Source organism: Paenibacillus ilasis, from assembly GCF_043195395.1.
In the GTDB taxonomy this organism is placed as follows: Bacteria; Bacillota; Bacilli; order Paenibacillales; family Paenibacillaceae; genus Paenibacillus_AQ; species Paenibacillus_AQ lautus.
The window spans coordinates 1-115343 of sequence record NZ_JBHDJG010000004.1; the positions used below are offsets into that span (position 1 = coordinate 1).

Annotated in this window: 96 protein-coding genes, 1 tRNA gene and 1 rRNA gene (1 of these 98 running past the window's edge); 68 read left to right on the forward strand and 30 right to left on the reverse strand. The window is 48.2% G+C overall.

Annotated elements, in window-relative coordinates:
* The 3 genes from ACETK5_RS27495 to gyrA form a co-directional block, all read right to left on the reverse strand.
* Nucleotides 1-401 (reverse strand): 16S ribosomal RNA (locus ACETK5_RS27495); the annotation flags it as partial.
* Between the two features lie 297 nt (nt 402-698).
* Nucleotides 699-1811, reverse strand: coding sequence for an HD-GYP domain-containing protein (locus ACETK5_RS27500; protein WP_100541347.1), 1113 nt, complete (start codon nt 1809-1811; stop codon nt 699-701).
* Between the two features lie 172 nt (nt 1812-1983).
* Nucleotides 1984-4479: a DNA gyrase subunit A gene (gyrA, locus tag ACETK5_RS27505; RefSeq protein WP_100541346.1), complete on the reverse strand. Its 2496-nt coding sequence runs from the start codon at nt 4477-4479 to the stop codon at nt 1984-1986.
* Between the two features lie 411 nt (nt 4480-4890).
* Between gyrA and ACETK5_RS27510 the strand changes: the two genes are divergently transcribed.
* A complete protein-coding gene (locus tag ACETK5_RS27510; protein WP_100541345.1) occupies nt 4891-5703 on the forward strand; it encodes a YheC/YheD family protein in 813 nt (270 codons plus the stop codon).
* A 123-nt stretch (nt 5704-5826) separates the two neighbouring features.
* Here ACETK5_RS27510 and gyrB read toward each other — a convergent pair whose 3' ends face one another.
* The 7 genes from gyrB to ACETK5_RS27545 all read right to left on the reverse strand — a co-directional run bounded on the left by gyrB (nt 5827) and on the right by ACETK5_RS27545 (nt 12433).
* Nucleotides 5827-7737, reverse strand: coding sequence for a DNA topoisomerase (ATP-hydrolyzing) subunit B (gyrB, locus tag ACETK5_RS27515; protein WP_100541344.1), 1911 nt, complete (start codon nt 7735-7737; stop codon nt 5827-5829).
* Between the two features lie 26 nt (nt 7738-7763).
* The gene (remB, locus tag ACETK5_RS27520) at nt 7764-8015 is read right to left on the reverse strand and encodes an extracellular matrix regulator RemB (protein WP_071219299.1); all 252 of its coding nucleotides are present in this window, start codon (nt 8013-8015) and stop codon (nt 7764-7766) included.
* Between the two features lie 13 nt (nt 8016-8028).
* The gene (gene recF / locus ACETK5_RS27525) at nt 8029-9141 is read right to left on the reverse strand and encodes a DNA replication/repair protein RecF (RefSeq protein WP_394059124.1); all 1113 of its coding nucleotides are present in this window, start codon (nt 9139-9141) and stop codon (nt 8029-8031) included.
* Nucleotides 9142-9197: 56 nt separating this feature from the next.
* Nucleotides 9198-9413 (reverse strand): S4 domain-containing protein YaaA, encoded by a 216-nt coding sequence (gene yaaA / locus ACETK5_RS27530; RefSeq protein WP_076326305.1) that lies wholly within the window; start codon nt 9411-9413, stop codon nt 9198-9200.
* Between the two features lie 39 nt (nt 9414-9452).
* A complete protein-coding gene (dnaN, locus tag ACETK5_RS27535; protein ID WP_100541342.1) occupies nt 9453-10595 on the reverse strand; it encodes a DNA polymerase III subunit beta in 1143 nt (380 codons plus the stop codon).
* A gap of 202 nt (nt 10596-10797) precedes the next feature.
* Nucleotides 10798-12144, reverse strand: coding sequence for a chromosomal replication initiator protein DnaA (dnaA, locus tag ACETK5_RS27540; RefSeq protein WP_076326303.1), 1347 nt, complete (start codon nt 12142-12144; stop codon nt 10798-10800).
* A 142-nt stretch (nt 12145-12286) separates the two neighbouring features.
* On the reverse strand, nt 12287-12433 hold the full coding sequence (locus tag ACETK5_RS27545; RefSeq protein WP_165789785.1) for a hypothetical protein: 147 nt from the start codon (nt 12431-12433) through the stop codon (nt 12287-12289).
* A gap of 404 nt (nt 12434-12837) precedes the next feature.
* On the opposite strand from ACETK5_RS27545, the gene ACETK5_RS27550 reads away from it, so the two are divergent.
* Nucleotides 12838-13182, forward strand: a complete 345-nt coding sequence (locus ACETK5_RS27550; protein WP_394059127.1) for a hypothetical protein — start codon at nt 12838-12840, stop codon at nt 13180-13182.
* Between the two features lie 388 nt (nt 13183-13570).
* Here the strand turns inward: ACETK5_RS27550 and gntK are convergent, their stop codons facing one another.
* The 4 genes from gntK to gnd form a co-directional block, all read right to left on the reverse strand.
* A complete protein-coding gene (gene gntK / locus ACETK5_RS27555) occupies nt 13571-15118 on the reverse strand; it encodes a gluconokinase (RefSeq protein WP_394059129.1) in 1548 nt (515 codons plus the stop codon).
* Nucleotides 15119-15207: 89 nt separating this feature from the next.
* Nucleotides 15208-16569 carry a GntP family permease gene (locus tag ACETK5_RS27560; RefSeq protein ID WP_100541340.1) on the reverse strand — a complete coding sequence of 454 codons (1362 nt, stop codon included), beginning with the start codon at nt 16567-16569 and terminating at the stop codon, nt 15208-15210.
* Nucleotides 16570-16730: 161 nt separating this feature from the next.
* Nucleotides 16731-17408 (reverse strand): GntR family transcriptional regulator, encoded by a 678-nt coding sequence (locus ACETK5_RS27565; protein WP_100541339.1) that lies wholly within the window; start codon nt 17406-17408, stop codon nt 16731-16733.
* Nucleotides 17409-17544: 136 nt separating this feature from the next.
* Nucleotides 17545-18444, reverse strand: a complete 900-nt coding sequence (gene gnd, locus ACETK5_RS27570) for a phosphogluconate dehydrogenase (NAD(+)-dependent, decarboxylating) (protein ID WP_100541338.1) — start codon at nt 18442-18444, stop codon at nt 17545-17547.
* Between the two features lie 454 nt (nt 18445-18898).
* Between gnd and rpmH the strand changes: the two genes are divergently transcribed.
* From rpmH to ACETK5_RS27630, 12 genes are all read left to right on the forward strand, one after another.
* Nucleotides 18899-19033, forward strand: coding sequence for a 50S ribosomal protein L34 (gene rpmH / locus ACETK5_RS27575; RefSeq protein ID WP_006207379.1), 135 nt, complete (start codon nt 18899-18901; stop codon nt 19031-19033).
* A 223-nt stretch (nt 19034-19256) separates the two neighbouring features.
* Complete coding sequence (gene rnpA / locus ACETK5_RS27580; protein ID WP_100541374.1) at nt 19257-19607, forward strand: ribonuclease P protein component; 351 nt, start codon at nt 19257-19259, stop codon at nt 19605-19607.
* Nucleotides 19608-19682: 75 nt separating this feature from the next.
* Nucleotides 19683-20576, forward strand: a complete 894-nt coding sequence (locus ACETK5_RS27585; RefSeq protein WP_127592782.1) for a YidC/Oxa1 family membrane protein insertase — start codon at nt 19683-19685, stop codon at nt 20574-20576.
* On the forward strand, nt 20573-21361 hold the full coding sequence (gene jag, locus ACETK5_RS27590) for an RNA-binding cell elongation regulator Jag/EloR (RefSeq protein ID WP_326118474.1): 789 nt from the start codon (nt 20573-20575) through the stop codon (nt 21359-21361). The genes ACETK5_RS27585 and jag overlap by 4 nt, the downstream gene beginning before the upstream one ends.
* Before the next feature lie 187 nt (nt 21362-21548).
* Nucleotides 21549-22925 (forward strand): tRNA uridine-5-carboxymethylaminomethyl(34) synthesis GTPase MnmE, encoded by a 1377-nt coding sequence (gene mnmE / locus ACETK5_RS27595; protein ID WP_326118475.1) that lies wholly within the window; start codon nt 21549-21551, stop codon nt 22923-22925.
* Between the two features lie 114 nt (nt 22926-23039).
* Entirely contained in the window at nt 23040-24926 is a 1887-nt protein-coding gene (gene mnmG / locus ACETK5_RS27600) for a tRNA uridine-5-carboxymethylaminomethyl(34) synthesis enzyme MnmG (protein ID WP_127592779.1), read from the forward strand.
* A 3-nt stretch (nt 24927-24929) separates the two neighbouring features.
* On the forward strand, nt 24930-25652 hold the full coding sequence (gene rsmG / locus ACETK5_RS27605; protein WP_100541333.1) for a 16S rRNA (guanine(527)-N(7))-methyltransferase RsmG: 723 nt from the start codon (nt 24930-24932) through the stop codon (nt 25650-25652).
* Between the two features lie 1421 nt (nt 25653-27073).
* Entirely contained in the window at nt 27074-27892 is an 819-nt protein-coding gene (noc, locus tag ACETK5_RS27610) for a nucleoid occlusion protein (RefSeq protein WP_076326293.1), read from the forward strand.
* Nucleotides 27893-28157: 265 nt separating this feature from the next.
* Nucleotides 28158-28919 (forward strand): ParA family protein, encoded by a 762-nt coding sequence (locus ACETK5_RS27615; RefSeq protein ID WP_076326292.1) that lies wholly within the window; start codon nt 28158-28160, stop codon nt 28917-28919.
* Nucleotides 28912-29751 carry a ParB/RepB/Spo0J family partition protein gene (locus ACETK5_RS27620; RefSeq protein ID WP_100541332.1) on the forward strand — a complete coding sequence of 280 codons (840 nt, stop codon included), beginning with the start codon at nt 28912-28914 and terminating at the stop codon, nt 29749-29751. The genes ACETK5_RS27615 and ACETK5_RS27620 overlap by 8 nt, the downstream gene beginning before the upstream one ends.
* A 231-nt stretch (nt 29752-29982) precedes the next feature.
* Nucleotides 29983-31131: an aminotransferase class V-fold PLP-dependent enzyme gene (locus ACETK5_RS27625; RefSeq protein ID WP_394059136.1), complete on the forward strand. Its 1149-nt coding sequence runs from the start codon at nt 29983-29985 to the stop codon at nt 31129-31131.
* A 38-nt stretch (nt 31132-31169) separates the two neighbouring features.
* On the forward strand, nt 31170-31688 hold the full coding sequence (locus ACETK5_RS27630) for a DUF4446 family protein (RefSeq protein WP_394059138.1): 519 nt from the start codon (nt 31170-31172) through the stop codon (nt 31686-31688).
* Here ACETK5_RS27630 and yyaC read toward each other — a convergent pair.
* A complete protein-coding gene (yyaC, locus tag ACETK5_RS27635; protein WP_100541329.1) occupies nt 31645-32250 on the reverse strand; it encodes a spore protease YyaC in 606 nt (201 codons plus the stop codon). The two genes, ACETK5_RS27630 and yyaC, sit on opposite strands and share 44 nt — an antisense overlap.
* A gap of 274 nt (nt 32251-32524) precedes the next feature.
* Here yyaC and ACETK5_RS27640 point away from each other — a divergent pair, with 274 nt between their 5' ends.
* The 4 genes from ACETK5_RS27640 to ACETK5_RS27655 all read left to right on the forward strand — a co-directional run bounded on the left by ACETK5_RS27640 (nt 32525) and on the right by ACETK5_RS27655 (nt 34295).
* The gene (locus ACETK5_RS27640; RefSeq protein WP_394059533.1) at nt 32525-32767 is read left to right on the forward strand and encodes a putative Se/S carrier protein; all 243 of its coding nucleotides are present in this window, start codon (nt 32525-32527) and stop codon (nt 32765-32767) included.
* Between the two features lie 15 nt (nt 32768-32782).
* Nucleotides 32783-33679 (forward strand): mechanosensitive ion channel family protein, encoded by an 897-nt coding sequence (locus ACETK5_RS27645; RefSeq protein WP_100541327.1) that lies wholly within the window; start codon nt 32783-32785, stop codon nt 33677-33679.
* Nucleotides 33680-33746: 67 nt separating this feature from the next.
* Nucleotides 33747-33968 carry a DUF951 domain-containing protein gene (locus ACETK5_RS27650; protein ID WP_071219319.1) on the forward strand — a complete coding sequence of 74 codons (222 nt, stop codon included), beginning with the start codon at nt 33747-33749 and terminating at the stop codon, nt 33966-33968.
* Between the two features lie 236 nt (nt 33969-34204).
* A tRNA-Ser gene (locus tag ACETK5_RS27655) sits at nt 34205-34295 on the forward strand.
* A 569-nt stretch (nt 34296-34864) separates the two neighbouring features.
* On the opposite strand, the gene ACETK5_RS27660 is transcribed toward ACETK5_RS27655, so the two are convergent.
* On the reverse strand, nt 34865-35059 hold the full coding sequence (locus tag ACETK5_RS27660) for a YjzC family protein (protein ID WP_071219336.1): 195 nt from the start codon (nt 35057-35059) through the stop codon (nt 34865-34867).
* A gap of 238 nt (nt 35060-35297) precedes the next feature.
* Here ACETK5_RS27660 and rpsF point away from each other — a divergent pair, with 238 nt between their 5' ends.
* From rpsF to ACETK5_RS27750, 18 genes are all read left to right on the forward strand, one after another.
* On the forward strand, nt 35298-35582 hold the full coding sequence (gene rpsF, locus ACETK5_RS27665) for a 30S ribosomal protein S6 (RefSeq protein WP_009591503.1): 285 nt from the start codon (nt 35298-35300) through the stop codon (nt 35580-35582).
* Nucleotides 35583-35629: 47 nt separating this feature from the next.
* Complete coding sequence (gene ssb / locus ACETK5_RS27670) at nt 35630-36130, forward strand: single-stranded DNA-binding protein (RefSeq protein WP_326118479.1); 501 nt, start codon at nt 35630-35632, stop codon at nt 36128-36130.
* A gap of 21 nt (nt 36131-36151) precedes the next feature.
* On the forward strand, nt 36152-36424 hold the full coding sequence (gene rpsR, locus ACETK5_RS27675; protein WP_006207333.1) for a 30S ribosomal protein S18: 273 nt from the start codon (nt 36152-36154) through the stop codon (nt 36422-36424).
* Nucleotides 36425-37251: 827 nt separating this feature from the next.
* Complete coding sequence (locus ACETK5_RS27680; protein WP_100541326.1) at nt 37252-37926, forward strand: SOS response-associated peptidase; 675 nt, start codon at nt 37252-37254, stop codon at nt 37924-37926.
* Between the two features lie 723 nt (nt 37927-38649).
* The gene (locus ACETK5_RS27685) at nt 38650-40413 is read left to right on the forward strand and encodes an ABC transporter substrate-binding protein (protein ID WP_326111318.1); all 1764 of its coding nucleotides are present in this window, start codon (nt 38650-38652) and stop codon (nt 40411-40413) included.
* 66 nt (nt 40414-40479) lie between these two features.
* Nucleotides 40480-41442 carry an ABC transporter permease gene (locus ACETK5_RS27690; RefSeq protein ID WP_100541324.1) on the forward strand — a complete coding sequence of 321 codons (963 nt, stop codon included), beginning with the start codon at nt 40480-40482 and terminating at the stop codon, nt 41440-41442.
* A gap of 12 nt (nt 41443-41454) precedes the next feature.
* On the forward strand, nt 41455-42378 hold the full coding sequence (gene opp4C / locus ACETK5_RS27695) for an oligopeptide ABC transporter permease (RefSeq protein ID WP_100541323.1): 924 nt from the start codon (nt 41455-41457) through the stop codon (nt 42376-42378).
* 11 nt (nt 42379-42389) lie between these two features.
* Nucleotides 42390-43364, forward strand: coding sequence for an ABC transporter ATP-binding protein (locus tag ACETK5_RS27700; RefSeq protein WP_100541322.1), 975 nt, complete (start codon nt 42390-42392; stop codon nt 43362-43364).
* On the forward strand, nt 43364-44329 hold the full coding sequence (locus ACETK5_RS27705; RefSeq protein ID WP_100541321.1) for an ABC transporter ATP-binding protein: 966 nt from the start codon (nt 43364-43366) through the stop codon (nt 44327-44329). Before ACETK5_RS27700 ends, ACETK5_RS27705 begins: the two co-directional genes overlap by 1 nt.
* Before the next feature lie 220 nt (nt 44330-44549).
* Nucleotides 44550-45521: a D-alanyl-D-alanine carboxypeptidase family protein gene (locus tag ACETK5_RS27710; protein WP_326111316.1), complete on the forward strand. Its 972-nt coding sequence runs from the start codon at nt 44550-44552 to the stop codon at nt 45519-45521.
* A 240-nt stretch (nt 45522-45761) separates the two neighbouring features.
* Nucleotides 45762-46748, forward strand: coding sequence for an LCP family protein (locus ACETK5_RS27715; RefSeq protein ID WP_394059143.1), 987 nt, complete (start codon nt 45762-45764; stop codon nt 46746-46748).
* 223 nt (nt 46749-46971) lie between these two features.
* Nucleotides 46972-47406 (forward strand): CBS domain-containing protein, encoded by a 435-nt coding sequence (locus ACETK5_RS27720; RefSeq protein ID WP_100541318.1) that lies wholly within the window; start codon nt 46972-46974, stop codon nt 47404-47406.
* A 264-nt stretch (nt 47407-47670) separates the two neighbouring features.
* Nucleotides 47671-47973, forward strand: coding sequence for a MazG-like family protein (locus ACETK5_RS27725; protein ID WP_174819218.1), 303 nt, complete (start codon nt 47671-47673; stop codon nt 47971-47973).
* Complete coding sequence (locus ACETK5_RS27730) at nt 47970-48896, forward strand: DUF2232 domain-containing protein (protein ID WP_394059146.1); 927 nt, start codon at nt 47970-47972, stop codon at nt 48894-48896. Before ACETK5_RS27725 ends, ACETK5_RS27730 begins: the two co-directional genes overlap by 4 nt.
* A gap of 11 nt (nt 48897-48907) precedes the next feature.
* Nucleotides 48908-50908 (forward strand): DHH family phosphoesterase, encoded by a 2001-nt coding sequence (locus tag ACETK5_RS27735; protein WP_100541316.1) that lies wholly within the window; start codon nt 48908-48910, stop codon nt 50906-50908.
* Nucleotides 50905-51348 carry a 50S ribosomal protein L9 gene (gene rplI / locus ACETK5_RS27740; RefSeq protein WP_071219349.1) on the forward strand — a complete coding sequence of 148 codons (444 nt, stop codon included), beginning with the start codon at nt 50905-50907 and terminating at the stop codon, nt 51346-51348. The genes ACETK5_RS27735 and rplI overlap by 4 nt, the downstream gene beginning before the upstream one ends.
* A 1-nt stretch (nt 51349) precedes the next feature.
* Nucleotides 51350-52714: a replicative DNA helicase gene (dnaB, locus tag ACETK5_RS27745; RefSeq protein WP_071219350.1), complete on the forward strand. Its 1365-nt coding sequence runs from the start codon at nt 51350-51352 to the stop codon at nt 52712-52714.
* 459 nt (nt 52715-53173) lie between these two features.
* Nucleotides 53174-54463, forward strand: a complete 1290-nt coding sequence (locus ACETK5_RS27750) for an adenylosuccinate synthase (RefSeq protein ID WP_394059148.1) — start codon at nt 53174-53176, stop codon at nt 54461-54463.
* Nucleotides 54464-54893: 430 nt separating this feature from the next.
* On the opposite strand, the gene ACETK5_RS27755 is transcribed toward ACETK5_RS27750, so the two are convergent.
* From ACETK5_RS27755 to ACETK5_RS27770, 4 genes are all read right to left on the reverse strand, one after another.
* Nucleotides 54894-55592 carry an ABC transporter ATP-binding protein gene (locus tag ACETK5_RS27755; RefSeq protein ID WP_326111314.1) on the reverse strand — a complete coding sequence of 233 codons (699 nt, stop codon included), beginning with the start codon at nt 55590-55592 and terminating at the stop codon, nt 54894-54896.
* Complete coding sequence (locus ACETK5_RS27760) at nt 55592-56692, reverse strand: ABC transporter permease (protein ID WP_394059150.1); 1101 nt, start codon at nt 56690-56692, stop codon at nt 55592-55594. The genes ACETK5_RS27755 and ACETK5_RS27760 overlap by 1 nt, the downstream gene beginning before the upstream one ends.
* Before the next feature lie 120 nt (nt 56693-56812).
* On the reverse strand, nt 56813-58192 hold the full coding sequence (locus ACETK5_RS27765) for a sensor histidine kinase (RefSeq protein WP_394059152.1): 1380 nt from the start codon (nt 58190-58192) through the stop codon (nt 56813-56815).
* Nucleotides 58189-58866: a response regulator transcription factor gene (locus ACETK5_RS27770; protein WP_100541311.1), complete on the reverse strand. Its 678-nt coding sequence runs from the start codon at nt 58864-58866 to the stop codon at nt 58189-58191. Before ACETK5_RS27770 ends, ACETK5_RS27765 begins: the two co-directional genes overlap by 4 nt.
* A gap of 253 nt (nt 58867-59119) precedes the next feature.
* On the opposite strand from ACETK5_RS27770, the gene ACETK5_RS27775 reads away from it, so the two are divergent.
* Nucleotides 59120-59806, forward strand: a complete 687-nt coding sequence (locus tag ACETK5_RS27775) for a hypothetical protein (protein ID WP_394059155.1) — start codon at nt 59120-59122, stop codon at nt 59804-59806.
* A 272-nt stretch (nt 59807-60078) separates the two neighbouring features.
* Nucleotides 60079-61647 (forward strand): peptidoglycan DD-metalloendopeptidase family protein, encoded by a 1569-nt coding sequence (locus tag ACETK5_RS27780; protein WP_394059157.1) that lies wholly within the window; start codon nt 60079-60081, stop codon nt 61645-61647.
* A 595-nt stretch (nt 61648-62242) separates the two neighbouring features.
* On the opposite strand, the gene ACETK5_RS27785 is transcribed toward ACETK5_RS27780, so the two are convergent.
* On the reverse strand, nt 62243-62539 hold the full coding sequence (locus ACETK5_RS27785; RefSeq protein ID WP_076326590.1) for a hypothetical protein: 297 nt from the start codon (nt 62537-62539) through the stop codon (nt 62243-62245).
* Nucleotides 62540-63069: 530 nt separating this feature from the next.
* Here ACETK5_RS27785 and yycF point away from each other — a divergent pair.
* From yycF to ACETK5_RS27810, 5 genes are all read left to right on the forward strand, one after another.
* Nucleotides 63070-63801, forward strand: a complete 732-nt coding sequence (gene yycF / locus ACETK5_RS27790) for a response regulator YycF (protein WP_071219355.1) — start codon at nt 63070-63072, stop codon at nt 63799-63801.
* A 74-nt stretch (nt 63802-63875) separates the two neighbouring features.
* Nucleotides 63876-65630 (forward strand): cell wall metabolism sensor histidine kinase WalK, encoded by a 1755-nt coding sequence (gene walK, locus ACETK5_RS27795; RefSeq protein ID WP_394059536.1) that lies wholly within the window; start codon nt 63876-63878, stop codon nt 65628-65630.
* Nucleotides 65627-66907, forward strand: coding sequence for a YycH family regulatory protein (locus ACETK5_RS27800; RefSeq protein WP_394059160.1), 1281 nt, complete (start codon nt 65627-65629; stop codon nt 66905-66907). Before walK ends, ACETK5_RS27800 begins: the two co-directional genes overlap by 4 nt.
* Nucleotides 66908-66946: 39 nt before the next feature.
* Nucleotides 66947-67696, forward strand: coding sequence for a two-component system regulatory protein YycI (gene yycI / locus ACETK5_RS27805; protein ID WP_394059162.1), 750 nt, complete (start codon nt 66947-66949; stop codon nt 67694-67696).
* 7 nt (nt 67697-67703) lie between these two features.
* A complete protein-coding gene (locus ACETK5_RS27810; protein ID WP_394059163.1) occupies nt 67704-68507 on the forward strand; it encodes an MBL fold metallo-hydrolase in 804 nt (267 codons plus the stop codon).
* 167 nt (nt 68508-68674) lie between these two features.
* On the opposite strand, the gene ACETK5_RS27815 is transcribed toward ACETK5_RS27810, so the two are convergent.
* Nucleotides 68675-68938: an alpha/beta-type small acid-soluble spore protein gene (locus ACETK5_RS27815; RefSeq protein WP_207797551.1), complete on the reverse strand. Its 264-nt coding sequence runs from the start codon at nt 68936-68938 to the stop codon at nt 68675-68677.
* A gap of 1122 nt (nt 68939-70060) precedes the next feature.
* Between ACETK5_RS27815 and ACETK5_RS27820 the strand changes: the two genes are divergently transcribed.
* The 3 genes from ACETK5_RS27820 to ACETK5_RS27830 all read left to right on the forward strand — a co-directional run bounded on the left by ACETK5_RS27820 (nt 70061) and on the right by ACETK5_RS27830 (nt 73391).
* Nucleotides 70061-71428: a S1C family serine protease gene (locus ACETK5_RS27820; protein WP_100541303.1), complete on the forward strand. Its 1368-nt coding sequence runs from the start codon at nt 70061-70063 to the stop codon at nt 71426-71428.
* Nucleotides 71429-71849: 421 nt separating this feature from the next.
* Nucleotides 71850-72017 carry a CxxH/CxxC protein gene (locus tag ACETK5_RS27825; RefSeq protein ID WP_007129186.1) on the forward strand — a complete coding sequence of 56 codons (168 nt, stop codon included), beginning with the start codon at nt 71850-71852 and terminating at the stop codon, nt 72015-72017.
* A gap of 339 nt (nt 72018-72356) precedes the next feature.
* On the forward strand, nt 72357-73391 hold the full coding sequence (locus ACETK5_RS27830; protein WP_394059166.1) for a GTPase: 1035 nt from the start codon (nt 72357-72359) through the stop codon (nt 73389-73391).
* 102 nt (nt 73392-73493) lie between these two features.
* On the opposite strand, the gene ACETK5_RS27835 is transcribed toward ACETK5_RS27830, so the two are convergent.
* The 3 genes from ACETK5_RS27835 to ACETK5_RS27845 form a co-directional block, all read right to left on the reverse strand.
* Nucleotides 73494-73787 (reverse strand): hypothetical protein, encoded by a 294-nt coding sequence (locus ACETK5_RS27835; protein ID WP_100541300.1) that lies wholly within the window; start codon nt 73785-73787, stop codon nt 73494-73496.
* 108 nt (nt 73788-73895) lie between these two features.
* Nucleotides 73896-74348: a HEAT repeat domain-containing protein gene (locus tag ACETK5_RS27840; RefSeq protein ID WP_164817421.1), complete on the reverse strand. Its 453-nt coding sequence runs from the start codon at nt 74346-74348 to the stop codon at nt 73896-73898.
* Between the two features lie 44 nt (nt 74349-74392).
* Nucleotides 74393-74566 carry a DUF3934 family protein gene (locus ACETK5_RS27845; RefSeq protein ID WP_100541298.1) on the reverse strand — a complete coding sequence of 58 codons (174 nt, stop codon included), beginning with the start codon at nt 74564-74566 and terminating at the stop codon, nt 74393-74395.
* A gap of 265 nt (nt 74567-74831) precedes the next feature.
* On the opposite strand from ACETK5_RS27845, the gene ACETK5_RS27850 reads away from it, so the two are divergent.
* The 6 genes from ACETK5_RS27850 (at nt 74832) to ACETK5_RS27875 (ending at nt 79847) form a co-directional block, all read left to right on the forward strand.
* Nucleotides 74832-75410 carry a TetR/AcrR family transcriptional regulator gene (locus tag ACETK5_RS27850; protein ID WP_076326611.1) on the forward strand — a complete coding sequence of 193 codons (579 nt, stop codon included), beginning with the start codon at nt 74832-74834 and terminating at the stop codon, nt 75408-75410.
* Between the two features lie 77 nt (nt 75411-75487).
* Complete coding sequence (locus tag ACETK5_RS27855; protein ID WP_326111300.1) at nt 75488-76612, forward strand: cytochrome P450; 1125 nt, start codon at nt 75488-75490, stop codon at nt 76610-76612.
* Nucleotides 76613-76806: 194 nt separating this feature from the next.
* On the forward strand, nt 76807-77286 hold the full coding sequence (gene rlmH / locus ACETK5_RS27860) for a 23S rRNA (pseudouridine(1915)-N(3))-methyltransferase RlmH (protein ID WP_100541294.1): 480 nt from the start codon (nt 76807-76809) through the stop codon (nt 77284-77286).
* Between the two features lie 56 nt (nt 77287-77342).
* Nucleotides 77343-77912 carry a TetR/AcrR family transcriptional regulator gene (locus tag ACETK5_RS27865; RefSeq protein WP_100541293.1) on the forward strand — a complete coding sequence of 190 codons (570 nt, stop codon included), beginning with the start codon at nt 77343-77345 and terminating at the stop codon, nt 77910-77912.
* Between the two features lie 118 nt (nt 77913-78030).
* Entirely contained in the window at nt 78031-79152 is a 1122-nt protein-coding gene (locus tag ACETK5_RS27870; RefSeq protein ID WP_326111298.1) for an ABC transporter permease, read from the forward strand.
* A complete protein-coding gene (locus tag ACETK5_RS27875; protein ID WP_326111297.1) occupies nt 79152-79847 on the forward strand; it encodes an ABC transporter ATP-binding protein in 696 nt (231 codons plus the stop codon). Before ACETK5_RS27870 ends, ACETK5_RS27875 begins: the two co-directional genes overlap by 1 nt.
* A 262-nt stretch (nt 79848-80109) precedes the next feature.
* Here the strand turns inward: ACETK5_RS27875 and ACETK5_RS27880 are convergent, their stop codons facing one another.
* The gene (locus ACETK5_RS27880; protein ID WP_326111295.1) at nt 80110-80721 is read right to left on the reverse strand and encodes a TetR/AcrR family transcriptional regulator; all 612 of its coding nucleotides are present in this window, start codon (nt 80719-80721) and stop codon (nt 80110-80112) included.
* Nucleotides 80722-81339: 618 nt separating this feature from the next.
* Here ACETK5_RS27880 and ACETK5_RS27885 point away from each other — a divergent pair.
* The gene (locus tag ACETK5_RS27885; RefSeq protein WP_100541289.1) at nt 81340-82122 is read left to right on the forward strand and encodes an SDR family oxidoreductase; all 783 of its coding nucleotides are present in this window, start codon (nt 81340-81342) and stop codon (nt 82120-82122) included.
* A 91-nt stretch (nt 82123-82213) separates the two neighbouring features.
* Here the strand turns inward: ACETK5_RS27885 and ACETK5_RS27890 are convergent, their stop codons facing one another.
* A complete protein-coding gene (locus tag ACETK5_RS27890; protein WP_326111294.1) occupies nt 82214-83323 on the reverse strand; it encodes a PRK06851 family protein in 1110 nt (369 codons plus the stop codon).
* Between the two features lie 314 nt (nt 83324-83637).
* Between ACETK5_RS27890 and pnuC the strand changes: the two genes are divergently transcribed.
* The 5 genes from pnuC to ACETK5_RS27915 all read left to right on the forward strand — a co-directional run bounded on the left by pnuC (nt 83638) and on the right by ACETK5_RS27915 (nt 87869).
* Entirely contained in the window at nt 83638-84315 is a 678-nt protein-coding gene (pnuC, locus tag ACETK5_RS27895) for a nicotinamide riboside transporter PnuC (RefSeq protein WP_326111292.1), read from the forward strand.
* Entirely contained in the window at nt 84312-85346 is a 1035-nt protein-coding gene (locus ACETK5_RS27900; RefSeq protein WP_394059171.1) for an AAA family ATPase, read from the forward strand. The genes pnuC and ACETK5_RS27900 overlap by 4 nt, the downstream gene beginning before the upstream one ends.
* A gap of 55 nt (nt 85347-85401) precedes the next feature.
* Complete coding sequence (locus tag ACETK5_RS27905; protein WP_394059173.1) at nt 85402-86286, forward strand: NUDIX domain-containing protein; 885 nt, start codon at nt 85402-85404, stop codon at nt 86284-86286.
* Between the two features lie 2 nt (nt 86287-86288).
* Complete coding sequence (locus ACETK5_RS27910) at nt 86289-86840, forward strand: NADAR family protein (RefSeq protein WP_394059174.1); 552 nt, start codon at nt 86289-86291, stop codon at nt 86838-86840.
* 225 nt (nt 86841-87065) lie between these two features.
* The gene (locus tag ACETK5_RS27915) at nt 87066-87869 is read left to right on the forward strand and encodes a hypothetical protein (protein WP_216534905.1); all 804 of its coding nucleotides are present in this window, start codon (nt 87066-87068) and stop codon (nt 87867-87869) included.
* Between the two features lie 156 nt (nt 87870-88025).
* Here ACETK5_RS27915 and ACETK5_RS27920 read toward each other — a convergent pair whose 3' ends face one another.
* Nucleotides 88026-89171, reverse strand: a complete 1146-nt coding sequence (locus ACETK5_RS27920) for an ROK family transcriptional regulator (protein WP_394059176.1) — start codon at nt 89169-89171, stop codon at nt 88026-88028.
* A 359-nt stretch (nt 89172-89530) separates the two neighbouring features.
* Here ACETK5_RS27920 and ACETK5_RS27925 point away from each other — a divergent pair, with 359 nt between their 5' ends.
* The 9 genes from ACETK5_RS27925 to ACETK5_RS27965 all read left to right on the forward strand — a co-directional run bounded on the left by ACETK5_RS27925 (nt 89531) and on the right by ACETK5_RS27965 (nt 109266).
* Nucleotides 89531-90115: a YdcF family protein gene (locus ACETK5_RS27925; protein ID WP_194540231.1), complete on the forward strand. Its 585-nt coding sequence runs from the start codon at nt 89531-89533 to the stop codon at nt 90113-90115.
* Between the two features lie 194 nt (nt 90116-90309).
* The gene (locus ACETK5_RS27930) at nt 90310-91782 is read left to right on the forward strand and encodes an ABC transporter substrate-binding protein (protein ID WP_394059178.1); all 1473 of its coding nucleotides are present in this window, start codon (nt 90310-90312) and stop codon (nt 91780-91782) included.
* A gap of 300 nt (nt 91783-92082) precedes the next feature.
* Nucleotides 92083-93033 carry a carbohydrate ABC transporter permease gene (locus ACETK5_RS27935; protein ID WP_216534908.1) on the forward strand — a complete coding sequence of 317 codons (951 nt, stop codon included), beginning with the start codon at nt 92083-92085 and terminating at the stop codon, nt 93031-93033.
* A gap of 29 nt (nt 93034-93062) precedes the next feature.
* Nucleotides 93063-93899 (forward strand): carbohydrate ABC transporter permease, encoded by an 837-nt coding sequence (locus ACETK5_RS27940; RefSeq protein WP_071219381.1) that lies wholly within the window; start codon nt 93063-93065, stop codon nt 93897-93899.
* Complete coding sequence (locus ACETK5_RS27945) at nt 93896-94660, forward strand: Cof-type HAD-IIB family hydrolase (RefSeq protein ID WP_216534909.1); 765 nt, start codon at nt 93896-93898, stop codon at nt 94658-94660. Before ACETK5_RS27940 ends, ACETK5_RS27945 begins: the two co-directional genes overlap by 4 nt.
* A gap of 107 nt (nt 94661-94767) precedes the next feature.
* Nucleotides 94768-95874 carry an SGNH/GDSL hydrolase family protein gene (locus tag ACETK5_RS27950; RefSeq protein ID WP_216534910.1) on the forward strand — a complete coding sequence of 369 codons (1107 nt, stop codon included), beginning with the start codon at nt 94768-94770 and terminating at the stop codon, nt 95872-95874.
* Between the two features lie 113 nt (nt 95875-95987).
* Entirely contained in the window at nt 95988-102029 is a 6042-nt protein-coding gene (locus tag ACETK5_RS27955; protein WP_394059179.1) for a CehA/McbA family metallohydrolase, read from the forward strand.
* Between the two features lie 437 nt (nt 102030-102466).
* Nucleotides 102467-108469 (forward strand): DUF7601 domain-containing protein, encoded by a 6003-nt coding sequence (locus tag ACETK5_RS27960; protein ID WP_394059181.1) that lies wholly within the window; start codon nt 102467-102469, stop codon nt 108467-108469.
* Nucleotides 108470-108489: 20 nt separating this feature from the next.
* On the forward strand, nt 108490-109266 hold the full coding sequence (locus tag ACETK5_RS27965; RefSeq protein WP_394059183.1) for a class B sortase: 777 nt from the start codon (nt 108490-108492) through the stop codon (nt 109264-109266).
* 442 nt (nt 109267-109708) lie between these two features.
* On the opposite strand, the gene ACETK5_RS27970 is transcribed toward ACETK5_RS27965, so the two are convergent.
* The gene (locus ACETK5_RS27970) at nt 109709-114841 is read right to left on the reverse strand and encodes a DUF7507 domain-containing protein (protein WP_394059184.1); all 5133 of its coding nucleotides are present in this window, start codon (nt 114839-114841) and stop codon (nt 109709-109711) included.
* 219 nt (nt 114842-115060) lie between these two features.
* Between ACETK5_RS27970 and ACETK5_RS27975 the strand changes: the two genes are divergently transcribed.
* A complete protein-coding gene (locus ACETK5_RS27975; RefSeq protein ID WP_394059553.1) occupies nt 115061-115246 on the forward strand; it encodes a hypothetical protein in 186 nt (61 codons plus the stop codon).
* On the opposite strand, the gene ACETK5_RS27980 is transcribed toward ACETK5_RS27975, so the two are convergent.
* On the reverse strand, nt 115185-115343 hold the 3' portion of the coding sequence (locus ACETK5_RS27980) for a MarR family winged helix-turn-helix transcriptional regulator (RefSeq protein ID WP_394059186.1). Its footprint extends 312 nt past the window's final position; the window shows 159 of its 471 coding nt (coding positions 313-471); its start codon lies off the right edge, out of view; the stop codon is at nt 115185-115187. The two genes, ACETK5_RS27975 and ACETK5_RS27980, sit on opposite strands and share 62 nt — an antisense overlap.

The window sequence follows — 115343 nt, forward strand, 5'->3', positions numbered from 1 at the left end:
CGTCAGGCTTTCGCCCATTGCGGAAGATTCCCTACTGCTGCCTCCCGTAGGAGTCTGGGCCGTGTCTCAGTCCCAGTGTGGCCGTTCACCCTCTCAGGTCGGCTACGCATCGTCGCCTTGGTGAGCCGTTACCCCACCAACTAGCTAATGCGCCGCAGGCCCATCCCCAAGTGACAGATTGCTCCGTCTTTCATTATTCCACAATGCTGCGAAATAAATTATCCGGTATTAGCTACCGTTTCCGGTAGTTATCCCAGTCTTGAGGGCAGGTTGCCTACGTGTTACTCACCCGTCCGCCGCTAACCTTCAGGAGTGCAAGCACTCCATCAAGTCCGCTCGACTTGCATGTATTAGGCACGCCGCCAGCGTTCGTCCTGAGCCAGGATCAAACTCTCCAATAAAGTGTTTGACTTGCTCATTTCTTAACTGACGAGAATTTGTTCAATTCTCTATTTCAACGCCCCACCAAAGTGGTTCGTTTTACTCACTCGTTGTTCAGTTTTCAAAGATCAACTTCTTCGTTACCGGTGAATCTCGTTCGCACCAGCAACTCTTATAATATATCACACTCTCAATTACTTAGCAAGCTTTTTTTTGAAAAACTTTTATTTCATTGAAAGCTGCGATATATATCCGCTCAGAAGCGGCAAGAAATAATATATCACAGCATTCCTATGTAGGTCAACCCTTTTTTAAAATCAATAAATGACTTCTTCTATATAGAGTTGGCGCTGTTGCATCAAGTTAATGATCTCTCCCTGAACCGATACCATCGGTCTCGTTGGATGCTGGGCGTCCGTAAATACGATTTCTCCCGAAGTGCCATTACTCAACCGCACTCGAGTACCTGAATGCAAGGCTGTTACCTTTTGGATGAAAGTCTGAACGATCTTTGGATCCAGCTTGCCAAAGGCCTCCAGTTGGATTTGTTCCAGCACAACATAAGGAGATTGGGCATTCCGATAGAACTTATCCAATGTCATCGCATGAAAGATATCTGTAACAGCAACGATCTTGGCGTAGATATGAATCTTGTTCCCCTCCAGCCGCAGTGGATACCCCGTGCCATCCACTTTCTCATGATGCTGGAGAGCTGCGAGCCGAACTCCTTCATTCACCGCCGCAACATTCTTGAGAATCTGATAACCGTAGGTCGTGTGCTGACGTACTTCTTCGTTCTCTTCTTCGGTAAGTTTGGAAGGTTTGTTCAACACAATCGGATCAATCTTGGCATTTCCGATATCATGCAGCAGTCCTGCAAAGGCAACCTGCATCCAATCTTTCTGCGGGAGCCCCACCCATTGTGCCAGCTTATAGGAGGAAAGGGCACATAGCACTGCACTGTGATACCGATAATCATGGCGATTGGTCATGCGTGGAATAAATTTAAGGATATGATACTCATGTTGGTGTTTTAATAAGTTGTCCATTTGATTACGAACTTCATACATTCGCAACTCGCCCGTTATGGCGGATTGGTAACAGTTTTTGATCAGGGTCATGGTCTTGTCGTATTCCTCATGCAAGGCCAAGTCTTTTCGGACAGGTGCCTCTTCGTTCCCACTCCCCTGTTGATTCCCCGTAAAGATCAGCGACGGCTTCTGTCCGGCAGATTTTACGGTCGGTATTCTAGTGCTGTCTGCTTCAACGGATTCTACAGTAACATGGTCCACCATGAAAGCTTTCAGTACCTCTAGATCCCGGGGAAGTAAAACCTTCCCTTTTTGAAGCAAAAGGCCTCCCAGAGGCGTATGCACATCTTTGGCCAGCTTTACTCCAGCCACCACTTCATTCACGGCTTTGATCGTCATGATCAACCCTCTCCATCTATTAAGCTGCGTCATCGCAGCAAACTTCACCTTATATTATACATATTATAGTTCGTCTTTCGCGGCCTGTACAATACCAATTCCCTGAATTTGTAATCCGGTAAGCAAAAAAAGAGCATGAATGCAAATCTGCATCCATGCCCGCTATTATCGTTTAGTCTTCCGTCGGCTCAAGCGGCTCCGTGCCGTCTTGACCTTCTTCTTCCTCTTCGCCCGCTTCAGGCTCATCGCTCTTATCCGCACGGCACACGGTACCTACGGAATCATCCTCACGGATGTTGATCAGCTTCACGCCCTGAGCATAACGGCCCATGGTAGAGATGCCCTCCATGCTCGTACGGATGATGGTGCCGCTAGCCGTAATGATCATGAGATCCTCTTCCGATTTCACGACCTTAAGCGCCACAACCGGTCCATTTTTCTCCGTAATATTGATGGTCTTGATCCCTTTACCGCCACGGGTCTGGCTGCGATAGTCGCTTGCAGGCGTCCGCTTGCCGTAACCTTTGGTCGTTACAATGAGGATATCAAGTTCCTGGTCCACTACATCCATGCCAATGACTTCATCATGGTCATCCAGCGTAATCCCTTTAACCCCCGTCGCGCTTCTTCCCATCGAGCGAACATCGCTCTCCTTGAAGCGGATGGACATTCCCTGTGCCGTTCCCATAATGATCTCCTGCTGACCATCTGTCAGCTTAACCTCGATCAGGGAATCATCCTCGCGCAGGTTAATCGCAATCAGACCGCCCTTGCGGATATTGACATAATCCTCAAGCGGGGTTTTCTTAACGACACCCTGGCGCGTTGCAAAGAATAGGAAATTATCGCTGTCAAAGCTCTCCACCGGGATCACGGCATTGATCGACTCGCCCTGTTCAATCTGAATCAGGTTGATGATCGGCGTTCCGCGGGCGGTACGGCTAAGCTCTGGAATCTCATAAGCTTTCAACCGGTACGCCTTCCCTTTGTCCGTGAAGAACATCAGGTAGTGGTGGGAATTCGTGACGAAGAGATGCTCGACAAAGTCCTCGCTCTTCGTATCCATCCCCACAACGCCGCGGCCGCCTCGCTTCTGGCTGCGATAGGTGTTCGCAGGCAGACGCTTGATGTAACCGGTATGCGTAATGGTGATGATCACTTCTTCCCGTGGAATCAGATCCTCGTCCAGGATGCTGTCTTCCCCGACTGTAATTTCGGTACGGCGTTCATCAGAGAAGCGCTCCTTAATCTCTTGGAGCTCATCATTGATAATCTGAAGCACAAGATGCTCATTAGCCAAGATCTCGCGCAGTTCTGCGATTCTGGCAAGCAATTCCTGGTACTCGTTCTCAATCTTCTCGCGTTCGAGTCCGGTCAGGCGCTGCAAACGCATATCCAGAATGGCCTGCGCCTGCTCATGACTGAGACCGAAACGCTCCATCAAGCCTTCGCGAGCAGCCTCTGTGGTTTGTGACGCGCGAATGAGGGCAATAACCTCATCGAGATGATCCAGCGCAATCCGCAAACCTTCGAGAATATGGGCACGAGCTTCCGCCTTCTTCAGTTCAAACTCGGTCCGGCGACGGATAACGACGACCTGATGCTCCAAATAGTGGAACAGCACGTCACGCAGGTTCAAAATTTTCGGCTCATTGTTTACGATGGCCAGCATGTTAATACCGAAATTAGACTGCATGGCCGTATGTTTGTACAGGTTATTCAGAACGACATTCGGATTGACGTCCCGGCGCAGCTCAATAACAATCCGCATACCGTTACGGTCCGACTCATCGCGAAGATCCGTAATGCCATCAATCCGCTTATCGCGAACCAGTTCCGCGATCTTCTCAACCAGACGAGCCTTGTTCACCTGGTACGGAATCTCGTGAACGACAATGCGCGCCTTGTTGTTATTCTCTTCAATGGTGGCCTTTGCCCGCATCGTAACGGACCCTCGCCCCGTGCGGTAGGCTTGACGAATCCCTTCACGTCCCAGAATATATCCCGCTGTCGGGAAATCCGGTCCTTGAATATAGTCCATCAGCTCCATCGGTGTGATATCCGGGTTTCGAATCATTGCCTGAACCCCATCTATAACTTCTCCGAGATTATGAGGCGGAATATTAGTAGCCATACCTACGGCAATCCCGGATACGCCGTTGACCAGCAAGTTAGGATAACGCGCAGGAAGAACGACCGGTTCCTGTTCCTCACCGTCATAGTTAGGAGCAAAGTCTACAGTCTCTTTATTAATATCACGCAGCATTTCCATCGCAATCTTCGATAAACGAGCCTCGGTATAACGCATAGCCGCTGCCATATCGCCGTCAATGGAACCGAAGTTTCCGTGTCCATCAACAAGCATATAACGCATGGAGAAGTCCTGCGCCATCCGAACCATGGATTCATAAACTGCGGAATCACCATGAGGATGGTACTTACCGATAACCTCGCCAACAATTCTTGCAGATTTCTTATGCGGTTTATCCGGGGCCATTCCAAGTTCAGACATCGCATATAAAATACGACGGTGTACTGGCTTCATTCCGTCCCGTACATCCGGCAAAGCCCGGCTGACAATGATGCTCATTGCGTAGTCCATAAAGGACTCGCGCATCTCGGTACCAATGTCACGATCTTTGATTTGGGAGAAATTTTCTTCCGCCATGCTGGACCTCCTTCATTTTCCTATCAACCATGCCTTGATCTATGTGAAAAAAGCAGAATAGTGATCAGAAACCTAAAAACGCACTAACCTTTATTATATTACTTTCACAAACCGTGCACAATTAAACACGGGATGGATCAAGTGAAAGAATGATTTTTGCCCGGAAACCGGGATATACGCCCTGTCCTCCGTGCCCCTTTTCACATACAATGCATTGCACAGGACTTTTCGTATCATCACATCTTTATATTATACCACTGTTTGTCATACTTGTCCTATGTTTTCCGGGTATAAGCTCTCTTGCTGGAGATGACCCGATTCTTTCAAATCACCCGGATCGACACGAGTTTGTATTACGAGACAGGCCAAATCCTGTCACTCCCATCATACAGCTGGAAAGGATGAAGATGGTTGACTATTCAACGCGTTGCAAGCAAGTGGGCGAAAACGAAAATACTCTTGAAAAATAAAGGTCTCGCCTCTTATGTTCCCGCTACCCGCCAATATTCTTTGGAGGCGCTTGGCGACATGCTGGGCACACATACGCTTGTATATATCAAGCCTGACCGGGGGACCTATGGCATCGGCGTCGTGTCAGTCGAGCAGCTCCATTCCCAAAACGCTGATGCCGACGAAACCCCGACTACTTCCTACAAGCTTCGTTATGAACAGAAAACCGAAATATTTACCTCCCTGGAGAGTCTCGATAAAACACTGAGCGCTTTATTTCAGGGGAAGGAGTATCTCATTCAGCAAGGCATCCACCTGCTTCGCCATAAGGACCGCCCTTTCGATCTTCGTGTGCTGACACAGAAGAGTCCTTCCGGTCAATGGGTGAGTACAGGAATAATCGGACGGGTGGCAGCCAAAAATAAAATCATTACCAACCATCACAGCGGCGGTGTGGTTCATCACTATAAACCGCTCATGCTCGAGCATATGACGGCACAAGAAGCGGAAAACATCCGAAAAGAACTGAACACGCTTGGAGTGAACGCCGCTGGGCAGCTGCAAAAATCCTATCCGAACCTGAAAGAAATCGGACTGGATGTAGCTATTGACGAACGCTGGAACATCTGGATCCTGGAGGTTAACACCAAACCTGCCCTGTTTCCGTTCAAGAAATTCTTCAAGGATCCCAGCATCTACAAACAGGTGAAAAAATACGCCAATGCTTACGGGCGTGATTTATCCAGCAAGAAAAAAGCCAAAAAAACGGGTTAGCCAGTTCGGAACCATTGAGACCCGTTTATGTGAACGACCTCGGCCCTCCATGGTGCCATACTAAAAAAGGGCAACCCTGAGGCCTTCAACAGACCTTGGGATGCCCTTTTTTGGCTTGCAATTTTACACGTCCAGATTACGGACCGACTTCGCATGCTCTTGAATGAAATCCCGTCGGGGCTCCACGTTATCGCCCATCAGGGTATCAAACAACGTATCGGCCAGGATCGCATCTTCGATTGTCACCTGAAGCATGGTGCGGCTCTCCGGATCCATTGTCGTTTCCCACAGCTGTCCGGCGTTCATCTCGCCGAGACCTTTGTAGCGCTGTACGTTAATTTTGACGTTCTCACCGAATTCCTTTATGATCTCGTCGCGTTCTTTCTCACTGCCGGCATAACGGATCACCTTATTGCGCTCGATCTTGAAGAGAGGCGGTTGAGCGATATAGATATATCCCGCTTCTACCAGCTTACGCATGTAACGGTAGAAGAACGTCAGCAGCAGGGTACGAATATGCGCACCGTCGACGTCGGCATCGGTCATAATAATGATTTTGTGGTAACGGGCCTTGGACAGATCGAAATCTTCCGCAATCCCCGTGCCCAGCGCCGTAATGATCGCCCGGATCTCCGCATTGGAGAGGATGCGGTCTAGCCGCGCCTTTTCCACGTTGAGAATTTTACCCCGAAGCGGCAAAATGGCCTGGAAATGTCGATCGCGGCCCTGCTTGGCAGATCCGCCGGCAGAGTCACCTTCGACGATGTACAGCTCACTGATGGAGGCATCCTTGGAAGAGCAGTCTGCCAGTTTACCCGGCAATGCGCTGACTTCAAGCGCACTCTTCCGGCGTGTCATCTCACGGGCTTTACGCGCCGCTTCACGAGCACGTGATGCCTGGAGCGCCTTCTCCAAGATCCGACGGGAAACCGACGGATTCTCCTGGAGGAACTCCTGCAGCTTCTCAGCGAACAAGGATTCCACAATACCGCGCACTTCACTGTTGCCGAGTTTGGTTTTGGTTTGCCCTTCAAACTGCGGCTCCGGCACTTTAACCGAGATGATTGCCGTCAATCCTTCACGGACATCGTCACCCGACAGGTTGTTGGTGTTATCTTTGATCAGTCCCGTTTTGCGGGCATAGTCATTGATGATTCGAGTGAGCGCACTCTTAAAACCGGATTCATGCGTTCCGCCTTCATGCGTGTTGATATTATTTGCAAACGAATAAATATTCTCGGTATAGCTGTCGTTATACTGAAGCGATACTTCGACCTGAATATTATCCCGTGAACCCTCAACATAGATCGGGTCTTCGTGCAGCGCTTCCTTCTTCTCATTCAGGAACTTGACGTATTCAATGATTCCGCCCTCGTATTTGAAATAGTCGGAGGCACCCGTACGTTCGTCCGTCAGCGTAAGCGCAATGCCCTTGTTGAGGAACGCCAGCTCACGAATCCGTGTCAGCAGCGTGTTGTAATCATATTCCGTTGTTTCCGTGAAAATCTCCGGATCCGGCAGGAAGGTTACGGTTGTACCGGTATCGTCGGAATCCCCGATGACCTTGATATCATATTGAGGTACGCCGCGATGATACTCCTGTTGATAGATATGCCCGTCACGTTTGACCTGAACCACGACTTTCGAAGACAGTGCATTCACAACCGAGACACCAACACCATGCAGACCGCCGGATACTTTATATCCGCCGCCGCCAAATTTACCGCCGGCATGAAGTACGGTCATAACGACTTCCAGCGTCGACTTCTTCAGTTTGGCGTTCTCGCCGACCGGAATTCCGCGCCCGTTATCGACAACGGTAACACTGTTATCCTCATGGACAATGATTTCGATATGGTCGCATATTCCCGCCATCGCTTCGTCAATACTATTGTCCACAACTTCCCATACCAAATGATGCAAACCCTTGGCACTGGTAGACCCGATATACATCCCCGGACGTTTACGAACGGCTTCCAATCCTTCCAGTACCTGAATCTGATTCTCATCATATGTCGGTTGATTCATAGACATGCCTTCACCTACTTCTACAGATTCTGTTATGCCTGAGCTACAAAATGATTTGCTCTCTTCTTAAGCGTTGCAGAGGAGATCGGAGAGTAATAGACGATCGATTTCGTCACCACAATGGATTTCGGATCTTCTTCGCCAATCATCTCCACGACTTTATGCTGCTGGGCATGCGTGACGAACTGCTTGGAGATTTTTGAAGATTTCTCTATCGAGATATCAAAAATCCCAACCAGCTCCGACGAACGGATGATCTTCTCTCCGCCCAAATGAATATACATATGGAATCACTCCTTAAGAGCCCACCTGTCCGTCATGGACATGAAAAATGCTGGCACCCTTCAATTTGTCGGTATTCAAACTCTCAATGCCCGTCGCCGTGATGAATGTCTGCACTTTGCTCTGGAATGTCTCGATCAATTGTGTCTGCCGGTACGGATCCAATTCAGAAAGCACATCATCCAGAAGCAGCACCGGATATTCACCGATCTCTTCCTGTATCAGCTCGATTTCAGCCAGTTTCAAAGATAGCGCCGTCGTCCGCTGCTGACCTTGAGATCCATACGTTTGGACTTCTTTGCCATTAATATAAAAAGCCAGATCATCTCGATGAGGACCTGCCAATGTCATACCACGCCGTATTTCTTGCTCTTTCATTTGTGATAATTTTATCATAAATGTCTCAAATAAGACAGCTTCATCTTCTTCCTCCGCGTCAGCAAAGGACGGAAGGTAGTGTAAAGAGAGCTCTTCCAGGCCGTTTGTGATTCCCTGATGGATGCTTTCAGCCCACTTTTGCAGCTTTTTTATAAATTGTTTCCTCTTCTTGACGATTTTAACACCATGTTCTGCCAATTGGCTGTTCCAAATGTCCAGCATCGCTTGTTCGGCGCTGCCCTTCCCCCATAATTGCTTCAGCAGATTGTTGCGCTGCACAAGCACCTTCTGGTATTGCTGCAGATGAAACAGGTAGCTCGGTGCCACCTGCCCGATCTCCATGTCAAGAAACCGGCGGCGAACCCCCGGCGTGCCTTTGACAATCTCCAGATCCTCGGGTGCAAACATCACGACATTGAGCGAGCCGATGAAATCGCTAAGCTTCCGCTGCTCAAGTCCGTTGATTTTTGCTTTCTTCCCCTGCTGGGACAAGCTCAGCTCCAGCTTCAAAGCCCCGTACTTGCGATCAATCTCGGCCGAGATATGGGCTCTGGATTGCTCGAATCCAATCAATTCGCGATCCTTGGAGGTACGGTGGCTCTTCGTTAAAGCAAGCACGAAGAGCGCCTCCATCAAATTCGTCTTTCCCTGAGCGTTGCGTCCGATAATCAAATTAACGTCACCAAACGCCTCAAGCTGCAGCTTCTCGTAGTTTCGATAGTGCTGCAGGCTGACATTTTTGACAAACAAGCTTATCCTCTCCCTCGTCTTCCGCGCTTAGCGCCAAAGCGGCTGCGGGAGGCTGTCTATTGTGCTGCCACCTGAAACGTTCCGCAGTCCTCCACCTTAACGATGTCGCCAGGAACCAGTTTGCGTCCGCGCCGCTCTTCCTTTTCGTCGTTGACCAGAACTGCTCCTTCCTGCAGCAGGGCCTTCGCCATCCCACCTGTGGATACGCAATCTGAAAGCTTCAAGAACTGATCCAGCTTGATATATTCACTGTGGATAAATATTTGTTTCATGACTTCGTCCTTTCATCCCTCATCAACATGGGGATAACTTTAATTGGCCGTACGGTACGGCAGGATAATATATTGGCTCTTGCTATCGTCGAGAGGTTTAAGAATGATCGGGCTCATAACCCCCATGAAAGCGATCATCAGCTGTTCGCTTTCAACCACCTTTAGCACGTCCAGCATATATTTCGAGTTGAACGAGATGCGCAGCGGATCCCCTTTGAAATCGATCAGATCCAATTCTTCACGCACTTTACCAAGCTCGGAGGAGCTGGATGAAATCTCGATGCCGCCATGTTCCATCGTTTGCAGGAGAACAATGTTCGTTTTCTCCTCTTTGGAGAGCAGGTAGGCGCGGTCGATCGACTCGCTTAATTTTTTTGTGTCCAAAACGAGTTCTGTTTTATGCGATGTTGGAATAATTCTAGAAGTATCGGGATAAATGCCGTCCAGTATACGGGAATAGAACAGAACACGGTCAATTTTAAATAATACCTGATTATCGGCCACAACGATATCCACCAGCGTATTTTGATCCGGAATGATTTTGCTCAGCTCATTCAGCGTTTTACCCGCAATGACGACATTGTTGAACGAAATGTCCTGCGCATTGTCCAGCTGTGCGGAGCGAGTTGCCAATCGGTGACGGTCTGTAGCGGTAAATTTCAGCTCATTGTCGTTCAGACTCCATAATACCCCGGTCAGAATAGGCGTTGTTTCATGGGTGGAAATGGAGAATACCGTTTGCTTGATCATATTTTTCAGCAGATCTCCAGGCAAAGAAACCGTTTGGCTGTCTTCAATGTTAGGCAATACCGGGAATTCTTCCGGGTCCAAGCCGACCATCTGAATTTCCGTAGCTCCCGAAGAAATAAAGGTATGGAAGTTCTCCTTTACCTCCATCTGGATTTCTTGGGAAGGGAGTTTCTTGATGATTTCAACAAAAAATTTGGCTGGCAGCACAACGCTACCAGGCTGCTCTACTTGGACGATGGTATGCTTCTCATCTTCCGCAGGAATAAACGATTGAATGGAAATATCAGTATCACTAGCCGTTAGTGTGACACCCGAATACGTGACATCCAGTTTAATGCCGCTGAGGATCGGAATCGTGGTTCGGCTGGAAATCGCCTTGGATACGTGTTGAATGGATTCGTTTAATACATTTTTTAATATGCTGATTTTCATCAATTTCACTCCTTACGGAAAAATGAGAGGGGTTTTTTCACTTGGCGAAAGCCAAGAGGATCCCCCTCTTTATGGTTAAATTATTTATTAATTATTATTAGTAATAGTAATAGGGGCACTGAATATGTGGATAAGCCCCAGAAAAGGCATAAAATTAAGCCTATCCACATGTGTATAGATTGTGCATAGGCTTTGAACTTGTTCAGGTTGGATTTTTGATTTTCTCCGTAATATTATTGACCACTTTGAACAGCTCTTGGTCATTTTTCAGAGATTGGGTAATCTTCTCATGGGCATGGATGACAGTGGTATGATCCCGGCCTCCGAATGCTTCTCCAATCTTGGGAAGGGAATAGTCGGTTAATTCGCGGGATAGGTACATGGCAATTTGCCGCGGAAACGCGACGGCTTTGGTCCGCTTGCGGGCTTTAAAGTCTTCCAGCCTCAGGTTGTAATACTCGCCGACCTTTTGCTGGATGTCCTGAATCGTAATCATTCTCGGCCGACTGGACGGAATAATATCCTTCAGGGCTTCGGCTGCCAGATGCGTTGTTACGTCCTGATTGGTCAGGGAGGAATAGGCAACGACACGGATAAGGGCACCTTCGAGCTCACGAATGTTCGTATCGATCTGATTGGCGATATACATCATGGCTTCGTTCGGAATATCCAGATTCTCGGCCTTCGCTTTTTTGCGAAGGATAGCGATCCGCGTCTCCAGATCCGGCGGTTGAATATCGGTGATCAATCCCCATTCGAACCGGGAACGGAGCCGTTCTTCCAGCGTCGGTATCTCCTTGGGCGGACGGTCACTGGATATGATAATCTGCTTCCGCTCTTCGTGCAGGGCGTTAAACGTATGGAAAAATTCCTCCTGCGTCGATTCTTTGCCTGCCAAGAACTGAATATCGTCAATGAGCAGAATATCGACGCTACGGTACTTGTTGCGGAAGCTTTCAGCGCGGTTGTCCCGAATGGAGTTGATGAACTCGTTGGTGAATTTCTCGGAGGAAATATACACGACTCTACTGCTGGGATTGTGCTCCAAAATATAATGGCCAATGGCATGCATCAAGTGCGTCTTTCCAAGTCCAACTCCACCATATAGGAATAATGGGTTATACGCCTTAGCCGGAGCTTCGGCAACAGCGAGCGAGGCAGCATGCGCGAACCGGTTGCCCGAACCGATGACAAAGGTATCGAACGTATACTTCGGATTCAGCATATGGGACTGAATTTCTTCCCCGGATATTTCAAGCGGCGGCGAGGGCTGCTGCGGAACAGGTTCATGTCCTTTAGCCTCTTCAATAACGAAGCGGACATCCACCTGCTTGCCCACCACCTCCAATACGGTTGCACTAACCAGCTTGGTGTATCGGCTCTCCAGCCATTCTACAGCAAACGTTGTCGGTGCAGAAATGACGACGGAGTGATCGTTAATGGTCAATGCCTTGGTCGCTTTAAACCAAGTGTCAAAACTCGGTTTACTCAGCTTGGTTTGTATGATCGATAATATTTCTTGCCATAATTCGGAAGTATGGCTTTCCAAAACTGTCACTCCTTTAAATCTTCCAAATGTGGCTAGAGCCATGTGTGGAATTGTCGAAAGAAAATGAATGATGTCTAATTATCCCCAGAACTAACTCCTGTGGAAACAAAAAAATATGGATAAATTGAAATTGTTCACAACTTTATCCACAGCCTGTTGATAATATTATATCTTCATTCACATATTCACAACCAAAAGTAATATCATCATAGCAAAAGAAGGCCTTATTTTCAATGTATGTCGCTAATTTATCCACAAATTCAATACGTTGTGCATAATTTTTATTCACACCACTATATATTGTTTATAATTTGTTTAGCCTTCGACATCATTGGCCTCAAAACGCAAAAAATTATTCACAGGTTGTCCGATTCGCAAGCAGAATTTTCTTCCCTCACCATCTGTTCATAACTTATGGTTGAATGTTCTAGCCCCAATAAATCGACCAAAGGTGAAAAATGACTGTGGATAGTCTTCAAATGGAATCTATCGATTCCATTTGAGGGCTTTTTTTGAAGAGATAAGAGAGTATGAACATCCGAGGCTTAGCATCCTTATCTCGCACGATGGGTGTCGTATAACGGCGGTTAATCTGAGGGACTCAAGTTGGAAATAGACAGATAACACGTTCGCTTTGCAACCTTTTTGCGCTGGGACCGTATGATTAGAAAAATCGGGACGGGGGAACCACGGATGCAGACGAAAGGGAAGGTCTTGAATTGGAGAAGAATAGGGGGACTACTCGCTCTGACCGCTACATTGGTTCTTATTACCGTGTGGGCCCAAGACTATTATTCGAAGAAAGTGTTTTATATGGAGGGACTAAAGTACGCCAAATATGCCGATTCGGGAAGCGGGAGCAGCGAATATAGGACATCATTTGGCCGCGGCCAGCCGATTTATGTTCATACTTATGCAGAAAATAAACGGGTTGAGATTGCGGGCGAGGTATATGAAATCCGGAAGAGCCTCACTATTTTCCGACAGAGCTTGCAAAGGCTGCCGACGAGCAGTTTCATGACCCTAATGGCAGCGTAGGATTCTTCATATTGGCGCTCGTGATGCTGATCTATGCCTGGTGCGGATTCCGTTATGAAGCCTTTCAACGCTTTATGTTTCATATGTCGCCCTCGAATCTGATGATTGATCATCCGGAGCCCAGCGATTTCTACTTCTTTATGTGTAAGGCAGGGGGGGATTTTCGGTATGGGATTCGCGTTGTGGATATTTTTTGCGCAGGCATTATGACAAAAAGAGCCCGTTTTCGCCATGGATCGAATCCATCGAAAACGGGCTTTTACTTAAGGTATCAGAAGTATAAAATTCGAAGCATGGCCTATCTGATATCGCAAGAAAAACAACATCTACACGTGGTCTGTCTTCTCTGGAATGTTCGTCGATAGACGTTTTTCTTACTATAGTAAGCTTACGATTGCTCGAATCGGCGCTGGAATTCGGTAATGGCTTCATAATCTTCCTCCAGCTTCCGCGAAATGCGGATAAAGATCGGCAACAGAGACTTATAAACATCCGAACTTTCCTTCACAGGCTGGTGTTCATGGGTGCCGCCGACCATCGTCTCTACAATGTCGAGTGAATCCGCTCCTCCTGTAGCATACAGACCAAGGACTACTGCGCCAAGGCAAGAGCTCTCGTAGCTCTCCGGCACGATCACCTGCTGGTCAAAAATATCCGCCATCATCTGCCGCCAGATCGGTGAACGGGCGAAACCGCCGGTGGCATGGATTTTGGCCGGCCGGCCGATTTGTTCCTCCATCGCTAGCAAAACGGTATACATATTAAAGATCACGCCCTCCAGAACGGAGCGGATCATATGCTCTTTTTTATGATTCAGGGTTAAACCAAAGAACGATCCACGGGCATTCGGATCCCACAACGGCGCGCGTTCTCCTGTCAGGTACGGGTGGAATAGCAGTCCGTTCGAGCCTGGCGGAATACGGTCCGCGATTTTGGTGAGTACATCATACGAATTGATGCCGAGCCGCTTGGCCGTTTCAACCTCGGAGGCGGCAAATTCATCGCGAACCCAGCGGAAAATCATGCCGCCGTTGTTGACCGCGCCCCCGATGACCCAGTGCTTCTCCGTTAATGCGTAGCAGAAAATCCGTCCCTTCGGATCGGTCACCGGCTTGTCAACAACCGTACGGATGGCACCGCTCGTACCGATGGTAGCGGCAACGACTCCCGGCTTTATGGCATTCACGCCGAGGTTCGACAGCACGCCGTCGGCAGCTCCAAGCACGAAAGGGGTGGAAGTGGAGAGCTCCATGGCTGCGGCATACTCACTTTTTAAGCCTTCCATGATATGTGTAGTTGGTACGATCGTAGATAAATGGTCCTCCGTGATGCCAGCGAGCTCCAGTGCCTGCTGGTCCCAAGCCAGGGCTTCGAGGTTCATCATACCGGTACTGGAGGCAATGGAGTGGTCTACAATATACTGGCCAAATAGTTCGAAATAAACATATTCTTTAATCGAAATGAATTTGGCTGCTTGATGAAATAGGGAGGGCAGCTCATGGCGCATCCACATCAGCTTGGTCACAGGGGACATCGGATGAATCGGAGTTCCGGTTCTAAGATACAGCTCCATGCCGCCGAGTTCCTTTTTGAGCTTTGCAGACCAGGCAGCACTGCGGTTGTCGGCCCAAGTAATGCAGCGAGTCAAAGGGGTACCTTGGCTATCTACGGCAATGACGCTGTGCATGGCCGCGCTGAAAGAAACAAATAGTACATGAGCCGGATCAATCCCGCTCTGCGTCATAACCCCTTGGACAGAGGAAATGACGGTCTGAAAGATTTGCTCCGGATCTTGCTCCGCCGTAGAGGGAGTGGGGGTGAGCAGTGGATATTCACCACCGGCTTTAGCAACAACCTCACCATTCTCCTTAAATAGCACGGCCTTGGTGCTGGTTGTTCCGATATCGACACCGATCATATAGTTCTGAGTACTCATGAGACATACCTTCTTTCTACGTAAGGGCACCCGGTTCGCTGTTTAAAATATCAGCATTCCAAGGAGCCCCCATGTGTCTTATTGCTTCATTATACAATTACATTGAGAACCAGAGCCAACACCAGTCCGGTCAGGGATAGGATCGTCTCCATCACGGTCCAGGATTTCAGCGTCTGAGCTACCGTCATGTTAAAGAATTCTTTTACCATCCAGAAGCCGGCATCGTTTACATGTGACAGTACGATGGAGCCTGCCCCGGTAGCGAGTACGACAAGCTCTACGTTGGCGCCAGGCGTCATGGCAAGCACAGGAGCGACAATCCCTGCGGCGGTCGTCATGGCTACGGTAGCGGAACCGGTTGCAACCCGAATGAGTGCAGCCACAAGCCACGCGAACAGGATGACATTGATATTTGCACCGGTTGCAATTTCGGCAATGGCATTGCCGACGCCGCTGTTGATCAGAACCTGTTTGAATGCACCGCCCGCACCGATGATCAGAATGATCGTAGCAATCGGAGCAAGGCATTCGCTGGTGAAGCGGGATAGATCATGTTTATTAAAGCCGCGTGCGAATCCCAGCGAGTAGAAGGAGAAGACTGCAGCTATGAGCAATGCAATGATTTCATGACCGATAAATTTGCAGAACACGGATATCATGCTTGTGGATTCCGGATCGATAATATCAGCTGCGGAACCGATGAGCATCAGAATGACCGGCAGCAAGATGGTAAACAACGTGATGCCGAAGCCGGGCAATCGGCGATCGGCTTGGCTTGAAAACTGCTCGGCAAGCTCCTCGGGCGGCTCGGTTCGGATTCGTTTGCCGATGAATTTACCGAACACCGGGCCAGCCAGTATCGCTGCGGGAATCCCAACCAGGAACGAGTAAAGTATTGTCATGCCAAGGTCCGCATCATATGCTTTAATAGCAATCATCGGAGCGGGATGCGGAGGCACCAAACCGTGAACGGTGGACAGTCCGGCCAAAATCGGAATGCCGATGTGCAGCAGAGACATTTTCGTTTTGCGTGCAACCGTGAAGACAATAGGAATCAAAAGGATGACGCCCACCTCGAAAAATACGGGAATACCGACGATAAAACCGACAATCATCATGGACCAATGGACCCGCTTTTCGCCGAAGCGGTCAACGAGTGTGGTCGCGATTTGCTCGGCGCCTCCGGATTCGGCCATCATTTTTCCGAGCATGGTACCAAGGGCGATTACGATGGCAATCGTTCCAAGCGTTCCCCCCAGCCCGCCGGTTATTGAAGTAATAACATCCGCAGGCTGCATGCCCGTCAATAGACCAAGGATTAGTGCGGAGATCAGTAGGGTCACGAAAGGATTCCATTTATATTTGGAAATCAGCACGATCAGGAAGACGATCGTCAGCAGTGTCCAGATCATTAAGGTAGCATTATGACTGAGACCGAATAGTGAATTCATATCTTGCTTCCTCCTATAGATTACCCATTTGAATTGGGAAATGGTTAATATCGGGCTTTTCTGCGGTAGTATACCCAAAACAAAAGCGAATTCTATTGTATACTTGTCGACAAGTTAGAGCGTGCACATTCAATGTCGGGGCGGAGGAAGGGAGGATTAAGCTAACCCTCCGGAAAACTAAGATGAAGCGTCTGACGGGAATCATCGAAGTAATGCTGAACCGCCGTTTGAATCCGTGCAGGATCCAGGGATTCCATCTCTGCAATAAGCTGAAGATGCTTGTCCATGACATACCGAATCTTGGTGCCTCCGCCACCAAACACCTGACGGGTCGTAATTAACATGACCGTGATCACGATAGGGCGAATGCTCTTCCATAGATGAAGAATCCTTTTATGATTCGCTTCCGTAATGATCCGTTCATGAAAAGCCAAATCCTGGTAGGAGAATTCAACCGGGTCCTGATGTTTGGCGGCAAGTTCCATCCGATCAACGATTTGTTTTAAATGTTGGATTAATTCCGGCTGGGGATTCGCAAACACCTGGCCTTGAACAAAGCTCTCGATAAGAAAACGGACATCGTATAATTCCTCTACTTCCTTAAGCGATAAGCCCATGACAACGGCGCCCATGCGCTCCAATTGGATCAATCCTTCGCTGGACAGCGTTTTCATTGCTTCCCGCACAGGAGATCGGCTGGTGCCGAATTCACCTGCAATCCGGTTCTCGGACAGGATTTCTCCGCGCTTGATGGTACCGCTAATAATCTGCAATCTCAGTTCACTGGCGATGGCCTCTCCGAGAGAGGCTCCCTGAAGCCACGTTGAGGGAAATTTCATAGCCTAATTCTCCAATCCGTTACTGATTCTAATTTTCTCTAGTGGTAATGATACCACATCGAAAGGATAAGGGACCATGTTGAGGCCATGACATCGATGCCCTTAAGAAACAGCAGGTAATAGAAGAAAATGAATATTATTCCGATTTCTCAACCGCATGACCGCCGAATTCATTACGCAGGGCTGCAACGACTTTGCCGTGGAACGTATCTTGGTCAAGGGAGCGATAGCGCATGAACAGCGACATGGCGATGACGGGTGCGCTGGCTTGAACCTCAAGTGCCGTTTCAACGGTCCACTTACCTTCGCCGGACGATTTCATTACGCCTTTGATGCCATCCAGCTTCGGATCCTTGGAAAATGCGTTTTGCGTCAGCTCCATGAGCCAACTGCGAATGACGGATCCATTGGACCATACCCGCGCGACATCCTCATAGTTGAAATCGAAAGCGCTTTTTTCCAATACTTCAAAGCCTTCCGCAATGGATTGCATCATGCCGTATTCGATTCCGTTATGGACCATCTTCAGAAAATGGCCGCTGCCGCTCTCACCGGCATATAAGTAACCGTTCTCGACAGCCATATCCTTAAATAGGGGCTCAATGCTGTTGAATACGTCGCGGTTGCCCCCAATCATAAAGCAGCCACCATGATGAGCGCCTTCCATACCGCCGGAAGTGCCGGCATCAAAATAATGAATGCCTTGATCCGCCAGCCGCGCTGCACGGGCTTTGGAATCTTTATAATGCGAGTTGCCGCCGTCAATTAGAATGTCACCGGACTCCAGGAGTGGGGTGAGGGAATCGATGACGGAATCCACGATATTTCCGGCTGGCACCATCATCCATACGATGCGGGGTTTTTCCAGTTTGGCAACGAGCCATTCAGTTGATGCTGCCGCTTCGGCACCGCACTGGGCAGCTTGATCGACCAATTCCGTATTTAAGTCGTAAGCTACGACCTGATGCTGATGATGAATCAGATTCTGAACCAGATTGAGGCCCATTTTCCCCAGACCGATCATGCCTATTTTCATAAAACAATGCAGCTCCTTCTTGGGTGTATACTTGTATACAACTTAAATTCAATTATTTATACTACTCCTTTATAGCTCTTGTGTAAATAAGGGGCATTTGAGGGATGAAAGAGATTATATTGATCGAAAAATGACATCCACAACCTATTTAAATAGGTTATCCCCATGTGGATAATTCAAAACTAGCAATAATGACTACTTGTGGAAAACTTAAGTGCTTGCTGAAGTCAAGATAGGTTTGACTTTTGGGCCTGAACGTGATTAAATATATAAAGGCATTTTCTGTGAAGATGAGAACATTATCCGCTACCATTTAGCGGTCTGTTTACAAGAGATACGTCCATAGACGTCGGTTCAACAAATCGCGGTCTATTCTTCCGTGAAAGTGCGTCGATTGACGTTATGATCTTAAAATATGGGTAAGACAGATTCCTGTAAGGGGGTGCATTAATTCATGAGACCGACGTTCAAACCGAATGTAAGCAAACGTAAAAAGGTACATGGCTTCCGTAAAAGAATGAGCACGAAGAACGGACGCAAAGTATTGGCTAACCGCCGTCAAAAAGGCAGAAAAGTACTGAGCGCGTAATATTGTGCCACGAAGACCACCGAGGTGGTCTTTTTTTCGTAATATCTCCTGCAGTGTGAGGAGTTTCCTTTGAAACCGGCAGAATATAAGCTACATTGAGTGGTAACGTATTGCAATTGAGGTGTTTAGCGCGGTTTTGGCATGCCTATACTATTATAATAGAAGATATGCCAATGCAGCGCAGGATGTAATGAACTTGATTAACGGCAGGGCGGGAGAACTTGTGCATAGAAAACTTCGTTTACGGAACCGCGCTGATTTCAGCCGGGTATATCGACACGGAAAGTCCTTCGCCAATCATCAATTTGTTGTATATTGGTCACGCAAAAAAGAGGTAGAGCAGTTTCGCGTTGGCGTTTCATGCAGCAAAAAGATCGGCAATGCGGTTGTCCGCAACCGGATGAGACGGCTGGTTAAAGAGATTGTCAGGCTCCATCAGCATCAGATTATCGAGCATGTTGATCTGATCTTCATCGTTCGAAAGGGAGCGCTCGATAAGTCTTATCAGGAGCTGGAGAAAAGCGTGCTTCATGTATTGAGGAAATCGTCCCTTTTGAAAGCGAAGAGGGGCTGAACCATGTGTTTATTTGTCCATATAAATATGTTATGATTTACCGTGGAATGGAATGGCGAAGAGAGGGGTTTTGAAGTGTCGTTCATGAAGACAAGACGAGGAAAATGGTTCCTCCTCACCGCTGTAATACTTGCAGTGGCCGTTATATCAGGTTGTGCGCCTGGTGGAGCTGACCAAACGCGTACCATTGAAGATTTGAAAAATGGAGGCTTTTGGCAGAGCAACGTTGTTTATTACTTTACATGGGCACTTGATACGTTTGCTACATGGTTTAACGGTGAATACGGATTGTCCGTACTCGTGATGGTGCTTATCGTCCGTACCTTGATTTTACCGCTGACTCTGAAACAGGTCAGAAGCTCGAAGGCAATGCAGGCCATTCAGCCTGAAATTCAGAAAATTCGCGAGAAATATAAAGATCAACCTGAAAAAGTTCAAATGGAAACGATGAAGCTCTTCCAGGAGAATAAGGTTAATCCGATGGCGGGATGTTTGCCGCTGATCGTACAAATGCCGATATTTATCGCACTCTATCATTCGATTTACTATAACAATCTCCTTCGTGATCACGAATTCCTGTGGCTGCAATTAGGCCAACCGGACAAGCTGTTTATTTTGCCGGTGCTTGCTGCTGCAACCACTTATTTCCAAACAAAAATGATGATGAAGATGAACCCGTCTCCGCAAATGGGGATGATGCAGTTCATGCTGTTCGTTTATCCGATTCTGATCTTTGTAATGTCCTTCCAGTTCCCTTCAGCACTTCCGTTGTACTGGTTCTACAGTAACCTCTACACGATCGTGCAGAACTACTTCTTGTACCGCAACAATGACAAGGCTGCTGTCGTGGCAAGCGTTGCCAGCGCAACCGACGGTCAGAAGAGCAATAAGAGCGGTAACAAGGGCGGGAAAAAGAGTGGCAGCAAAGGCGGGAAAAAAGGTTCGAAGGGAGCCAAGAAGTCGAGATGAGTAAAATCGTCGCAACAGGAAAAACCATTGAAGATGCTGTCGCACAAGGGCTGGCCCGATGGGGTGTAAGTCAAGACCGTGTATCGGTTCAAGTATTGAGTCAGCCATCAAGAGGATTCCTGGGCCTGTTCGGGGTCAAGGAAGCGAAAGTCGAACTAACGCTCCTGCCTGACGGTGCCGGCGGCGATTCATCTGTGAAGGAAGAACCTCCTACGAACGCGCAAGCTGTTCCGGCCAAAGTGGTTCAGGTCTCGAATACCTCGGTAATGACGCAGGAACCTGCTGCTGTCAGGACGGAGATAGAGAACATTGGCACAGCTTCGTTTGAAGGCAAGGATCCTTACCAGGAAGCCATCACCTTTCTGATTGAAACCGGACAAGCCATGGGGCTAGATATTTCGGTTGAGGTTGAGAAGGGGAAAGACTTTACCACGCTTCAAATTTCCGGCGCCGGACTTGGACTAATGATCGGGCGCAGAGGTCAGACCTTGGATGCCCTTCAGTATCTGGCGAATATCGTAGCTAACCGTTACTCCGACAGCTATCTTCGCATCGTACTGGATGCCGAGAACTTCCGTGACCGTCGCAAGAAGACGCTGGAAGATCTGGCGGATCGGTTAGCGGGACGGGTTCTGAAGACCCGTAAAGAGATTGTGCTTGAGCCTATGCCTGCTGCTGAGCGGAAGGTAATTCACGCCAAACTCCAGTCGCATGGAGCCGTGAAGACGTACAGCAAAGGCGAAGAGCCGAACCGGCGGGTTGTCATTACACCCAAGTCGTCCTAAATGAGTTGAAGAGTATATATAAACAATGACTCCTTAAGTTTCAAGAGGGAGTCATTGTTTTTTAAAGAGACCTATACGGAAAGACTTTCGCAGGAGGTTTTTCTTAAGAAAATAGATCAAGCAGCGGGTAGTACACCGTATGGGTGTAATCCCGAGGTTTTTTAAAAAGAAAGAGGTGAAGGAAACGATGTTTAGCGATACGATTGCAGCCATTTCTACGGCAGTCGGTGAAGGCGGCATCGCGATTATTCGCGTCAGCGGGCCGGACTCCGTTCAGGAAGTGGAGCGTATATTCAAAAGCAAAAACAAGTTAACGCAAGTGGAGTCCCATACCGTTCATTACGGTCATATTGTGGATCGGAAAACGGGGGAAAACCTCGAAGAGGTGCTCGTGACCGTGATGCGTGCCCCTCGTTCGTTCACGACCGAGGATGTTGTCGAGATCAGCGCTCATGGTGGCGTCATCTCCGTCAAGCGGGTCATGGATCTGCTGCTTCAATTAAACATCCGTTTGGCGGAACCCGGTGAATTTACGAAGCGGGCTTTCTTAAATGGCCGGATTGATCTGTCCCAGGCGGAAGCCGTTATGGACCTGATTCGTTCGAAATCCGATCGCGCCTTTTCCGTTGCCCTCAAGCAGGTTGAAGGAACGTTATCCCGTAAGATCAACGAGCTGCGGCATACCTTGGTCGAAACGCTGGCCCATATCGAAGTGAATATCGATTATCCTGAGCATGACGTGGAGTCGCTTACTTCGGAATTCATTAAAGAGAAAAGCCAGCTTGTTATGGGGGAAATTGATAAGCTGCTAAAGACCGCGCAAGAAGGGAAGATCCTGCGTGAAGGGATTACGACAGCGATTATCGGTCGCCCCAATGTGGGCAAATCTTCGCTTCTGAACACGCTGGCCCAGGATAATCGGGCGATTGTCACGGATATACCGGGAACGACTCGCGATGTGATTGAGGAATTTGTCACCATTAACAACATTCCGTTGAAGCTGCTCGATACCGCGGGCATCCGGGAAACGATGGATGTGGTCGAGCAGATCGGTGTTGAACGATCCAAGCATGCGGTCAACGAAGCGGATCTCATTCTGCTCGTGCTGAATGCCAACGAACCGCTGCATCAGGACGAATTGGAATTGATGGAACAAATACGCGGTAGACAATGTATTGTCATTATGAATAAAATGGACTTACCGTCTAATCTCGATCTGGACATTCTGCATCGGTACTACCCCGATGAACTGATTGTTCCGATGTCGGTGAAGGCACAAGAGGGGATTGACCGGTTGGAAGAGGCCATATCCAACTTGTTCTTCAGCGGCCGGATTGAAGGCGGAGATCTGACCTATGTGAGCAATGTGCGACATATCGCTTTGCTGAAGAAATCCAAGCAGTCGCTGCAGGATGCTTACGATGCGGCTGAACAGCTCATTCCGATCGATATGATCCAAATTGATGTGAGAATGGCCTGGGAGCAGTTAAGTGAGATATTGGGCGAAGCGGTTGGCGATTCGCTCATTGATCAGATTTTTTCACAGTTTTGCTTGGGTAAATAAGCTCCAACGATTACTATATATAGTAGGAACAGCTCAGCAATATCAGGGATATCCGAGGTGGATGCCCTTTGATTACGTATATAACTTAACACAATAAGAACAGGAGGGTGAGCTATGAGCTATATGGGTGGCACTTATGACGTGATTGTAGTCGGTGCAGGACATGCCGGCTGTGAAGCTGCACTTGCATCTGCACGAATGGGTGCTGAAACGTTGATGGTTACCATCAACTTGGATATGGTTGCTTTTATGCCTTGTAACCCGTCCATTGGAGGGCCTGCAAAAGGCCATGTCGTTCGTGAAATTGACGCACTGGGCGGAGAAATGGGACGTAATATCGATAAAACCTTCATTCAAATGCGAATGTTGAATACAGGTAAAGGTCCGGCTGTTCACGCGCTGCGTGCTCAAGCGGATAAGTTTTCTTATCAGCATACCATGAAAGAGACGATGGAGAAGGAAGAGAAGCTTACCCTTCGTCAGGGTATGGTGGATCAGCTCATCGTAGAAGATGGCGTGTGCGTGGGGATCGTGACGCAGACGGGCACGGAATATCGTGCGAAAGCCGTTGTGCTGACAACCGGTACGTATTTGCGTGGTAAAGTTATTATGGGTGAATTGATGTATGAGAGCGGTCCGAACAATCAACAGCCTTCGGTAAAACTTGCGCATAACCTGCGCGAGCTTGGATTCGACCTTGTTCGCTTCAAGACAGGTACACCACCACGGGTGCATAAGGATACGATTGATTTCTCCAAGACCGAAATCCAGCCTGGGGATGAGAAGCCTAAGTTCTTCTCTTACGAAACGAAATCCTCCGACAATGAGCAGCTTCCTTGCTGGTTGACGTATACGTCGGTGGATACGCATCAGATCATCAATGACAACCTTCATCGTGCACCGATGTTCTCTGGCGTTATAGAAGGTACGGGTCCACGTTATTGCCCGTCCATCGAGGACAAGATCGTTCGTTTTGCCGACAAGCCGAAACATCAGATTTTCCTGGAGCCTGAAGGTAAAAATACAAAAGAATACTACGTACAAGGGCTATCCACCAGCATGCCTGAGGATGTTCAGCTTGCGGTGCTTCGTTCCATTCCGGGAATGGAGAAGGTAGAAATGATGCGTAACGGATATGCTATCGAGTATGACGCCATGGTGCCAACGCAGCTATGGCCGTCTCTGGAAACGAAAAAGCTACCGGGTCTGTTCACGGCCGGACAAATCAATGGAACCTCGGGATATGAAGAGGCAGCGGGTCAAGGCATTATGGCGGGAATCAATGCGGCACGGAAAGTGCAGGGTAAAGAGCCGGTTATTCTGGATCGCTCCCAGGGTTATATTGGAGTACTGATCGATGACCTGGTGACCAAAGGGACGAATGAGCCTTATCGTTTGCTCACCTCCCGTGCAGAATACCGTCTGCTGCTTCGTCATGATAATGCCGATCTGCGTCTTACTGAAATCGGTCATGACATCGGACTGATCTCGGAAGAACGTTATGCCAAATTCGTACAGAAGAAGCAGCTCGTTGAGCAGGAGATCGAACGTCTTCGTCAAACGAAGGTGAAGCCGGTTGAAGTGAATGCTATGCTGGAAGCCGCCGGTTCTGCACCGATTGTGGACGGAAGCAATATGCTGACGATTCTGCGTCGTCCTGAAATTACGTTTGCCATGATTGAGTCGCTCTCCCCGTCTCCTTACGAGCTGGATGAGGAAATGAAGGAGCAGGTCGAAATTCAAATCAAATATGCGGGTTATATTGAGAAACAGCTGGGACATGTGGAAAAGCTGCAGAAGATGGAGAAGAAACGCATTCCGGAGGATATCGTTTATGACGAGATCAACGGACTGGCCATGGAAGCCCGTCAGAAGCTGAACAAGATCCGCCCGATCTCTATCGGTCAAGCATCCCGCATTGCAGGTGTAACGCCAGCGGATATTTCGATACTTCTCGTTTACCTGGAGCATTATAACCGGGTAACCGCAGCGAAAGGATAAGGAATGGACGACATTCAGAAGGCTTTTGTTGACCGGCTCGGGGAGCACGGGATTACGATTGATGAGAAACAGCTCCAGCAGTTCGAGATGTATTACGAAATACTGGTAGAGTGGAACGAGAAAATGAATTTAACTGGGATTACGGAACGGGAGCAAGTCTATACGAAGCATTTTTACGACTCGATTACGCTCGCCTTTTACGTGGATATGACCCAAATTGGCAATCTGGCGGATATCGGATCAGGCGCAGGCTTCCCTGGTATCCCTCTGAAAATATGTTTCCCGCATGTGAAGTTGACGATTGTAGATTCGCTCAACAAACGGATTAACTTTCTGAAGCATGTCGTGGATACGATTGGCCTAACTGGGGTTGAACTGATTCACGGGCGTGCGGAAGAGGTAGCTCGTAAGCAAGGATACCGTGACGGGTTCGACTTGGTCACTGCAAGAGCGGTAGCTCGCATGGCTGTGTTGAACGAGTTCTGCCTACCTTTCACCAAGGTTGGGGGTCGATTCGCCGCGATGAAGGGCAGTGATCCTACGGAAGAGGTGAAGGAGGCAGCCCGCAGCTTGAAAGAGCTGAGAGGGGCCTTGAACAAGGTTCATTCGTTCTCCCTACCCGTAGAGGAATCTGGCCGGCATATCGTGGTGATCGATAAAAAGGGAGCCACGCCTTCCAAGTATCCCCGCAAGGCAGGTACGGCCAGCAAAACGCCGATTGTGTAAGGTTCTTGCGCATCGGGGAAGATATGCAAACGATTCAAAGAGAGGGACTCTATGAAGTCCTTCTCTTTTTTTATTGGCTGCGTAGATTTATCTTGAGCGGGAAGGTAATCTTTAACAACCCTTTTCTTTTTACATATGAAATATATTGAAATAGAAATCGTTTTTTAAATTTCATTGGTTAAGTCCATTCGCACGTTTATCTAATTCTTTAAATTGGGGGTGTGGGGTGGAAGAAGAAAATAGATTTAACTGGGATTTACGAGTGGGAGGATACCCAGTAGAAGTGTTTTTACGACTAGATCGCGCGCACACCTTTTAAGCGGATTTTATTAAACAGAACCAAGACTGATCTCTAAAAGGGAGGGGGATGTGATTTTTGAATAAGAAGGGAATCAACTATGTGGATGTATCTATATAAACTTCAAATGTTTCACGTGAAACATTTGAAGCATGCTGTCTGATATAAGCAAACACCTCTTTGGAAGCATATTGGCTTGCCAGATTATTTTGATATCAACTACGCCATCTAACTTCCATAATGAAAGATTCCCCCAAGGAGAAAAAGTCTGGAGCTATCGTAATCATGCGCTGGACATTCAATATGAACACAGGGAGCATTGACGCACAATGTTCATAGTTTGGATACATCTATTGTGTTTGGAGATTCAGATTGTGTCGAACGCTTGGATTATATTGGTTGTTGGAAAGATTTAATTTATTGGCAAATCCCACAATTATTCTAAATGTTAGGATCGCGAGATAGGCTGCAGGATGGGTGATGTGGCTTCATAACATGATATCGACGCAAAAACTTTGGAACTGTGTACAAATCATGTATAAAGCAAGCGAGAAATGAAGGAAAAAAGGTGATATTGGAGAATAGAGTTATAGGACAAAAAGTGGTAGAATAGAATCGTAGTATCCATTTGGACAGAAGGGCCGGTTTGCCCGTTCTTTAATAGGATGAAAGAGTATAAATCCTGGTTTGGTCACTTTTCCATCCTTGCTTCGTGCAGTCAACAACATTGATCGTTGTGGCTGCTGTTTTTTGGAAAGTGCCGTGCGATCCGAAGGGAATCATGGCCTTATACGAAGTAGAAGACATATATACCACTTGTGAGATATCGATTGATAGTAAGCATCATGATAAACCTCCTGTTATATCTCTCAAGAAGCAACCGCTTCATGCAGCGGTTTGATTCAGAGTAATACGGCTATGATCACCACAGGCGTCTTTTCTCTGATCAGCATGAAATCTGTTTTTGCAGGGAAATGCCTGGCACCACAATGGATTCTAGCGCCAATGGATGGTGGAAGCATCCGTGTATGACTCCATATGTTGGTTGTCCAATCGTTTAACCGATTCCGGGATCTTCGGAGGCTTATCCGTGCTATCATGAAATTAGGTGGTAATATACGGAATGAAGGAACAATTTTCGAGATTGTTTGGCTTAGCGGCAGAGCGGAACCAAGGGGATGAAGTGAAACAAATCCCGGTAAACGAGATTGTCAGCAGCCCATACCAGCCACGGACGATTTTTGATGATGAGAAGATTGATGAACTGCTCCAGACGATTAAAACGCATGGAGTCATTCAACCTATCGTTGTTCGTGTCCGTAATGGCATGTATGAGATCATTGCAGGGGAACGCCGCTGGCGTGCGGTTAAGAAGCTGGGTCTGGACACGATTCCGGCCATTGTTCGGGAGTTCAACGATTCACAGGCGGCATCGATTGCATTAATCGAAAATTTGCAGCGTGAAGGACTGACATCCATTGAAGAGGCTGTTGCTTATCAGAAGCTGATTGATCTTCATCAACTGACACAAGAGAGCTTGGCACAGCGGTTAGGAAAAAGCCAGTCCACGATTGCAAACAAGATTCGCTTGCTGCAGCTGCCGGAAGCAGTTAAAGTGGCATTGATGGAACGTAAAGTGACGGAACGCCATGCTCGTGCGCTGCTTTCATTGGATAATGAAGAGACCCAGCTCAAGGTGCTGGATGAGATCATTACCAAGGAACTGAATGTGAAGCAGACGGAAGCACGAATCGCCTTTTATAAAGAAGTAACAACGATGAAGAAGTCCAAGCGCATATCGTATAGTAAGGATGTTCGCCTGGCTCTGAACACGATTCGCCAATCGATCGATATGGTCTCCGGTTCCGGGATGGCTATCAAAACAACAGAGAATGATCATGAAGATCACTATGAAATCGTTATAAAAATACCTAAACGTTAGGATATGGTGTGAAGCGGTATGCATCGTACCGCTTTTTCTGTTGATCAAGAAATAATGCTCTGCAGCAGGCTATTTCATATAACGAAGAGGTTTGGTTTGATGTTACAGATGAGAAACATGTAATGTATTATTACTCATTTTCATCGCCGCTTATCCTGGGTGTTCCGAAGTTCCGGGATCGTTCACTTAATACATATACAGCCTATCGCTGTATATCATCTATTGCGACTACTTAGAAGAGTCTTCCTACATTGAGGTGAAATGAGTGTCAAAGATAATTGCCATAGCAAATCAAAAGGGCGGTGTCGGCAAAACGACGACTTCCGTCAATCTGGGAGCTGGATTGGCTTCGCTAGGCAAACGGGTGCTTTTGGTGGATATAGACCCCCAAGGAAACACAACGAGTGGGGTTGGCATTAATAAAGCCGATGTTGCAAATTGCATATATGATATTATCATCAATGAAGTACACCCGAAGGACGCCATCTGTGGGACTAACATAGAAGGATTGGACATCATTCCGGCAACCATTCAATTGGCTGGTGCTGAGATTGAGCTTGTCCCTACGATTTCCCGTGAAGTACGATTGAAGAAATCACTCCAATTAATCAAGCCTCAGTATGATTATATTTTGATTGATTGTCCTCCATCGCTTGGCATTTTAACGATCAATTCATTGACCGCGGCCGATTCCGTGATCATCCCGATCCAATGCGAATATTACGCACTGGAGGGTCTGAGTCAGCTGCTGAATACGGTTCGCCTTGTTCAGAAACATCTGAATACATCTCTCAAGATTGAAGGCGTATTGTTGACGATGCTGGATGCGCGCACGAACCTGGGCATTCAGGTGATTGAAGAAGTGAAAAAGTATTTTCAGGAAAAAGTGTACAGAACGATTATTCCTAGAAATATTCGTTTGAGTGAGGCACCATCTCATGGACAGTCGATCATTACTTATGATCCTCGATCTAAGGGAGCGGAAGTATACTTGGAGCTGGCAAAGGAAGTGATCTCGTATGAGTAAACGATTGGGAAAAGGGCTGGATGCGCTTATTCCATCTTTGTCTATTCATGATGATGACAAGGTAGTGGAAATTCCGCTTAGTCAATTGCGAGCGAATCCGTATCAGCCGCGCAAGACATTTAACGATGAGGCAATCCAGGAATTGGCAGAGTCGATCCGTCAACATGGAGTTATACAACCGATTATCGTCCGCAGTGTGCTGAAAGGGTATGAGATTATTGCTGGGGAGCGCAGATTCCGGGCATCTCAATATTGCGGCAAAGCTACCATTCCGGCGGTGGTTCGATCTTTTAGCGATCAACAAGTGATGGAAATTGCCTTGATTGAGAACCTGCAGCGGGAGAATCTGAATGCCATGGAGATTGCTGTAGCTTACCAAGGCTTGATGGAACAATTTTCCTTAACCCAAGAAGAGCTGTCCTTGAAGGTGGGTAAGTCTCGTTCCCACATCGCTAACTTTTTGCGGTTGCTTTCTCTACCAGAAGAAGTGAAGGACAATGTTTCACGTGGAACATTATCCATGGGACATGCCCGAGCGATTGTTGGAATCAAGGATCCGATTCTAGTTAAACAGTTGGCAAAACAGTGTGTGGAGCAAGAGTGGAGTGTTCGTGAACTAGAGGAAGCTGTTAAGAACCTGGATCGTAAACCAGCTGACAAAGCGAAGCCTAAGGCTAAGAATAGAGATCCTTATATCGATCATCTGGAAGAGGATCTGAGAGAACGGTTTAAAACAACTGTCAAAATTAAGCACAATAAAGATAAAGGGAAGATTGAGCTTAATTACTATAGTAGACAAGACCTGGAGCGGTTGTTGGAACTTCTTCAATAAAAGGTTCTGGGTTTGTTAAAGAAGATGGTTTTATGCGTGATGGATTGAAAGCAAATGTGTGCGATTAAAAACCAAAGACATGTCGACGTTCCTGTGAGGGAATGAGATATGTCTTTATTTAACTAAACGTGAACGTAAGCGTAAACCCATAGCCTTGATGATGGAATTTAAAGATGTTCGGACATATTCTGTTAAGAGACACCAATACGGCAAAAATGAAGGGGAAACATCATGGACCCGATCGTTTATCTGGATCATGCAGCCACTTCGTGGCCAAAGCCGCCTGAAGTATTTGAGGCAATGAGAAAGGCGATGGAGGAGGCTGCTGCAAATCCGGGGCGTGGGAGTCATCGGATGGCGGTGAAGGCTTCTCGTGTACTCTATGGAACACGGAAGACGCTCGCAGATTTGTTTGGGGTAAAAAACCCTAATGATATTGCATTGACATCGAATACAACAGAAGCGTTGAACTTAGCAATCAAAGGGTATTTGCGTGAAGGCGATCATGTCATTGCCACCATGATTGAGCATAATTCAGTGCGAAGACCGTTAGAGTATTTGAAACGCACCCGAGGGATACAAGTAGACTATATTCCTGTCGATGAAGAAGGTCAGCTTGATATGCAACTAATGGAGGGCGCCTTTCGTTCTAATACTAGGCTTGTTGTATGTAGTCAAAGTTCCAATCTTCTTGGTTCGATTATTCCTCTTATTGAAATAGGAGAGCTGGTGAAGAGAAAAGGGGCTGTGCTGCTCGTAGATGCTGCCCAGAGTGCCGGTATGCTGGATATTCACGTGGAGGAGATGCATATAGGCATGTTGGCTTTTCCGGGGCATAAAGGGCTACTGGGGCCGCAGGGAACAGGCGGGTTGTATATCTCGCCTGATATTGATCTGGAACCATTACTGCACGGAGGCACAGGGAGTCAATCGGAGGCTATTGAACAGCCAACGGTACGTCCGGATCGATATGAGGCAGGGACGCCTAACACGATTGGGTATGCGGGACTGCAAGCAGGTGTGAGGAAGGTGCTTGAATGGACACCGCAGCATATTTACCGGCATGAATGGGAGTTAACACAGTATATGATGGAGGGTCTGCAAGAGGTAGGAGGCTTTCGTATACTAGGTCCTGCTTTTGGACAGGCGAGGACTGGCATTGTTGCTTTTGTGTCGGAGCGATACAGCGCGTCTGAATTGGCTTTTCGACTGGACCGGGAATATGGGATTGCCGTGCGTGCCGGTTATCACTGCACACCGCTCGCCCATATGGCATCAGGCACGGAACAGACGGGTGCAATCAGAGCAAGCGTGGGGATTTCTACGAGCCGTGACGAAATCGAATTCATGCGAAAAGCGATCAAGGAAATTCACAGTTAAATAAACAGATCAAGATGGAGAAGAGGAAGGAAGAAAGCATGTCTGAATTAAATGAATTGATCATGGAGCAGCTTCATTGGTTTGTCGTCGGAATGGTCATGATCATCTTGATCTTATGGATAACCTTAATTGTTCAAGGGGCAAAATTGCGTAAAATGAGACGCAGATACGATGCGATGATGGCAGGCAGCGGGGTAGAGGATCTCGAATCTCTGCTGGTCCAGATGAAAATCCAAATGGATGAAATTGAAGAAGGGCATGCCAGTCATCAAAAAATGCTGGATACGATCAGCGGCAGCTTGAAAGGGATGAAATCCAAGGTTGGCATCGTACGATATAATGCGTTTGGCGAGCGGGGAAATGAAATGAGCTTCTCCCTGGCTATTCTCAGTGAAGAGGAGGAAGGGATCGTGCTGACCGGTCTGCATAACCGGGAGAGCTCCTTTGTGTACGCCAAACCATTGAAGGATGGGCAATCCAAATATCCATTGTCTCCGGAAGAAAAAGAGGCCGTCACTCTTGCGCTGCAAGAAGGGAAGAACGGTTCCACTCTTTGATACCTGCAAACAGGCAGGTTGCAATGATATCAGACAACCGCATGACCAAGCTTAAGCGAGTGTTCTGCAATACGAAGTATTCCATAAAGCCGCCGACATTGACGATACCCGTTACGTGGATATCGCCGACCGGCGGTAATTCTTTGTGTACGCCGGCTCCAGGCTTTAGAGGACCATCGGATATTTGAATAGAACCTACACTTGATGATTGCCCCAGGCAGGCGTCAATCCCGATCACAAAAGGGTTATCGAATTTCTCGTATATGGCGGTCAGCGTATCCTTCAGATTCATGGCGTGGACAGGCTCGTCCAGCGTGCCGTAGAGATGAAACAGCGGACTGTTGTAGCGGGCTAGTGAAGTGCCGACCAGTGGCCCCAAGCAATCACCGGTGGACCGATCAGTACCGATGCAGACAATAACCAGCGGACGGTGCTGAATACGAGCGTCAGAAAGATGGAAGAGCAAGCGATGTATAATAGCAGAATGGATATTAGGATCCGTGTGTGGTATTTTTAAGCTGGAAGCCTCCGGGCGAGACGTGATTTTAGATAGACGGTTCATAGAATCTTCCTTTCGTCTGCATTTGGTAGTATCAGTATATGGATGAAAGACTGTTTTTATACTTTGGGATTTGCTAAAAATGTGATTTATATTCAACTCAACACAGAAGGATGTTCTTTGGAACAGCATATGTGACTAGGCTGCATGAGTTATATGAATAAGTTGATCTATGAAAAGGTTTATATAAAACTCTCAATCATGGGGAATGATGATGAGTAGACCATAAATAGAAATGATAGGCACGATGGAGGGGGACGGGGAAGTGGAAGGCGCAATGTTGATTGCATTCGATTCCACCCAGCAGGCGCTGCGTGCGGAAATGCTGTTGGAGTACGCGGATATCGAAATTGATCTTTTTCCTACACCAAAAGAGATTACGGCTGGCTGTGCATTATCGATTCAATTCCCACCTGATGCGTTAAAAGATGTTCAAGAGATTATCCGGCAGGAGCATGTGGAAATCCGGGGCATCTTTGCACTGGATAGCAACGAGAGGTACATCAACATCGAAGAGTAATGGGAGGACATCAAGATGAGGGGCTTTGGTTACTTATCAGAGGATGCAGATGATGTGGATTTAGTGGGATTCGCTAAGGAGGCTGAGGGATTGAAAGATAAAGTTTGGGGATGGTTAACGAATGAAGAGATGTGGATGCATATCCTGTCGTCCGGCATTCGGGTTATCATCATTTTTATTCTGACGCGTATTGTGATACGGGTTGTGTATAAAATGATTGATCAGTTTCTTCTTAGGCAGGAGAAGAGCCGAATTCAAGTGAACTCAAGACGTTTTGTCACGGTAGGGGAGTTATTAAAAAATGTAACCTCCGTTGTGTGCAACTTTGTTATGATTTTGATCATTCTTTCAGAGTTCAACTTCAAGTTAGGACCGCTGTTAGCCGGTGCCGGGGTGCTTGGGCTTGCAATAGGTTTTGGTGCACAGAGTTTAGTGAAGGACGTTATCACCGGATTCTTCATTATATTTGAGGATCAGTTTGCAGTAGGTGATGTAATCAAGAGTGGTGAGTACCGGGGAACTGTCGAAATGATCGGGCTTCGCACATCGCGTGTAAAGGGATTGAATGGGGAGACCTATATTATTCCGAATGGGATGATAACCAGCGTCACAAATTATTCCCTTTCCAACTCATTAGCCATTGTAGATCTACCGGTAAAGAACGATCAGCAGGTGAAGGATACGATAACGCTAATTCAAGCAGCCCTAACGGGAATCATGGACCGTTGCCCAGAGGTACAGCGGACTCCGGATGTGTTAGGAATCCAGTCATTGAGTACTTCCGAATATGTTGTTCGTATTGTGGCGGAATGTAATCCGAATGCAAGGGAACACGTGGAGCGCCAGATTTTTACGGATATCAAACAGGCTATTGAAGCACGGGAAATGGGACAAGAACGCGTTCAGGGTTGATCTAATTGGTAATCCAATGATATATAATAGATAGAAGAAGTGATAGAAGTAAAAGGGAGCGATAGCCATGGAGCGCAAGGTATTTCAGTTAGGGGATATCGTTCAGATGAAGAAGCCTCATCCTTGTGGAAATAATGAGATGGAGATTATTCGCATGGGGATGGATATTCGGATCAAATGTACCAAGTGTCAGCATAGCGTGTTGATCCCCCGTGTAAAGTTTGAGAAGAATATGAAGAAGGTATTGCGTTCGGCTCAGGAGACGGAAGGGGCAGGGGATACACCGTAATATCTCCTCCCTAAAAAACTCCCCATTCGGGAAGGCTCGTGTCGTTGAACGTTGCTTGAGATTATAAGTTATGCAAGACGAATCATCCGTTCTATTAACGAATACCGATACATCGGAGAGATCTTGCAGGCTTGAAGGGAAATCGAGCGCTAACGGAGCCAATAATCCCGGCATAGCGGGATTGAAGGCAAGCTATTGACCAGATAACGTTTCCATGATATAATCAATTCTGCTGTGGAAAGGTACCCAAGAGGCCCAAGGGGGCTGACTCGAAATCAGCTAGGCGTCGCAAGGCGTGCGTGGGTTCGAATCCCACCCTTTCCGCCACCAATCGTTAAAGTTCCGCTGTTATGGATATAAACGATGTAGATACATAAGTTAGGCGTTAAGATGTATAGCGCCTTTGAATAAAACACCCTGATGCAGACGACCTGCAGAGGGTGTTTTTCGTTGTAACAAAATTAGTTCGTCCTGAGCATTTAAACGAAAAAGAAGGGCCCGATTGGGCCCTTCTTTCTGGGTAGGCGGTGCTTGTGAATTGGAATCATTTTATCAGCACTTCTGCGAACCTTGTCAATAGCTTCACTTGTCCAAGAGGTCAAGCATTCGGCTCATTTCCTCAGCTTGCAATCCGTGTGACGATCAGAAACCTCATGCGTCGTTCTGCTGCAACGTTCAACGGAACCACACCTCTCTCATGCACCGCCTGATTATAATGTGCGCCTAAAGGTGCATTTGTATACATGCTAATTTAACTGTGAAAAAATCCCAATATTAAACATTTAGTATTCATGGCTTGGTCGTTGGTTATTCAAGCAATACCCTGACTACGTACCGTTCGCATAGGATGCAGTAGTCACGATCTACAAAGCTCCTGGGGCTAATCACTCAGGCGATTACTTAGGCTGCACTCGGCGCTTGTTTAACCATACACGATCGTCATTTTGGGTTTCAGGAAAGGTATCACCCTTGCTCATTTTAATTTGACGCGGGTTTTCGATGCCCATGATATGGTCTCTGACGCCAACTTCCATATAAATGCCGTTGTTCGGAGCTTTGTCACCTGCACGAAATTCGGACTGTTCTCCCATTGTGGAATTCCTCCTCATTATGATGGATGGACTGCATGTATTATCATGCGCCATTGGACACCAAATCATCGCAGGGAAAGTGAGAAAAGCGCGGTAATAAAGGGAAGAGGGCATATTCAGCATCGAAAAGAAACTTGCATCCGATCACCCGTTCTGATATAGTATTATGGTGCGAGTTAGACTCGCTCCTTGCTCTCAACAGAGATTGAGGGCCGAAGTCCATAAGGAGGTGAAACATATGCGCAAATATGAAGTGATGTACATTATTCGTCCTGACATTGAACAAGAAGCTGTTCAAGCTGCAGTCGATAAATTCCAAGGCATCATCTCCAACGGCGGAGAAATTACAAAGCATGACGTAATGGGTAAACGCCGTCTTGCGTATGAGATCAAGAAATTCCGTGATGGCGTCTACGTTCTGGTAAACTTCAACGCAACACCTGAAGTTGTAGCTGAACTTGAGCGTCTCATGAAGATTTCTGACGAAGTTATTCGTTATCTCATCACGAACGACGTTGCTTAATACGTAAAAAACTTTGTAATTGATTTCGTTCTAAGGAGGGGATTGGATTGTTGAACCGTGTCATTTTGATTGGCCGACTGACTAAGGATCCCGAGCTGCGCTATACTCCTTCAGGTGTTGCTGTAACGCAATTTACACTTGCTGTCGATCGTCCGTTTACTGGACAAGGCGGGGAGCGCGAAGCGGATTTCATTCCGGTCGTGACCTGGAGACAGCTTGCGGAGACATGTGCAAACTATCTGCGTAAAGGCCGTCTGACGGCTGTAGAAGGGCGCATTCAAGTGCGGAATTACGAGAATAACGAAGGTAAGCGTGTATACGTCACCGAAGTCATTGCCGATAATGTTCGCTTCTTGGAGTCAAACCGTGAAACAAGCGGTGGCGGAGGAAATCGTGAGGAATCATCGTTTAGCGGAGGAAGCAACAGCACCAGCAATAGCAGTGGCGGAAACCGTGGGAACAATAACTACTCGCGAAACAACAATCAGGATCCTTTTTCCGATGAAGGAAAACCGATCGATATTTCGGATGATGATTTGCCATTTTAATACGGAAAGGACTGACAACACATGGCTTTTAAACAAAGAGAAGGCGGAGACAACGACAAAAGACCGGCACGCCGCGGCGGCCGCAACAAGCGTCGTAAAGTATGTTTCTTCACTGTGAACAAAATTACTCACATTGACTATAAAGATACAGACCTGCTCAAGAAATTCATCAGCGAGCGCGGAAAAATCTTGCCTCGTCGTGTAACAGGTACTAGCGCTAAATATCAGCGTGCCCTGACGATTGCGATCAAACGCTCCCGTCAAATCGCATTGCTTCCATACACAACTGAGTAATCATTTGTGTCAGAGCGGTCCAGCCTAATTGTAGGCTGGACCGCTTTTTTATTATGGAAGAGTCTAGCCTGATTACGGTAAGGGTAGGGTAGGATGTTAGGATGAGTTCTTAGTGACGAGAGTCTTACCAGTGTAACAATCCAAGAGTTCCTCACAGGTATAAAGCTCAATACTCTTGATGTGGAAATTATTCATTTCGGGATGACTTGTGATCATCCAAATGTTGGGATATATAATGTCTCCACAGAAGAATCATGTCTCCCCTGAGTGTACACTGTGAAGGAAAAGTAGCTACCGACAAACACAAGCCTGGTGTAAAGCTTTCCAGTTTTAAAGCCCTGAAATCATGTCTGCTTCAAACGGACAGTGTCTATTGTAAACAATACAATTTTAAACATATTGGAGTTCCTCTTGTAAGGTATAGAAATACGATGATGAAGACGAAAAGAAGCTATCCGAAAAAATTTCTTCTATTATATATAGGTACGTATCGCCTCATTAAATGAGAGCTGGAATGATCTCAAAATTGAAAATAAAGTACCATCAAAATGGTGCCTTACCAAAGAGAGGATTATAGGCAGTTCTCAAGCTTGCCTGATCGAAGAAGATGTCTATCGTATACAAACAGAATATAAGAAGATGGCTACGTCAGAGCGCTAAAGAAAATTTAATAATGTGATTACATAAAAATTGCAGAAATCTTTCAATTTTATGATGTCCACTCCAGAGATACAAGCGTACAAGTAGTGGAAGCTCCATGTTGTTAGTCTTATTATGCATATTCCACCTCCATTATCCAAACGATAAAGGAAAAAGGAGGTAGTTGTATGTGCAGACGATTCTCGCTGTCCGCTGGGATCGATGAAGTGAATCAACGCTTTGGCATCAATCGGGTAATGTATTACTACAAAAGCCGATACAACATTAGCCCTACTCAAACCATGCCGGTCATTGTACAGGAACAGGGAGAGCGGGTGCTCGACGAGTATCGGTGGGGGCTAGTGCCCTATTGGGGGAAAGATGCGGTCAATGCTGATATTACTACGGTTGATCAAAATCCCACTTACCGTAGAGCGATTGACACAAGACGTTGTGTGATCCCATGTAACGGTTTATATTACTGGAGAACGGTTGGCAAACGGAGTTATGCGGTACGGACCGTTATCGGAGATCATGAAATATTTGGTATGGCCGGTCTATACGAGACATGGCGAGATGCAAGAGGAAATGAAATGAGAACATGTACGGTTCTAATGACAGAGGCCAATGAAGCGATTCGAGAGTTCGAGACCCGAATGCCGGCGATTTTGTCTGAGGAAAATATGGCAAAGTGGCTGGATCCGGAAATCCAAGGAAGACATGCGGTTCATCCGCTGCTTCATACGTACCGCGGAGAGATGCGAATGTACCCGGTCACGCCGTTAGTGGCTGATGATACACATGATCACCAGCAGTGCATTGAAGAGATGGATTTAAAACTCGCTTGGGTAAAGAATCTATAGTTCGCAAGTATGAAAGAGCAAGGTTGATTTATCTGACATGGAATTCAACGCAAAAGCAATCCGGATTACAGTCCAGGGTTGCTTTTTTTAAGCTTTAACGCTGTAGGAGCCTAAAACTATGAAAAAGTAGAACCATAAATCTGCGTCATCTAATAACGGATTGAAGCATATCGTAAGGATAATATATTACATAAAAATGGTTCCTAGTTGTATTCAGGGTAGACCAACCCAAGTTGTGTTAAATTAAATAACATATACATTACCTAGTAGACAAAAAAATTAACAGAAAAAATTGAACTCCGAAGTAAATGTGATTTAATATTACATACACACTGCAAAACTATGAACGAATATAGCTATAAATTGTAAATAAATCTTGATATTACATACATTTTCAGTAAACTAAGGATATCCAACGGAGATAAACTTAATTATTAACCTCGAAAATGACGTTAAAAACATGATTTTTGAGAAAAATGAAAAAAAGTAATTGACGTTACCTAAATTTACACGTATCATAACATTAATTTTATAGGCAAGAAGATTTTGCTAGAGACTTTGGCACTAATTGACCAATGGTATATTTTCTGTAAAACTTTCAATTTATTTCACATCATGCAATGACATCCTAGAGAACTTCAATACCGAAATTATTTAAGGATGATTTCAATATTCGTCCTGATAATTTATATTGCAACAACATTTTTTAAGAGGAGGATTCGCATGAAGAAAAGAATGTCACTCCTGCTTGCAATCATGCTTTTGGCCATGACGGTATTGGCAGCATGTGGAGGCGGAGGAACAGCAGAACAGCCAAGTCAAGGGGAGCAAACGGAACAAACACCACCAGCTGAAGGCGACAAAGATACTACAGAACCGCCTGCTGAAACTGGAGACGAAAGCCAAGGTTATTTCGAAGCAGCAGATCCATCTAAGAATCCAACAGCTGCTAAAAATCGTAAAGATACACTGATCGTTGGTATGACTTCACCAAAGGGTGTTTTCAACCCGTTCTTCTGGCAAACAGCATATGATAAATATGTTGTAGAAGCAATTTTCGATTCTTTCTTCACGTTGAACGGTGATGGAACATATTCGAACCGTTTGGCAGAAAGCGTTGAAGTTTCCGAGGATAAATTAAAGTATACGTTTAAATTGAAACAGGGTGTAACTTATTCTGATGGCACACCTGTAACAGTAAAAGATTATGCATTTGCAATGAAAGTTCTTCATGATGCTAGCTATGACGGTCAATCTGATATCTTCTCGACACATGTAAAAGGTGGTCAAGAGTATCATGATGGTAAAGCAACGGACATCTCTGGTGTTAAAGTTATCGATGACCACACCATTGAGATTGAAGTAACTGAAGCAAACGCTATGACGAAGGATTCTCTGGGAGACATTTCTTTCGTACCAGAAGCATACTACGGTAAAGATTACAAACAAGGCAACCTGGAGTACATGAAGAACCTGCATACTAAACCAATCGGTAGCGGTCAGTATGTACTGAAGAGCTTCGCTCCTGGTCAAGAGGTTGTATTGGAAGCTAACCCGAACTACTTCCTGGGGGCTCCGAAAATCAAAAACGTAATTTACAAAACAACTACTGATGAAACTAAATTGGCCATGTTCCAATCCGGTGAAATCGATATGGATATGGTTACCGTTAACGAAGATACCGTAGAAGAGTTGAAATCCATGGGCTTCTTGGATATTAACATCTTCCCAACCAATGGGTACGGTTATGTTGCCATGAACCATAAAAATCCTAAGTTCCAAGATGCGAAAGTTCGTCAAGCATTATTATACGGTTTGAACCGTGCAGAAATCGTTGAAATTATCTATGGTCCTTATGCTAACGTAATCAACATTCCACAGTCGAATGTATCATGGGCATACACTACTGAAGGTATCGACGCACATGAATTCGACATCGAGAAAGCGAAGCAGCTTCTTGATGAAGCAGGCTGGGTTCCAGGTGCTGATGGCATCCGTGAAAAAGACGGCCAGAAATTTGAGATTCACTTCTCTGCAACAGCTGATAACCCGGTTGTAGATGCTTTGATTCCGGTAATGAATCAGAACTACCAAGAGCTTGGCATTAAGATCGTTGCAGAAACATTAGACTTCAATGCGATCATGGATAAGAAGGATAAAGGCGATTTCGAAATGTTCTTTGCTGCATGGGGCTTGACTCCGGATCCAGAATCCACGGTATACCGTACGGATGGACAGCAAAATGATATCGGATACTCCAATCCTGCTTATGATGCAGCAATGGATAAAGGTCTGAAAGCCTTCGATCTTGAAGAGCGTAAAGCAGCATATGCAGAAGCATATCAAGTGCTGAATCAAGACGTTCCGGATCTCCCGATTTACCAAAGACGTGATATGTGGGGTATCAACAGCCGAGTTAATGGTATGGAAATTACTCCATATAAAGACTTCGTAATTGATCTTTACAAAGTCGAACTTGAACAATAACAGCAGGAAACATATGCTCAGCTCGCAAGAGCTGGGCATATCCACTTATAAGCCGGGAGGAATATTATGAAGCAGTACATTATCCGGAGGCTGCTGCAGATTATCCCGACAATGATCGGGATCTCGATTCTCATATTTGCAATATCAGCAATGGTGCCAGGTGATTATATCACTGCAATGGATAACCCGACGATGACTGCTGAGAAAGCAGCTCAGCTTCGGGAAATTTATGGTTTGGATAAGCCGCCGGTAGAGCGTTACTTTACATGGGCTGGCAATATGTTAAAGGGCAATCTCGGAGATTCCCTTCAGCACAAACAACCGGTTACCACCGTTATGGGTAACTATGTATGGAACTCTTTTTTTATTGCTATTTTTTCGTTGATATTAAGCTGGATAATCGCTATCTTTGCTGGGGTATTCTCGGCTAAATTTCAGTATTCATTGTTTGATAAGATCGTAACCTTATTTATCTTTTTGTGTATGTCACTGCCTTCTTTCTTTATCGGACTCCTTCTCATCAAGATTTTTGCCTTGGATTTAGGATGGTTCCCGGTTGGTAGTATGAAAACATCAGGCTTGAATGGAAACACATGGCAGCAACTGATTGACATCGCATGGCATATGTTCTTGCCAGTAACTGTACTTACAATGCTCAGCACGGGCAGCTTGACGCGGTATTTCCGTACAAGCATGCTGGAAGTTATCCGCCAGGATTACATCCGGACAGCACGTGCAAAGGGCTTAAAAGAACGTACGGTTATTTTCAAACATGCTTTGCGTAATGCAATGCTTCCTGCGATCACTTTGATGGGCTTCGAATTGCCAAGCTTATTTGGTGGAGCCATCATCTTGGAAAAGATATTCATTTGGCCTGGGGTTGGTCAGGTATATCTGGAATCGATCAGTATGCGGGATTATCCGTTTATGCTCGGCTTCACGATATTCATCTCCGTATTGACATTGCTCGGTAACTTGTTATCTGATGTCCTGTATGGCGCCGCTGACCCAAGAATTCGCTTAAAGTAGGAGGAGATTCATTTGTCCGCAGAGGCTGCACCATTAAAAACGAATCTACCAGTATCGAAGAAGCAGCCGGATTCTCCATGGAGAATGGCCATTCGCCGTTTTTCCAGAAACCGTCTTGCTGTCATCGGACTTTTCATAATTGTATTTATGTTTTTGCTATGTTTTATTGGCCCGGTCTTTTCACCTTATTCCCTATTTGATTACAGTGTGGCTGATAAGAATTTGCCTCCAAGCTCGAAATATTGGTTAGGAACGGATAAACTGGGGCGCGATATTCTCCTGCGGATGATGCTTGCAGGCAGGATTTCCCTCACAGTAGGACTGGTAGCGACAGGTATTTCCGTTATTATTGGAGCGACGCTTGGCGCATTGGCCGGTTTTTATCGCAGATGGGTAGATACATTGATTATGCGTATTGCCGACGTATTCATGGCTTTGCCGAGCCTTCCGATTCTGATCATCTTGGGTGCGGTATTGTCTGACTTGAAGGTAGAACCTTCAGACCGCATTTATTTCTTGATGCTCATCATCGGTATATTGGGTTGGAGCGGTATTTCACGTCTCGTACGTGGTCAAATCTTAACGCTTCGCGAACAGGAGTTTATGCAAGCAACGGAAGCCTTGGGACTTAAAGATCGCCGAAAAATCTTCCGCCATCTGCTTCCTAATACGATTCCAATCATCATTGTATCTGCAACGCTTGGTGTAGCAGGGGCTATCCTGTATGAATCGGCGCTGAGTTTCCTAGGAATCGGGGTAGTTCCACCAACACCATCCTGGGGAAACATGATTTCTGCGGCAAACAACTTGATTGATTTCCGGAAGAGACCATGGTTATGGATACCGCCAGGCATGTGTATTCTGATTACCGTAGTTGCGATCAACTTGATCGGTGACGGGCTTCGCGACGCACTTGACCCGAAAATGAAGAAGTAGGAGATGCGAATATGGCAAAAGAATTAGTTGAATTCCGCAATTTAAAAACGCATTTTCAAACCTCCGCAGGAACCGTAAAAGCCGTCGACGATGTAAGCTTCAAAATCCGTGAAGGTGAAACACTGTGCGTGGTCGGTGAATCGGGCTGTGGTAAAAGCGTGACAGCCATGTCACTTATGCGTTTAATTGATACACCTCCTGTAGGAGGAGAAATTCTGTATGAAGGCAAGGACCTGCTGAAGATGAGCAAGCGTGAGATGAGCTTGATCCGTGGTAACGATATCGCCATGATCTTCCAGGAGCCCATGACCTCACTGAACCCGGTATTAACGATCGGGGAACAGATTGTAGAGCCGATTCTGCTGCATCAGCTCGTAGACCGTAAAGAAGCTAAAAAACGTGCCATCGACCTCATTAATCTGGTAGGAATACCGCGTGCGGAGAAGATTTTCGACTCCTATCCGCATGAGCTCAGCGGCGGTATGCGCCAACGGATTATGATCGCGATCGCACTCAGCTGTAATCCCAAGCTTCTGATTGCGGACGAGCCAACAACAGCACTTGATGTTACGATTCAGGCCCAAATTTTGGATTTGATGCGCGACATCAAGGGGAAGCTGAATACATCCATTATGCTGATTACGCATGACCTGGGGGTCGTAGCGGAGATGGCGGATTATGTTGTTGTTATGTATGCAGGAAAAGTCATTGAAGAAGCCCCGGTCATTGAGCTCTTCAAGCAGCCGAAGCATCCATATACCAAAGGACTTTTGAAAGCTAAGCCCATCATTAACCAGACTCAAGAACGTCTGTATTCGATTCCGGGACAGGTACCCAATCCGGTAGATCTTGGAGACAACTGTCATTTCCATGATCGCTGTGAATCGTGCATGCAGATTTGTAGAGAGAAGACACCTCCGCTCGGCACGGATCCTAACGGCCACAAGGTCGCCTGCTGGTTGTATGAAGAGGAGGGGAAAGCATAATGAGTCAAGCATTGATTGAAATTGATGGTTTGAAGAAATACTTTCCCATCACCGGTGGCATATTGCAGCGGACGGTGGGTAATGTAAGAGCCGTTGACGGAGTCAGCTTTACCATCAATAAAGGGGAATCCTTTGGGCTTGTAGGCGAATCTGGCTGCGGCAAAAGCACGATAGGTCGTACCATTCTCCGTTTGTTGGAGAAAACGGAAGGTAAAGTTATCTTTAATGGTCAGGATATCCATACATTATCCAAAGAGAAAATGCGTGCCCTGCGTCCGAAGATGCAGATCGTATTCCAGGATCCATTCAGCTCACTGAACCCAAGAATCAAAGTGGGCGAAGCCATCGGCGAAGCACTCATTGACCATGGGTTAGTTAATCGTAGAGAATTGAAAGACCGCGTGATTGAAACACTGGAAATTTGCGGCCTTGCCGCCTATCATTACGATCGGTATCCACATGAATTTTCCGGCGGTCAGCGTCAACGGATCGGGATTGCCCGCGCGTTGATTCTGAATCCCGACTTTATCGTAGCGGATGAGCCGGTATCTGCATTGGACGTATCGATTCAAGCGCAAATCATTAACCTGCTGAGTGATTTGCAGCGCGAGAAGCAGCTGACTTACTTGTTCATTTCTCATGATCTCAGTGTTGTAGAGCATTTGTGCAACCGAATTGGGGTAATGTATCTGGGATCGATGGTAGAATTGGCAAGCAAGGAAGAGCTGTTCCGCAACCCGCTGCATCCGTATACGAAAGCATTGCTGTCTGCCGTGCCGGTACCGGACCCAACGCTGAAGCGCGATCGGATCGTACTGAAAGGCGACATCCCAAGCCCGGCGAACCCGCCATCCGGGTGCAAGTTCCATACTCGCTGTCCGCTGGCTTCAGACCTGTGCAAACAGCAAGTGCCGGAATACCGCGATGTAGGCAATAATCACTTTGTTGCTTGTCACTACGCTTAATAAGACTCTTCAAATCTAGGTTTTCTGACAGCAATTAGCGTGATGATTAGAAGATTTACACATTCATAGAAGGACTTCCTATCGTCTGCGGACGGTTGGAGGTCCTTTTCGTTTTCCGGGCACATTCGTTTTGTTTTACAAAAATTTCTATACGATAAATTCAAAAAAAAGCAGACCAAATGCCCCTTTCAACCGTCTATAACTATGGAGGGCTAATTCTATGAAAAAACGGTGGCTTTGGTTGGTCATGATGTTGTTAATGATCGTCCCGATTGTGGCGGTTGTCATAGGAAATATAGAACGAGCGGGGTTTAAGCCGAAGGTGGACGCGCGAGCGGTTGTCTTAATGGATTTAAACACCGGGCGTATTTTGCTTAGCAAAAATGGCGATATCCCCTTACCGCCTGCAAGCATGTCAAAGCTGATGACCGAGTTGGTTATTCTGGATGATATCAAAACCGGGAAGAGATCCTGGGACGATGAAGTCATAATAAGCGATCTCGCAGCGGACGTCAGAGGGGTTAAGATTTCCCTGAAATCGGGCGAAATTTTGACGGTGCGCGAATTGTTCCAGAGCATAACGGTGTATTCGGCGAATGATGCCGCCGTAGCACTTGCCGAGCATTTTGCGGGCTCCGAGGAAGCGTTTGTCCGGAAGATGAATGCCAAGGCCAAAGAGATTGGTTTATCCAGCGCGACACGATTCGTAAACGCGTCGGGAGTCGAGCGAGACACAGCCAACGATCAAGTCTGGACAACGGATGAAGAAACGGTGATGACCGCAGAGGATACAGCCAAACTGGCTGCGCATTTGATTCGAAGCCACCCCGATATTCTAAGCACCTCCAGCAAGACTCAAACGAAGATAAGTGGACGGAATTTATATTTAAGCAACACCAATTGGATGCTGCCATCGCTAGGGGGCCCTTATTCCTATGAAGGCACCGATGGATTAAAGGCAGGGTACACGGTGAATGCAGGATACTGTTTCACGGGTACCGCGGAGAAACAAGGCAGTCGGCTTGTTGCCGTAGTCATGGGTACCGAGTCCAAAGAAGCAAGATTTGAAGAGACACGCAAGCTGTTTGACTACGGATTCGCTAAAACGTTAACATGGAAAGAGCGGCTGGATGACTGGTTTCAATATTCGGGAATCTCAGCCGCGATTACGCGTGATAAGAGACCTGTTTAGCGGATCGATGAAGATTTGGTAGATTTATAGAACTGCCCGTGAAGGGTTCACATTTGACAATAATCTGGTTTACAATAGATGATGTGTGAAACTGGCCTACTGATATGAAGTGAGTCAACGGGAGGAGTTCCCGTTTAATAAGGAAGGAGGGTGAGCCAAGTAGCTTGGGGTGCAAGCAAGGACCTTTAACGATCTGACTTATCCATTAATTTATTTTATAATAAAGAAGGAATTGAACTCATGAAGAGGAAATCAATATATATTACTCTCGCTTTGGTCATACTGCTTGGCTCAACCGCGTTTCTGTTCAGAACGCAGCTAGCGGTTGTAGCATTTGATCTGTTCATGGCAAAGGATGTAGAGGAATCATTGCAGAAATCGTATAAACCGCTCCAAAGCGACAAGACACCCGAACCTGTCGTGCTCCAGAGCGAGCCGTTCTCGGTTATGCTGCTCGGGAGTGACCAGCGTGAGGATGAACCTGCGCGTTCGGACACGCTGATCTATGTGGTTGTACGCCCCATGGAGTCCAAAGTGCTCTTAATTTCGGTTCCAAGGGACACGTATGTCGATATTATCGGTAAGGATAAGAAAGACAAGATTAACCACGCGTTTGCATTTGGCGGTCATCAAATGGCCAAAGATACGATGGAGGCATTTTTCGAAGAAGAGCTTGATTATTATGCTTCCATTAATTTTCAGGGCTTGAAGGATGTTGTTGATGCTATTGGGGGCGTGGAGCTGCCGATCGGCAAGGATATCGTCAATAAAGGCAGAGACCATGAGAAATTCACGATTGAAGCCAACAAACCGATTTATAACGGCGAGGAAGCTTTGAATTATGTCCGTTATCGAGAAGATAGCGACTTTAATCGTGCGAAGAGACAGCAAGTGTTTTTGGACGTAGCGGCCAAGCGGGTGATGAAGCTTGATCAGATCGGCAAGGTGCCTGAATTGATTGAGATCATGGGAGATAATTTCCAGACCGATATGCAGCCTAAGTTCATTATTGACCTGGCAAAGCAGATGCTAACCGGGGGCAAAGTGGATATGACCAGCTATACGATCATGGGGGAAGGCATGAAAATTGGCGGCGTCTATTACAATGAGCCTGACATGGAAGACGTGCAGGAGGCCCGGGATCTGATTGACAGCTGGATGAACCCGGATACACCGGCTGACCAGCTGCTGCAGCCCAAAGATGCTGAGAAGCAAAAGTTGAAATAAATAAACACCGGTCCACCCGGATGATGTCATAGTACGTTGCTTCATCTCAATCAGCAGTCGGATGGCTGCTGATTTTGTGCCCTATACAAGGAATCAGAACGACGAAGTTAACGTATGTATGAGTATGGATAGGGGAAGGAGTAACCTGCATACCTAGGCTTTAAATCAGGAAGGTTACTTAACATGACTTCAGAAGTTGGAGTCATAAGGAGGATAATGCATTATGAATATCGCTTTTTTTCTATTACCCAAGCAGGAAGTGATCTGTTTAACACTGGATTCTACGCTCAGGCAGACGCTGGAACGGATGGAGTTTCACCGATATACGGCCGTGCCCGTACTGGATAAGAACGGCCAGTATGCAGGGACTGTCACGGAAGGTGATCTGTTGTGGCACATGAAGAATTCAGAAGGCAAAATCACTTTTGAGAACGCTTCGAAATTTTTGTTGAAGGATGTTCCTTTTCGTATGGACATCAAGCCGGTGTCGATTGACGCCCGGATGGAGGATCTGATTAATCTGGCCAAGGTGCAGAACTTTGTGCCTGTGGTGGACGATATGAACCGCTTTATCGGCATTGTACGCAGAAGCCTCATTATTGAGTACTGTGAACGATTTGTCTCCAAGGAGACGGTGGAGTCCCACGGTGCATCATAATCAAGTAGGCTCGTAAAATAATCAAGGGCGTGGGACCACGATCACAATGTGGATAACACGCCCTATTTTTGTAGAAGCGAGGCAGCAGTGCAAGAGCGGGGAGGAATAAGCGGGGTCCGATTGGAGTACAAAGAGAAGGTGGGTTATCGTTTGCTTACTGGGACTAAGGATGGACAAGGGGCACGGGGCCTTTGTGTGGGCGGCTTTTTTTTATGCTATAATGGAGAATAAAGCTGTTTTCAGGGAGAGATGGATATGCCAAATATGCCGAAGGACTTGGATGTAGCTAAACGCGCCAAAGTGATTGAATGGCTCAAAACCGAAGTAATTGACAATGTATCCCGGTTATTCAAAGCTCTATGGGAAGGCAGCACTACAAAGGTTGGAGACAGTTTGGTAAGCCTGATGATGAGCTCATACATACTGGGCCGAAGGCTCGGCTTGACCTATCGGGATTTGGATGATCTCTTGTTAGAGAAATTGAAAAAGCATAAGCAGGAAGGACATCAGCTGGAAGATTGGTACCAGGATATTTCCGCGCTCGAAGAACATTTGCGTAAGAGGTGAACATATTGAAACTGCGCTGGACCACGGCGGTATGGAGCGTTATTTATTTGCTTCTGCTGCTATCACTACTCACACCCTTTTCGATCGTAACGGCTTTCTTGTTAATTCTGCCGGTTGCGATTCTGTTTACGGCTTTGAATACAAAATCATTTATCATGCATGTGGTGCCGGTATGGCTGATCGCGCTTCTGATTCATCCCATTTATGTGTTATTTGCGATCTATTTTGCCGTTCCAGGAATTGTCATGGGGTATTTGTACCGGAAGCGGAAGGCAGCCATGCAGGTATTGAAGTACGGCATGGCTGTCATGCTGGTGGAAATGCTCCTTCTGCTCATGATCAGCACAGCCTTCTTCCAATTAAATCTGTCGGAGTATGTGGATGAGATTGTGAAGATGACGACCGCTCCGCTCACTGAGATGGGTGTAGAAGGAGGTCTGGGAGGACAGTTCCTTGGCACCGAACTCGATACACAGTTCATTAAAGATCAAACGATGCGCCTGGTTCCATTTGCGATGATTATCAGTTCGTTCCTTATGACGGTGGTAACCCATGCTTTGGCTCGTCCTACACTGGGCAGCATGGGCTTGTCCGTGCCGCGGCTGAAGCCGGCTAGAGAATGGATGCTGCCGCGTTCCCTGATCTGGTACTACTTGCTCATTTTTTTCATCAACATGGCAACCGTCAATTCGGACAATACCTTCATGAAGATGATTGTGGCAAACGCCACGCCTTTGCTGCAGATTTGCTTCATGATCCAAGCGCTGGGGTTCTTCTACTATCTCGCTCACGAACGGAAGTGGCATCCGATTGTACCGCTTTTGACGGCTATACCGATTGTGCTGTTCCCGCCGGCTATGATTATCGGAATCCTGGACTTGGCGTTTCCACTTCGTCAGGCGTTTAGTAAAACCAAAAGATAGGGTGATGAGTCATGCCTAAATTTCTGCAGAAGCGCTGGCACGGCTATCATACCGTCTGGGCGTTTGCGCTGGTGCTTCTGCTTGTTATTTTTCTGTCGTTCTACAATACCATTCTGGGGCTGGTCGGGCTGCTGCTTGCGGTGGTAGGCGGCTATGCGATGCTGAAGACGGAGATGAAATTCCGCCGCGAGCTGGTGGATTACATTGGAGATCTGTCATTTCGAATTCAGCGGGTCGAGGGCGAAGCTGTCAGCGTGCTGCCATTTGGCATTGTGCTGTACAGCGAGGACAAGACAGTGGAGTGGCATAACCAATTCGTGGTCAATATGTTTCCGCATCAGTCGTTGGTCGGCGTCTCCTTACAGGAGTTGTTTCCCCAACTGGTTGTAGCGATAAGGGAAGCCCAAGAGAAGAAGGATAACAAGGAGAAGCTGCCGAAGGAAATTCGTCTGGAGATCTCCCACGAGGATAAGTTCTATGGAGCAACGGTCATTCCGGATGAGCGACTGATCTATCTGGATGAGATTACCGAGCTGGCCGTGCTGAGGCAGCGGTATGAGGATGAGCGATTGGCCTTGGGCATTATCATGATGGATAACATCGATGAGGCCTCGCAGGGGATGGATGATCAACAGCGGACGGCATTGATTGCGAAGGTAACCAGTGAGATCACCGATTGGGCGCGTGAATTTAACGTCTATTTGCGGAGACTTTCCTCAGACCGCTATTTGATGATGCTGAACCACAGGTCGCTCGATGCGCTGGAGAACAGCCGTTTTCTCATCTTGGATGAGGTCCGGGAGATGACGGCGGATCTGAAGGTACCGTTAACGCTAAGCGTTGGTCTTGCTTTCGGTTCAGACGACATTACGGAGCTGGGGCAGCTGGCCCAATCCAGTTTGGATATGGCGCTGGGCCGCGGCGGAGATCAGGCGGCTGTCAAAGCGGGTCAGAGGCTCTCTTTCTATGGCGGTAAATCCAATGCCGTGGAGAAACGAACGCGCGTAAGAGCACGCGTCATCTCCCATGCGCTGCGTGATTTGATGCAGGAGAGCGACAAAGTGATCATTATGGGCCATAAGCTGCCGGATATGGACGTGGTCGGCGCTGCAATCGGCGTGCTGAAAGCAGCCCAGATGTATAAAGTGGAGGCTTATATCGTGATGGAGGGAATGAATCCGTCCATTTCGAGGCTTATGGAAGAGGTCCGGAAGGACGAAGCCTTGATGAACCGATTCATCTCCACCGAACAAGCGATGCAGATGATGACAGAGCATACACTGCTCGTTGTTGTGGATACGCATAAAGCCTCCATGACGATGGAGCCGCGGCTGGTTCATCGTGCAAGCCGGGTCGTTGTGATGGATCATCACCGACGCGGGGAAGAGTTTATTAACGACGCAGTGCTGATCTATCTTGAACCGTATGCCTCTTCAACCTGCGAGCTGGTTACGGAGGTGCTGCAGTATATTCATGAACGGGTATCCCTTACGCCGGTTGAGGCGACGGCTTTATTGGCGGGGATCACGGTGGACACCAAGCATTTTGCCCTCCACACGGGATCGAGAACGTTTGAGGCTGCCGGTTTCCTGCGGCGTCACGGAGCCGATACGATGATGATTCAGCGGGTGCTCAAGGAAGATCTGACAGAATTTATAGCGAAGGCAGAAATCGTGAAACATGCTAAAATGGTATATGACCATATCGCCATTGCGGTATCGAAGAGCGGGGAGCCTATGCCGCAGCTATTGATCGCTCAAGTAGCGGATATGCTGCTGAATATGACGGATGTGCAGGCATCGTTTGTTATTAGCGAACGCACAGACGGCAAGATTGGCATTAGCGCTCGCTCCATGGGCAAGATGAATGTTCAGATGATTATGGAACGTCTCGGGGGAGGCGGACATTTAACGAACGCCGCAGTACAACTGGATACGACGCCTGAGAAAGCCGAGGAGAAGTTGATGGAAGTACTGAAGGACATCGAAGCGAAAGAGGGGTTATTTGAATGAAAGTCATTTTCATAAAAGATATGAAGGGTCAAGGCAAGAAAGGCGAAGTGAAGGAAGTTTCGGAAGGATACGCAACGAACTTCCTGATTCCGCGGGGAGTCGCTCGTCCGGCAACCGACGGTAACATGAAGACGCTGGAGCAGCAGCAGGCTTCCGAGGAGAAGCGTAAGGCTCAGGAGAAGGAAGAGGCGCAGGCGCTCGGCAAAAAGCTGGAAGAGATGACGGTTGTCCTGAAAGCTAAAGCTGGAGAGGGCGGCCGTTTGTTCGGGGCCATCACCAGCAAACAAATTGCTGAAGCTCTGGCAGGACAGAAGATCAAAATCGACAAACGCAAAATTGAACTTAGCGATCCGATCCGCAGTCTGGGTGTTACCCAGATTCCGGTGAAGCTGCACCCTGACGTCAAGGCGACGCTCAAGGTTCAAATTACGGAGGAGTAATATGGGAGGAGAACTCTATTTCGATCGGGTCCCCCCGCAGAACCTTGAGGCAGAGCAGGCGGTGCTGGGTGCCATTCTGCTGCAAAGTGAAGCGCTGATTACAGCGATGGAGCGGGTGCAGGCCGAGGACTTCTACGACAAAACGCATCAGATGATCTATGAAGTAATGGTGCAGCTCGGGGAAGGCAATCAACCGATCGATCTGGTGACCCTTACATCTCTCCTGCAAGATAAAGGGCAGCTGGAAGAGGTCGGAGGCGTCAGCTATTTAGCCAAGCTGGCTCATGCGGTCCCGACGGCTGCGAACGTAGATTATTACGCCCAGATCATCGAAGAGAAATCGATGCTGCGGCGGTTGATTCGAACCGCAACACAAATTGTCAGTGAAGGATATACCGGAGGGGAAGATGTATCCGGTATGCTCAGCGAGGCGGAGCGCCGCATTCTCGAGATTTCCAATCGACGCACAGGCAGCGGATTTATTGCGATCCGCGATGTGCTGATGGAAGTGTTCGAGAAGGTGGAGGTTCTCCATCAGAACCGGGGGAACACAACGGGAATTCCATCCGGGTTCGTGGACTTGGACAAAATGACAAGCGGATTCCAGCGCAACGACTTGATCATCGTAGCTGCCCGTCCTTCCGTAGGTAAAACCGCATTTGCATTGAATATTGCCCAGAACGTGGCGATTCGTGCCAAGGAAACCGTAGCTATCTTCAGTCTGGAGATGTCGGCGCCGCAGCTCGTACAGCGTATGATCTGTGCTGAGGCTAACCTGGATGCCGGCGTCATGCGTAACGGGGATTTCAAAGGTGATGAGGATTGGTCCAAGCTTACGATGGGCATTGCCGCTCTGTCGGAAGCTGAGATTTACATTGATGATACACCAGGCGTAACGGTTGCTGATATTCGTGCGAAGTGTCGTCGTCTGAAGAAGGAGAAGGGGCTCGGCATGATCCTGATCGATTACCTCCAGCTCATTCATGGACGCGGCAAGGCCGGGGAGAACCGGCAGCAGGAGGTATCCGAGATCTCGCGTACGCTTAAACAAATCGCCCGTGAGCTCGAAGTGCCGGTTATTGCGCTGTCACAGCTCAGCCGGGGCGTGGAGCAGCGTCAGGATAAGCGTCCGATGATGAGTGACCTTCGGGAATCCGGTTCGATCGAGCAGGATGCCGATATCGTTGCGTTCTTATACCGGGATGATTATTACAATCAGGAAACCGAGAAGAAGAACATCATCGAGATCATCATTGCCAAACAGCGTAATGGTCCTGTAGGTACGGTGGAACTGGTCTTCTTGAAGAACTTTAATAAATTCGTCAATTACGAGCGAACGCATGCCGACGCCTTCGCTGCTGGATGACGACGATACAGATTAGCCGCGATTCTAGGGTGTCTTAACGAAATACGAGGCTTCTTTAACAAAGTTCGGAGATCAGGCAGATACCTGCCGCTGGCTGTAAGTTAAGGGCATTTCTTAAGATATCAAGTATAAACCTCGAAGCTTGGGCCTTCCTGATATCGCAAGAAAAACTACCTCTAACCGCGGTCTCTCTTCTGAGAAAGTACGTCGACAGTCGTTTTCTTATGGAGATTCCCCGAATAATGCTGCAATCATTCGATAATCTCGTCCTAATTCCGAACAATCGTACACACTGATGTGCGATTGTTCGTTTTTGTATTTGACTTTAAAAATGGGGACTGTTACACTGGTATTGCTGCTTTAGTGCAGTGGGGTTGAATTTTAATCATCATGTAGAGGTTATTTCATCAGTGTTTCGCGAAATATTAAGGGTGTAACAGCCCGGGCGGAGGAATGAATATGTCAACGGTAGTCGTTGTGGGAACACAATGGGGAGATGAAGGGAAAGGGAAAATCACGGATTATTTGGCGGAAAGCGCTGACGTGGTAGCCCGTTACCAAGGCGGCAACAATGCCGGCCACACCATTCTGATTGACGGTAAAAAATTCAAGCTTAGCTTGATTCCATCCGGAGTATTCTATAAAGATAAAACCTGTGTGATCGGAAACGGTATGGTCGTTAACCCGGCTGCACTTATTGAAGAGATTAATTATATTCATGATAACGGGTTCAGCACGGATAATCTGGTAATCAGTGATCGTGCTCATGTTATCATGCCTTATCATATGGTATTGGATGCTCTGGAAGAGGACCGTAAAGGTCCGAACAAAATCGGTACGACCCGCAAGGGAATCGGCCCTTGCTACATGGATAAAGCGGCACGTAACGGCATCCGGATCGCAGATCTGATGGATGCGGAAGAGTTCGAACTGAAACTTCGCCATATGGTGAAGGAGAAGAACCAAGTGATTACCCAGGTATATGGCGGGGAAACGCTCGATGTTGAAGAGATTCTGAGGCAATACCTGGAGTATGCCGAAATTATTCGTAAATATGTGCGTGATACTTCCGTCGTCCTGAACGATGCGATCGATGAGAATCAAAAAGTATTGTTTGAAGGTGCGCAGGGCGTCATGCTGGACATCGACCAAGGTACGTATCCGTTCGTAACCTCCTCGAATCCTTCTGCCGGCGGTGTATGTATCGGTTCCGGTGTAGGACCATCGAAGATTCAGCAGGTGATCGGGGTGGCTAAATCCTACACGACGCGTGTAGGGGATGGACCTTTCCCGACGGAGCTGGACAATGAAATCGGTGAGTACATTCGTGAAAAAGGACATGAATACGGCACGGTAACCGGACGTGCTCGCCGCGTAGGCTGGTTCGATAGCGTAGTTGTACGCCATGCCCGCCGCGTGAGCGGAATTACCGGCTTGTCCCTGAACTCGCTGGATGTGCTGAGCGGTCTTGAGACCGTTAAGATCTGTACCGCATATAAATTCCGCGGTGAGGAGATTACGCACTACCCGGCCAGCTTAAAAATGCTTGCGGAGTGCGAAGCAATCTATGAAGAGCTGCCAGGCTGGAACGAAGACATTACCGGAGCAAAAACGCTGGAGGATCTGCCGGAGAACACCCGTCGCTATGTCGAGCGCGTGTCCGAGCTGACCGGCATTCCGATTGCCATCTTCTCTGTTGGCCGCAACCGGGAGCAGACGAATCAAGTGCTTCCGATTTACGAGAAATAATCAGGGTTGGACCATGAATAGAAAGACTAGAAGTTCAACGTTTAGATAAGTCTATAAACCTGCCGATGATATTATCGGCGGGTTTTTCTTTTTGGTAAAGAAAAAGAAAGTGGAGACCAGAGCGTATCATGAGATAACAGTGACACCCTAAAGGTGGAAGAATTTGTCCCTTCATTTGAAGGATATTATCCCTTAGTCGAATGTCCATCCACCCTATAATGGAGAGAGACATAGAGGACAGCACGCTGAACATTTGGAATTGGGGCTATAGGCAGCGGGTATATGCAGTCAGATCAACGTAGGGGGGACAGAAGCCATACGAATCCCATGAGGCGTATGGCCTTCTTGAGAGCTGGAGAGGTACACGATCCAGCATAATAAAAACCGGATTCATCTACTAGGTTGCTAGGATGAATCCGGTTTTTTCATTCTATAGCAGAGTGGGAGATCGCTGTTCGGATAACTTGCCATCCTCGATATAAATGATCCGATCACATAAATCGAGCATGCGCTTGTCATGCGTGACCATGACGGCGGCTTTCTGGCGCAGCTTGACCTCATCGGCGAGCATTTGAACTACGGTTCGGCCGCGCTCCGAATCCAGACTTGCGGTTGGCTCGTCTGCCAGAATGAGCTCCGGATTGTTCATCCATGCCCGGGCAATGGCAACACGCTGCCGTTCGCCGCCTGATAAGCTCTCAGGGTAATGAAACCTGCGGTGCGATAAGCCCAGCCGATGAAGCAGATCATCCGCCCGCTGCTGCGGCTCCTGGCCGTGCTGTCCTGCCAGTTTGGCAATCAAGAGGAGCTGATCGCGGACAGCCAGATAAGGAATCAGATTGGAGGATTGAAAGACAAATCCGATATGGTTCAGCCGCAGCGCATTCAATTTTTTGGCGGATAGCCTTGTAACCTCCTGATCACCCATCCATATTCTTCCGCGGGTAGGGGATAGAAGTGCCCCTGCAATGGAGAGAAAGGTGCTTTTGCCCGAACCGGAAGGTCCGACCACCGCGACGAATTCCCCACCCTTGATATCCAGCGAAATGTTGTCCAGTACTTTAACGGAGGTGTCCCCGTCACCGAATTCTTTGCTCACCTGATCCATCAACAGCTTGGATGATGTCATTATGCAGCCCTCCCGATAGCTTCGATTGCATCGATCTTGATGACCCGATATAGCGACAATAGCGATCCCATCAGGGAAACCGCCAGGAACAGCAAGGAACAGAGCAGAACGACCGAAGGCGTTAACGAAAAGGGCACGATGCCGGACAACAGGAGCGAAACCCCGTAAGTCAGGCCGATGCTGATCGCAAGACTGACGATGGTAAGGGTCAGGACCTGAAAGATCAGACTCCTCACCAGATAGCCGGTCCCCGCACCGATGGCTTTCAGGACGCCGAACTGATTCATTTTCTGAATCGTCATGACGTAGAAGAACACGGCCAGCACGAAGGCTGCGATCACAAACAGGAACACAATCATCATGATAAGTGAACCCTGCTCCTCCTGAAAACCGGGAATTCCCTGCAGGGCTTCCTCTTTCGTGATAATCTCGATGCCGGATACGTCCCGGGCCAAGGCCTCCTTCTGTACCGGAGTTCCTTTCCAAGCGATGGCATTATAGATAGGCGCTAGCTTTGCCGGGTTTGGTTGAAGCGTCTTCCATCCCTCAAAGTTCATGTGAATGACCGGGGCATGACTGAAGGATTGTCCCTCCGTAAAGGCCGCAATCGTAAACGTGGCGCCTGTAGCCTGATCCACGATCCGGTCGCCCAGCCGGTACCCGTCCTCTTTCAAGGAGCGGTCGGCCATCACAAGGCCGGCATCCGTATTGCTAATCATGGTGCCTTCAACGACTCGGGGTGCTAGCATGCTCTCCACATCAATGGCAAAAAAGGCCGCATCGAATTTGGCCGCGGAGCCTTCCTTGGTCAAGGTGTTCATGCGTATGCCGAGCGGGGTGGCCGGGTTTCCACCCGGGCGGCTCTGCACTTCGTTCCAGATCTCGCCGGTTAGCACGGAACGATTGATCCGATGATCGGATCCCTCCTGAAGCACCAGGTAGTCGGCTTTCATATTTTGTATGGAAGAGGCGTTATCGGAGGAGAGCCCCTGGGCCAATCCCGTCACGAACAGAACGAGCCAGGCAATCAGAACCATAATGAAGCCAATCAGCAGATAGCGCAGCTTCGCATGCTGAAGTTCACGCAGTGCAAGAAACATGTTTCCCATCTCCATTCCTAATCATTAAGCAGCACATCCCGCGGTTTTTAATCTCTGCGGGATATGCCCCAAGTATAGGAATGGATTATGAACAGAGCATGAACTTGAGATTAGGCTGCATTATACGTGAGGGAGGATCACGGTGAAGGTGGTTCCCTTTCCAGGCTGACTCGTGACTTCAATACGTCCGCCATGCAGTTCGACAATTTTCTGGGTAATGGATAAACCCAATCCGCTGCTGCCCTCGGAGCGGTCGCGAGCCTCATCCACGCGGTAGAACCGGTTGAAGATGTGGGGCAGGTGCTCTGGCGGAATACCAATGCCCGTATCGGAGATCTCGATGCGGCATTGTGTGTTGTGTTTGGTCACACGCAGGGAGATGGCGCCTTCAGGTGCGGTGAATTTAATGCTGTTGGTGATGAGGTTCGTCCATACCTGATGCAGGAGCTGTTGATCGCCATAGACATAGGTCGGCGGCAGCGACATATCGATGGTCAAATCTTTGCTGCGCCAGCTCCATTCGGTGTGGAACAGTACCTGCTTGATTTGCTCGGCCACGTCGAAGGTGGATTTATCGAGAATATTTTCTTCCTTATCCAGGGACGCCAGCATAAGCAGCTGTTTGCTGAGCTGGGACATCCGGCGACTTTCCGCCTCAATGATCGATAAGTAATGCTGCTGTTGTTCCTCGGACAAGCGCTTGGTTTGCAGCGTTTGCGAGAAGCCCTGAATGGAGGCCAGCGGCGACTGGATTTCATGCGAGACATTGGATACAAACTCCTGGCGCATCTGCTCCAACTGCGCTAGTCCTTTGGCCATCTGGGAAAAATGGTCCGCAAGCTGCCCCAGCTCGTCACGCCGGGTAACGTTCAGCTTAATGTCATATTGGCCCTGCGCCACGCTCTGGGTGGCCTCGGTTAACTTCACGATCGGTTTCACGATATAGCGCGTAATAATGCCGACAAGCAGGATGCTCAGCAGGATGGCAATGACCATGATGATGGAGAAGAAGATACGCATCTCCCCGAACTGGACGGTAATATCGGGCCTGATGAAGAGTGCGTGAGGGCTGCCTTCTACCTGTATGGGGATGCCGATGGAGTTGCTTAGGACATTGTCGAAAAAGCCGGTGATGAACAGCTCCGACGGAAACTCCGCGATGCCATGGTACACCTTCCCGTTCAGCACCTGCCGCACCGTTTCGGGCGAAAGGTCCTGTTCACGGAACATGCCGCCATAGAACCACTCCTTGCCTTGATCGTTCACCAAATAGAATTGATAACCGAGCTGTCCGATGTGATGGAGATAATCATGGATGTCCGTCTCCGGGTGGCTGTCATAAAAGTCCCCGATATCCTTGGCCATGGTGGTGACCTTCTGATCGTTAAAGGGCTTGAGATTGTACTGGTAGTAAAGATTAGACAGCACAAAAGCAATCAAGCTGCTGATCACCATGATGGCGATGGTGGTGAGGACGATGCGCGAATGGAGGGTTTTCACTGCGGCGCCGCCTCCAATTTATACCCTACGCCCCGGATGGTCCGTATCCGGAAATCGCCGCTTCGGTCCGCGAAGCGTTCCCGGAGTCGTTTGATATGGACGTCAACGGTCCGGTCATCTCCGTCAAAATCCGTTCCCCAGATGAGCTGAATCAGCTCCTCGCGCGAGAACGTCCGGTCCGGATAGCTCGCAAGCTGGGAGAGCAGCTCAAACTCCTTCATCGGCAGCATCAGTACCTTTCCGTGTCCTTGAACCTCGTAGCTTTTGCGGTCGATGGTTGTTTCGTTCAGACGGATTTTGTCTGCGCTGACCATTTGATACCGCCGCAGCAGGGCTTTGATTCGAAACAGCAGCTCCCTTGGTTCAAATGGTTTGGTTAAGTAGTCATCCGTGCCAACGGCATATCCCTTTTCCTTATCCACGAGCTGATCCTTGGCCGTCAGCAGAATGACGGGAACATCATAATAACGCCGGATTTCGTCGCAGAGCTGATAACCGTCCTTGTTCGGCATCATAACATCCACGACAGCCAGATGAACTTGTTCCTCTGCCAAGCGAGCAGAAGCTTCTTCCCCATCAGCAGCCGTAAACACCGTGTACCCTTCGGTTTGAAGATGATATTGCAGAAGTTCCCGAATATGCGCGTCGTCATCCGCGATTAATATATGAATCATTGCTAGATTGACCTCCTTCATGTGCAGTTCCGATTGACTATATATGTATCATAAATTCCCGTGTGCGGTCGATTGTACTCTCTATAGCACGGGAGTAGTGTGGCCTAAAACCAACCGAATCATGAAATATATCAGATGGAAGTAGAAAAAAAGAGGGAAAAGGGATTGAAGCGATTTCGAACCGTCAATACTGGAAAAAGAAAGAAATTATTGTCATGTCATTTCACCATGCATGAGATAGGAGGAAATTCGTATGAAGTGGACGAAATGGCTGCTGAAAATCAGCCTGACCGCCATCCTGGTGAGCACGCTCACGATTGTGACAACAGGCATCGTGGTCAATGCCTATATTCAATCGGTGTTGTCCAGTTTTAACATTCAGCTGGAGACGGAGCCTATGGGGGTTGGAGGTATTGTGAAGTCGATGTTCGGTATGGGCTCTGGTCCAAAGTCGGATATCGACAGCGTGAACGCCGCAAAGGATAACAACCAAGCAGAAGATAAGGATGCTGCGTCCGATGAACCGGCAACGGGAGCCGGCTCGGATCGTAATGGAGGGGCACAAGAGGACAACGAGGCGAATTCGAACCCGGCGGGAACGACGGATGAGTCACCAGCAGATGAAGAGGCGCCGGATAATTCCTTGCCAGTGATGGGCACGAACACGACAGAGTTGCCTGACGAGTCCTCCCTGGAAGATCAAGAGATTGTCATGACACCAGGGGAAATTGCCGATCGGAAGGACAGCTTGCCAACACAGGAGAAGGAAGAGATTTTTACCATGCTGATGAATAAGCTGCCCCAATCGGAAATGCAGAAGATCTCCGAGGCGATGGAGGACGGACTGACCGCAGCGGAACTTGCAGACATCGAGCAGGGCATATCCAAATATTTGAATGCAGAGGAATTCGATAAACTGATCACCATGCTCAAAGAATAACGGTATAACGGCGTTCAGGCCTGTTCTGTCACTGTTTTGTCACTGTCTTGCTAAGGTTATATATTAGGGAAAATGAGGAAACCCGCGCTGGGCGCGGGTTTTTCGCTGTTTTCGTAAACTTGAAATGATTGTTAAGGCTATGTTAAAGTATACGAAGATCGAAAAGGTTAAAATTTTGATACCTTTTGACAGGTTGTGTCATATTCAATGCTAAGTCAGCAAGTTCAAATGAACAGATTCTTACATATGAACAAGGCTTAAAGGAGAGAGACATGAAAGGTTCTAAGGGGAAACGGTGGATGGATAGCATCTTGCGTAAGCAAGCAGCCGACCATTCTGCCCACAACAACAACTCGAATCGTGAGCCCTCGGAGCCGTCGAATCCACAAAAACGGGGATGGACTTCGCCGCGCAGGTGGATTTGGATTTCGGCAGGGGCATTGCTCATAGCAGGATCAATATATACGGGCGGAAAAGCGTATGTAAACGCAAATACGATTCCGTTCTATCATGTGTATGTAGATGGAAAAGCGATTGGCACCATTCAAGATGATGCCCAGCTTGATCAGCTGCTTAAAGAGAAGCAGAAGGAATATCAAAAAGAGTACCCAGATGTACTTATGGTGCTCAATACCGACGGCATTACAACCAAAGCTGACCGTTCCTATAAACCGGAGGTGAACAGCGAGGAGACACTCCATAAGCTGGATAACCTGCTGAAGGCATATGCCCGCGGCGTGGAGCTGAAGGTGAACGGCAAGACGGTGGCGATCGTGAAAGATCAGCAGACGGCCAAGGCTGCCGTCGAAGCAGCCAAGCTGAAGTTCGCTCCGGCGGCTGCCCAGAAGGAGAAGACGCAGAGGGTCGCTTTCACGAAGACGTCGGCATCGGCATCGAGCAAGAAGAGCGGTGACGGAAGCGGGCTCCAGTCCGTGGACATTAAAGAGAACATCTCGCTGGCCAACACGAAGGCTGACCCGAACAAGGTGCTGGACGTGGAGGAAGCGGTGAAGGTGCTTACGGGCACGAAGGACAAGCCGGTGGTGTACACGGTGAAAGAGGGGGATACGATCTCTTCCATCGCACAACATTTCGGTATGAAGTCGGCTGACGTTATGGCGCTGAATCCCGGGCTGGAGGAGAAATACGTTCAGATCGGGGCCGAACTGCAAGTAACGAAGCCGGAAGCGCCGCTGACGGTAAGAACGGTAGAGACGGTATCGGAGAAGCAGCCAAGCAAGCCGGAAACGATTGTCCGCAAGAGCAGCGAGCTTCCACTTGGGAAACGAAAGGTCGTTCGTCCCGGACGGGATGGCGTCAAAACCGTGGATTATATCGTAACCAAAGAGAACGGGCAGGTTATCTCCAAGCAATGGACGGGCCAACAGGTGGTTCAGGAATCGCTGCCGGAAGTGGTGTACAAAGGCACCAAGGTAACGCCTAAGAAAAAAGCAGTAACGGTGACCCAGAAATCCGGCAGCAGCATGTTCGCATGGCCGGTCAGCGGCGCGCGGATTACGAGCCCCTACGGTCATCGCTGGGGAAGAAGCCATGAGGGCGTCGATCTGGTTGGCGGCAGCACGATTATGGCAGCCGCCTCGGGAAGAGTGGTCTTCGCCGGTCAGCAGAGCGGTTACGGCAACGTCGTCATTGTCGATCATGGCAATGGATATCGCACTCTGTATGGGCATATGCGCAAGATTTCCGTGAGCAACGGACAATCGGTTGGACAAGGCTCCAAGCTGGGCGTCATGGGGAATACGGGCCGTTCAACTGGAACTCACCTCCATTTCGAAGTGCAAAAAAATGGAGTTGCCCAAAATCCGATGAATTATCTGTAGTTCTGTGTTATACTAGGTAAACCAATGCGACATAAGCCATTATTGGTTCATATATCATAATAGTGAAGATGGCCGCTCCTTAACGGGGGCGGCCATCTTTGCGTCTTGCCAGTCGGAGTGGGGATGTGGGGCAGAACGGGAAATAATCTTTCCAGCCGCTGTTGTCCGCCCTTTGTCTGAATTGTATTTTATGTGGGGACAAAGGGCTCCCAAAGGCGTCTTCCAAGATATTTTCCCTTATCTGTCGAATCCATCCCCGTACATTCCGGCTAAGCTGCGAAGCGGGTGGCCGCCCCCTGAATCGGAGCGGTCGTAGGGAGTCGGAGTGGGGATGTGGGGCAGAACGGGAAATATCTTTCCAGCCGCTGTTGTCCGCCCTTTGTCTGAATTGAATTTTATGAGGGGACAAAGGGCTCCCAAAGGCGTCTTCCAAGATATTTTCCCTTATCTGTCGAATCCATCCCCGTACATTCCGGCTAAGCTGCGAAGCGGGTGGCCGCCCCCTGAATCGGGGCGGTCGTAGGGAGGCGGTGTGGGCGGGGCAGAACGGGAAAGTGTCTGCAGTGGGGGCGCAAGTGGTGTCCCTCGATAAGAATTATTCTCTTTTGTAGGCGTAGACTAGGAGATTAACCAACGATAGTATCACCACTGCAATAAACATCATAAAGGAAACAGCGTCGCCGCTGGTTCCTAATTCATCTGCAAGGTAACCTATTTGATAGGTCAGATGAGCGGATACTGCCAAACTAATAAGGGTAATTATTGCGATTGTAAAGCCATTGATTATTTTATGGCGATTCCGAAAAATCATGATGAACAATGAGATGATCAGAATGAGGATAAACAGAATATATATGGGTCTAAAATGAGTAACTATATTTGTACTTTCCATCCATATAACTCCTTCCTATATTTATAGATTGAGCTCTCATTCTTAACTTAAATAAAACGGATGAAACTCCCTTAAAGGATGATTCCATCATAATCCAGAAAAGTTATGAATTTCAACTATCGAGACGGTTTTACAAGAGCACGATCTTCATCATTTTAATCCGCGCACTCATAAAGCGAAAGGAGTCCTCTTCTCTTACGCCTGATCTGTTATTCATTCAAGATTATCATTAAAGTAGCCGCCCCCTGAATCAGGTGAGCTGTTAGGAGCTGTGGGTGTGTAGCGGCGGCAGGTGTGGTAAAATGGGAAGAAGACCGTTTAAGTGTGAGTTCAAAAAGTCAAACTTTCAGCACCGAGAAGGTTGGATGAAGCTAGGGATTGAGGAGCGGAGCGTACGTTATGGTACGTGAGCACCGGAAAGCCCGGCTGAATTCAAGATTCGATGTCGAGTGGCTACCGGTGCTGCTTCGTGATCAAAGAGGGACTTTTTGAACATCCTCTTTAAGTGAAGGTATGAGGTGAACAGGACGATGCAGGGAACCATTCTGGTGGTGGATGACGAACAACCCATCGCCGATATTTTAAAGTTTAACTTGGAAAAAGAGGGCTATGAGGTCATCTGCGCTTTTGATGGCATTAGCGCGGTAGAGATTGCACTCACGAAGCGGCCGGATTTAATGCTGCTTGATTTGATGCTGCCCGGAAAAGACGGAATGGATGTGTGCCGCGAGGTACGTGCCGCGAACCTGCAGATCCCGATCATCATGCTGACGGCAAAGGACGGGGAGATCGACAAGGTGCTGGGACTTGAGCTTGGTGCGGATGATTACGTGACGAAGCCGTTCAGCACCAGAGAAATACTGGCACGCGTGAAGGCGCATCTACGCCGTCAGCAAAAGCCGGACAACTCAGCGGATAACACAGGCGGCACAAGTGCAGGCGGACAAGGCCTGCGGCTGTTTGAGCTGTTTATTGATACCGATATGTACATGGTATACAAAAGCGGGGAAGCGCTCGACCTGACGCACCGCGAATATGAATTGGTGTATTATTTGGCCCGTAATGCCGGCAAAGTGATGACTCGTGAACATTTGCTGCAGGCGGTATGGGGGTTTGAATACTTTGGCGATGTGCGGACCGTGGATGTTACCATTCGCCGACTTCGTGAGAAGATTGAAGAGAATCCGAGTAAACCGGAATATATCCTGACTCGGCGCGGTCTGGGCTACCTGATGCGCAGCGCTAAAAACGGAGGCCTGTAATGAAGTGGCTGTCCTTCTTCCGCACCATTCAGGCGAAGGTCATCATCATCTATGTCCTTCTCATTCTGATCGCGATGCAGCTGATCGGGGTGTATTTTGTGAGTGCGATGAAGAACTCGCTGACCAGCAATTTCACGAAGGACTTGCAGGAGCGCGCCGAGCTGATGTCGGTTCTGGCGGCCAAGACCCTTGGCGGCGAGAATGATACGGAGGAGGACCCGATTGAGAGCCTGCGCGTCATGGTGAACAATCTGTTCAATCTGAACGGAGCCGAGATTCAGGTGCTGGATTCCACGGGGCGGGTTCTCACGACTTCGCTGCCCTCCCATGCGGACTACGTGAACACCAAGAATACACAGACGGTTGTCAGCCGGGCCTTGCAGGGAATACAGGATAATGAAGAATACATTATTGATGATGATAATATCCGCAAAAAAGTGGTGGCCAAGCCCGTCATGTATAACGAGAAAATCGTTGGTGCCATCTACATTGTAGCCAGCATGAGCGAGCTGTACAGCACGATGCAGCGGATCAACAATATTTTTATATCGGGCATTCTGCTCGCACTCGGCTTGACTGCGGTGCTCGGCGTCATTCTGTCGCATACGATCACTCATCCGATCAAGGAGCTGACCAAGCATGCCCGGGCCGTCGCGGACGGCCGGTTTACCGAGAAAACGCCGGTGTTCGGCAGCGATGAGATCGGCCAGCTCAGCCAGGCGTTTAACTATATGACCAGCCGTCTGCGCGAAGCCCTTTCGCAGAACGAAGAAGAGAAAGAGAAGCTTGCTTCGATTCTGACCAATATGAGCGACGGCGTCATCGCAACCGATGAAGCAGGACGTGTCATCCTGATGAATCGGCGCGCCAGTGAGATGCTGGGCGTGGAGGGGGAAGAGCTGGCAGGACACGATATCGTGTCCCTGCTGGGGCTTGAGGAGTCCGAATCGGAGGCGCTGGCGCGCAGTGAAGGCCATGACTCCAAGCTGCTGGAAATAATCCCGCGGGAGGACGGCGATCCGTTCATGATGCGTGTGACCTTTACTCCGATTCACCGGCGGGAGATTGGCATCACCGGTACGATTGCGGTGCTGCAAGACGTTACGGAGCAGGAGAAGCTGGAAGCATCCCGGCGGGAGTTCGTGGCGAATGTATCTCATGAGCTGCGCACGCCGCTGACAACCATCAAGAGTTATACCGAGGCGCTGGAGGATGGTGCGCTGGAGGATAAACAGATGGGGCCGCGATTTGTCGGTGTCATCCAGAATGAGACCGGCCGGATGATCCGGCTGGTAACGGACCTGCTGCATCTGTCACGGCTTGATTCCAAGGAGGCTGCGCTGCATAAGGAGCCGACGGACATTGTGGAGATGCTGGAGGACGTAGAGGACCGATTCTCTTTCCAAATGAAGCAAAAGCATATCCGCACCATTATTGAGGTGAAACCGGGCGTATCGACAGCTATGCTGGACCGGGATGGCATTGATCAGGTTCTCGATAACCTGATCTCCAACGCCCTTAAATATACGCCAGACGGAGGCACTATCACCATGGATGCAAGCATAACCGAGGAAGGCATGCTGTCCTTATCGGTAAAGGATACCGGGATCGGCATTCCGAAGAAGGACCTGGACCGGATCTTCGAGCGCTTCTATCGGGTAGATAAGGCCCGGACGCGCAATTTGGGCGGAACGGGCCTCGGTCTATCCATTGCCCGGGAAATTGTCAGGGCACATGGAGGTTTTATCACGCTTCAATCCGAGCTGGAGAAAGGCACCACGGTGACCTTCACCTTGCCCCTGGACAATGAGGGGAGGGCGTTAACGTGAAGGAGAGATTGAAGACCGTTCTGCTGGTCGTGTTGGTCGTTGGCAGTTTGCTGCAAAGTTACGTTTTGATTTTCCGTTTTCCGGGCAGTGATTCGGTTGTGCAATCCAAGGACGCCTATATCCGAACCGAGGAAATGGGGCCGGAGGAAAAGCCCGAAAATCTGCTTTTTCCCGACAAGATGATCATTCATCAAGGCGAAGACAAACATACGGTGTTCTATCCGAACGATACGTTCTACAATCTTGTGTATAATCGGCTTAAAGGACGGACCTTTGATAATTTCCAGCGGCGGATGGTCAACAACATCGACTGGGCCAAGGTTCGCTCCGAGAATCGGGGCATTGAGCTGAGCTTTGATTCCGGCATTCCGGTTACCCTGCTCCAGAGAGTGATGCAGATCGTCCCGGACACCCTGTTTGAAGGGGAAAGCATCAATAAAATATGGCTGTACAGCGTGGAAGGCGAAGCGAAGATCCATGTCATGTTTTTCAGTACGGAGGGCGATGTCGTCTATGAAGCCGCGCAGGCGGATTTGACCGTACAGGACGTGGATCAACTGGTGGACTTCGGGCTGAGCTGGACGTCGTATAAGATGGTGGATGGCCGGTATTATACCCCGGAGAAGGAACTGAATATGGTCAGCATTGAACTGCCGATTGGCGAATATACGGTAGAGCAAATGCAGCGAAGCCTGTTCTTTGACCCTAGCATCACCCGCAACATCCGGGAAAAAGACGGCTCCGAGATTTATACGGACAGTAAGCGGAGCCTGCAGGTGGACCAGGGGCAGAAATGGATCAGTTACACCGATCCGGCTGCGCCGCCATCCGGTGAGAGCAGCCCCGGCAAGGACGTGCTGTCCGCCATCGATTTCGTGAATCAGCACGGGGGCTGGAATGGCACGTATAGACTGGCTAAGGCGAGTGAATCCGAAGATCGGACGCTGGTAAAATTCCAGCAGTACTATGGCGGATTCCCGATCCTGAATACGCCAGGCTTCCAGTATGGCGTCATGGAATTGGATTTACAGCAGGGAACGGTAACCTCGTATGAGCGCTCGCTGTTATATCTTGAGTCTGCTGCCTTAAAGAAACAGATGGTGAAGCTGACAGGGGGCGAGGCCTTGGAAGCGAAGCTGAAGCCTTATGTCGAGGAGAAGAACGTGGTTATGGGTCTGGATCCCGCCTATTTACCAGTGCGGACGGGAGAAGGGCTGCTGCTGAAGCCTGTATGGGCCTTAAAGCTCCAGAACGGGTCGGTTATCACACTTGAATAAATGAGGAAGATGGCAATTGAATGACAAGGAGGGAAAATCATGGATTGGGGCCGTGCCAAAAATGTATTGATTTACGCGTTTTTGCTGTTAAATCTGGTACTGGGCTATCAGCTCTGGATGGATTACCGCGAGCAGGTCGGCTCCAATCTGGATTTCACCTCGCTTTCTGAGAGCACTCAGCAGGTGATTGAGGAGAATCGGATTCAATTGCTGAGTCCGATTCCGACGGAAACGCCGCAACTGCCCAAGATTAATTATATCTACAGCGCGGAAGCGCAGGGAGAGCCGGTAGGTTTGGAACAGCCGATTGATACGGAGCTGATTTATGCCGATGAGAAGGAACTGCGGAATGCGCTGGAAGGCAAGATGACGGATCTCGGGAATTATCGCCATGATCCGCAGTCGGATAAAGAGAACATCATCGTATTCCGGCCGCTGGTGAAGAAGGAATGGCCGCTGTTCAATGTGGAACTGGAGTTTATTTACGAATCCCAGAAGATCCATGCGTACCGGGAGCCAGTGTTTGAGATTATGCCAACCGACGATACGGAGGAACAAAAGGTTCTGCCCGCATCCAAGGCTTTGGAAACGCTCATTGAACGTAACTTCATCCCGCCTGATTCAGCGGTCAGGGATATTCAGCTTGGCTATTATGGACAGTTGTTTAATACGGAGGATCAGTTAGCAGCGCCAACCTGGCGGTTTACATTGGATCATGGCGAGATGATCTATGTACAAGGCATTAGCGGGGACGTGCTGACGCCAAAAAGCGATACGACAAAGGAGTAACAAGACTATGGGGATTTCATTTTCCGTGCTGTCGAGCGGCTCAACGGGCAATGCAACCATTGTCCGCAATGAGGATGCGACATTGCTAATTGATGCGGGCTTAAGTGCAAAGCGCATCGATGAGCTGTTGAAGGAACGCGAAATGATGGGGGAAGAAATCGACGGGATCCTGGTTACGCATGAGCATTCGGATCATATCCGGGGGCTTGGCGCGGTGGCTCGCAAATACAATCTCCCGATCTATGCGAATGAGAAGACGTGGGAAGCGATGAGCAAGTCGCTGGGCAAGATTGCGGAAGAGAACCGGATTGTGCTGGAGAGTCATGAGGTCAAGGATTTTGGCACGCTGCGGGTGGAGCCTTTTGAAATATCCCATGACGCTGCGGCACCGGTCGGTTATTGCTTCTATGACGGTGACGAGAAGCTGGGCGTTGCCACGGACCTCGGTTATGTCAGCGATAAGGTGAAGAAAGCGCTGGATGGATCGGATGTCCTGGTTCTGGAAGCCAATCACGATATCGAGATGCTCCGGATGGGACGCTATCCGTGGAATACCAAACGTCGGATTCTCGGCGATATGGGGCATTTGTCGAATAATTCGGCAGGCGATGCTTTAAGCGAGCTGTTGACGGGAGATACCAAACGAACGTATCTCGCCCATCTCAGCCTGGATCATAACATGATGGAACTGGCGAGAATGACCGTACGCGATACGATGGAGGACCGCGGCTGCTTCTTCAAGGATAGCGAGTTTAAATTATGCGATACGTATTATGACCGTCCGACCCCTTGGGATAAGGTGGGGGAATAGGTTTAGGCAACGACAGGTATACCATTGACGATTTTATTTTAGAAGCCATCATATATTCGTTATCATTATATAGGCATAACAAAACAGCCCCACGATCATAGGGAACTATGACGTGGAGCTGTTTTGCTGTTTAAGGGATGCCGAGTTCCGGAGAGATGAGGCTCGTTCTAACGCTTGCTCAGGCTCTCTTGTGCCATACGCACCATCTCCCGGACCATGGAACCGCCAATCGCACCGCCGACTTTACCGGCCTGCTCGGTGGTCAGATCTCGGTTGTCGCCCGGTTTAAGGGGTACACCGAGTGACTTGGCCACCTCATATTTGACGTCCTGCTGTCTCTGCGGATCCACTTGATAGCCTTCGTCCCGCATGACGTCGGTCATGAACTGCTGCATTTCGGGACTCCGGCGCCGCCTTGATCTTCTTGCCATCCCATAACCCTCCTTGCAGAATGGTTTCCCCTTCATAACATTCCCTGCAGGTCACCTACAGATGAATGGATAACCTAACCAGTTCAAATCCTAGGGGAGGGCTGAAGAGAATGGAACCGAGGCATATTGGATGAGGAAACAGGATAGACTGGCCTTGACTGAAGGGGCGAAGCGGAAGGGAACAGAAAGTATTTTTCCAATGGGCAGCTAAGGAAGAATAAGTTGCGGGGAAGCCAAATAGGAATGAGGTGTGGGTCGCCGGAGCCACCTTTAACGTTGCGTTCCGAACGGGATCGTTTGGTCATGAGAGACTGACGATATTGCCATTTTCTTTACACAATTGTCCGGTATTCTTTTTTTAAGGGGGAATGCGCGAATGAGGGTTGCAGGCGGTTAGGAATAGCGGATACGCCGGAAAAGAAGAGTTGGACCGTTGAAGAAAATCCCTAAATAGTGGAACCATTCGGTTGTCCGTCACGTATACAAGGTTAATATGTTCATCCGGGCTATACGTTGTATCGAATGAAGAATCTCGCATTGTACAGCCTCTTAAAATTGCCATCAATTTGGCATTTGTTTTTATTAAAGAATGCTGACGTGAACCTCTGTTCGTGTGGTACAATAGGAGCACTGGAAGGTCTGAATGCTTCTGTTAAGCACTTGCATCGAGCAAGGCACCAGGTCATTTGCACTTTTAAAATACGGATGGCCCAGGTTTTCCCATCTTTTTTTAGAAAAAACAGATGTTTCGCGCTTAAGTCGCCCTGTTTGTGGTAATAGAAGAATACAGGGTTTTTTTTGAACTGTCGGGTGGCAATACATACCTTTTATGGAACTAGATTTCAGGCGATGGATTGAGATATTCGATGTAGAGCGATATTTCGATAAAAGTTCAAATAGAATGCTCAAAAATGCAACTTTTTGAGCCGCTGAAGAGTCATTACAATAGAGAGATATTAAACAGGTGGCACGCTGCCGATTTCATAGGAAGCTAGATACACTCGGTGCAGGGCAGGTTGTTATGACGACAAGATGATTTAATAGGTCAGTCGGTAATGGCGGAGAGTCTGAAGCTGGTAAAGTATCTTGACGCGTAGCAACCAAGGGGAGAGAGGGATCGCAATGGGATTATTTGACGATGATTTCTATTCAACTAAAATTTCCAGACGGAGCAAAAATACCAGCGAGGACCGACCTGAGCGAACAAAGTGGCGGACGACCCGCCGTAAAAAGGGCTTATCTACATTCCAGATTTCCGCGATCAGTTCTGTGTGCAGTGCTCTGATAGCGGTGATGCTGTTCAGCTTCATAACGGGCCATCCAGCGACCTCTTCACCACTTACCATGATAAATGGCAGCCATCAGCTGTCCACGTCTGATGGAGATCCCTATGAACGGATTATTAGCGCTGCCCAGAAGGTGCGTCCGGCCGTGGTTAGCGTGCTGACGCATAAAGAGACCGTGCTGCCTGAAGAGGAAGGTATCGAGGGTGAAGGTCTGGAGGAGGAATCCGGCACGCTGCCTGAGGATGAAGGGGACTTCGAGCTTCCGGAAGGGTTCGACTTCGGCGAAGATTTTGATTTCGGCGAAGATTTCGGCGGTTCACAGGAGGACGCCCTGGGCTCTGGTGTTATCTTCAAGAAACTCGAAGGCAAAGCCTTCGTGATTACGAATAACCATGTGGTGGAAGGCGCCGACTCCCTGGAGGTTGTGCTGGTAGGCGGCGAGAAGAAAAAAGCGACCTTGGTCGGCACAGACAACGTCAGCGATATTGCCGTTCTGTCAATTGACAGTAAAGGCATCGGAGAGGTTGCAGAGTTTGGAGATTCCTCCAAGCTTCGCCTCGGCGAAACCGTCATCGCCATCGGCAACCCGCTGGGCCTGGGTGACACGCTCACATCCGGAATTGTCAGCTACACGAACCGTGTGATACCCGTATCCCTGAACCAGGATGGCATCTACGATTGGGAGCAGGAGGTCATTCAGACCGATGCTGCCATTAATGAGGGGAATAGCGGGGGCGCTTTGGTGGATTTGAACGGTAAAGTTATCGGCATTAACACAATGAAAATTGCAGACACCGGCGTAGAAGGACTTGGGTTTGCGATTCCGGTCAATGAAATTACGGAGGTTGTAACCGAGCTGATGCTGAAGGGGCATATTGCCCGCCCTTATCTTGGCGTATACACCGTAGACTTGAGTAATCCGTATGCTCCGTTGAGTAAGAAGGAGAAGGAGGGCCTCAAGCTGCCGAAGACGGTAACGGAAGGCGTAGTCGTGCTGGATGCGCTTGGACCTGCGCTCGATGCCGGTCTGCAGCTGAACGACGTCATCGTGAAGCTGGATGGCAAGCCGATCACGACGACGCTGGAGCTGCGCAAGCACCTTTATTACAACACGAAGGTGGGCAAAGACTTGGACGTGACCTTCTACCGTGACGGCAAGCTGCAGTCCCTGAAGGTAAAGCTGGAAGAGAAGCCTGGAGAGTAATACAGGCTGGATCGGCTGACTTGGTCGGCCCAAGGCAATGTGGATTTTTTCAAATTCATGTGCTTGTCCATTGTTTAATGCAGCCGTTCATGGGTATATATTACCGTTAGCGTTGAATAGTATCCAATATAGAGAGATTTGAAAAAGGTTAGATACGAGCCGTGAAGCGGCCGCGAAGAAGAGCGTGGATTACGCTCTTTTTTGCTGTTCGCATCGAAATGATATTGGGTTGGGTGTAAGGACTGTTAATGTGAAATCCATGGATGGATAGGAAGCTTTTGTGGATTGAAATATGGCCGGGATGAGCAAATAGGTTAAAAGCATTTCTTTTTCTCGTAGAGTGTGGTAGAACAGAAGAGTGGCTATACTGGTTTGAAGATATAAACACAACATGAGGCGAAAGATAGAAAGGATGCATAGAATGTACGTCGTATGCAAGGAACATGTGGAACTAGCGATCGAAAATTTCGTGGATGAATATGAGGATGCCCCGGATATTGTTGATCTGAAGGAGACCGAGTTTTCGGACTGGGACCCACCGGTGAAGTGCGCGGAGTGCGAGAAGCATGCTGAATTTTTAATTGTGTAACGTGAATATTTTAATTAAATAGATAATGCGGATGAGAAAGCGTGATGAATTCACGCTTTTTTTGCGTACATTTTCGGAAGACAATGCAAAGAGAAGATCGAGACCCTTATTCATCATACGAATCAGAAAAACTTTATAAAAAAATTTAAATAAACTCATCCTATCCTTTATCCGCCTTTTCATGGAGTGGACGAAGAGGTCAATAATAAGTACGGCCGACATTCCGATCGTTGTCTCTGGAATGAGCAACCGGCTTCGTTGTACAGACCTTCGTAGTGTATGATGGATATATAGATGGAACGAGGCGCGATAACCTATCGTGAATGGAGACGATAAGAAATGGGTGACTACGGAAGATCATGGGAAGAGGAGATCAAGCGGGCAGCGGATGAGGCCTATGAGAAGGAAATGGATGAAATCAACCGTCAGTTGAAGCAGGAAATTCTCATCGCTCTAATGGGTGATGTGAACACAGGTAAGTCCTCCACCATGAACCGGATCGTGGGTGAGGAGGTCGCTGGCGTCGGGGCAGAGCCTGGAGAAACGACGGAAATTAAACCACATAAGTACAAGGAACATATATACTTCATAGATACACCCGGGTTGAATGATGTGAATACCACGAACTCGGAGATAACCTTGAAATACTTTAAACAAGCAGATATCGTTTTGTTCTTTCTTAACGCTGCAGGCACGGTCTTCTCCGAGGCGGAGAAGAAGTCTTTGGAGAAGATTCAGGGCGTAAACCCGAACATCTTGATCGTGCTGAACAAAATCGACGCCGCGGATGAAATCGACCGCCTGGTGGAACGGATCAAGAAGGAGACCGGAGGGCGCTATGAGGTTGCGCCGGTATCCTCGCGGACGGGCGAGAACATCGACCGGCTGCGGAGCAGTATTCTGGAGATGCTTAAAAAAAAGTCTAAAGACATCCTTTTTGCCAAAAGCATTAAGGAAAAGTCGGCGACCGCCAACGGGTGGATCATCGGAGCCTCGATCTCGGCAGGAGCGGTAGGCGCATCACCCATTCCGGGATCGGACATCATTCCGATTACCGGCATTCAGGTAAGTCTGCTCACCAGGCTTGCGGTGCTGTACAATAAGCCGATCAGCAAGGAGACGGCGAAGGAACTGGTCATTGCCACGATATTTGGGAATATCGGCAAGAGCCTTTTTCGGCAGATCGTGAAAGTCTTCCCTGGAGCGGGATCGGTCGCGGGAGCGACGGTAGCGGGTGCCACCACCCTGGCGCTTGGTTATGCGGTGAAATACGCTTACGAGCACAACATTGAGATCAATACGGCGAATATTACGAAACTCTACAAGAAGTTCAGGGATAAGGCGGAGGCGGGTACGGAATCCAAGTCCGAGTGAGCATGAGAATTGTCATATACTAGCATGGATGACCGATGGAATAGAAAAAGGGGCCATCGGCCCCTGATCATAGCTGCGTGATAGCAGCGATATTATCATGATTTACTTAATGGCAGCAGCGTGATCGGCTTTTGCCTGCTCCAGCATCGATTTCCAATCCGGGAAATCGGTTTCTCTAGAGACATGACGGTCAAACAGTTCATCCGGAATGTTATCGATATCTTCGTGCGTTTCCACTTGGAAGTTACCTTTTACGACAAAATCTCCAAAACTGTTGTGCGATGAATGTTTACGCATAAACGATTCATTGAACAGCTTTTCCAAAGAGATGTTATCCGGATCCTCCTGTACCGATTTTTGGCCTTGTAATTCCTTCAACAGATCATCAAACGACATGGGCTTTTGCTTTCTCAGAGTACCACTCCTATAACTAATATTTGTGTTCAGTATAACATAACCGGATTTCTCATATACATGACAGCATCCGGAAAGCTTGGCGTGCTGTTATCTTCTTAATAACGAAGACCAAGTTTGCTCCAGCCAGTGATCAAAGTCAGCACCTTTGTCACCTTCGTACGTATCGTAGATGTCGATTCTCATCTTTTTTAATTTCTCTTTGAAGTCTTCATACGTGTGGTCACGGGGAAGGCTTTTTTTGATACGGAGCAATACCTTCGAAACATCCTTCATCAGCTCGCCTTTAGGTCTTTCCGGCATCTGGACGTCCTCGCCAAAGGCCAGGAGTTTACGATAGGCTGCCTCTCGCACTTGATAAACCGCATCCGTATTCAGTCTATGCAGCAAAATATCAATGGATTTCTGATTTTTCCAATTTCCCAAAGCTTCTACCGCGTCTAACCGTTCTCTCCAATTGGCGTTCCGGTTGGCGGAGCTTTTAAGCTCCTCATAATTCTCGGGCGTATCCGTTATCAATTCTTGATTATCCAATCCGTTCATCTCCTTCAAAATGATGTATCAGGTCAATCTGTACCATATGTTCATTATGGGGTTCCTTTATGTTTCTCGGCTTCCGATGTACCGTCTGCCTGCTTGGCCCCTTTACTGGTATAAGGTTTGGGTTTGCTCTTTGCTCTTCGCGCACTTGCATCCCAGCGGCTCCAGCCCTTCTTGCCCGTGCCTCTGCCTGTTCCGCCCTTGCCCTTGGATTTACTCAATCAATCACTCCGTTACGGTAAATTCTTGTCCCTATATGCTGATTGTTTACCAGCACTGTTGAAATATACACTGTATTGGGCCATATGTATAGGATACCACGGAAATCAGCATAAGAATCGAAATATATGGGCATGAATTCCGGTGTCGGTATAGGCATGTCTTTCGGTTGACTAATTTTTCCCAGCGTGGTATCTTATTTTTGAACTGACCAGTCAGAATAAGAACGGTGAACTGAAATTTTGTTATGAAAGGGCCGATCGGATTGTGAGCAAAGATAAAATTATCCAAGCAGCTATAGAAGTCTTCTCCGAGAATGGATATCACCGCGCAAGCATGGACGAGATTGCCGCCCGCGCACAGGTTGCCAAGGGGACGCTGTACTATAACTTCCCTGGCAAATCCCAGCTCTTCAAGACGGTTGTGAAGCAGGGCTTCGAAGATATCATGCAGCGGACGGAGGCGGATCTGAATTCCTCCCTGCCGATGAAGGAGAAGATTGAGCGCACCATTCGCCATCATCTGGATCTGTTTCTCGAATCCCGACATTTCTCGCACATCGTATTTAATGAGATTTCGAACGGCATCGAGCAGGATGTTTTGGATGAGTTGAAGGAGCTGAAACGGAAGTATTTAAGCTTCCTGGCCAGCATTATCGAGGAAGGACAGTGCGAAGAGAACCTGTGCCGTGCCGTTGATCCTAATCTTGCCGCTGCCAGCATTGTCGGAACGCTGGAGAGTACCTGTAATTATTACCTGAATCATCAGGATACGTATTCGCGTGAGGATCTGGAGCGGTTTGCCTTCACGATGATTACTCAAGGCCTGTTTATATCGCTTGAATAAGCAGGGCCTTCTTTTTTTAAGCGTGTATAACTGACCAGTCAGTTCAAGATTAGCGATGGAAAGCGAAGGTGTTAAGCATGGAATGGAATAAGAACGGTTTACTCCCGTTGGAATGGTTCCGCCAGATGCGGACGGAATCTCCGGTGACGGCAATGGATGGTAACGGAGCCTGGAATGTTTTTAAATACGAGGATGTCAAAGCCGTCTTCACGAATTACGAAGTGTTCTCTTCCCAAGGGGGCTCTTCAACCGATGATCCCATCGAATCCAGTGTACTGCGGCAGGATCCGCCGAAGCACCGTCAGCTGCGTAAGCTGGTATCCCATGCTTTTACGCCTCGCATGATCGAATCGCTTGCCCCCAAGATCCAGGAGATCACGTCATCTCTGCTGGACGAAGCGGAGAAGAAGGGAAAGATGGATATCGTTGCCGATCTCGCAAGCCCGCTTCCGATTACGGTGATCGCCGAGATGCTCGGCGTATCAATGGAGGATCGGGAACGATTCAAGGCGTGGTCGGATGCGTTGGTGGGTGACAATGGGGAGGCTTATTATCAGTGTCAGCGGGAGATGAGTGAATACTTCTCTGAGATCGCGGAAGATCGCCGTCGTCATCCGCAGGAGGATCTGATTACGAAGCTGGTGGAGGCGCGTATCGACAATGAACACCTCACCGAACTGGAGATTATCGGGTTCTGTATTCTCCTTCTCGTAGCGGGTAATGAAACGACAACCAATCTGATCTCATCGGCGGTGCTTGCCTTTGACAGCCTGCCAGAAGTCCGGGCGGAGGTGCTTCAGGATCCCTCGCTGCTTCCAGGCGCATTAGAGGAAGTATTCCGTTACTTCTCGCCTGTTCAAGTGATGTTCCGCAGCGTTAAGCAGGACACGGTGCTGCGGGGGCAGGAGATGAAGCAGGGACAGTTCGTTTATATCTGGATGGCCTCTGCGAACCATGACGAGGATGTGTTCGATCAGCCGGATGTATTCAACATCCACCGCAACCCGAACCCGCATCTGGGCCTGGGAAGCGGTATCCACTACTGTATGGGCTCTCAGTTAGCCCGCATGGAGTCCCGGATCGCTCTACAGACCTTGCTGGACCGTTTTCCCGAATACCGCCGCGACCGCTCCGCAGAGCTGGCACGGATGGATAGCACGATGATGTTCGCGCTGAAAGAGCTGCCGATCATTTTAAAATAGATAGGAAGTCAAGAAGAGTCGCTCTCGATGGAGGGCTCTTTTTTTTAGATACTGCGCCTTGAGCTAATGGAACTCCAATGAGGGTGAAGGCTCTCTCTGAAGGTGGGATGGGTGTCGGGTATGTCCTTTAATTGGCAGCGGTACAATGTTAGAATGGACGTCATAACAGTCGAGTTTAAGGAGCGAAAAACGCTATGAATATACAGATGGTATGCGTAGGCAAGTTGAAGGAGAAGTACCTGGTGCAGGGCATTGCGGAGTACAGCAAGCGCCTTGCGCCTTATGTCCGTCTGTCCGTACATGAGGTGCCGGATGAGAAAGCCCCAGAGAACATGAGCGAAGCGGAGATGCGCCAAGTGCAGGAGAAGGAGGGCGCCGGCATTCTCGGTCACATTAAGCCGGACACCCACGTCATCGCCCTGGCGATCGGCGGCCAGCTGTGGTCCAGCGAGGACCTGGCGACCCATATGGACAAGCTGGGCACGTACGGGTCCAGTAACGTTGCCTTTGTTATCGGCGGCTCCAACGGCCTCTCTGAGGACGTCCTGAAGCGCGCCCAGACGAAGCTCAGCTTCGGGCGGATGACCCTGCCGCACCAGCTGATGCGGCTGGTGCTGGTGGAGCAGATTTACCGGGCGGTGAAAATTAATCGGGGGGAGCCGTACCACAAATAGGGCGAAATTTTTGATACAATGTAGATTACGGCTAGCAATTAGGGACGGTGATTAACATGGGAAGAAAGCAGGCTTTTACAAAATCGGAGTTGCTTGACCAAACCAAGAGAGTGCTTCTCGAATACGGTTATGAGGGTTTTCAACTTAAGTTGTTATCCAAGAGCTTGGTTGGAGCAAGAAGCACGATTTACCAATATTATGCTAACAAAGAAGAGATAGTTGCTGCATGTATGAAACGATCAATGGAAAATGTATTACAGAAGGCGTCAGCTATTGATGAAACGGATTGCATGAATGCCCTTCAACATCTGCTAGATGTATATCTGGAGGAAGCTAGTTTCCATCAATTGCTTGGATATGCTCATAAAATAAATAAAGCCAATTCTGCGGCTGCGGCCAATGATCTTGAATTTGTTGAGCAAGCGCATGTGACTTTAAAAAATCAACTGGAGCGATTGTTTGTTCGTGCTCAGGAAGAGGGACACTTGAATACAAGCATCCCACTTCCTGCCATTATAGGTGTATTTTTTAACCTGATTGAAACGCCCAATATGATGAATATTCCTACACCTCAGTGGAGTAAGCTATTATACCAAATGTGGCTAGGAGGGGCAGGAAGACGATAAGGAATACAAATATATTTGACACGCGTGTCACATAAAACCTATAATGAAAACGTGCCGGACGAGATGTGATTAATTTGACACGCGTGTCATTTATTTGTGTTGAGGAGAGGAATAGCATATGTTTTTGGCATTGAAGGAATTGAGACACAGCAAGACAAGGTTTTTGATGATTGCTATCATTTTTGTGCTTATTTCTTGGTTGGTGTTTATATTGTCAGGTTTGGGGAATGGGTTATCTACGCTTGCGGCTTCGACGTTTAAGACGATGAGGGCTGATTATGTGGTTTTCGAACAAGGGTCGAAGGCTTCAATGAGTAAGTCTTTACTGTCTAATGATCTGTCAGCTAAATTAGCAGAGATGCCGAATGTAAGTGCCGTTTCACCTATGGGAACCATCATGGCATCGGCAATCAAAGGGAGTAGCAGGTCGAATGAGGATAAAGTAGATATAGCGATTATTGGAATTAACCCGGGGAGCTTTCTTGAGCCGGCGATTATTGAAGGCACCGGGCTGACATCCGATCAGATGACGAAGGTCATCGTTAATGAGACGATGAAAGACGAAGGATTTAAGCTAGGGGACACTTTCCAATTAGATGGCTCGACGGTATCGTTGACGATTGTCGGCTTTGTCAAGAATCAGACGTATAACCACGTAGCAGCTGTATTTACACCTATTGAAGAGTGGCGTAAGCTTGCGTTTGCGGCACCAGGCTCGGACAAGGGAGTCAAGGACCCCGTCAATGCGATTATGCTTCAAGGTAAAGATATTGATCGGAATGCTATAAATGAACAGCTTTCGGGTACCGATACGGTTACTCGTGCGGCAGCGGTACAGGGAATGCCTGGATACAAAGAAGAGAATGGCACAATCATGATGATGCTTGCGTTCCTGCTTGCGATCTCTGCATTCATCATTGGCGTATTCTTCTATGTATTCACGATGCAGAAGTCCAACCAGTTCGGGATTATGAAAGCGATCGGGGCCAAGAATGGATTCTTAGGTAAAGCCGTCGTCTCACAGGTGTTCGTCTTGTCGCTCTCAAGCATTATCGTTGGCATCTTATTGACGTATGGGACAGCGGCAATCATGCCCAAAAGCATGCCGTTCATGCTGGATACGAAGCTGGTGTTCACGTATTCCATTGTATTGCTGGTGATCTCATTGCTTAGTTCGTTGGTATCCGTTCGCACGATTTCGAAAATTGATCCGCTTAAGGCACTTGGGAGGGTTGAGTAATGACTAAAGGCTTGCAAATATCAGCAGCTTCCAAATATTACAACGAAGGATTGAATCGTATTGCGGCATTAGACCGAGTGTCCATAAAAGTGGAGCCAGGTGAGTTCGTCGCAGTGGTAGGTCCGTCCGGTTCTGGAAAAAGTACCTTCCTATCCGTCGCGGGTGCACTGCTTAAAGCTTCCGAGGGAGAGGTCATACTAAATGGCAAGGACATATCGAAGCTGTCAGGCAAACAACTATCCGATATCCGATTGCATGAGATTGGTTTCATCATGCAGGCCTCGAATTTGGTTCCATACCTGAACGTTCTTGAGCAGTTGCTTGTCGTGAAGCGGATGTCAGGGAAGGTTCGTGCAGCAGACAAAGCTATGGCTATAAAGTTGCTTGAAGAGCTTGGTCTAGGCACTAAGCTGAAGAGCTACCCGGAGGAGCTGTCCGGGGGCGAGAAGCAGCGTACCGCCATTGCCCGCGCGTTAATTAACGATCCCAATGTCATATTGGCGGATGAACCTACAGCAAGCCTGGATACCAAGCGCGCCCATGAAGTTGTCTCCTTGATTGCCCATGAGGTGAGAACACGCCACAAAGCGGCGATTATGGTCACACACGATGAGCGGCTGCTTACCTACTGCGACAAGGTATACCGGATGGAAGATGGCAAATTATCTCTAGCGGAATTGAAGTCCATCCATTAAGGCGTTATTGGAAGTCGATGGCCATTATCGCGTGGTCCAATTTTCAGAAATCAGAAATTCAGTAAAACAAATAGGCTCCCACATATCGGGGAGCCTATTTCGTATTTCCTTGCTAAGCTAGTGGATGGTTTTTAGTCCGCCTGTTCGTCGGCGGAGCCATATGCCTGATGGAACCCTATGCACTGTGTCCGTTTGCAGAGACTTCGGTTTCATGACAGCCAAGCTTGCGTTTTTGTATAACGATATTCCTCTGCACTAAGGTTTAGGATGACTTTGTGGCAAGTGTGGATTTGCCGGTAGGCCAGGTGGAGAGCGCCTGCTCAGCAACAGCCTCTAGCATATTGCGACTGAAGCCGGCCTTGGCTTGAACGGCCATACCGTGGAGCACGGCCATCACGAATGCAGCTAACGCAGCACAGTTCGCGGTTTCCGGCAGATCTCCCTCCTGCTTTGCCCGCTCGAAACGATCACGCAGCGAAGCCTCTCCGTCCGCACGCGCATCGATCAATGCACGCCGAATAGGTTCGGCATCGTCCGAGCCGGCCAAGTCACCGTGGACATATAGACACCCCTTGTGATCCGGGTAACGAGTTTGCAATTCGGCCGCACCGCGAAAGATGTGTGCGACCACCTCCCGCGAGGTCGGCAGCTCCAGCGCCGCCGGGAAGAAATCATGATAGTGCTCGTAATAGCGCTCAAGAACTCGGCGGAACAATTGCTCCTTGTTGCCAAACGCCGAGTAGAGCGCCGGGCGTTCAACACCCGTGGCCTGCGTCAGGTCAGTGTACGACGCGCCCTCGTAGCCTTTGCGCCAAAACACGCAAAGCGCTGCGTCCAATGCCTGATCCACATCGAATTCGCGGTTACGTCCCATCAGTCAGATCACCTCAACTTTTTTTATAACGGTCGATATTAAAACGGTTCCTATTCAATCTTCATTTTCATACTTCACGTTATCATAACACACGTTACAGAATGCGGCCAGTCCACCGGGCAAGGACCTGCGTCAGTGTACGATCGGCCAAAATCTCGGCCGTCTGGTTCTAGTGTCACGTATCACACGTATCAGGCGCCATACCCGGCCTGCACTGATGGCCTATCTCGTCAGAGCGCCACACATCGTCCTAACGTGACGCCGCCTGATGCCCCTGTAATGGAACGAATGACAGTTGTGAATAAAAATGTATAACATTATTTAACATAATGCTCATTATGATATTGACAATGGTAATATGAGGGTATAATATAACTTAACGTAATGGTCGTTATAAAATACGCCGATCACCGGATCGAGGGCGTCCAGCGACGTACATAGAGATTCTTTATCATACAGAAAACGTTAAAGGGGGTTCTTTTCATGTAGAAATCATCGATGGACTAAGCGAAGGTTTATTTACAATATGGGGGTACCGCCAGCTAAATAATTTTAAACTCGCGCTGAGGAAGTTTTAGCCAAAATATCATTTAAATTCTCTTATAAGGAGTCAATTATATGTCGACAAATGAAGGAAGATTCAGTGGTAAGGTTGCTTTGATTACAGGGGCAAGTCGTGGGATGGGGGCTGAAATAGCCAAAAAATTAGCTGCAGGCGGAGCGGAATTTATAGGCGTTCATTACGCCAGTAATAGGGATGCTGCTTTAATAGTTGTTGAAGAGGTTAAGGCGCTGGGCTCAAAGGCTGTGGCTCTGGAAGCAGAATTAACCACTGGTATTACCGGTGTAAAAAAGCTTTGGGCCGCATTTGAAGATGCTGTTCGCTCGGAAATCGGATCTGTGCAATTGGATATCTTAATCAATAACGCAGGTATTGCACCGGCCATTCCTTTTGAAGAAACGTCAATTGAAACGTTTGAAGATGTCATTAATGTTAACCTTAAAGCTCCATACTTTATTACTCAAGCAGCTAGTCCGTTTATACGGAACGGTGGACGAATCATTAACATTTCTACTGGCTTTACACGTGTTGCCGGTCCAACGCATTCCATTTATTCGGCTTCCAAGGGAGCCATTGAGACACTTACTTTGGCGTTAGCTCCACTTTTTGCAGCAAAAGGTATTACTGTTAACGCAGTAAGGCCAGGAACTACGGCTACTGATATGAATAAGGATTGGCTCGCCAACCCAGAAGCTCATGCTGAAGCAGCTTCAATGTCTGCATTCGGGAGAGTGGGCACCACTAAAGACGTTGCTGATGTGGTTGCGTTTGTAGCATCTGAGGAGGCGCGATGGATCACGGGGCAATTTATTGATGCCACCGGAGGAACTAGGCTGTAAGTATGTCTGCTTTATAGCGTATGTGGTTTTGATCACATTCATTGAAGCGTCAAGGAACATTTCAATGTCCTTGACGCTTTTGGGTTGTATCTTATTTTGAAAGCTGAATGGAGCCGATCAGTTCATTTAATTCGGACTGTAATTGCAGATGGAGTTTCTCTACGATCGAAAAGTCGGTGGCCGCAACATAGTAGCCCTTAATTTGAGAATCGATGGCTTCAGCTTCCGCCAGATGGGAGGTGGCCTCTTTCATTTTTGCCGAATAGCGTGCTTTGATCCCAGCTATTTCGTCAGCATGGGCTTCATCGGTTCCAGGAGCTATAGTCCGTGTATACATATCTAGGATCTCATCCCCGTCCCGATCGGGAAAGTATTCATGCGGAGCGGTACTGTCGAAGATCGCTGTTCGAAGCTCCGGGAATATCAGCATATCCAGACTGTTCGGATCAAAGCCGCAATGAAACACTTGAACGTCGATTCCTTTCTGTTCGGCAGCGGAGGCAAGCTTTTTCAGCAGCGTCGATTTGCCGGATCCCGCCCTTCCTTTGATGAAAATCCGTCTTTCCAGCTGAGCGGTCAAGCTTTGAATAAAATCGAACGCCCCCCTCGGAGTCGCAGCTCCGAAAAATACGTGACGTGAAGCGGTTGACGTATCGCTTTCATGACCGGCGAATAATTCTTGAATCAAATCCTGCGCAAGCTGGTCGGCCTTCGAGAAGTCCATATTTTCGATATAAAATTTTTCCCACTCGTCATGAATCCGCAATGCCGTTTCGAACGTTTCATACGCTTTTGAATAGGCTCTCTCAAGCTCGCCTTTAAGATCTTCTATCGTGATGAAGTGTTCCGGTAAAATAAGGCTGTCATCAAACGCTTCCTGAAAATCGATAAAGACGATTTCACCCGCCGCGCTATCCGAAATCCCTTTACAGACTCGCCCGTCGACAATACCAACCTTCAATTCCGTGCAAATGATGCCATCCAGTTCGTCGGGACGGAGAGGGGAGTGGAAGCATTGCACATGCAAGCCTTGATCCAGCAGGCTATCCGCCAAGTTATGCATGACCGTCGATTTCCCCGTACCTTGGGGCCCCGTAAGGACAAATATCTTGTTCAGCCCATCAAATGCGGAGTTATACAAGAAATGAGCCCCGCGTGCAGTGTTGCCGTGGGCAAAATAGTGAGATGATTTTACTACCAACTTGAAACACTCCTTTGTGCCTATTCCGAATCGCAAAGATTGTAGAATAAGCATGATTGGGATAAGTGCCTATTCATTTGTATATTCCGCGTTGTAACAAGTGGTGTTCGTCCTCTCCCATGATTTTCGCTATTTGTTGAAGGGACTACAGAAGGTAAACGATCAAGCCTGGGAAAAATGGGGAGATTGCCACTTGCCCTATGCAGGCTTTTCTGTTATTTTTGATAGTAACAAAATGTTATTAACATTATGATACTAAGTGTAATGATGTGTTTCATTCTATAAATGAGTGGAGAAAGCGGAGGGGATGCAATGTGAAGAAGGTTGCGAGTGACTGGAGCCTGTTCGAGTTAGCGTGGTTGGTGCTGTTTACCTCGATCGCTGTCGGGTTTACGGTGATTTCCAAGGACTCTTTATTCGGATTTACCGTTTTTATTACTGGGGTGCTATGCGTGGTGCTTGCGGCGAAGGGCAACCTGATGAGCTATGTTTTTGGCATGTACAATACGGTCGGTTACGCTTATCTAGCCTATATTAACGGGTTGTTTGGAGAGGTCATGCTGAATCTGCTATTCTTCGTTCCGATGAACGTCATTGGCTTCTACATGTGGAAAAATAACCGCCAAGACGGCAAGCTGATCATGCGTCAAATGGAGCTTAGAGGCCTGCTTCTCGTTGGGGTGGTCTGTATATTAGGCTGTTTGCTGCTGGGATATGGGCTTTCATTCATCCCGGGACAGAACTCGCCTTACATCGATGCTATAACGACAGTGCTGTCCGTTGTGGCCACCTTTTTAATGGTCCGCAGATTCAAGGAACAATGGCTGGTCTATATTGTGTTGAATTTGTTTACGGTGCTGCTATGGGCGATTCGATTGCTGGAGGGCAGCAGCGAAGGCGTGCTGATGATCGTCATGTGGAGCGCATATTTGGTCAATGCGGTATACGGCTATTACAATTGGAACAAAGGGGCCAAGGAGGTGGCGGCATGAAAACGCTCGGATTAACGCTGGGGAAGTTTGCCCCGCTGCATAAAGGGCATCAGTTCATGATCGAAACGGCGCTGCAAGAGGTCGATGAGTTGATCGTGGTCATTTATGAGACGACGGTCACTCCGATCCCGCTTCATATTCGGGCGAATTGGATTCGGGGGCTATACCCGGCAGTCCGGGTCATCGAAGCTTGGGACGGACCGGACGGGTATTCCGATGACAGAGAGCATGAGATTCGGGAAGAACGGTATATCCTCCGTTTACTGAACGGCGAGCAAGTCACGCATTTTTACTCGAGCGAATTTTACGGCAGGCATATGAGTCTCGCTTTGGGCTCGGTCGACCGGCGGGTCGATGAAGCCCGCAAGCGGGTTCCGATCTCTGCAACGATGATCCGTTCCGACCCATATAAGTACAGGGAGTTCATAAGTGATATCGTGTACCGGGACTTAATCACGAAGGTGGTATTTGTTGGGGCGATGTCGACGGGGAAGTCGACGATCACCGAAGCGCTGGCACGGCGGTATAACACGACCTACGCGAGCGAATACGGACGCGATTATTGGGCTGAGCATCAGGTGGACCGCAGAATCGGCTTGGAAGCATTTGATGAAATCGCTGTGGGTCATATCGAGCGCGAAGAGCAGGCTTTGCTTGCGGCGAACCGATTTCTGTTCGTTGATACCAATGCGATTACGACGTATATGTTCGCCATGGATTACCACGGCCGGGCCCCGGAGCTATTGACCCGGATTGCTCTGCAGAATGCGCAGCGCTACGATCTGTTCTTCTTGTGCGACGACGATATTCCTTACGACGATACGTGGGATCGAAGCGGGGATCAGAAGCGGCATGTTTTTCATAAACAGATTATCGCAGATTTGAAGGAGCGGCGCATTCCCTACATTACGCTGCGGGGGAGCCTGGAAGAACGTATACGCAAGGCAGACGAGGTGCTGGCGAAGTTCGAGCCCTATCGAAACTATTTCGGGGAGCTAAAACGGTTAGCATTAGATGCAGGCAGGGAGTAAAATAAACCCATAACCGCAGCTCATTTAGAATCAAAAAAACAAGGAGGCGCCCCCATTGAATTTGTTGGATCGGGACGGACTTACGGAACGCGAATTTTTGGAGAAGTACCGGGCAGAGGAATACGAGCGGCCTTCGGTGGCAGCCGATATGGTGATCTTCACGGTTACGGATGAGGCGGCTGACAGCTATCGGAAGTTACCCGAAAAAGAGCTCCGAATTCTGCTGATCCGCCGGGGAGGTCACCCTTTCCTGGGTAAATGGGCGCTGCCTGGCGGCTTTGTCCAGCCGAGCGAGACGACTGAACAGGCTGCGGCAAGGGAACTGCGCGAGGAAACCGGCGTGGACGACGTTTATTTGGAACAGTTGTATACGTTCAGTGATATCGGGCGAGATCCCCGAACCTGGGTTATGAGCTGCAGCTACATGGCTTTGATCAACAGCGATAAGTTGGAGCTTCAGGCTGGAGACGATGCGGCCGACGCCGCTTGGTTTAAGGTCTCCTATCGGCTGCTGCGGGAGCAGAAAGAGCTGATGGAAGACGGATACGTCAAGACGCTGGAGTATGAACTCAAGCTAAGCGGTGAAGAGGAGCTTTCGGCGGTCGTGGCAAGGACGTTGACCGTGAAAACGACATCGACTAGCACGGATTATAAGATCGTATCGAATAACGGGTTGGCCTTCGACCATGCGAAAATTATAGCATGCGCTATCGAGCGGCTGCGTGGAAAAGTGAATTATACCGATATTGCGCTGCACTTAATGCCAAGGCTTTTTACCTTGACGGAACTGCAGCAGGTTTATGAGGTCATTATGGATAAAGAGCTATTGAAGGCGGCCTTCCGGCGCAAGGTGGCCGATCTTGTGGCGGAGACCGATCATTACACCGAAAATGCGGGACATCGGCCATCCCGGTTGTATCGGAGAAAACTGGAGGAATAACGATGATCTACAATCTCGATGAGCTAAGAAAAGCATATAAAGAAGGGAAAACGTTCAAGTTTGTATTCTTTTGGGGCCATACGCCGCCTAAGGACGGGAGCATCGACAAAAGCTGCTTCAGCCAGTGGTGGATGTGCCCGTTCACGGTAGAGGGGACGGAGTGTTCCTGTGCCGAGCAGTTTATGATGGCCGAGAAGGCAAGGCTGTTCGGCGACCACGAAATGCTGGAGTCGATCCTTACAGCTAAGCATCCCAAGGAGATGAAGGCTTATGGGCGTGCGGTCCGAAACTTTGACAAGGATACTTGGGACAAGGAATGCTACGGCATCGTCAAAAGAGCCAGCTTGGCCAAATTTTCGCAGAATGCGGAGCTTGGCGATTATCTCAAGTCGACGAAGAACCGTATCCTCGTCGAAGCCAGCCCGCAGGACCGCATATGGGGGATCGGCATGGGCCAGTCCAATCCGGATGCGGAGAATCCCGTGAAATGGCGGGGCCAGAATCTGCTGGGGTTCGCGCTGACTGAAGCGCGGGATGAGTTGCTGCAGAGATAGTTTTTGGCAGAATTGAGGGTGACTATTTGAAAGTCATTTTTGAGAGTGGGATTACCGTACTTTAATGACCTTATCATAAGTGACGGCAAGTTTTTCGATTGACAGCAACAAGTATACGTGATAATTTCACGGAAGGATAATAAAGGCAATGCAACCTTCGGGTTCAACCTCGCTGAGAAGTGGGTTGGACCCTTTTTGCATTCCAAAACAAGGGGAGGATTCGTAATGTTGAGAACAGAATTGCTGTTACAGCGGTTGGGCGAGATCGGCAAGTCGCTCGAACGCAAGGGGGGAGCTCTTTTATTATTAGGAGTTGGTTCCGTTGGGGTCGAGACAGAACGGTTGGATGAATATTCGGATTTAGATTTCTTTGTCATTGTAAAGCCCGGGGAGAAAAACAGATATATAGACCGGTTGGATTGGCTCGAGGACGTACGCCCTCTTGCCTATTCATTTAAGAATTCGGATGTTGGCTACAAAGTCCTGTTCGAGGACGGTATTTTCGGGGAATATGCTGTATTCGAGGAATGGGAGCTGGCGAACGCCACCTATACGGAAGGCCGGGTCATTTGGAAGGATCCCATGTATGCCAATACGGCAATCGCCAAACCTTCCAACCCGGTCCCCAGCCTAAAAGTGGATTCCTTGGACTTTCCTTTGAATGAAGCCTTAACCAATCTATACGTGGGGCTCGGTCGCTATGCTAGGGGAGAGCGTCTATCCGCGACGAGGTTTGTTCAAGGATACGCAGTGGACAGGATTCTATCCGTGCTCCATCTGCTGGAGCAAGAGGTGGACTACTATCCCGACCCATTCGGCAATGAGAGGCGGTTAGAGAGGAGATACCCCCGTTTTGCGGAAATCATAGGAGACATGATACAGGGTTACGATCATGTTCCCGAATCGGCACTTCGCATTTTAAATTTCATAGAAGAAGTGTATCCGGTCAATCGAAGGTTAAGTGATGAGATCCGACGATTGGCTAATCTAACTTGCCGAGTTGATACGCAAACGGAATCGACGCACTAGCGCACAATAGCGTCTACTAGGGGTAATAACAGCGTACTGTCGATATGGGCGAAGGATATGGATAACAAAGAAAGAACTCTCCGAGTCTGGAGAGTTCTGTTTATTGCGTACGATCGATTTATCCATTTTAGGAATGACATCAAAAAACGGGGTCAATTAAAGAGATAAAGTATCCAGCGGTATTTCAAATGCGCGTTTAATAACTAACCCAGCAGCAAGCTTGGTTTCATCCGGTTTGTTATAAAGGTAGATCAATTGTACGTTATTAACTGTCACAGGCAACTGGTGCATCACCCTGGCTCTAATCTCGTTGAACATTTCGGGACTGATGGTATGAATGACTCGGCCCGTTATAAGCAGACTGTCTGGATTTATAAATGTAATTATATTGGTAACGGCGATCGCGATGCCATCGACAATTTTTTCGTATAAGCTAAGGAACTTAGGATCTCCAGTTCTTATGCCTTCTGCGAACTCCTCTAGTGTGCATTTGATGGAAACACTAAGTCCGCTGCTGGAAGCCAATGTCGTTAAGCATCCGGATCTGCCGCAATGGCATGGATAGGCATCTTCTCCATAGAAGCCTTTATAATGCCCGAATTCACCTGCAACAAAGCTTGATCCTGCAATAATTTGTTTATCATGGACGATCGCGCCGCCTGTACCGTAATCAAACTTGATTGTGATATTGTTATGGGAATCCTTCAAGCAGCCGTTCATATTCTCGTTGACAGAGAGAAGATTGACATCGTTCTCGATATACACGGGGATGCTATATTGGTCTTCAAGCAGCTGCTTGAGCGGCAGGCGATGAACGCCTATGCCGGGTGTCCGTAGAACGATGCCATGCTGAGAATCTACCAGGCCCTGCATACTGATTCCGATCCCTTTTACTTTGGAGGTGTTGGGCACCTGGGTGAGCAGCTCATCGATAACTTCATGCAACAGCTGCATCAGCACATCGATAGAACCATATTTGTTGCTCGTGCGTTCTGCGGATGCGACAGCTTCTTGACGCAGGTTGAACACTTTTCCGCGAATGTATTTGCCGGCGAGCTCAAGCCCGATGGCATAAAAATGGCCGCTGTTGATATGAAGGCCGACTCTTTTCCTTCCGCTGCCTGCCTCCAAGTCAATAAGCTCCCCTGTCACGATTATTTTTTCCTTCAACAGGCGATTCACGATATTGGTTACCGTTTGTCTGCTTAGTCCAGTCTTTTCCGCAAGCTCTACGCGAGAGATCGGCCCCTCTGAATAAATGAGAAAAAGAACCTTCTGCTGATTAATTGATTTTAATAACATATGGCTAGTTTGTTTAACCGAATCACTCACAATATGCATCCTCTTTCCAACAACGTTTTATATAATATAGATTCAAAACATTTGACAAATTAGGAACATACTTTGCTTCAAGTGTAGCATTAATACGAGGCGAATAAAAGTTGCAAGTTCGTTTAATTCAACAAGCATATCATTTGAATTTTCATAAAAACGACGATAGATGGCGGTATTATGCAGCAGAATACAATCAATGCGGAAAGTTTTATTCCGAAAATACTTAAAAAATGAAACGGATTGTATTGACATTGTAATAAAAAAAGATATTATATTTGTAAACTGATTTGATTAAATGCAGAAAATGACGCCTAGAGGAGTAAGTAATGGTATGGATCGGATGGATAATTGCAATAGCAGCGATGACGGTGCTGGCTTACATATGCTGGCTGCATGCAGTTATATTACAACCTGGTAAAGCAGATGCGATTATTGTACTTGGCTATGTATCTAAAGACGGCCGAATACACCCTTTGCTTAAGGAAAGATTGGATGAGGCTTACAAACGATTTCAGCAGTATGGGCACAAATACATCATTGTATCGGGGGGAGCAGTTGGTTCACGTCGCTCGGAGGCAGAGCTGATGAAGAAGTATCTGGTTGAGAAGGGCGTTCCGGCGAAAAGAGTATTAAAAGAAGACAAGTCACACAACACCGTTCAGAATTTAATCTTTAGCAAGCAATTGATGGAGCAGTACCAGCTAAAATCTTTTATGATCATAACCAATTTATTTCATGTCCGCCGCACGAAGTATATTATGCATCGTCTTGGCATGAATGGCGGTTTCAGCGCTAATCGAAGCCTTAGAAGCATTGTGGGATTCCAGCTCAAATTAACATTTTTGGAAATTCGGGCGTTTCGATTAACGCTCCCCATTATCAGGCGAGAAATCAATGATCAAAACAATTGACAAAATGGTTGACAACTGGCCAATAAGTGATTAGAATGTAAGCGTTTACAGAATATATGGGAGGTGAGGCTTAAGTGGCTATAAGCCAAAAGTTATTTACAAATTATTTACCCGGATTTGATTGGTAATTAACAAATCATAGTTATGCTTAAATAGTTAATCCAATTTATTTATTAATTAACGGGGGCGAAATAATGTTTAATGGAAAAATGAAACGATTCATGAGCACGGGTGTTGCAGCGGCATTATCTTTAGCTATGCTGGCTGGTTGCGGTGGAAACAGCGGGAAAAACGAGGCTAGCCCAAGTACAACTCCTGCTGGGTCGGATCCAGGTGTATCTGCAGAGGTAGATGTTTATGAGAATGGATTGCCGAAGAATGAGGAAGTAACGCTAAAGGTAGGCTTCTTTGTAGGAGGATATGGCCGGGAGTGGTTCGATTATGCAGTTGAATCGTTCACAGCCAAGTATCCAAATGTCAAAATAGACATCACGGCTTCAGCCGATATGAAGACGATTCTTTCTACAAAAATCTCTGCAGGCAATGATAATGACATGTTTGATCTATTTAATACGGATCCAGCGGGAGGTATTGTGGGGCTCGCTGAAGCCGGCAAGCTTGAACCAATGGATGACATTTGGGAATACCCTCTTCCAGACGTGCCGGACAAAAAGGTCAAGGATCTTATGATGCCGGGCATGTACGAATCAACGCAGCTGATCAATGGGAAAAGGTATGAATTTACGACGGCGAGCAGCTTTGGCGGGTTGTTTTTTAACAAAAAGCTATTCGAAGAGCATGGCTGGAACCAAAACCCGAACACATGGGATGAATTTAAAGCACTTCTAGCAGACATTAAAGCGGACGGCATTGCTCCCATAACGTTCCCGGGTATTCATCCAAGCTACCATAACTGGGCTTTCGGAACAGCCAAAAATTTTGAGCTGGCTGATATCAATGGACATGTCGATGAATTTATCGAAAATTATAGAACCTATGGTCTGCCGCAATATACAAATCCGGAGACGGTTGAAACCTGGACGCGCATCTACGAGCTTGGCCAACAAGGATATTTTGCAGAAGGACTTCCGGCATTGAACCATACGCAATCGCAAATGCAGGTTATTCAGGGGCAAGCGGCGATGGTATCGACAGGGACTCATGTCGAGAATGAGATGAAGGAAGCAACACCCGAGGATTTCGATTGGGGTTTCATGGCTGTTCCTTTCAGAGATGACACAAATCAAACGCTTTGGATTCGAAGCGGAACTTCAAACTTCAACTATATCTGGGCAGCTAAGCCGGAGCTTAACAAAAAGTGGGCCAAAGAATTGATCACATGGATGGTTACGCTTGAAAATCAACAATTTGCTGCTGAAAAAGCAGGCGCTTTGCCAATGCGCAAGGATTTGACGGAAGACCCTGCCAGAACGGCTAACCTTTCCAGTTCCGCTCAATCTGTTCTGAAGTACATTGCGGATAATAATGCTCAAACTTATAAAGCAAGCCGGTCTATCAGCATTTCGGATCCGAATCTTGCTCAAGCGGAAAAATTATTGAATGAGAATATTGTTAAATTTGCTATGGGTATGCAGGATCCGAAACCGATTCTGGAGCAAGCTGAAGAACTGCTGAAGAAAGCTGTAGAGGCTGAAAAGAAAAAATAAGACGTGATGGAGCGGGGAGGATTCATCTCCGCTCTTCCATTTTAACTTTTGAGACCCTATAGGCTTCACACTGAAAATGACTAATAGTGCGTGTTCAAAAAGTCGGATTTTCAGCACCGAGAAGGTTGGATGAAGCTAGGGAGTGAGGAGCGTAGCGTACGTTCTGGGTACGTGAGCACCGGAAGGCTCGGCTGAATTCAAGATTCGATGCCGAGTTACTTCTTGACTCACTTCGTGATCAAAAGACGATTTTTTGAACAACCTCTTATAAACGTCTAGTAAGATAGGAGTTGACCTCTCGTGTCAGATTCAACCGTTGTGACGACACCAAAAGCCCCTATGCGCAAGCGTATGGGTCTAGATAAAGCGAATACGCAGAAGTGGATATTTCTGTTCATAGCCATTGTGCCTCCCTTTGGCGGATATTTGCTGTTTACGTTGTTTCCGAACATTTTATCCGTTTATTATGCGTTGCTCAATTGGGACGGGTTTACGGATGCAACGTTTGTGGGGCTGTCCAATTTCGTCACCGCATTTCAAGATAAATACGTGTGGCGCGCGCTTACCCACAACTTGATTTTAATGATAACGGTGCCCTTCTTTGTTATTATCATCTCTTTGATACTTGCCTATTTAATTACAAATAAATCGTATAAAGAAAATAAGTTTTTGAAGATATTGTTTTTCTTTCCGAATGTTTTATCTACGGTCGTAGTCGCGCTCCTCTGGGCTTTTATTTATGACGGATCGTACGGTTTGCTGAATGGGCTTCTAAAGTTCATTGGCATTGATACCGGTAATTTCTATTGGCTGGGCAATGAAAATACGGCGCTCGCGTCGATTATCCCGGCATGGGTATGGGGCGGCGTCGGCTTGTACGTCATTATCTTTGCCAATGCGATGCTGGCGATTCCAAAGTCATTGTACGAGGCGGCGATTCTTGAAGGGGCCGGACATATGTCGCGCTTGTTTAAAATTACAATGCCGCTTGTTACGCCAATTATTCGGGTCAGCGCTTTGTTCCTGATCGTTGGCACGATGAAGGGCTTTGAAATCATCCTTATTATGACAAATGGGGGCCCGTTCGGGTCGACGGATGTCATTGGCCTCTACATGTTTAACTTGGCTTTTGGCGTAGAGTATCGGAATTACGGCTACGCTTCCGCAGTCGGTATGATCCTGTTCGTCATATTAGTAACGGCAAAGCTGTTAATCGATAAATTTGTGCCGAACAAAGGCTACGAGTATTAGTTTCCATATGAAGTTCGGAGGGATAAAGTTTGAAGGAAAAACGAACGTTTATGGACGTTGTGTGGCGTGTGCTGCTTTATGCTTGGTCGCTGACCATATTATTTCCTTTAGTCTGGGTTATCTATGAATCGTTAAAAAGCAATCCTGAGTTTTTTAAAGATATATGGGCGCTGCCTTCGGAACCAAGATGGCAGAATTATTCGAAGGCTTGGAATCAATATGGCTTTGGACAATCACTCTTAAATACCCTTTATTATGTCGGCGGAAGTCTGGTGCTTGGACTTTTCTTTACGACAATTAACGCCTATGCGCTTACTCGAATGCAGTTCAAAGGTAGAAAATTGATTTGGGGCTTGATTATGTTGTCCCTGTTCCTGCCCGGCATCAATGCGCTTGTACCCCAGTATGTAGTTATGAGGGAACTGAATTTAACCAATAGCTTGACCGGATTAATTCTCCTGTCCAGTCTGGGGGAAAGCGTGTTCTACCTTATGCTGCTCGGAGGGTTTATGAGCTCTCTGCCGATGGAGCTTGAGGAGAGCGCAACGATGGATGGCGCTACATTATTCCAAAAGTTTTGGCGTGTTATTGTTCCTTTGTCTACACCGGGAATTGTAACCGTTGGCGTATTCAAGTTCCTAGGGTTCTATAACAATTTCTTAGCGCCGTTTATCTATTTGAGCGATCCCAAGAAATATCCCATTGCGGTGCAGATGTATTCTGCGAATAAGCAAATGGAGTTTACTGCGGATTGGGTAACTTTGTTTGCCGGTGTAACCATTGCGATGGTACCGTCCATTATTATTTATATCTTATTCCAAAAACTTCTGATGGAAGGCGCGACCATGGGAGCGGTGAAGGGATGAATACTGTGCAGCAAGTGAAGGCGAAATATAAGCTGATTGCCTTAGATCTGGATGGGACTCTTCTGACGGATGAAAAGCACATTACGGAAGAGACCAAAAAGTGGCTTCAATATGCCGTAGATCAGGGCGTTAAAGTGATGTTCTCCACCGGAAGAGGCTTGCAAACTGCACAGGGCTTCTGGGATGAGCTGGGGCTTGATTCCCCAATGGTGCTGCTCAATGGCGCGGAAATTTGGGAGAGGCCGGGCAGGCTTAAGAAGCGAGTCTTCCTCCCGCGGGATACGGTCCGCCATATGCACGCCATTGCTGCCCAACGGGCCGAGTGGTACTGGGGCTACAGCGTGGAGAGCTTGACGGGCGACAAGGATTGGACGCCTGAGATGTTTGAACGGGATTGGATGAAATTCGGCATCGGCAGCCATGATCAACAGAAGCTCGCGGAAATTAAGGAGGAGCTGCTCCGATGGGGGATGCTTGAAGTTACCCGTTCGGCCCCTACGAATATGGAGATATCAGTTAAAGGAACTACCAAGGAAAGTGGAGTGCGTGAGGTTTGCCAGATGCTGGGCTTCTCGATGTCCGATGTCATTGCGATGGGAGACAGTGATAATGACGCGAAGCTGCTGAAGGCGGCAGGTCTCGGTGTGGCGATGGCCAACGGTGAAGAGCATATCAAATCCATAGCCGACGTAATCACGGCTACCAACAACGAGGACGGCGTTGCTCAGGCGATTCGGAAATATGTATTCCAAATGGAGTAAACGCAGCAAACGTATTTTAGAGGTTGTTCAAAAAGTCGTCTTTTGATCACGAAGGGAGTCAAGAAGTAATTCGGCATCGAATCTTGAAAGTGAGGGAGTAGAAATAGATGACCGTTCAATCGAAAGAGATAAACTTAGATCAACTGGGCGGAACGATATACCCGAAGACAACCAATGGCGAACAGCTGAGATGGCATTCTCCGCTTGAAGCGCCCTTTCACATCGCGGGCTTTCCTTGGCTCGCGCAGGATGGGATATACAGACGCCTGCCCTTGGCTTCCGGGGCTGTCTTGCCGCCTGCGGTTGATACGCTTGCTTATTGTACGGCAGGTGGGCAAATTCGCTTTCGCACCAATTCTTCAAGGCTGGTCATAAGGGTGCGTCTTGCCGGACCGGCCAATATGTATCATATGCCGCCTACAGGGCAGTGCGGGGTTGACTGCTATCTTGGAGAGCCGGGAGAGCAGAGCTTTATCACCACGGCTAGATTCAAACCAACGGAAAGTGAATATGAATCCCAGCTTTATCAGTGGGATACAAAAAAAGATGTGGCTGTCACCTTAAACTTGCCGCTCTACCAAGGGGTAGAAGAGGTATGGATCGGTGTAGATAAGGATGCTGTCATAAGCGATGCACCTGCCTATGCAAGCAGTAAACCCGTCATTATATATGGAACTTCGATTACGCAAGGGGGATGCGCCTCCCGGCCGGGTATGGCTTATTCTAATATTCTCAGCCGTATGATTCCAGTGGAGTTCGTAAATCTAGGCTTCTCGGGGAATGGAAAGGGCGAGCCGGAGCTCGCGCAGATCATGTCGGAAATCGATGATCCGGCTCTATTCATTCTTGATTATGAAGGGAATACGGGCGCGGCCGGAAACATCGCACGAACGCTGCCTGCCTTCATCCAAATTTTAAGAGATCGGCATCCCGAAGTTCCTATAGTAGTAGTCTCAAGGATTAGCACTGCCGAAGACCAGTTCTATATGGAGAGGAGGGAGCTTAATGATCGCCGCAGGCTGATCCAAATTGAAAATGTGGAACAGAGAAGGACAGAAGGAGACCGTAATATTCATTTCGTTGACGGCTTGAAGCTGCTGGGCGATGATTTCGTCAATGATTGTACGGTAGATGGAACACATCCAACAGACCTCGGATTTTTGCGCATGGCACAGTCGCTTGCACCTATCATTAAGCCATTGTTGCGACTGTGATGAACAAGATAGATGTTATGAACAGCCTTCAGACTGCATTTTTTGGTTTAGGGGCTGTTTGTTTATCCAACATCTGTATTACCAATTTGAGCCGAAAAAGGAGAGGATTTTGATTGAAGTCCCAAAGAAGAAGTCTGCCTTTTATTGTGATGGCTTGTTTCATTGCGGGGGTTGTTAGTCTTTGTTACGGCATTAATGTATCCGCGTCTTCAGACAAAGAAGAGGGTGTTTCTCAAAAAGATAGAGCTAAGTACTCAGGAGCTTCACTCTTCAAAGGTCACATGCACAGCCATACATCTCTCAGTGATGGGATATTGTTGCCCAATGATGCTTACGATTTTGTGAAAGCTAATACAGACTTTGATTTTTTTGCAGTGACTGAACACGACGTGACTTATGACATCAGTACGGGCAGTGATTTTATTACGAATGTTCAAGACTCTTATTCAGAAGAATACAAGCTGCTGCATGAGCAATCCGATGCTCACAATCGTGATCACGAATTTATTACGCTGCCTGGTACGGAAGTGACCTGGTATGATGAATCGGGTCATATCAACCTATTTAATGCCCCATGGTTTGCAAGAACACATGGAGTAGGCGCGGATGGCACTTGGGGCTGGAGCGACATCAAATATGATTTGCCAACCTTTTACGCAAGACTTGCCCAAGATCCTCATGCGATTGCTCAGTTTAATCATCCACGCTTGTCAGGTAATTGGAGTTTCAATGAATTTAAACATTATAACCGAGACGTTGACAGTAACCTTAATATGATCGAATACAAATCCTCCAATGATTTTGCAATCTATACCAAGGCATTAGATCAAGGCTGGCATGTTTCTCCTGTGTTTGGCGGAGACGAGCACAAAGGAAATTGGGGAATGGTTCAGCCCCATGTGACCGGTATGTGGGGAGATAACCTTACTAGAGAAGGTCTTTACGAGGCGATGCGAAACCACCGCACCTATGTATCATTTGATCGGAACCTAGAAATGGCGGTTTCCGCAAAAGGTCAGATGATGGGGGCGATCCTTCCAGCCGATACAAAAGAAATTAATCTTTTCGTCCGCATGAATGATCCTGATGCTAACGATGTTTTGGATAAAGTCGTTATCTACAAAAACAGCGGTGAAATTCTCAAGGAGTACCGCAATATTGCCAGTAATAAATTTGAAAAGGAAGTAACCTTAGCAACTAAAGATGGGGATTATTTCATCGTTAGAGCTTTTCAGGCAGACGGTGAAGAAGCGATAAGTGCTCCAATTTGGATTGGTGATGAAACGAGGGGCACGGTGCACGCGCCTGAAATTACGGTCCATGGAAAATATCCGGACACCATTAAGCTTGGGGATCAAGTAGAAGTGCTCGGCGCCTCGGCGACGGATAACCGCGGTCAATCTTTATCAGTGGAAGCCATCGTTTTAAATGATAAGGGAGAAGTAGCCGCTCTAAATCAGCATTTCAAGGTCGATATGTATGGAGACTATTTCATTAAGTATGTAGCAACCGACGCTCAAGGAAATACGCGTGTTGAACTTATTCGATTGCTTGTTGATCAACAAAATCTGGACGCTGATAACATTTTAAATGAATTTCAACCCATTGTTAATGTAGGTGCAAGCGAACGTGAAGTAGGAATAAATGTAGTAACCGATAAGGCATTAGAAACAACGTATATTCAGTATAAACCTGAGTCAGCGGCGACGTGGGACAATGCTGAAGTGGTACAAGCGGAAGTATCTTATTTTCAAGTCGCCTATGGTGATACGTTTGCGAAGAGTAATTATCGCGTGCTTGCAGCTCATGAAGCGAATATAACTGATCTCGACTTAGGGACTACGTATGACTATCGGTATGGAATGTCACCGACTGGACCTTGGAGCGGCAGTTATAGCTTTAGGACCGCGCCAGCTTCAGAGGAAGCCGTTATGTATGTGATGGGGGATCTTGGAGTTCCAGATCGAAATCAGGAAAGCTTCCGGCTCTTTAAAAATATGCTGGACGTTTTGCGGGAGAAAAATCCAAACGGACAGACGGTGATTCAAGTCGGAGACTTGGTCGAGAACGGCGGCAATATGTATGCTTGGGATGATGTGTTTAACAACATTTACAACAACGATATGGGACTAGTTTCTGCTCACATTGTCGGGGACCGTGAACGTGCGACGGAGCGGAAGCTCGTGCCGTTCTCCGGGTTTTTCAACCTGCCGAAGAACGGTGAAGGCAGTTACCGGGAAACGAATTATTCGTTTGATTATGGCGATATGCACATTGCTGTTCTGAATTCTGTGCTGGATTTCGACAAGCAGCTGTCATGGCTGGAAAAAGATTTGCGGGCAACGGACAAGAAGTGGAAAATCGTTATGGGGCATTATCCTTATTATGGCGGTCAATCCGGGGATGAGACCGGTATGGACATGATGAGAGTGAAATTGTCTCAAGCATTTGAACGCCTTGGCGTTAGTTTGTATATTGGCGGTCATGATCATGTGTATAAACGGACAACCATACGAGACGGTGTAAAAGATATATCGGAAGAAGCGATGAATTTAGGAACAACTTTTGTGACAGTTGGTTCATCAGGTCCAACGTTCTATGATAACAAATCATTTGACTGGGATCATATCGTATATGATGAAAATAAGCAGACGGGTGTTATTTTAGAATCAAACGATCAATCGCTCACCTTGAAAGCTTACAACAGCGACGGTGTTGAGATTGATTCATTTACGATTAAACAACCGGCCAATTATTTGGAATTAACGAGCGCAATTGTGGAAAATAACATCTTGAAGGGCGTTGGGGTCTTGAATTACCCGAGCTCGCTTGAACGTGTCACCGTGATCGGGGAAAAGCGGGATCATACAGGTGAACAGCTGTTGGAAACGGTTATTCAAGAAGCAACGCTAGAACATCTCGGACGAGAACAAATCATCTTATTTGATAACCCTCTTGCATTTAGCGATGAACATACGATCGTCGTAAGATTGGTTAATAATCCAATCGATCAAGAGCCGTTAACGGACCCGTTAATAGCTAAAGAAGGAATGCTGGGCGATGGTTCGGAAGACAACCCATATCAAATCAAAAGTGCCAGCGGACTTTATAAAATGCATGAATTCCCGGACAAACATTTTATTTTAGATCGGGATATTGACGGTAATGGCATGTATTTTGAAGCCATTGGCGTGAATGGGGCTCCATTTACGGGTACGTTTGATGGGCAAGGGCATACGATTACAGACGTTATGATCTCTTCAGGCGGCGCAGGCCTCTTTGCCATTAATGAAGGGACGATTCGAAATGTAGGAATCATCCATGCAGACATTGATGTTCGCCGGAGCAATGTTGGAATCCTGGTGGATCAGAATGATGGGATCGTGGAATATGCCTACAGTACCGGAGCTATTAGAGGCAATTCTACAGTTGGCGGTCTTGTGGGCTACTCGAACGGTATCGTTAGAAACAGTTATTCAACAGCTCGAGTTAATGCACGGGGCAAGCAAGCCGGCGGCATGATCGGGATTACGAATCGGGGGAGTATAACCGAACAGGTCTATGCCATGGGAGCCGTAATAGCAGAAGAATCCAATGCTGGCGGCATCAGCGGATACGGTTATAACAATACGGTCATTCAAAATAGTATGGCATTAAATCCATCGATTGTTACAGGTACGGCATCGAATCGAATTGTTGGCAGAGTGTTAGCTGGGGAGAAGGCAACTCTAGTCAACAATTACGCCGATGAAAATATGTTTGTTAGCAGTGAGAACGTTACGGTTCCTGATCCAAACAATGAAAAAGGACAGGGGGTGGGTGCAGAAGCATTCACGAAGCCAGCTTTTTTCATGGAGACCCTCGGTTGGGACTTTGATTCGATCTGGATCTGGAATGAAGATGCCAAGCGTCCTTTACTGCAAAGTAATTTGGAGGTAATTAACGAAGACGATATTCCAAAGCCGAAGCTGGATCAAAACGAAGATGGGTACTACATCATTCGTTCGGTTAGCGAATTAAAGACCATTTCAGACTTTCCAAATGAAAATTATATATTGGAAAACGATCTTGATTTTGAAGGGCAGCTATTTGAACCCCTATTTAAGGGGACGCCTTTCCTCGGCACATTGGATGGAAATCATAAAACGTTAAAGCAATTTAAATCAGAAAATGGCGGCTTATTTCATCTCAATGGTGGAACCATTAAAAACATAGCTATGGTCGATGCAAGCGTCACTGGCGGGAGTAATATCGGTATACTCGTTAACACGAACAACGGAACGGTAGAGAATAGTTATGTAACGGGCTCAATCGAAGGCTCCAGCACAGTGGGCGGTCTAGCGGGCTATTCCAATGGCATCGTGCGAAACAGCTATTCTACTGCAGATGTAACGGCCCAGCTGAACCAGGCTGGCGGCTTGATCGGCATTACAAACTCAGGCAGTTTAACGGAAAACGTGTATGCATCTGGCGCCGTTCAGGCGCTTAGAAGTAACGCAGGCGGAGTGACTGGCTACGGCTATAATGATACGGTTGTTAAAAACGTTATTGCTCTCAATCCTTCAGTCGTAACACCGACGATGGCGAACCGTGTGGTGGGACGAGTTCTTGCCGGGCATACCGCAACGCTTGAGAATAATTATGCGTTTGATGGCATGATTGTGGATGTAGAAGGCGAAAGTATTGCCGCTGCTGACAACAGAAAAGGTTTAGGGCTATCCCAGCAACAGGTTGAAGATTCTAATACGTATATCCATATATTGAAATGGGATTTTGAGTCGGTTTGGACGTGGAATGATGCTTTAAAGCGTCCAGTATTGAACAGTAATCCCGAAGAGGCGAGCGAGTCTGTCGTGCCTTTGGAAAGAAATGAAGCAGGTTATTACAGAATCAAATCCATTGCCGATTTGAACGTTATGGAAAACTTCCCGGCGGAAAAGTATATTTTGGACCATGATTTGGATTACTCTGGACAACCGGCTGAGTCGCTTTTTAAAGTGGTTTCGTTCACCGGTGTTTTGGATGGCGACGGGAAGAAAATAGTTAACTTTCATTCTTCGAGCGGCGGCTTATTCCATCTCAATGGCGGAGTGATTAAAAATATAGCCATGATCGATGCCAGCGTCACTGGCGGGAGCAGAATAGGCATACTCGTCAATACGAACAATGGCGAGGTAGAGAATAGTCTCTCAACAGGCTCCATTAAAGGCTCCAGCACAGTGGGGGGTCTAGTAGGCTATTCCAATGGTATCGTAAGAAACAGCTATTCAACCGCGGATGTAACCGCTCAGGTAAGTCAGGCCGGCGGCCTAATCGGAATTACGAACTCGGGCAGCCTAACAGAAAACGTGTATGCATCTGGAACCGTTCGAGCGATCACGAGCAATGCGGGCGGAGTCACTGGCTACGGATACAATGATACAGTCGTCAGAAATGTCATTGCCCTGAGCCCTGCGGTTACGGCGCCAACGATGGCAAACCGGGTGATGGGACGAGTTCTTGCGGGGCACATCGCTACGCTCGAAAATAATTATGCATTTGACGGCATGATGGTGAATAAAGAAGGTGTCGCTGAAGGAGCATTAACAACCCTTAAAGGATTAGGCCTATCTGAAACTGAAATAAAGACTCCATCCACCTATACAGACAGGCTAGGGTGGGACTTTAACGCGATTTGGAGATGGGACGATATTGCTAAACGACCTGTTTTACAATCGGTATCAGAAGGTAATGAAGAAGAGCCGGTTAGCCTGATTGAGCTTGAGCTCGAAGGAATGTCTACACTGGTCGTTGGCGAGAGTGATCATACGGTGACTACCGCAGTATATAGCGATGGAAGCCGTGAAAAGGTAGAGACAAACGTCATCTATACAAGCAGTGATCCAACTATAGCGGAGATCAGCGCTAGCGGTATAGTAACAGCAAAGTCGGAAGGAGCCGTACTCATCACGGCAGAGTATGATGGCTTGATTTCATCCTATGAGCTGAAAATCTTGACTCCGAAGCAGATCGATATGGAGAGAGTCGACCCAGGCATGGATTCTGAAGTCAAGCTTACATTCACTTCTTCGGCCTTAATCGGAACGGGGGGTGGTGGATTGCGAACCAGCCGCACCCTCCTACCTTCATGGCGGAGCAACCATGAGATCGTTTGAATGGCACCATATGTATTAGGCAGTTTAATGAAAATGAGTCCGGTCATGATGCCGGGCTCATTTTCATTTATGTCCGCAAGTGAACTTATTACTGAACGTGTTACTTTTTGAACAAGCCCCCTTTCCGGTAACTGAGATCGCTTCAGGAATATCCTTTCTCATGCTCCCTCCCAATCTATTATTGTGCCAGGAGAAGGCAATTCTTCGCATTGTAGAGATTTTGTAGAGCTTAGGTTTTTAAACTATGAAAAAGAAAGTGTGGAAATTCGGACTACGGGAGGAGGTATAAAGGAGGGAACTCCGCAAGATTTTGATGATGCAAAGAGCTGCTGGGATCAAGCAAACAGAAGGTGTCTATTCGGTTGAGTGTAATCGGGTCGATGATCTTATTGTCGCTAAAAATTCCAGCAGTTTCGGGAATGGAGGAGAAATGTTTCTTGAAACGAAAACGCAGCATAGGTAAAGCAATACTCTCTTTATGCCTGGCAATTATGCTTGTCTTGCAGACGGTGGCGTTCTCTGTCACTGCATATGCGGATAGTTCGCCAAGCGATTCCGGGGCAGCGGCTGTTAGCGAAGCCGATTCGCCGAGCTCGGACGAACCGCCGTCAGTAACTAAGGCGGTATACGATGTACCGAACGATTCTATAGTGATGATTGCTGCACCGACGGACAAAACGTTGGTGTTCATGGATGCAAATTCAACCTTTCCGCTAAAGGTGACGCAGGGAACGGACATTGCTCCAGGCGGTACGATCCAGGGCCGACAGGCATTCACCCTTAAATCTGAGGGCCTCAAGGTGCCGGTGAATGGTGATGACGCTGATCCGACTAATGCAGATCCAGACCTATACATTCAGAAGGGTGACTGGATCGAACTAAAAAGGGATGACTACTTCGAGGAAGTGGTATTACCAACAGCTACCAAAACCTTGATGGCAACAACTGAAACGGGTCAGAAGCAGCTTGGCATCGCCTATTTCACTCCGGAAAGCATCAAGATTGTATTTAATGGCGACGATGGGTTTTTCAATGGTATTGGACGAGCGGTTACCTTCGGCTTTGAAACCACGGCCAATGCGGATGTAACGGGCATGAATTACGGCGATACAAAGCCTATCTCGATTTTCGGGGGAGCGTATGAGCTGAAGAACCCGGATGTTACGCCGGCGTACAGCATCAACTTGACAGGAAACAACTGGCCAAAGAATGGGAGCTGGACTTGGTGGTATGTGACCGTCCCAGCTTATCAAGATGGTTATTTGTCTATCCAGTCTACTCCATCCTCTTTTGATGTGCTTGATGAAGCAAGCAAGCTGCCGCTAGATGGAATGACGTTCTATACGAAGCCTTCCGATTACCGTATGGTCTATGTACCGGGATCCTTCAAGGTAAACGGCACTAAGGTAGACCCAACCATGGATGTAGATGGCAGTCTGAGCTACATCTTCCCGGCAGGAACGGGGGGGGATCCAAAGGTTGAGTATCAAGCATGGTTTCATAAGGATCTGTATTATAAAGAGTATCGGGGCGTAGCAATCGATCCCGGTCGAAGTGGCGGACAGCGTCTTGATCCAAAAGTTGAACTGAGGGATACGAGTGCTGATGTAAAAGCCAGTGCAACAAGGGAAACGTGGGTTGCACCCGACTGGATTCAAGCATCGGGCTCTTATGACCATCCGAATGAAACCATTACATGGAGGGTCACTGTTAACCAATATAACAAAAAAGGGTTAAAGGACTTTACAATCACAAATGTATTACCTGCTGGGCTGGACTTTTTATCAGCTGAATGGCAGACATGGGAGGATGGCGCTGCATCTGGAGAAACACAAATTACACCAGATTCGAACGGCGTTTATTCCTTTGGGGATATTAACGGTAAAGTAGAATTAGTGATTAAGAGCAAGGTAACAAGCGGTTCCAGCTTCAGAATTGATCCTCGTGCCAACTGGAATATGGATACACCAGATGGCATACAGAACAACGATGTCATGATCGGTACAAGACCTAATGCAGTGACTGATGAGGCCATTGTCAACATCGGCGCGCACTCGTTTACAAAAACAGGCTCTATTTCGATGGAGGATTATAACCTGGGCGGTATCACATGGACCGTTAATCTTACGCCACAGTATGACCTGCCAAATGCTGCCGTATACGATGTGTTGGTGCATGGCGGGGATTTGAACGTCTTGGATAACGCTGTGGATGGAACCGGCGAGGTGAGCGCGGAAACGATTGCGAAAATCAAGGCAAATGTTAATACTGCTCAGCTTTGGAAGCAATATCACGAAGGTACCCTCAAGAGCGCAAACGGCTTAACCTTGAAAGCTATTCCTTTAACCGTGAACGGTAAAGTGGTGGCGGATTTGATCAAGGTGACCGGATATACCGATAAAGCTGCATCTTTCAGCTTCCGTGCACTTGAGACCAACCCAGACATCCTCTTCAGGCAGGATATCAACGCAGGGAAAACAAGCTGGAATCGGGCTTTGCTCATTGACGGCGACACCGTAAAACAAGCACAAAACAGCACCAACCTGCATCTGCGTATGCTGAACAAGGATATGCTCTTTGCGTCAAAGCCATTGCAAGCAGATGGTACGCCTGAAAATGTTAGCCCGAATAACGTTAGCAGTTATATTAGAAACGATAACAATGAAGCATGGACGATTTCTGCCTATGACCGAACAACTAAGACTGTCACATTCCGTCTAAGTGTGAATATGCCAGGATACAACACAGAAGAAATGGCTAAGGACGGCGGTAATCGAGTCATTAGCAATATCAAGCTAGTGGACACACTGCCCGAAGGCTGGGAATTCGTGCCGTTTTCTGAAGGTAAGGATTTTGAGCTTTGGAAAGGATATTCGGACAATGGTTCGGGTACAGAATATGGTGTTAGAAACGATGCCAAAACACTTATTGAACCAGGTACTAGTGCACATGTGGTGAGTTTCTCCCATAGCGGCAACGTAGGCACCTTCACCTTCTCCGAGCTGGAGAGCCCTTATGTCATTTTAGTAAAGGCTAGACCTTCCAATGCGGCTCTGGAGAAATATTTGGAGGAATACACCACGAACGGCACAGACAAGCAGGTGCTGTATAACAAAGCCGACCTGCACATGACATGGGGCGGCGTGGAGAAGGTCGTCACCGAACAGCGCAAAGTTATTGTACCTATTCAGACCCTGGGCAAGTCGGTAACGAAGCCAGTTCCAGGCGTGCTGGAATGGACGGTGAACTATACTCCGCCATTCAACATGACGCAGGGCGTTTATTTGCAGGATACCCTAGGTGCAGGTATGAACTTGCGCTATGAAGAAAACGGAAAGCTTGTGCTGACAGCGCCTAGTATGGCAGTCTATCCTGCTAAACTGTCTGCCAGCGGTGCTCTGGAACGAGAGGGCGCAGCGCTGGACCTCACCGACCCGAATGGTGAAGTTCAAGTAGAAGCTGCACCAGGCGCGGGAGGCACCACCGTTCTCATATTCAAAATGAAAGACCCTAATAAGTTTTACCAGTTTGTGTACCAAACCGAGGTTGACCCTTCTAAAGCGAAAGCTGGCGATAAAATGGGCAACGAGGTAAAGCTGATGGGCGATGATAAGCTGAAAACGGTCAGTGCCAAAAGTGAAAGCACGCTGGACAGTTCAGACGTAGCCGGCAGTTCAAGCTCCAATGCCCTGCTGCCCCTGAAAAAGGTAGATCCCGATGGCAATCCGCTAAAAGGCGTAGAGTTTACGCTCTATAAGAAAGACGACGGAACTCAAATCGCCAAAGGAACAACCGATAGCGGAGGGAAACTGAATCTGCTGTTCCCGGATCCGGGGTATTATGAGTTGAAGGAAACCTATATTGACACAAATACCTGGCTGCCGATCACCCATGTGTATCAGGTGTATGTAGGAAATACGCCAGGCAAGCCTATCTGGGTAGATGGCGTAAAAGTAACCTCCGATAAACCGCTGGTCGTGCCTACGCCGGCGCAAGGAATGCTGACCATTAGCAATAAGGTGGAAGGAAACGGCAGCGATGCCTCCAAGGATTTTGAATATACCGTTACCTTCGCCGGCGAGGGCCAGAACGGAGAGTACACCTATAAGAAGCCGGATAATACGTTTGGTATAATCAAGAGCGGAGACAAGATTACCCTCAAGCACGGGGAAGCTGTGACGCTCCCAATATTGCCTGCGGGTCTGGTCTATACCGTAACCGAGGCCGATTATACGACGGTTGACGGTTATATCACCACGCCGGAGACAAGAGAGCTGTCCGGCACAATCGAGAATAAAGGCGACCATAAGGCGGACTTCATCAATGAACGGACCGTCAACAAGCTGACCGTCAGCAATACGGTCATGGGCAACGGCGGTGACAAGACGAAGGCGTTCGAGTACACCGTCATCTTTGAAAAAGCAGGCAAAGATGGAGACTACACGTATACGAAATCGGATGGCGCGACGAGTACACCGGGCACGATCAAGTCTGGTGAGTCCTTCACACTCAAGCATGGAGAGACGCTGGAAATTGTAGGACTGCCTAAGGATCTGAAATACACGGTGACGCAGAAGGACTACACAACTGACGAATACGTGACCACGCCTAAGGAACGGCAGTATACCGGGGTCATGGTGGGGAAAGATGAAGTTGCCCCGTTCACGAATGTGCGAGTTATCGAAGGCAGCCTGCTTATCGGCAACACGGTTAAAGGCAAAGACGACGACAAGTCGAAGCCGTTCCAGTACACGCTCACCTTCACAGGCGAGGGATCGGACAAATCCTTCGCCTATGAGAAATCGGACGGCAGCAAGGGAACAATCACGAGCGGAGACACCTTCGAGCTTACCGACGGCCAGACGCTTGTTATAGAAGGTCTTCCGACGTATCTCAAGTATACGGTGACCCAGGATGATTATTCGAAGAACGGCTATGTGACGGATCCTGAGAGTCTCGAACACACAGGCACCATTCCGGAGAAAACATTGGCAGAGGCACACTTTGAAAATACTCGCCCGTATCTGGAAGGCGTGCTGCGTGACAACAACACGGGAGAAGTCATTCCGAATGCATCCATCACGGTGACCAATCTGAAGACAGGTGAGAAGCAGACGATTCAGACGAGTGAGAAGGGTGAATATTTCGTCCCTGCCGAGGCGGACACCGACTATACGATCACGTATACGAAGGTGTATACGGTAGACGGAAAAGATGTGCCTATCGAGTTCACGCAAAAAGCAAATGTGGACGGCAACGTGAAAGACGAAACCGTTCCGGCGGTCATAACGGCGGTAGGGATCGTTCTGTTCAAGCAGTTGGATGGGACAACAGAGCTATTCAACGATTCGTTCACCAGCCAGATGCGTATCTATTTGAAGGACAAGGACGGCAATTATATTCAGGAGAACGGTCGTCCTAAGGCGTTCCCGCTGGCTTCGAACGGCACCTTCTCCATAGAAGACGAAGAGCTGAGCGCGCAGCAATACACCATGGAAGTTCGCTATCAAGCTGAAAACGGCGAGGAACTGCTCTTCAAAGTGACGCAGCTGGACGTGAAGGCTAACGGAGAGCTGAATATTTCCGAGGCATTGGTCGACCCTTACGGTACGGTTTATGATGAAACGACAGGAAATGCCACCACTGGCAAGAAAATTGCTGGAGCCAAAGTTACGCTGTATTATGCGGATACGCAGCGGAATAGAGATAACGGCCGCATTCCGGATACGAAAGTAACGCTCCCTACGGTTCCGAATTTTGCGCCGCATGACAACAAGAGCCCGGAGCAGGATAGCGATGCCAATGGCTTCTATGCATACATGGTGTTTCCTGAGGCGGATTACTATCTGATCGTAACGAAGGACGGATACGAGACGCACAGGAGTGATACGATTTCTGTCGATTTTGACATTGTAAGATACGACGTGCCAATGAAGCCGATCAACACTGGAGGCGGACCGGGCCCTGTTAACCCTACTCCAGAGCCGGAGAACCCAGGCCCTGTTAACCCAGCCCCAGAGCCGGAGAATCCAGGTCCTGTTAACCCAGCCCCAGAGCCGGAGAATCCGGGCCCTGTCAACCCAGCACCAGAGCCGGAGAATCCGAGCCCTGTCAACCCAGCACCAGAGCCGGAGAACCCAGGCCCTGTCAACCCAGCACCAGAGCCAGTGAATCCAGGTCCTGTCAATCCTGCACCAGAGCCAGTGAATCCAGGTCCTGTCAGCCCTGCTCCTGACCAACCTGGCAACATCGACAACGTGCCTGATGTCAGCGACTTAGCTGATGAGGGTGCAGGCAATGGAAATAACGAGCTGGACGATGCTCCGAAAACCGGAGACAACAGCGTATCGCCAATCTTCTATCTGGCTTTGGCGCTGATGTCCTTGATGACGATCGTGCTCTGTCTGCTCGGTAACAAGAAGAAAGCGCACATCCAGTAGACCGGAAAGGCGGTAAGAAAATGAGCAAAACCAAAAAAATTCTTATCGCCGTTTCTTTCCTTGTATTGGTATTTTCGCTCGTCAATTTTTCGCGAGCTCTCTTGCGGGATTATGTGGAGCAGCAGAAAATCGAAGAGCTGGCAACAGCTTGGGAGGAAGGGTCGGACAAAGGCGGAGGGGCTGCATCCCCCTCCGTTTTGTTCCATAAGGCGAATGTGCCGGTCATGCTTACCGAATTTCGAGAGCTTTACGAGAGGAACTCGGACATCGTCGGCTGGCTGAAGATGGACGGCACCCGAATTGAGTACCCGGTCATGCAGAATCCACAGGATGCGGATTACTATCTCAATCATGATTTCGATAAAAAGGAAAACAAAGGCGGCCTCCCCTTTTTGGACGCGCATAGCCGGACCAACGGTTCGGACATTTTGCTGATTCATGGCCATCACATGAAAAGCGGCTGGATGTTCAAAGATTTAATGAAGTACAAGAACGAAAGTTTTTACAAAGAGCATGCTGCGTTCCAGTTCAGCACGCTTTACGAAAAGGAAGAGTATGAGATTGTTGCCGTCATTCTGTCACAAGTTTATCGCAAATCGGAGGACGTTTTTAAATACTACCAGATTGAGAATGTAAGTACGCCCGCCGAGTTCGATTCGTATGTTCAGAACATCAAAAAACTCGCTCTTTATGACACGGGCGTATCAGCCCGGTATGGCGACCAGCTTATTGTACTGTCCACATGCGAGTACTCGACCGAAAACGGCCGGTTAGCGGTGGTTGCCCGAAAGCGTTAATGACGATGTTGAAACACAGAGTCAAGTTGTTTTATATCGCGTTCTCCCTTGGAGGACGCGATTTTTTTAGGCTTTATTTGATCCAGTTTAGGGGGACCCGTGTAGGTGCTCTTATTTATCGCCGATGGATCCGTTATGCTGTGCCGCACCATAAATAACGTGAGTTTTGTAGACATATGTCGACAAGTAAATCTGCGATCGCAAGAAGTTCTATCAAGGCAGCTCTTCGTGCTGAAGGAAGGTTCTCCATGATGATGCGAGATTGATCGGCCTAACGCTCCTCCGGCTGATATCATACAAGTCATGCTTACGCTGATCACTCGCATTGCGGGTGATTGGAGAGACGTAAATAGGGGCGTGGAGAGAATGAGCAAGTTCGAGGACATAGCTGGAAAAACTCATAGAAAATCGCCCGTTCACCATCGGTGAGCGGGCGATTTTTTTACTCCTCTTCCTCTGTGATAACCGTGACCGATGCGCTCGCTTCGCGAGTTGGTCCGTTATCCGATGTTAGCTTCACTGAATTAACGATGAGGGTGTCTTCCTCCACATCCGGAAGCACGAACGGTACTTGCAGTGTCTCGCAGGCTCCGACCTCGAATCGCACAATTCGCACTTGTATACCGAGCAGCGGGTCGGTCAGCAACACGTTCAATAGCGGGACATTGCCCGTGTTGCATGCCCGAATAGTGAAAATTACTTTATCCCCTGGTTTTCCGACCGGATGGTCAACCGTTTTGGTCAACGACGCGTCCGGGAGCGACTGCACTTCTACGGTGACCTCTTGCTGCTGAGGCGGCGTCTGGTCAGGGCGCATCGTGACGATGTTTCGGAACTCCGTTCCGCCTACCGTGCCGGGAGGTATCGGGAGCTGCAGACTGAACACGCGACTCTCCCCGGGTGCAAGCGAAGGAATAATCGTCTGGAAGCCAATCAACTGGTCGAAGACGTTCACGTTCGTCAGCGTGATGTCCGTGGTGTTCGTTACGGTGATCGTCTTAATTACCGTCTCTCCCGGACTCGGCAAATCCGGCGTAGCTTCGACATCCAGATCCGGCAGTTCAGCGGGAATAGCAATGTCTACCCTTACCTCGTCTTCTGCGGGCGGTGTATCGGGAGACTGCTCGGTCCAGGTCACCGTGACTCGGTTAGCGATCACTTGCCCTTGCGGTGTACCTGCCGGTACCGTGAACGAGAACTGCACCCTCTCGGTCGCACTTGGCGCAATGACCGGGATCGTGAGCTGTTGGCCGGTGAGCGAGTCGCGCACGACAACGTTGGTCGCCGGAATTGTGCCTGTATTCGTAACTTCGACAGTATAACGAATCGTCTCGCCCGGTTCCGCGGTAGTCCGATCAGGAAGTTTGCGAACCGCTAGAGTCGTTTCTACAGCGGGACCGATCTCGACGTTCACTTCGGCAATCGTCTCCACTTGCGGCGATTGATCCGAGACGGCTATGAACGTATTCCGAATGACGCTGCCATTTGGTGTGTCCGTTGGAACGGTGAACGTCACCGTCCGGGTAATCGTACCATTCGCAGGGAGTTCTGCGATCGTCTCGCTAAACCCTAGCAGTTCGTCGGTCAGCACGACATTCGTCTGTGGTGTATCCAGTAAGTTCGTTACGGTCAGTGTATACGTAATCGTCTCACCCGGCGCGGCCGTATTGCGGTCAGGCACCTTCTGGATTAGAAGCGACGGCCCTGGGGGAGTTTGCACGAGAACCTCGGCAGATGACTCCAGATCCGGCGATTGATCCGAGGAGACGGTGAACGTATTTCGAATGATGCTGCCAATCTGGGCGTCCGCGGGAACGATGAACGTCACCGTTCGGGTAATCGTCTCGTTTGCCTGCAGGACGGGAATCGTCTCGCTCAGCCCGAGCAGCGCGTCGGTCAGCACGACGTTTGTCAGAGGAATGTTCAACAAATTCGTTACAGTTAGCGTATAAGTGATCGTCTCGCCAGGGGAAGCCGTATTGCGGTCAGGAAGCTTTTGGATCCGAAGCGCCGGGCCCGGAGGCGGAATTACGACAACCTCGGCGATCGTTTCCTGCTCTGGTGTTTGATCGGAGGCGACCGTAAATGTATTTTGAATGACGCTGCTAATCTGAGCGTCCACAGGAATGGTGAATACCACCGTTCGGGTAACCGTTGCATTCGCAGGGAGGAAGTCTATCACCTCGCTTAACCCCAGCAGTGCATCGGTTAGCACGACATTCGTCTGCGCCACATCCAGCAAGTTTGTTACGGTCAGCGTGTAAGTGACCGTCTCGCCGGGAGCAACGGCCGGAAGATCCGGCACCTTTGTCAGCGACAGCCCGAAACCCGTTACCGTGACTGACGATTCCGCTTCCTCGGTTACTCCCTCGTTCGATGTTACGCTAACGATATTGAAAATATCTGATCCGATTGGGGTATCCTGCGGGATGGTGAAATCAAATACAAAAGTTAGAACTTCCCCTGGGAACAGAATGTCTACGAATCTTTCGAATCCAAGCAGCGGATCGAAGACCCGGATGCCTGTCAGCGGCACGTTTCCGATATTCTCTAGCGTGATCGTATACTGGATCGTCTGCCCGACCACCGCGGTGGTCGTCGCCGGAACCTTGCTGATCCCAAGACGCGGATCGCTTAGCACCGTCACATCCGTGCTGTCGGATACGGGCTCCGTCTGATCGCTAGTGGCAACCGCCGTATTCGTATACGTCTGAGGTGGCATTTCCAGCGGGAAGAAGAACGGTATTACGAAAGTCTCGCTTTGTCCGAACGGGAGAAAAGGAATGATGATGTCGAATCCGGTAAGATCGTCCGTCACATGAACATTGAAGAGGTCCGTATTTCCGGTATTGAAGACCTGAATCGTATAATTTACCGTTTCGCCCGGAAAAACGACGTTGCGATCTGCCGTCTTCGTGATATCCAGTCTAGGAACCGGCAGCACCTCGACCACCGTTCCAACTTCCTCTGGATTAGGCAGATTGTCTGCGGTAATCGTCACGATATTGGAAATGGTCAGTCCTGCCTGTGCATCCTTGGGAATGATGAACGGCCAATCGATGACGAATACCTCTCCGACGTAAAGAACGTTGATAAACTGATCCAGTCCGATAAGTGGATCGACGATGTGAACATTGAATAACTCGACGTCGCCTTGATTCACGAGCGTAATTGTAAAGATGACCGTTTCCCCCGGAGCTGCGGCGGGCGGGTTTACCGTCTTGGTAGCTATCAAAGCAGGAGATGGCGTTATGAGAATTTCCGCTTCGCCTGTAAGCGGCTCGCCGAATTGATCCGAGGTGATGGAGACAATATTTCTGAGCGGTCCGAAAGGCGCGTCAAAAGGAACAATAAAATCAAATTCCAAGATGTGGACCGAGAAGGGAGGGATTTCAGGAATGACCTGGAAAATGCCGAGCGTTGGATCTTCAACGACCACGTTCGTAAGCGTTGTGGCGCTTGGGTTGTGGATCTCGATAAAGTATCTCACCGGTTCGCCGCGACGCACCTCGTAGCGGTCCGGAAACTTATTGATCGTCGTCCCCAGACTTAAACAGAGTCTTATGACAAAAGCATCGCTGTCCCCACGTAAAAACGGCTGAAATACGCCAGTAACCGGGAAATCGAAAGAGAAGGTTTGACCGGTCACGAAAACGCAGCCTGTATTGTCAACGGCGATGGCATTCCCGGTGTCGCTTGAGCTGCCGCCCAAGTATGTGGAGAAGACAAGCTCGTTGCCCATGATGTTGAGTTGTGTAATAAAACCATCGCTACCGCCATGGAGGGACGGCTGGAGCGCGTCAGGAGTAGTGGGGAAATTGAACGATGTGGTGCTTCCCGTCACATAAGCGAAGCCTGTGCGCACCGCGATGCCATTGCCTGCATCCGACTCGCCCCCGCCAAGAAAGGTGGAATAGACTTGATAATCGCCGCTCGGACTTAATTTCGTTACAAAGGCGTCGGAAGACCCGCCGCCATAGAAGGGCTGAAATGATCCCGGCGTAACCGGGAAATCAAAAGAAGTAGTGCTTCCCGTCACGTAAGCCTGGCCGAACTCATCAGCTGCGATGCCATGCCCCTCGTCGTCGCCATTACCGGTAAGGAAGGTCGAATACACGAGCGCGAGTCCGCTGGGATCCACTTTCGATACGAACGCGCCGATGACGCCCGTAAGATTGATTTGGAACGCTCCCGGTGTGGTAGGAAAGTCCACGGAGGTCGTCAGCCCCGTCACGTAAGCCTGGCCTGCACCGTCTACCGCAATGCCGCGCCCCGTTTCGATGCCATGGCCTCCCAGGAGCGTGGAATACTCAAGAGCGCTGCCGCCAGGATTCAATTTTGTAACAAAAACATGCTCATTTGCAATAAACCCTTGAAATGCGTTGATGAGGGGGAAGTTGACAGAGGATGTACCTCCTGTAACATAAGCACTTCCTACGTTATCGACAGTAATGCCGAATCCGGTATCAACTCCCTCTCCGCCAAGAAACGTGGAATATATGAGGAAGCCGCCGTCCGGACTTAACTTGGTTACGAACGCATCCTGGGCTCCGCCGATGAATGTCTGAAAAGCTCCCGGCGTCGTAGGGAAATCGGGGGAAAGGGTCTGCCCCGTTACATAGGCGTGGCCGGAATCATCGACAGCAATACCGCGTCCTAGATCAAAGCTGTTGCCGCCGATAAAAGTAGAATACTCGAGAAAGGTGCCGCTGGAATTCATTTTCGTGACAAACGCACTGGAAGATCCGTCTTTGCCAGGTTGGAATGCGCCAGGGGTGATCGGAAAATCAAGGGATAAGGTTTGCCCCGTCACATAGGCATTGTCCTGATTGTCTACCGCGATGCTAAAACCGATATCCGTGTCGCTTCCGCCAAGATAAGTGGAATAAAACAGCACAAACGGATCAATGACGAGCGGATGACCCGGATGATATCCATCGCCGATTTCGAAGCCAAAGACGCAATCCCCTTGGCCCTCAGGCAATACAAATCGGCTTTCCACCGGAACCCTGCTGTCATCAATCACCTGATAGCTGACGGGTCTTTCCTCCGTCAGAACGCCATGAGAGGTATGAATTTGAAGATTACCTTCTTCACTCAAGGACAACTCGTCTGCACCGCGGTAGACGAACCGGATATCGTCAAGTCTGGCGCCGGGCTGAACAACGACATCGTATTTGAATTTTCCGTTGTCCCCATAGAGGACTAAGTCGACTCCGGACCACAGCTCCCGATAGACAATCTCCCGATAGGTTGGGACACCGGTATGCCACTTCGCCGGATCGTTGCCGATAAAATAATTGAATTTCCCCGTGTCTTGGCGACGACCTTCGATTTGCACGTCCGCGTTCGCGCCGAGAAATTGCAGGAAGAGCGCCATCCCCTCCCGCCGATCCGGCGTATTCTTCGTAAGAACAAACTGAATCTCCGCGGAGGAGAACCCGATAGTAACTCCGGGTTTATGCGATAAATAGCAGATATCTCCTCGCGTTTGACCGACATTTTCCGTGAAAGTAAGCGGAACGTTCCTATAGCTCCCGATAGGCGTCTGACGCTTCGTTTCGTTTGGTATCATGGCGTCACCTCCCATATTTTTCCTGGCTCACCAGTAAACAATCACTGTATTCATATATGCGCCGGGCGTTTTATAATGCATATCCACATTTATAAATTTTTCCTTTTGTTGAATGGCGTCATTACGTTCGGCTGCTTACCGGCGGTGAATGGACTCGTCTGAGGTTACAAGGCTATTTTCCATAAATACGGAGTGGAATTTGATGCATAGCGAACGTAAATGAAGAAGAAGGAGCTGCCGGAAAATATATGGATAAAAATGAAAGAACTCTCCGAGTCTGGAGAGTTCTTTTCATTGAGTACCGATCCACTTATTCACTTCATGAATAACATCAAAAACGCAGTCATGTCGGCGGGGCTTCACAAGACGCTGAAGGCCCTGTTTTTGTCCTTTCCGCAAGCTTAGTGATCGATTCAATGTCTTGATCCGTTAATTGATCAAGGAAATGTTTGCGTATTGCCTTAGAGACTATGGGACGGGCATCATCCAATGCCGATTTTCC

What these genes read in the sequence shown, in the direction of transcription:
- rpsR (WP_006207333.1), top strand. Translation starts at nt 36,152, where the DNA reads ATGGCTTTTAAACAAAGAGAAGGCGGAGACAACGACAAAAGACCGGCA.
- ACETK5_RS27965 (WP_394059183.1), top strand. Translation starts at nt 108,490, where the DNA reads ATGAGCAAAACCAAAAAAATTCTTATCGCCGTTTCTTTCCTTGTATTG.
- ACETK5_RS27770 (WP_100541311.1), bottom strand. Translation starts at nt 58,866, where the DNA reads ATGATTCATATATTAATCGCGGATGACGACGCGCATATTCGGGAACTT.
- gnd (WP_100541338.1), bottom strand. Translation starts at nt 18,444, where the DNA reads ATGAAAATAGGCATGATCGGTCTGGGGAAAATGGGCCTCAATCTGGTT.
- ACETK5_RS27785 (WP_076326590.1), bottom strand. Translation starts at nt 62,539, where the DNA reads ATGGAAAGTACAAATATAGTTACTCATTTTAGACCCATATATATTCTG.
- ACETK5_RS27810 (WP_394059163.1), top strand. Translation starts at nt 67,704, where the DNA reads ATGGGGATTTCATTTTCCGTGCTGTCGAGCGGCTCAACGGGCAATGCA.
- ACETK5_RS27870 (WP_326111298.1), top strand. Translation starts at nt 78,031, where the DNA reads ATGTTTTTGGCATTGAAGGAATTGAGACACAGCAAGACAAGGTTTTTG.
- ACETK5_RS27855 (WP_326111300.1), top strand. Translation starts at nt 75,488, where the DNA reads ATGGAATGGAATAAGAACGGTTTACTCCCGTTGGAATGGTTCCGCCAG.
- mnmG (WP_127592779.1), top strand. Translation starts at nt 23,040, where the DNA reads ATGAGCTATATGGGTGGCACTTATGACGTGATTGTAGTCGGTGCAGGA.
- ACETK5_RS27660 (WP_071219336.1), bottom strand. Translation starts at nt 35,059, where the DNA reads ATGGGAGAACAGTCCGAATTTCGTGCAGGTGACAAAGCTCCGAACAAC.
- ACETK5_RS27565 (WP_100541339.1), bottom strand. Translation starts at nt 17,408, where the DNA reads ATGAAATTTCCCTCAACGTGGCTTCAGGGAGCCTCTCTCGGAGAGGCC.
- ACETK5_RS27685 (WP_326111318.1), top strand. Translation starts at nt 38,650, where the DNA reads ATGAAGAAAAGAATGTCACTCCTGCTTGCAATCATGCTTTTGGCCATG.
- gyrB (WP_100541344.1), bottom strand. Translation starts at nt 7,737, where the DNA reads ATGTCTATGAATCAACCGACATATGATGAGAATCAGATTCAGGTACTG.
- ACETK5_RS27650 (WP_071219319.1), top strand. Translation starts at nt 33,747, where the DNA reads ATGGAGCGCAAGGTATTTCAGTTAGGGGATATCGTTCAGATGAAGAAG.
- dnaB (WP_071219350.1), top strand. Translation starts at nt 51,350, where the DNA reads ATGGGAGGAGAACTCTATTTCGATCGGGTCCCCCCGCAGAACCTTGAG.
- ACETK5_RS27900 (WP_394059171.1), top strand. Translation starts at nt 84,312, where the DNA reads ATGAAAACGCTCGGATTAACGCTGGGGAAGTTTGCCCCGCTGCATAAA.
- ACETK5_RS27820 (WP_100541303.1), top strand. Translation starts at nt 70,061, where the DNA reads ATGGGATTATTTGACGATGATTTCTATTCAACTAAAATTTCCAGACGG.
- ACETK5_RS27835 (WP_100541300.1), bottom strand. Translation starts at nt 73,787, where the DNA reads ATGTCGTTTGATGATCTGTTGAAGGAATTACAAGGCCAAAAATCGGTA.
- ACETK5_RS27885 (WP_100541289.1), top strand. Translation starts at nt 81,340, where the DNA reads ATGTCGACAAATGAAGGAAGATTCAGTGGTAAGGTTGCTTTGATTACA.
- ACETK5_RS27915 (WP_216534905.1), top strand. Translation starts at nt 87,066, where the DNA reads ATGTTGAGAACAGAATTGCTGTTACAGCGGTTGGGCGAGATCGGCAAG.
- ACETK5_RS27710 (WP_326111316.1), top strand. Translation starts at nt 44,550, where the DNA reads ATGAAAAAACGGTGGCTTTGGTTGGTCATGATGTTGTTAATGATCGTC.
- ACETK5_RS27500 (WP_100541347.1), bottom strand. Translation starts at nt 1,811, where the DNA reads ATGACGATCAAAGCCGTGAATGAAGTGGTGGCTGGAGTAAAGCTGGCC.
- mnmE (WP_326118475.1), top strand. Translation starts at nt 21,549, where the DNA reads ATGTTTAGCGATACGATTGCAGCCATTTCTACGGCAGTCGGTGAAGGC.
- ACETK5_RS27830 (WP_394059166.1), top strand. Translation starts at nt 72,357, where the DNA reads ATGGGTGACTACGGAAGATCATGGGAAGAGGAGATCAAGCGGGCAGCG.
- ACETK5_RS27775 (WP_394059155.1), top strand. Translation starts at nt 59,120, where the DNA reads ATGAAGTGGACGAAATGGCTGCTGAAAATCAGCCTGACCGCCATCCTG.
- noc (WP_076326293.1), top strand. Translation starts at nt 27,074, where the DNA reads ATGAAGGAACAATTTTCGAGATTGTTTGGCTTAGCGGCAGAGCGGAAC.
- ACETK5_RS27930 (WP_394059178.1), top strand. Translation starts at nt 90,310, where the DNA reads ATGTTTAATGGAAAAATGAAACGATTCATGAGCACGGGTGTTGCAGCG.
- ACETK5_RS27700 (WP_100541322.1), top strand. Translation starts at nt 42,390, where the DNA reads ATGGCAAAAGAATTAGTTGAATTCCGCAATTTAAAAACGCATTTTCAA.
- ACETK5_RS27630 (WP_394059138.1), top strand. Translation starts at nt 31,170, where the DNA reads ATGTCTGAATTAAATGAATTGATCATGGAGCAGCTTCATTGGTTTGTC.
- ACETK5_RS27640 (WP_394059533.1), top strand. Translation starts at nt 32,525, where the DNA reads ATGTTGATTGCATTCGATTCCACCCAGCAGGCGCTGCGTGCGGAAATG.
- ACETK5_RS27925 (WP_194540231.1), top strand. Translation starts at nt 89,531, where the DNA reads ATGGTATGGATCGGATGGATAATTGCAATAGCAGCGATGACGGTGCTG.
- ACETK5_RS27970 (WP_394059184.1), bottom strand. Translation starts at nt 114,841, where the DNA reads ATGATACCAAACGAAACGAAGCGTCAGACGCCTATCGGGAGCTATAGG.
- ACETK5_RS27720 (WP_100541318.1), top strand. Translation starts at nt 46,972, where the DNA reads ATGAATATCGCTTTTTTTCTATTACCCAAGCAGGAAGTGATCTGTTTA.
- rlmH (WP_100541294.1), top strand. Translation starts at nt 76,807, where the DNA reads ATGAATATACAGATGGTATGCGTAGGCAAGTTGAAGGAGAAGTACCTG.
- walK (WP_394059536.1), top strand. Translation starts at nt 63,876, where the DNA reads ATGCAGCTGATCGGGGTGTATTTTGTGAGTGCGATGAAGAACTCGCTG.
- ACETK5_RS27715 (WP_394059143.1), top strand. Translation starts at nt 45,762, where the DNA reads ATGAAGAGGAAATCAATATATATTACTCTCGCTTTGGTCATACTGCTT.
- ACETK5_RS27705 (WP_100541321.1), top strand. Translation starts at nt 43,364, where the DNA reads ATGAGTCAAGCATTGATTGAAATTGATGGTTTGAAGAAATACTTTCCC.
- ACETK5_RS27950 (WP_216534910.1), top strand. Translation starts at nt 94,768, where the DNA reads ATGACCGTTCAATCGAAAGAGATAAACTTAGATCAACTGGGCGGAACG.
- gyrA (WP_100541346.1), bottom strand. Translation starts at nt 4,479, where the DNA reads ATGGCGGAAGAAAATTTCTCCCAAATCAAAGATCGTGACATTGGTACC.
- ACETK5_RS27780 (WP_394059157.1), top strand. Translation starts at nt 60,079, where the DNA reads ATGAAAGGTTCTAAGGGGAAACGGTGGATGGATAGCATCTTGCGTAAG.
- ACETK5_RS27620 (WP_100541332.1), top strand. Translation starts at nt 28,912, where the DNA reads ATGAGTAAACGATTGGGAAAAGGGCTGGATGCGCTTATTCCATCTTTG.
- ACETK5_RS27875 (WP_326111297.1), top strand. Translation starts at nt 79,152, where the DNA reads ATGACTAAAGGCTTGCAAATATCAGCAGCTTCCAAATATTACAACGAA.
- ACETK5_RS27880 (WP_326111295.1), bottom strand. Translation starts at nt 80,721, where the DNA reads ATGGGACGTAACCGCGAATTCGATGTGGATCAGGCATTGGACGCAGCG.
- yaaA (WP_076326305.1), bottom strand. Translation starts at nt 9,413, where the DNA reads ATGAAACAAATATTTATCCACAGTGAATATATCAAGCTGGATCAGTTC.
- dnaN (WP_100541342.1), bottom strand. Translation starts at nt 10,595, where the DNA reads ATGAAAATCAGCATATTAAAAAATGTATTAAACGAATCCATTCAACAC.
- ACETK5_RS27815 (WP_207797551.1), bottom strand. Translation starts at nt 68,938, where the DNA reads ATGGCAAGAAGATCAAGGCGGCGCCGGAGTCCCGAAATGCAGCAGTTC.
- ACETK5_RS27865 (WP_100541293.1), top strand. Translation starts at nt 77,343, where the DNA reads ATGGGAAGAAAGCAGGCTTTTACAAAATCGGAGTTGCTTGACCAAACC.
- yyaC (WP_100541329.1), bottom strand. Translation starts at nt 32,250, where the DNA reads ATGAACCGTCTATCTAAAATCACGTCTCGCCCGGAGGCTTCCAGCTTA.
- rplI (WP_071219349.1), top strand. Translation starts at nt 50,905, where the DNA reads ATGAAAGTCATTTTCATAAAAGATATGAAGGGTCAAGGCAAGAAAGGC.
- gntK (WP_394059129.1), bottom strand. Translation starts at nt 15,118, where the DNA reads ATGAGTACTCAGAACTATATGATCGGTGTCGATATCGGAACAACCAGC.
- ACETK5_RS27690 (WP_100541324.1), top strand. Translation starts at nt 40,480, where the DNA reads ATGAAGCAGTACATTATCCGGAGGCTGCTGCAGATTATCCCGACAATG.
- ACETK5_RS27760 (WP_394059150.1), bottom strand. Translation starts at nt 56,692, where the DNA reads ATGTTTCTTGCACTGCGTGAACTTCAGCATGCGAAGCTGCGCTATCTG.
- ACETK5_RS27550 (WP_394059127.1), top strand. Translation starts at nt 12,838, where the DNA reads ATGCAGACGAAAGGGAAGGTCTTGAATTGGAGAAGAATAGGGGGACTA.
- yycF (WP_071219355.1), top strand. Translation starts at nt 63,070, where the DNA reads ATGCAGGGAACCATTCTGGTGGTGGATGACGAACAACCCATCGCCGAT.
- ACETK5_RS27735 (WP_100541316.1), top strand. Translation starts at nt 48,908, where the DNA reads ATGCCTAAATTTCTGCAGAAGCGCTGGCACGGCTATCATACCGTCTGG.
- ACETK5_RS27750 (WP_394059148.1), top strand. Translation starts at nt 53,174, where the DNA reads ATGTCAACGGTAGTCGTTGTGGGAACACAATGGGGAGATGAAGGGAAA.
- ACETK5_RS27725 (WP_174819218.1), top strand. Translation starts at nt 47,671, where the DNA reads ATGCCGAAGGACTTGGATGTAGCTAAACGCGCCAAAGTGATTGAATGG.
- ACETK5_RS27680 (WP_100541326.1), top strand. Translation starts at nt 37,252, where the DNA reads ATGTGCAGACGATTCTCGCTGTCCGCTGGGATCGATGAAGTGAATCAA.
- ACETK5_RS27645 (WP_100541327.1), top strand. Translation starts at nt 32,783, where the DNA reads ATGAGGGGCTTTGGTTACTTATCAGAGGATGCAGATGATGTGGATTTA.
- yycI (WP_394059162.1), top strand. Translation starts at nt 66,947, where the DNA reads ATGGATTGGGGCCGTGCCAAAAATGTATTGATTTACGCGTTTTTGCTG.
- ACETK5_RS27840 (WP_164817421.1), bottom strand. Translation starts at nt 74,348, where the DNA reads ATGAACGGATTGGATAATCAAGAATTGATAACGGATACGCCCGAGAAT.
- ACETK5_RS27560 (WP_100541340.1), bottom strand. Translation starts at nt 16,569, where the DNA reads ATGAATTCACTATTCGGTCTCAGTCATAATGCTACCTTAATGATCTGG.
- jag (WP_326118474.1), top strand. Translation starts at nt 20,573, where the DNA reads ATGAGTAAAATCGTCGCAACAGGAAAAACCATTGAAGATGCTGTCGCA.
- ACETK5_RS27975 (WP_394059553.1), top strand. Translation starts at nt 115,061, where the DNA reads ATGAAGAAGAAGGAGCTGCCGGAAAATATATGGATAAAAATGAAAGAA.
- rsmG (WP_100541333.1), top strand. Translation starts at nt 24,930, where the DNA reads ATGGACGACATTCAGAAGGCTTTTGTTGACCGGCTCGGGGAGCACGGG.
- ACETK5_RS27625 (WP_394059136.1), top strand. Translation starts at nt 29,983, where the DNA reads ATGGACCCGATCGTTTATCTGGATCATGCAGCCACTTCGTGGCCAAAG.
- rpsF (WP_009591503.1), top strand. Translation starts at nt 35,298, where the DNA reads ATGCGCAAATATGAAGTGATGTACATTATTCGTCCTGACATTGAACAA.
- ACETK5_RS27920 (WP_394059176.1), bottom strand. Translation starts at nt 89,171, where the DNA reads ATGTTATTAAAATCAATTAATCAGCAGAAGGTTCTTTTTCTCATTTAT.
- ACETK5_RS27910 (WP_394059174.1), top strand. Translation starts at nt 86,289, where the DNA reads ATGATCTACAATCTCGATGAGCTAAGAAAAGCATATAAAGAAGGGAAA.
- ACETK5_RS27825 (WP_007129186.1), top strand. Translation starts at nt 71,850, where the DNA reads ATGTACGTCGTATGCAAGGAACATGTGGAACTAGCGATCGAAAATTTC.
- ACETK5_RS27945 (WP_216534909.1), top strand. Translation starts at nt 93,896, where the DNA reads ATGAATACTGTGCAGCAAGTGAAGGCGAAATATAAGCTGATTGCCTTA.
- remB (WP_071219299.1), bottom strand. Translation starts at nt 8,015, where the DNA reads ATGTATATTCATTTGGGCGGAGAGAAGATCATCCGTTCGTCGGAGCTG.
- ACETK5_RS27755 (WP_326111314.1), bottom strand. Translation starts at nt 55,592, where the DNA reads ATGACATCATCCAAGCTGTTGATGGATCAGGTGAGCAAAGAATTCGGT.
- rpmH (WP_006207379.1), top strand. Translation starts at nt 18,899, where the DNA reads ATGAGACCGACGTTCAAACCGAATGTAAGCAAACGTAAAAAGGTACAT.